This is a genomic window from bacterium, assembly GCA_037127815.1.
Taxonomy (GTDB): domain Bacteria; phylum Patescibacteriota; class Minisyncoccia; order Phycocordibacterales; family CAIZLB01; genus CAIJKW01.
Map to the genome: position 1 here is coordinate 230,014 of JBAXXP010000001.1, position 115,343 is coordinate 345,356.

The following is a 115,343-nucleotide window of genomic DNA, read 5'->3' on the forward strand; positions in this document are numbered from 1 at the left end:
ATATGGCGGATTATAATTTATCTGTTGTGTACGCTTCACCAACTGGTGCTATTAATTCTACCGATGGAAAGACATTTAAAATTCTGGCTCGTAGTGTGGCGAATGTAAGGGTTAGCTATTTATTCAGTAAAGCGAGTCAATCAGCTGATATCTACAAGGTTAATTTAAGAGGACTCGGATGGGGTACTGTAACTCAGCCAAATCAGATAGTCCCACTTAGTATCTCTACTCCGTTAGCTTTTGATATCAATAAGCTTTCCCAAAAAGCAAATGTAATGGATGCATTTGGGACATGGATTATGGATATATGGGATGGTGTGTTCGGTATATTTAGATAATCTAGGTTACGTAACAAGTTGGTGAAAAAACAGTATAGTGTAGCCCTTTTTTGGGTATCATAATATGCTGTTTTTTTTGTGTCTCTGTATGAAGCTTTTTATAACAAAACCACTTTTTTATGATAGTATGTTTTCATGACTGATTTAAAACAAGAAGATAAATTGTTAGAAGATAAGGACAAAGGGGTAGAGAGCGCTATAGGCGATAAGATTACCACTGACGCTGTAATTGACGAAACTAAGCAAATTACAGAAATCACTGAAACCCCAATAACTATTAAAGAAAAGGCTATTTTAAATTTTTGGAATGATAATCAAATTTTTGAGAAAACCCTGCTAAAAAATTCACCACTTGGTAACTTTGTGTTTTACGATGGTCCACCATACGCAACTGGGCTACCTCACTTTGGACACATGGTGCCAAACTCGTTAAAAGACCTTATCCCAAGATATAGGACTATGAGAGGGTATCATGTAGATAGAAAATGGGGATGGGACTGTCACGGTCTTCCTGTTGAGAACCTGATTGAAAAAAGATTAGGACTTGCTGATAAAAAAGCTATTGAGGAATATGGTATTGATAAATTTAATATTGCAGCCAAAGAGAGTGTTTTAATTTATGCCGATGAATGGAAGGAGAGAATTCAAAGAATTGGTAGATGGTCAGACATGGACAATGATTACAGAACTATGGATTCTAGTTATACAGAATCTGTATGGTGGTCATTTTCAGAGTTGGATAAAAAAGGTCTTGTATTTGAAGACTACAAAGTAATGCAAATTTGCCCAAGATGTGGAACTCCGCTTTCTAACTTTGAGGTTGCGCAGGGTTATAAGGATATTGTTGATATTTCATTATATGCAAAGTTTCAAATAAATGATGAAGCTTCTTTTTCTACTATAAAAAAGTTTTACGATATAGATCCCGCAGTTAAAACTTCTTTTGTTGCTTGGACTACTACTCCTTGGACTCTTCCTGGAAACGTGGCTCTTGCAGTAAATCCAGAATTAAATTATGTAATTGTCTCAGCTAAATCAGAAACTGTTGCCGGCGGGTCAACAGAAGGTACTCTTGAAAATTATATTATTGCAGAAAGTCTTTTTGAATTACTTAAAACTAAAAAAATAATTCCTGAAGATTCTACATTGTTGTCACTGCGGGACACAAAGAATTCATTAACTGGAAATGATTTGGCTGGTGTTTCTTATGAGCCAGTTTTTGATTACTACAAAAAAGAGGGAACACTGGAAACTTCAGAAAAGGATAGAAAAAATATTTGGAAAGTTTATACAGCTCCTTTTGTTACAGCAGAAGATGGTACAGGAATAGTTCATATTGCACCTGCGTATGGAGATGATGACATGAAGTTGTCTAAAACAAATTCAATTCCCGTGATTAAGCACGTTGGATACGATGGACATTTTGTTGATTTAGTTGAGGAAATGAAAGGAAAAATTGCTAAACCAAAGGAAGATCATCAAAGTTCTGATATTGAAATCATCAAAATCTTAGCTCATAAAGGCGTTCTGCTTGCAAAAGAAAAGATGACTCACTCATACCCACACTGTTGGAGATGTGAGACACCATTAATAAACTTTGCAACATCAAGTTTGTTTGTTAGAACAACAGCTCTTAAGGATAAGTTAATTGCAGAAAATAATAAAATAAATTGGGTGCCAAAAGAAATTGGATCCGCTCGTTTTGGCGATTGGTTGGAAAATGTTAGAGATTGGGCAATATCAAGAACGAGATTCTGGGGAGCGCCTGTTCCTATGTGGAAATCAGAAAGTGGAAAAACAGAAATCCTAGGATCATATGCTGAGCTTAAGGAAAAAATTAGACAAAGCTCAAATAATAATAAGTATGTACTAATGCGACACGGTGAATCCGAGTCCAATGTACATGACATTATAAATTCACACGATCTTAACCTTTATGGTCTAACTGAAAAAGGTGTTGCTCAAGTTGAGGCTGCTGCAAAACTTTTAGACGCTACTGGTGTTGTATCAAATGCTGTAAACAGCGATGCTGAGGAAGGTTCAAATGACAGTGTAGATAAAACAGGAGCGAAGCGTCCAATAACAAAAATGTATTGTTCAGATTTTAGAAGAACAAAAGAGTCTGCGAAAATTTTGGCAAAGACTTTGGGAATTGATGAATCGAACATAATCTATGACGCAAGACTTAGAGAGTGTGATGGTGGCGAGCTTGAAGGTCGTTCTTGGAATGAAAGGCTTACATGCTTTATGACAGAATGGCAAAAAGTATTTCTAAAGCCATATGGAGGGGAGTCAACTTTTGATATTAAAAAGAGAGTTGCTAATTTTCTTTATGAAACTGACTCTGCAAACAAGGACGAGAATATCTTGATTGTTACACATGGACTTCCTGCAAGAATGATAAAGGAAGTTGCTAAAGGGCGAACAACAAGAGATATGATAAGAAGTGGATGGCAGGATCGTTCTGATATAAATGCTTCACTTCACTACATTGATTTCGTTCAATGGCCTCACGATGATAATTTTGAACTTGATATTCACAGACCTTTAATTGATGCTGTAACTTGGAAAAATGAAGAAGGTGAATTAATGAAAAGAATTCCAGATGTTTTTGATGTTTGGTATGACTCTGGTTCTATGCCTTTTGCTTCTCAGCATTATCCTTTTGAAAACAAGAAGGAGTTTGAAATGCCAGATAGTAAGATATTCCCAGCTGATTATATTGCCGAAGGATTGGATCAAACAAGAGGTTGGTTTTATTCTCTACTTTGTCTTGGTGTTGGATTGTTTGATAAGTCACCATTCAGAAATGTTTCAGTAAACGGACTTGTTCTAGCAGAGGACGGCAAGAAGATGTCAAAGAGTCTTAATAACTTCCCAGAGCTTATGGGGGTAGTTGAAAGATATGGCGCTGACTCACTTAGATATGCATTGGTCACATCGCCCGTTGCACAAGCTGAGGATTATGCCTTTTCTGAAAAAGCATTAGATGAAGTTAATAAAAAGCTATTCAATAGATTGGATAATGTTTATACATTCTACAAAACTTATCGTGACATGTTTGGAGGTGAAATTGAACAAAGTTTTTATCAGCTTGTTTCCAAAAATGTCTTAGATCAATGGATTGTGGCAAGACTTAAGAAATTGAGTAATGACATGACGAGGGATCTTGATGCGTATCTGATATCAAAAGCTATTCGTCCAATAAATCAATTTATCGATGATCTATCAACTTGGTATTTAAGAAGATCAAGAGACAGATTCAAAGGTGATGATGTTGAAGATAGAAACTATGCGATTTCAACAATGAGATTTGTCTTAATTAATCTTTCTAAATTAATAACACCAGTAACACCATTTTCAGGAGAGGATTTGTATCAAAAGATTAAATTAGATAATATTGGTGATTTAAAATTAAGTGTGAACCTAGAGGAATGGCCAAATCTTGGCGAGCTTTCTGATGAAGAAGAGACACTGCTTGCTAATATGGAAACAGCGAGATCTCTTGTTGAAACTGGATTGTCTCTTCGTGCAAAATTTCAGATAAAAGTTAGACAACCTCTTGCTTCATTTGTTTATGCAAACAAGGAAGGAGAAACTCTACCGGTGAGCATTGAGGAGATTATTAAAGATGAACTAAACGTTAAGTCTGTTGTAGCGGGCAGTGCTGTAGCACTCGATATAAACCTAACACAAGAATTAAAGGAAGAGGGGATGTCCAGAGATCTAATTAGAGCTATTCAGGAGGCTAGAAAAGCTTTTGGTTTTTCTCCACAAGATAAAATTATTCTGGAATTAGAAGATAATGCTGTTGGAAAAATGTTAGAGTCTAAGTATTCTGCCTCAATTGCAAAAACTGTTCTCGCAAACAGTTTGGTGCTTATGGATTTTGAGGGAGGAGAGGCTGTGTCTATTGGAGATCAAGAAATACATTTCACAATTAAGGCTGTTGTATAAGCTGTATATAAGTGAAAGTGTGTTTACTACAACCCTATTCCTAAGTTATTTAATTTACTACTATGTCATATAGAATTTATCACACCGATGGATATATAATAGATAGTTCAAGCTCGGGGGAGTCTAATAAAGTTTTTACAATTCTAACTGCAGAGCTAGGTACTATTATTGCTATCGCACAAGGGGTGCGTAAATTGCAATCAAAACTAAGATATAGTTTACAGGACTTGAGTTTTGCTAAATTTGCCTTAGTTAGGGGAAAGGACATTTGGAGAATTACGGGGGCGGAAAAAATCGTTAATATTTATGACAAAAAAGTTCCAATTCAAATTAGACAATCCTTGGCTAGAATTCTAACTTTCATTAAAAGGCTTTCGCCGGGTGAGGCTGTAAACAAAAAAGTATTTGAGGAGTTTGGAAAACTACATAAGGTTTTAATCTCATCGAAGCTTGTAAGAGATAGGAATGATTTAATTGCAATAGAAACGCTTGCATGCCTTAGGGTTGCTCATCATTTTGGATATGGAACACCAAGTGAAAAATTGAAGGACATTGTTTATTCATCAGTTTGGGATGAGGGAGTGAGAGACTCGACATTAATTTCAATTGAGGAAGCTAAGAGAGAGCTGTCTTCTGTCTTGGCTGAAGCTCAACTTTAATTTGTAATTAGTTTATCTAAATAGCACTATATGTGACTGATGGCTGTATCCCCGCTTCTGTGAGGTGATTTAGTAAAATCACCTACTGGGTGATTTAGCCAAATCACCTACTGGGTGGTTTAGCCAAATCACCTACTGGGTGATATAATTTATGATATGAATGATGAAGAAAAAATCGAAGAGCTGAAAAAAAAGCTTTACTCTCGAGTAGATAATCTACCAAAAATGAAACATGCCAAACTGCATGAGCATCATGTCTTGGTAAACAGAGACTGGGATGAAAAGGGGGAGCAGGCAGGGATACCAAAAATTGAATATGGAAAAAATAAAACTCACTCATTCCTAAAAGGTATGGCTGTTTTTGCTGTAATATTTTTCTTGATTGCCGCTGCAATAGCTTATTATTTTTTCATGGTCAGCCCCAATACAATTTCTAATGCAAATATTGGAATAAACATATCAGGGCCTATTACAGTTTCTGCAGGCCAAGAACTTTCACTGGACGTAAGTATATTCAATAATAATAGTGTAGCAATTGAATCAGCAGACCTTGTTGTTACATACCCAGAAGGAACAAGAAATTCTGTAGATAAGGTGACGAGCCTTGTAACCGATAGGACTCCAATAGGAGATATAGCGGCCGGCGCTAATCAAAGAGTTACAATAAAGTCTATTCTTTTGGGGGAGGAAGGCTCAACAAAAAATATATCTATTGCTTTGGAGTATAAAATGCCTGGTACAAACAGTCTTTTTATTAAGCAAAAAGATTATCCAATAGGCATAGGAACAGGTCCTGTTTCCGTGACCGTTGATTCTGTTAAGGAAATCACCCCAGAACAAAATACAAAATTTACTGTATCTGTTAAATCTAACTCTTCAGATGTTATCAGAGATGTTGTTCTTAGGTCAGAGTATCCTTTTGGATTTAATTATATATCTGCAGTCCCTGGTCCGTCATCATCAAATAATAGTTGGAGACTGGGAGACATCGCACCAGGTGAGGTGAAGAAAATTGTGGTAGAAGCAAAGATTTTTGGGCAAGCTAATCAAGAGAGAACTGTTAGATTCTATGCTGGAACTGCGCAAGCCAAGGATCCAAATGAAATAGACACGACCTTCGCTTCATATTCACAGACGGTTAATTTGAAGGATCCATTCTTAGGGGCTGATGTAGCTATAAATGGCAAGGGGTCAGAAATCGTTATTGTTAACAGTGGGCAGTTTATTCAGGGCGATATTCTGTGGAAGAATAATCTCGATGTTTCTGTTCATAATGTTCAAATTCTAGGTGTTCTAAATGGTGTAAGCGTAGACAGAAGCTCAATTATTGCAGAAGGTGGATTTTATAAATCTAGCGATGATACCTTATCTTGGGAAAAGAGTACCAATCCAGAACTGGAAGACATCGCACCCAATCAAAGTGGCTCAGTCCATTTTAATATGAAAGTTTTTGATTTAACAAAGGATCTAGCCTCAAATTTAAGAAGACCAGAAGTAACATTGGTTTTTTCGGTTAAGGGAACTAGATTAAATGAAAATAAAGTTTCTGAGGAAGTGACTTCACAGGCCTCAAGAAAAATAAGAGTTGCGAGTGATCTAGCTCTAGACACAAGGTTGCTTTACAATGATGGACCATTTGAAAACACAGGTCCATTGCCCCCAAGAGTAGATAGTAAAACAACTTACACGGCAAATGTGAAGATTTCAAACTCATATAATAATGTTAGGGGTGTAATTTATACGGCCTCGCTACCGATATATGTAAAATGGCTGGGGAATGTAAGTCCAATGACCGCCAGTTCAACAGTTGTTTATGATGCTGAGAACAGAACTGTGACTTGGAATGCAGGGGACATTGCACCTGGTACTGGTTATATTTCTAATCCAAAAGAAATGACATTTCAAGTTGAGTTGTTGCCAAGTCTTTCTCAGCAGGGCCAATCTCCAATTATTGTAAGTAATCAAAGAATAGCTGGTACTGATAGTTTTACTAATACAGTTGTTACAGCCAATGGGTACTCCTTAAACACCCAAATTAAGCTAGATTCAAAATATGATATGGATTTGGACAAGGTGGTTGGGAAGTAGTACTAACTGAAATTTTTTATTCACCAATACAGTAATAATCTGGGAATGTTTCCGTGATGCCATTATAGGTATAACTAAATTTTTCTCTCAAAAGAGAATCTAAATTATAGTTTGGTGAATTAAAATATAGAAGCCATTGAACAGTTCTGCCTCCGCACATTCTGGGATACCCAGCATTAATTAATACTAAAGGTCCACTGTAGTTAATTGAGATTTGGGAAGTGTCTCCACCGCTATTAATTTGTATTAAACCTTTTGCTAGTTCCGGAGATTTTGAAATAGCTTTATCTAAAACTAGATCATTAAAAAAGTCAATCTCATTTTCGCCCAAAGCGAGGTCTACTTCACTATACGGGTCTACGTCTAAATAGTGGCCATTTTTTGTATAATATATTTCTTGAGCGTAATTAAATTTTTAAGATTTTCAACAAAAGTTATAGCTTGAGCTCGCTGTCTAGCCTTACTTACAGATACAAGCACAACGCTTGAAAGAAGAGCAATTATTGAAATAACAACCAATAACTCGATAAGAGTGAATCCTCCCGCTTTTCTTATTTTAAAACAAGATGTCGGCTTCATGTATATATATTAACACATAAATATTGTATTAATTAAGTAGTCGGTATCATTTTTGATTAATGTGAAAAAACTGGTACTATATTGCTATGGAAGAAATAATTGCTTTAGCTAAAAGACGTGGATTTATATACCAAGGTTCTGAGATATATGGAGGTCTTGCTGGTACATGGGATTATGGCCATTTGGGCCTAGCTCTTAAAAACAACATCAAAGCTCTTTGGTGGAAGCGTTTTGTGCTAGATAGAGAAGATATGTATGGAGTTGACGCTGCCATTTTAATGAATCAAAATGTTTGGAAGGCGAGCGGTCACGTTGCTGGATTCTTTGACCCACTTGTTGATGACCTAAAGACAAATAAAAGATACAGAGCTGACTCATTGCTTGAGGAAGCGGGCCTTAGTATTAAAGGTATGTCTATTGAAGACATGAATAATCTAATTAAGGAGAAGGGGATTAAAAGCCCAGAAGGCAATCCTCTTGGAGAAGTTAGACAATTTAGAATGATGTTCACTACTCACGTTGGGGCAAATCAAGATGAAGATTCAGTTTCATACTTACGTCCTGAAACAGCACAAGGAATGTTTGTAAACTTCAAAAATATTATAGACTCATTTCATCCAAAGCTTCCTTTTGGAATGGCACAAATTGGTAAGGCATTCAGAAATGAGATTGCACCAAGAGATTTTATATTTAGAACTCGTGAGTTTGAGCAAATGGAAATAGAGTATTTTGTTTATCCTGTTGCCTGGGAGGTTTCCTTTGAGCTTTTTAGAAAAGAAATGCATGCCTTTGCCTCAGATGTTGGTCTGAATCCTGCAAAAGTTCATGAGCTGGAAATTGCGCCTGAAGACCTTGCTCACTATTCAAAAAGAACAATAGACTTTGAGTTTGATTTCCCAATGGGAAGGAAAGAGCTGTACGGTCTAGCTTACAGAACTGATTTTGACCTTAAGAGTCACACAAATGCTTCAAAGGTAGATCTTTCTTTTTTCGATGAGGAAACAAAAGAACGTTTTTTTCCACACTGTATTGAGCCATCGCTTGGAGTAGACAGAACTGTTCTTGCTGTGCTAACAGATGCATATTCAGAAGATATTGTGGGTGAAGAAAAAAGGGTTTATATGAAGATTTCTCCTAAAATCTCCCCTGTGTTAATTGCTGTCTTTCCACTCTTGAAGAATAAGCCTCAATTAGTTGAAAAGGCAAGAGAAATTTATAGTACATTAAGAAAAGCTTTTCCTGGAAGAATAATGTTTGATGATAATGGAAATATTGGAAAGAGATACAGAAGACAAGACGAAATAGGAACTCCTTATTGTATAACTGTTGATTTTGATACCTTAGAAAAGGATCAAAAAGTGACTCTAAGATATAGAGATTCAGCCTTACAGGACAGGCTTTCAATGGAGCAAATAATGGATGTTATTAAAGATACTTTGCAGTAGAGTTAATCTAGTGGTATTCTGTAGATGTGCCTGATAAAAGTAATTCGTTAAATATAAAAATAAGCTTTAAAACTCTATTTAAGATAGCTGCTTTTTTGCTTGGTATTTATTTTCTTTATCTTCTAAGAGGGCTTGGTTTGGTCATCCTTACTGGAGTTGTTATTGCTTCAGTTATAGAACCTGCTGTTAAGTGGTTTGTTAAAAGAAACATACCAAGAGTGCTTTCTGCAATACTTGTGTATGCATTGATTATTGGGGCTGTTGCTGGGATGTTTACTTTTGTTATACCGCCTCTTTTGGGAGAAATGGTCTCAGCTATAAGTAGTGTTCCAAAATATGTAAAGACAATAGATATATTTACACCAATAAACAGAAGTGCATATAGTGGAACAAAACTTCTATTCCCTGATATACCAAGCACTATTTCAGTAGGAGATATAATCTCAAACATAACAGACACTATCTCTACCTTCTCGGGAGGAATGTTTGATACAGTTGCTGGATTCTTCGGAGGAATCATTAGTGCTGTACTTATGATGGTTATTGCATTCTACTTGTCAGTTAGAGAAGACGGTGTGGGGGAGTTCCTATCCATCGTTACTCCGCCTGAATATGAAAGATACGTAAGAGGTTTGTGGCAACGTGCGGAGAACAAAATTGCACGATGGATGCAAGGGCAACTCGCTCTTGGGTTAGTCGTGTTTATATTTATATACATAGGTCTACTTATAATTGGTGTTAAGCACCCGCTACTTCTTGCTTTGGTTGCTGGGGTATTTGAATTAATCCCCGTAATTGGAATGACAATTTCTGCAATTCCAGCTTTCTTCCTGGGGGTACTAGATGGTGGTATTGGTGTTGGACTTTTCATACTAGGCTTATATTTTGTTGTGCAACAATTAGAGGCTCATGTTGTATATCCATTAGTTGTTAAAAAATTAATTGGTGTTCCACCACTTTTGGTTATTATCTCACTTGTTGCGGGGGCTGAGCTCGCTGGAATTGTAGGTGCACTTCTTGCTGTGCCTGTATCTGTTGCGCTCATGGAATACATAGATGATGTAGAAAGACGCAAGAAAGATGCTTTAGTAAAAGAATAGAGACAGTATCAATAGAAAAGATTGAGTTAGCAGGGAATAAAGATTAAGAATAAACCGATGACACAGAATAAAAAAACTTTTTACATCACCACAACATTACCTTATGTTAATGGTGATCCACATATAGGATTTGCATTAGAAATTATTAGAGCTGATGTTATCGCTAGGTACAAAAAAGCCCTAGGCTATGATGTATTTTTTAATACAGGAACAGATGAACATGGTCTTAAGCTTTACGAAGCTGCAAAAGAAAAAGTGGTAGATATAATGGACTATTTGGATGAAGTGTCAGCAAAGTATAGAAATATTTTAACGGAATTGGATATTTCCGAGGATATTCATTTTATAAGAACAACGGATGAGCATCATAAAAAAAGTGCTCAAGCCCTTTGGAATAGAGTGTTTGAAAATGGTTATATCTATAAGAAAAACTATCAAACAAAGTACTGTGTAGGTTGTGAGGAGAATAAGACTGATTCAGAGTTAGAGGAAGGAAAATGCCCATTGCATCCTAATCGTCAAATTGAATTGATCGATGAAGAGAATTATTTCTTCAAGCTTTCCGCTCTTCAAGATGATCTATTTACGCTTTTTGAGTCTAATCCAGAAATTGTGGTACCAGAAACTAGATTAAATGAAATGAGAGGTTTTGTTAAAAGAGGCCTTGAGGATTTTAGTATTTCAAGATTGAAATCAAAAATGCCTTGGGGAATAGACGTGCCAGGGGATGAGAATCAAGTTATGTATGTTTGGTTTGATGCTCTTACAAATTATATCTCAACATTAGGATGGCCTGAAAATGAGGGCGATGAGTTGGGAGATTTTAATAAATACTGGGTTAATGGAACACCTGTTCAATATTGTGGAAAAGACAATACCAGATTCCAGTCTATTACATGGCAATCAATGCTTTTAGCTGCTGGCTTGCCTACAACCCATAAAATTATAATAAACGGTTGGATAACTGGAGAGGGTGGAGTGAAGATGTCTAAATCGTTAGGTAATGTTATAAACCCATCAGACATTTGCTCAGAATTTAGCGCAGATGCTTTGAGGTTTTTTGTAACAAAAGAGTTACAGCCTTTTGAAGACTCACCTTTTACAGTAAGTAAATTTAAAGAAATTTATAATGCTCACCTAGCAAATGGTATTGGTAATTTGGTTTCCAGAATGATGAAGATGGCAACTTCTTATGAAGCAAAGCTTAGTGAGGATGAAATAATGGCAGTTCGTGAATCTGTGGATATTTTGAATGGTAGGGAAGATAAAAATATTGAGGCCTTTAGATTAGACCTGTATGTTCAAGATATTTTCGATGAATTTACAAAACTAGATCAATTTATTCAAAAAGAAGCACCTTTTAAGAAGTTTAAAATAGATCCGGAGGCAGCCAAAAAAGATTTAATATATTTACAGGAGCAATTATTGGCCGGAGCCTATAAACTATCTATCATAATGCCAAAGACCTCAGAAGTTATTGTTGATTGTATAGTGAATCATAAAATGCCAGAAGCACCTTTGTTTCTAAGAAAAGACTAATTTCTAAAACATGGAATTTCAATATATAGATATTCACGCACATGTAAACTCGTCAGAATTTGATAATGACAGAGACGAGGTTATTACGAGGTCGTTAGATGAAAGTGTGTATGTTGTTAATGTGGGGACTGATATAGAATCTTCTAAACAGGCTGTTTTAATAGCTGAAAAATATGAAGAAGGCGTTTATGCCATAGTTGGCATTCACCCGCACGAGGTTATGAATCTTGAAAAGGGAGGTTTGATAGAAAGCACATTGGCAGAACTAAAAGAGATAGCTAGGAATCCTAAAGTTATTGGAATAGGGGAATGCGGTTTAGATTTCTTTAAAATGGAGGAGTATAACAAGGATGTTTTAAATGAAGCTGGAGAAGTTGATGTGAAAAAAATAAAATCAGTTCAGGAGAGGGTTTTTAGGGGGCAAATTGATATTTCACTAGAGTTAGACAAACCTTTAATGCTACATTCAAGGGAAAGCTACGGCAAAACTTTAGGAATTCTTTATGAATATACAACCCTCCCTAGTGTAAGGTTACGAGGGGATGCACACTTCTTTGCTGGTTCATTAGAACAAGCATTGGCATTCATTAGTTACGGATTCACGATATCATTCACGGGTGTCATAACGTTTGCTAAAAATTACGAGGAAATAATCAAGGGAATTCCTCTAAATAAGATTCTTTCTGAGACAGACTGTCCTTATGTAGCACCGATACCTTTCAGGGGTAAAAGGGCAGAACCTGTTCATGTTAAGTTGGTAGTTCAAAAAATTGCTGAAATTAAGGGAATTTCAACAGAAGAAGCACGAGAGCAAATAGAAAAGAACGTAAAAGAGATGTTTTTTAGCTAGATTTGAAGTTGGGAGGTAGATTTTGGTTAAAAACCTAAATTATAGGTATTCGACCCCAGACCGTTGCTCATCCTGGCCTTTTGTGTTAATCTTCTGGCATGGCAAAAAAAGTTGAACTTATACAAGAGGACCAACAGCTTGAAAACAGAGTATATGAACTCGGTTTTCACTTCATCCCTACAATTGCGGAGGATGAGGTCGCTGTACAGTTCTCGCACCTTAAGTCACTTATTGAGAAGCGCGGAGGACAATTTATCGCAGAAGAAATGCCTAAATTTAAAAACCTTGCGTATCCAATAAGCACGACAAATAAGGGTCAGAAGAAAAATCATTTAGCATCATATTTTGGATGGGTTAAATTTGAAATTAATCCAGAAGAGGTAATTGCGTTAGAAAAAGAGATAAAGGCTTTTGCCACAATGCTCAGATTTCTATTGATTAAGACTGTAAAAGAAAATACATTTCTTGGAGCAGTTGCAGAAATTAAGGCAGATTCATCAAGAGCTGTTAAGGCCGCTGATGAGGTTGCAGAAAGCGTAATTTCAGAGGAAGTTGCCACAGCTGTAGAAGCTAGTGATGCAACATCAAATGAAGCTATTGCTGAAGCTGTTGCAGAAGAAGTTATTGATACTGAGAAGGTAGGTGATATCGCAACTGAATAAGCGGTCCAGAAGGATCACTTACGGGGTGACGTATTAATCAAACTAATAAGTATTATATAAATCACTATGTATTTAAACAAAGCGTTTGTTATCGGAAATCTTACTCGTGATCCAGAGCTTAAGGCTTTGCCATCAGGAATGAGTGTTACATCTTTCTCTGTTGCAACAAATAGAGTTTGGAAAGATAAAGATGGTTCAAAGCAAGAAGCTGCAGATTATCACAATATTGTGGTATTCGGCCGCCAAGCAGAAACATCAGCTCAGTACTTAAAGAAGGGAAGTAGTGTCCTTGTAGAAGGCAGAATGCAAACTCGTTCATGGGATGGAGCAGATGGTAAAAAGCTGTACAGAACAGAAGTTATCGCTGACAATATTCAATTTGGATCAAGAGCAGGAGATGCTGGAAGTACTGGATCTTTTGGAAACGGGGGATCAGAGGCAAAGGCCCCATCTGCATTTGCAAAGAAGGCTGATGATACTGGTAACGCACTAAATCAATTAGATTCAATAGAATATCCAGAGGAGGAAATAAATCCTGAAGATATCCCATTCTAATCCGGTTACTTAAAGGATAATTAAATTAAAAATATGACAAAACATTGTTATTTCTCACAAAACAACATCAAGCATGTTGACTATAAAGATACAGAGCTTCTAAAGAAGTTTCTTAATCCTCACGCTAGACTTCTTTCAAGAAAGAAAACTGGTGTTAGTGCTAAAAGTCAACGTAAACTAGCGTTAGCAGTCAAGAGAGCAAGATACATGGCTATATTGCCATTCATCGCTCAATAGGCTGAATAAGCCCAAATAGGGCTATGCGCAAGGTGATGTTGGAGACAAGACAAAAGCCGCAATCCATTATGGATTGCGGCTTTTGTTTTGTTTGGACTAACTGTGTGTTTGTTCACACCTCCGATCCTTCGACCGACTTTTTGAACCCTATTTAACGCGCTCTACGTATTCTCCTGTTTCAGTGTTGATTCTAACCGTATCTCCTTCAACAACGAACATTGGTACGTTTAGTCCAGCCCCTGTCTCAAGAACCACTAGCTTGTTTCCACTTTTTGATGAATCTCCACGAAGTACAGGAGGAGCTTCCTTAACTAGTAGCTCAACCTTTATAGGTAGCTTTACATTAAAGATGTGTTCATTAAAGATTGAGGCTTCAACAATTGAGTTTGGCTTTAAGAATTTTCCACTGTTTCCAAGGACACTTTCATCAATCTTAAAACGAGCTGCTGGATTGTTCTCTTCACAAAACCACCATTCTCCTTTATTTGCATATAGAAACTTGATTTTTTTTGTATCGATCTCAGCTGTGTGAACCTTGTCAGTAGCACCAAAAGAGTGCTCGACAATTCTTCCGTTTAATAAATTTCTTAACTTAGTATCGTTAACTGGCTTTCTCATTTGCTTTCTGAAAATATGAGAACTCATAACTTCATAAGGCTCACCCTCGAAAACGATAAACTTCCTAACTGTAATTTCATTATAATCGTACATAATATGGCCATTGTAGACTATTAAAGAGGGGATGTCTATGCCATATCTGTACGTGAATAGACCTCAGAGATATCTAAAAATATTGTATTTCTTTATAAATTCTTTATGAAAACTGAAGAGTTGTTCTGATAGTATTTAGAGATGTTCAAAAAATTTATAGATTGGATGCATAGTAAGAAAAGAATTGACTCAAAAGAAAGGGCCGAAACGGTTATTAAAGAAAGAGAGGTCTACTGGTGTTCCCTAGGAGAAAATATTGGTGATGAAGAAAATGGTAAAGGCACGGTGTTTCGTAGGCCTGTACTAATATTTAAAAAATTTAACAACCGTATTTTTTGGGGAATACCAATGAGTACGAAAAACAAGGTAAACATTTACTATTTAAAAGTAAAACTAAGAGACATGGAGCAGTCAGTAATGCTTTCCCAGTTGAGGATTTTGGATACTAAAAGACTCGATACAAAAATAGGATATCTATCTGAAGGTGATTTTATAAAAATACAAAATTCTATAATGGATATTATAAAAAATAAACGTTAAGCCCGAGCTCTTTTGGAGCTCGGGCGTACGGGATAACCCATTTGTACTTATAGTTTATCAAATAATTTTTGCTTGTCAAATTTTGCTGGTTCTACAAGCGTTATGTGGTGTATGGGCGACTGGTAAATATATTTTATCTTCGGATTTTCTTTAACTTTTCTTTCAAGAAATAACAGTGCTGGCTTGTTAATATACTTTGATGTTTAAAAAATTCACAGAATGGATTCATGCAAAGATTAATATCGATGAAAAAGAAAGAAAATCTCAAATTAAAGTAATGGAAGTATATTGGTGTGCTCTAGGTGAGAATATAGGTGATGAAGAGAACGGAAAAGGGGATGATTTTTGCCGCCCTGTCTTAGTGTTTAAGAAGTTTAATAATAATATATTTTGGGGTATACCCATGAGTACTAAAGAGAAAGAGAGCATTTATTATATAAAGGTCAGGCTTTTGGACTCTGTGCGGTCCGTAATGATTTCTCAGGTTAGAACTTTAGATACAAAAAGGTTGCTTAAAAAGATAGGCTATATATCAAGGGCAGATTTTACAATCGTACAAGACGCAGTAATCGGAATCATAAAAAACTAATTTTTTATCCGCGCCTTTTTACAGCGCGGACGGTCGGAATAATCCATTTGTAACTAAAGTTTATCAAATAATTTTTGCTTGTCAAACTTTACTTTGCGTAATGTTTCTAAAATTATTATTTACACAAGAAGTTCATTTGAGTAGGTGATTAATAAAAAAAGCGCCAAATTAATGACGCTTTTTATATTTAGAATACTTACATTGCACAGACTGGCTAGTCTAGGTTCGGTATCACAATGTTACTCCTAAAGCTCCTTCAAATGGTCTCTAATCTTCTTCAAAATTTCATTACTAATTTTTGAGTTAGATTTTAAGAACTGACGAGTAGCATCATATCCACGTCCTAGTTTTTCATCGCCATAAGCGTAACTTGTTCCACTCTTTGTAATTATTTTTAGTTTCTCACCAAGTGCAATAAGCTCACCCTCTCTTGAAATTCCTTCATTGTACATAAGATCAAATTCTGTCTGTCTAAAAGGTGCAGCAACCTTGTTCTTTACAACCTTAACACGAACACGTCCTCCCATTATTTCTTCGCCTTTTTTAATCTGAGCAATTCTTCTAATATCTAATCTAACAGAAGTATAGAACTTCAATGCCTTTCCACCTGGTGTTGTCTCTGGATTACCAAACATAACTCCAATTTGCATTCTAATCTGATTAATAAAGATAACAATTGTTTTACTTCTTGCAACAATGGCTGTTAGTTTTCTAAGTGCCTGTGACATAAGTCTTGCTTGTTTACCCATATGAGATGCACCCATATCTCCTTCAATTTCATCTTTTGGAGTAAGAGCTGCAACAGAGTCAATAACAATAACGTCGAGCTTTCCTGATCTCACAAGACTCTCAACAATCTCCAATGCCTGCTCTCCGGTGTCTGGTTGTGATATTAAAAGTTCATCAATTTGAACACCAAGTCTTTTTGCATACTCTGGGTCCATTGCATGTTCTGCATCAATGAAAGCACAAATACCATCTTTCTTTTGAGCTTCTGCAATAACATGAAGTGAAAGAGTAGTCTTTCCTGACGATTCTGGCCCAAAGATTTCTATGATTCTTCCTCTAGGAAGTCCTCCTACGCCAAGCGCAGCATCCAACCCAATTGATCCTGTTGAAATTGCATTAACATCAACTCTTGGTTTTTCTCCAAGGCGCATAATTGCGTCATCGCCAAACTTAGTTTTAATTTGAGCAATAGTATCTTTGATAGAAGAATTTAAATCTCTATCCTTGCTTGCTTTTTTCTTTGAACCAAAAGATGAACCTGAGCCAGATGATAGTAATGAAGAAAGGGAAGGGGAGTCAGACTTTTCTTCGTCCTTTTCCGCCTCCTCATTATTTTCATCATCTGTTGCAACAGCTTGCTTTACATCAGCTGCTGTAGTTTTTTTCTTCACCTCCTCCTTATCAGCTTTCTTTACCTTCACTTCCTCAGGTTTTTTACCAGCTACTTTTTTGTCATCAGCTTTCTTTTCCGGAACTATTTTTTTGTTTACCATAGCATTAAAAAATTTATTGAATTATTTATATTAATTTTCATCCTGTCTACACGCAGTCTTACTTCACGTCCGTTGTTGTACCATCCTTTGTTTCAGTATCTATTTTACCATCCGTATAAACTACTTGAAGCTCCTTTGTTACATGGGATCCAAACTTGTCTTTTGCTTCTAGTTTAATGACATTGTATCCAGGGTAGAGAAGTACTTTTTCTTTAAATTGGCCGAACTCATCTATTGGTATTAGTCTGTCATTCAACATAATTACTGAAACGTTTTTAACTATACCTTTGACGTCTACAGCGCTATTGTTGGCACTAGTTGTGCTTGGACTTTGTATTGTGATTTGAGGACCACTAATTATTTTTTTTGATTGAAAACCTGCGTAACTTCCTATAACGCAAACAGCAAGGACAATAAGAACATTTCTAATTATTGTTTTACCTTCCTTAATGTTTTTGCGCGTTCCTATCATATAATGTTTGTTTAAAGTTTCTATAAAGAATTCCTAAAGAAATCCCAAATATTTAATGTAATAATTAATCTTCCTCGACCTTATTTTCTATTATATCAGAATTATTACTTGAAGTGTTATATTCAGACACATTAATATCGCTATCGTTATTACCTGTATTATTACCATTGTTTCCATTAAGAATATCATTACCAGAATTAGACCCGCTATTTTGCTGTCCTGCTCCACTGTATGTCAATATTTCTCTTGGTCTTGCTCCATCGGCAGGCCCAACAACACCCTTGTCTTCAAGAATGTCCATCAGGCGAGCTGCTCTGGCGTAGCCAACTCGTAATTTTCTCTGAAGATATGATGTGGATGCTTTTCCAGCTTCAATTACTAATTCCTTTGCTTCCTCATACAAATCATCCTCATCTTCATCGTCAGATCCTCCAAAAGATGAACTAAATACAGCATCGGGTGTAACAGATGCGCCTTGCTCGCCATTAAATGATATCTCTTGTGGTAGGGAATCCATTGAGTCTACCAAGTATTTAACCAGTTTCTTTGTTTCATTTTCTGTAACATAGGCACATTGAATTCTAATAGGAGTAGGTGTTTCACCAGAAAGGAAGAGCATATCTCCAGCACCTAACAACTCCTCAGCTCCTCTCATATCCAGAATGGTTCTTGAGTCAATCTGAGAAGCCACTTGAAGTGCAATACGAGCAGGAACGTTGGCTTTGATAAGACCTGTAATAACATTAACAGAAGGACGCTGTGTTGAGATAATAAGGTGAATACCTACAGCACGTGACATTTGAGCTAGTTTAACAATTCCTGATTCCAACTCTCTTGGATATGCCTGCATAATATCAGCTAATTCATCGAGAATAATCACAATGTAAGGCATTGTCTCAGGTGCCTCTTCTTCCTTTGTAAAACCATCGCTCTTTCTCTTATCAAGTAATGGCTTCAGTATGTTTTTGTGGTATGAGTCAATATCTCTAATTCCAAACTTCTCAAGTACGTTATATCTTCTTTCCATCTCTTTTGCTGCCCATTTAAGGGAAAGTATTGCTTTCTTCGCATCAGTAATAACAGGAGTCAGAAGGTGAGGTATTTTGTTATACATTGTTAGCTCAACTCTCTTTGGGTCAATCATGATGAACTTAAGGTTGTCAGCAGAGTTCTTGTATAGAAGGGAAGCAATGACTGCGTGAATCGTAACAGACTTTCCAGATCCAGTTGCTCCAGCGATAAGCATGTGAGGAGCCTTTGCTAAGTTTGTAAAATACGACTTTCCAGAGATGCCTTTTCCAAGTGCAACAAGTAATGGCTTTTCTGATTTTTGATATTCTTCTTGCCCCAAAAGTGATCCCAGTCCAACTGTAGTTTTGATAGTGTTTGGAATTTCAATTCCAACAAGTGACTTTCCTGGAATAGGAGCTTCTATTCTAATAGGGTGTGCAGCTAATGCTAGCGATAGGTTATTTTGAAGACCAAGAATTTTTGAAAGCTTCACACCTTCTGCTGGCTTAAGTGCGTATCTAGTAACAGAGGGTCCGATTGAAACCTCATCCATTTCTACGTCGATACCAAAATTTTGTAAAGTTCTTTTAATAATATTTGCATTCGCTTTGATGTCTCCAACGCCAGGCTTTCCTTTATCTTGCTCCAATATTGAAAGTGGGGGAGGAACAAAAGTTTTACCACTCCATGTGCTCTTTGCTTTAAGTTCAATTGATTCATCTTCCTTGATAGATTTTCCATCCACCTCTGTGCCTTTAGTTCTGTTCAGGGATTTTCCATTATCTGAATCCTCTCCATTTTTTCCACCATCTTTATTTCCAAATTTTGAAGAAACAGCATCTATTAAACCCTTACCTTGAGCTGCGTTTGCACTAGCTTCTGCATCTTTAATAGACTTTGAAATCTTTTCATCTTCTGTTCCTTTGATTGTTCCATCCTTAGCGTTTTCTTCAGCCTCCTCGTCGCCTTCTTCCACTTTTTTATTGAATAGTCTCCAGAACATAATGTGTTCCTTCTTAAGTGACGAATCGTAAATTATAAGTACGGAAATTATGGAAAGAGCGATAGTTATCACATAACTAGTAGGGTAGTCAAAAAGGGCAATAAGTGGTTTTGCTACACCCTTACCAACATAACCTCCACTCTCTAGGTTTATCAAACTAATCACCCCTAAAGATGATAGTAGGAACATTAATGCCCCTAGTGATTTTGATAAATAGAATTTCTTGTTTTTCTCACCAAAGAAGGCGATTGAAAGGAGAATGAATGTAATTGGTATTAGATAGTATCCAAGACCAAGGAGTTTTGAAAACATACTATATATAGTATTGCCAGCTGCCCCTCCTTTATTGAATGATGCGAAGAAGAAGAATATTGCTAATACAAACATAGCTATTCCCCAAACACTTTGTATAGTACTTGCTTTGAACATTGGTTCAGCAACTTCTTCCTCAACTGTGGATAATCTTGGGGTACGAGTCTTAATTTCTTTTTTGATTTTTTTCTTATCTCTATTTGCCATATCTCGTTATTTTAACACGTATTATCTCAGGTTAAAAATGAAAGCAAATTGCAACACATTGTCTTATACAAGGGGACTTGTCATTGGGTATGACTTATATATAATGTCTCTGAACTTGCCATTCGGTTTTGACTTTTTAGGCAAATCTATCAAGGACAAAATTGGGTACAGGTATTAAAGACATAAAAAAGACTATGAATAATCTATCAGACAACGGTTTGGAAAAAATAGTGGAATTGGGCTCATTGAGCTTCTTTAATTCTGACCCATATTTTAATTTTGTATACAAGAAATCAGAAAGGCTTTGCATGGCTATATATCTAATAACAGACTTCTTTCCATCTGAGGATTCAATAAAGGACAATATGAGAAAAGCTGGTGCTGAGCTACTTAAGGTGTCTTTGTCCTTGATAAACGCATCGTCTCCATTGAGAAGAAATATATTAAATGACATTAGTAGACTTTGCCTTGAGGTTACATCTTTATCTAAAATAGCATCTAACTTGGGAATGACATCTGGGCCAAACCACAACGTGCTGGAGAACGAAATTATGAATTTCATTTCAGTAATTGAAACCAGAGAAAGGCCAAATACTACAGGTCAGGGTTTTGTCCTTAATGAAGAATTGCTGGGAGGTAAGGATGATGATTCATCTAAACAATTTAATAAGTCCTTTTATCATGTAGATGAAAAGTCTGGGGTAAGCACCAATTCTTCAACAAGTGACCATTCCACTCAAAATATGGAAACTAATGAAGATGAAGAAAAGTCATCTAGTTTTGTTTCAAAAACGGAGATCCTTGTTTCACACGTTAAGAGTGAGAAAAAAGAAATATTAAATAATAATACCGAAGTGAATAACACTGACGTCTTAAACCATAGCGTAGAGTCGCTCAACATAAATAGTATTAGTCCCGCCAATATAAATAGTATTGGTCCCGCTCCAGTTAAGTCTGTAATGCAAAAGAATGAAAGACAACAAATAATACTTGGTATAATCAAGGAAATAGGGGAATCGTCTATTAAGGACATTTCTGACAACATAAGGGATTGTAGTGAGAAGACAATACAAAGAGAGTTGAATACATTAATCTATGACGGTGTCCTTAAAAAGATAGGTGAAAGAAGATGGAGTAAATATATTTTAGCTTAGTCTTTTGCTGCCCTCTATGAGATGTCTTTTATCACACAAAAAGGACAAATAAAAGACACCTCAAAGTACAAAAAGTCTTTAATTAAAAAGCCCAAATAGAATTTGACTACATTTGATAACTGTTGACTAAAGGCCTGTTTTTCTGTAATATTATGCACTGTACACCGTCATTATGTGTACAGGTTGAGTTTTAGGCCTTTTTATGACATTTTGTTGTAAAATAAGGCTCTAAAAGCTATAATTGAAATACCTGGAACTTTGACAATTAAATAGATAGTTCCTCATAAACAGTAATTCTGCCAATTATCTGCCAATTCAGTACTCAGAACCCCAACTAGTTATGTGCTTCCACCTTATCTCAAGTCGACCCGTTTTATCTATTATTGATGGATTAAACCGTTAACATTGCATAAAAAGGAAATTGAGATGGGGAAGTAAACGTGATCTCTTGATTATGCATTTATTATGTGTAATTAAGTGATCACAAAATTCCTGTTATTCCGTTGACTGTATACAGTCAACAAATGTGAACCCATAAAGGCGCTTAATTTAATAGCAATAAGAAGCTGTAAAATTAAGTTTCTCTACGGGTTCACATAGTTAGTATTAAAAACCCGAGGATATTCTATTCCACACATTAATAATTTTAAAAGTTAAGTGGATGAAAATATCTTTAATAAATTTTATAAAAATTCATATGAAAAGATTCTCAACAATATTAATGTTGGCTCTTGCATTTGCTTTTGCTATTACAGCATCAGCTGCATCAGACACATTTACAAAGACTCTTAAGAAGGGTTCATCAGGTGCTGAGGTAGTTGCACTTCAAACTCTTCTAGAATCAAAGTCTCTACTTACAATGCCTGCAGGTGTTGCTAAGGGATACTTTGGTGCATTAACAGTGTCAGCTGTAAAGGCATACCAAGCTTCAAAGGGTATTGCTACAGTTGGACAAGTTGGTCCAGCTACTCGTTTGGCATTGAATGCTGAAGGAGCAGTTGTTTCAACAGGAGCAACAGCAACAGGAACAACAGCAACAGCTGCTACAACTGGAATCACAACTCCTGGAGTTGAAGGAATCCTTTCTGTAACTTCTGGACCTATTACAACATCAGTTGCAAACATCGGACAGAAGATGGTTCCTATATTAGCAGTTAGAGCTCAAGCTCAAAACTCTGATATAGCAATCCAAAGAATTACTCTTAATCTAGGAACTGATACAAAGGTATACAATAAGGTATACTCAGCTCTATATGTTATGAATGGTTCAACTGTACTTGCTACTATCCCATTGAATTCAACAACAGTTGTACAAAATGGTTCAAGTTATGTTGTTAACGCAACAGGCTTCAATGTAATTGTTGCAAAGAACACTTACAAAGATATAACAATTGCAGCAGACCTTTATGGTGCAACTTCTCTAACATTGCCAACAACACAAACAATCTCAGTTGGTCTTAATGGAGTTCGTGGAGTTGATGGTGCTGGAATCGTACAATACGGTCCTGACAACAGTATAAACGGATCAATCACAATTAATTCAAGTTTGACTGATAACGCACAAGCAAATGTTTCTACAGATCCATCATCCGCACAAACAAACCTAGTTCCAGTTACTGACACAACAAATGGTCAATACCTAGGACTTCCAGTTCTTACTTTTGCAGTTAATGCTCAAAATGACACATTGCATATTCGTAATCTAAAGGTAAACTTTGCAGTTGCTACATCTTCAGTTACACCTGCAACAGCTAGAGCAAGTGTTGCTTACCTATACCAAGGAGCAACAATGGTTCAATCAGCTTCAATCGTTTATACAAGTGGTACATCAGCATCTGCTACATTCAGTAACATAATTAATGGAACAGCTGGAGCTTCAATCCCATTGAATACAACAGTTCCTTATACAGTTAAGGTTGATGTTTCAGGGGTTACAGCTGGTACACTTGCTGTCACAGCTACTCTTGATACTTCATCAGCTACAACATTCTTGAATTCTCAAGATGGTTCAGTTGCTGATAGTACACAAGGTGTAAATGCTAGAGTATTCGGTAGTGCAATTAGCTTTACACAAACTGTAGCCGGAAACGGACCTGCATTTGCATTAGCTTCAGCTCCTACATTGACAAAGGTTAATACAACAGCCGGAGGAGCAACAACAACACAAATGACATATACAGCACAATACTTGTTGAATGTTACTGCTGTTGGAACAGACCTACATATCGGTCTTGCAGCTTCAGGAACAGCTGCTGCATTTGGAACAGCTTCTACATCAGTTAGAACTTACGTTGGAGGTATTGCAACAACTACAGACTACAGTCTAGCAGTTAACTACAGTAAGCCAACAGGTACAACTGATGAAACTAATGGATTCATAATCGCAAGAGGACAAACAATACAAGTTCCAGTTACTTACACATTTGTTGTAACTAACCCAGGATCAAGTACATTCTCTCTAGGATTATCAGGAATCAAGGTTAATGGAACAGTTCAAAACTTCATGGATGGCCTAACAAACTGGAGAACAAACGTTATTTAATCAAGCCTAGGTTTGGTTGGAGATACGCTTAGTTAATCTAAGTTAGTAACAAAAAACACCCCGAAAGGGGTGTTTTTTGTTTTGTTCGGTTTTTTAAAATTTTTATTAGTTTTATGAGTATGTAATTAATACGACATAGGTATTTTAGTTTGATTCACCTCAACCATTAGAAACTATGAAATAGCTGCTATTTTCACTAGTGATATTGTTAAGGTTCTACATGGTAGGTCTTGAAAGATTTTCTGAATCGGTACTGGAATACCTAAAGCCTATAGCAATTTGGTCTGATATTGCCTGGTATAATATAGGTAATTTTTTGCTTGGATGCCTTCCAGCTTTTACAATTGTTTATATTCTAGGGTACGCTGTTGTTACTTGCATAATGCTTTCAAATATTGATTTTAAAGCCTGAATGAAGATGGCAAAAATGCTAATGATTCTAGTTGACATCAAATATGAATTTTGATTAGAATATTGCTAGCCAAAACCAGCAGTATTTTTATGCTATAATTTAAATAATGTTTGATAAAACTTCTTTTCAATTAATAGTCGGATTTCTTTCAATACTTTTAGTTGGTTTTATTGTGTTTATTTCTTCGGCAAATCTTTAGAATTTCTTTATAGAAAACTCATGTCTCTTGTTCATACTAGGGGGTATGAATAAAAAATATAGTGTTATGGTTAAATTAGTTTTTCTAATTTTATTGTGTTTAGTAATTATCAGAATTGTCATGGGCGGAAATAGGGTAGAGGCCTCGGCTGAGGTGGAAGTATTAGCTTTAAAGCCTGTTAAAATAATTGATGGAGCAGTGCCAATAACTGGTAATGAGTTTTGGTCAGCGGATTATGATTATAAAATTTCATCTCAACTTACAATCACATCAAGTTCATCACTTAGTATAGAAAATGGGGCTAGAATATTAATAATTGATAATGGAGGTTTTGTTATAAACAATGGTGCGGTTTTGAATATTGGTTCATCTGTCAGTGACTTTATCCTTCCTCAACCGCAGTCATCATCTCAAGCAAGACCTATAGATTTTCTTGCAGGGGTAAATAATTCTTCAGGAGGAACAATACTTCTTGCTCTTGCTGACGGAGTTTTTGCCTCATCTGTATATAAATCCTCAAATATATTAAATACTAAAATAGAAATATCTGGTTCAGGCTATAATCATGTTTTTGCATTAAATGGTGGAGCTATCTTGAATGCTAGAAAAGTAGATATTAGTGGTGTGCAAAACACTGGTGCTCAAAATGGTGTTTATAATGACATTAAAAGAACTATTTTTGGCTCATATACGGGTTCTAAGCTTAATTTATTTGAGGTAAATGTTAATAATATTAGAGCCTTTAATTATGGTGTTTTTTATGCAGGTGGGGGAAGTAGAACAGTAATATATAAATCAAACATTAATGGCTTTGTAGGGCAGACTTTTGCTGGCTTATACAACGGAGTAACAATGAATGTTTTTGATACAAAGATAAACAATTCAGTGGTAGACAAAGTATTTAATGTTTCATCGTTGAGTACATTAAATTTTCAAAAGTCTGCGGTCTCAGCAACTCAAATAAATATATTATCATCGAGCTCTGGAACATGTATTACAGGCTTTGGAGGTACTACTGTAAATGTGTCAGACTCAGATATCGGACCATGCTTTATGGGTTTTAGTTTCTATGGAACGGGTAACTTTAAAGTAAATAAAAATAATCTTACCGGTAATGGAGATGCAGTAATAAATTTTAGTACAGGCGTTGATGTTAGTAATAATTGGTGGGGAAGTGCTACAGGTCCAAAGCCCGCTGATTTATCAAGCTTGGATCCTAATGGATACTCCACAGCAGATTACATAAGGGTAATCGCAAATCAAAATGCAATACATGATTTCAAAGGTACTGTAACGTCAACACCTTTTGCTTCCGCGCCATTCAGAGATTCTTTATGTTGTTCAAGCGTTCTCTTTATCCCCGGAATTCAAGCCAGTAGATTATATAAAAAAGGATTACTGGGAATGGAAAATCAATTATGGGAACCAAATAGAAATAAGGACGTTGAATCTCTGTTTTTAAACTCCGTTGGAAAGTCTGTTAATTCCAATATTTATACAATGGATATAATTACAAAGACAAACTTTCTTGGACCTTTGGGGTCTTTAGATATATATCAAAGTGTGATTGATGTGCTATCTAAAGAAAAAACTGATGGAAATATATCTGATTTTCAAACACTTGCATATGATTGGAGGTTCCTACCTTCAAATATTCTCTCTGGTGGAATTAAAACGGATTCATATACTCTAATGTTGAAAGATAAGATTAAGGAAATGGCAAAAAAGTCTACATCAGGGAAGATAATAATTGTTGCCCATAGCTATGGCGGGCTTTTGGCAAAGGCTTTAGTTGAGGAATTAGAAAAGGAAGGATTAGACGATAAAATTGAGTCTGTGGTATTGGTTGCTGTGCCTGAATATGGTACCCCTCAATCAATACCTGCAATATTTTATGGCGACAATGAAGACCTCTTGGGTGGGCTTATACTAAGTAAATCAACTGCGGTGTCACTTGCTAAGAACATGCCCTCAGCACACCTTCTATTGCCATCCCCGGCCTATTTTACTCATGCAGACGGTATATATGATCAACAAAATATAATTAATTTAGATACCTGGACAGCCAATCATTTTAAACTTGGATTAACAAAATACGACTCATTTCCTAGGGTGGCAGATTTTCTTAAAAATATGAAAATTGCATCTACTGATGGCATGAATGCTGCTATTTTTGATACGGCAGGGTCGGAACATGATTTAATTGATAATTATTCCTCAGGCTTGTCTTCAAAGACTTATTCTATTGTTGGTGTTGGAATTCCAACTCTCTCCGGAATGACCTATGTTAAACCAAAGTGTAGAGGTTTTTTCTTTTGTGCACCAATCGGAAATAACCTTCCTGATTTTACAAGAAAATATTCTCTAATGGGTGATGGTGTTGTGATTGCACATAATTTTGCATCAAGAACGGGATCTGTTTTTGCGGTGGATATTGGCAAAGAAAATGAAGTCAAAAAAACTGCTCCACTATTTTTTAGGGAGGATGCGATATCTCATAAGGATATTTTTAGGTCATCAGGTGTTAAGGATATTCTGCATGCTATTTTAAGTAGATCAAAAAAGGAATCTGAGATGGTGAATTCTTTTGGGCAATTGCAAAATCCGTACGTATCGTATGTTTCTGGGTTATTATCTAAGCCAGGTCCGATACTTGGAAGTTATGGTAATTCATCTATACTTTCTGGAATTTCAAAAATCGCAGAAGATGCAACTGACGCTGATTTCACTCAAAGATTTAAGAACAGCAAGATTTTGATTGTAGAAGCATATGGTCCGCTGGTTCTGAAAACTAATTTTAAAAATATTAGCGATTTGCAAAGTTTACCATTTGAACAACTAGGTCTACAGAATAGAATTATAAATTCAACAAAATATTCTGATAACAATAAGACTGGGCTTGTATCGGTTGTTTCCTGTGTCTATTCTAATTGTGAAGGTACTGCGGATAGTTTCTTTAAAGCAAATGTTTATGGACAGGGAGGGGGAGTGGGAACTGCACAAATCGTTCTTAAGATTGATAATAAGGAAATTATATATCCAAATATTTCTGTGACGCCATCAACGGGCGTTAAAATTGATTATTCTACAACAACAATTTCTATAGATAATAACGCTGATGGAACAGCCGATAAAACAATTGTTCCAATTCAAATAAACATAGGTACATCTACGGATTCAGATACTGCCACAAGCTCAAAGACTGTGGAGGACCTTTTTGCGGAGGCTAGAGCAAAACTGCTTTCGTTCGGATTAGACACAGGTCCAGGTGCGAGCTCAAGTTCAAGTACAGTCTCAATTAGTATAGGAACCACTTCTACGTATCTAATCTCCAAATACATAGATAAATTAGATGTTGCTGAAAGAAAATACCAGAAGGCGGGAATTTTGCAGTCTCTAAACATCCTTAAACCTTTCTATAATAACTTGGAATTAAATATGGGTGTGATTTCAAATTATATTAATACATACAATAAAGAACAGGGTTTTTATTCTCTTAATAATTTCTCTACTGGTAACAAAAGGATTGTGTTTTTGACTCAAAGGCAAAAGCAAATGAGAGAAGAGATTCTTGCATACACAGAAATATATTCAGTGTTCACAGAGTTAATTCAAGGGTTGGGGGAGGGGTTATAGAAATGAAGTGCTGGTCAACCTAAATAAATAAACTTAATCCCGAACAAACTAACTATAACAAATAAAATAAGTATGATAACCTACGCTTATATAGATGCTTCAAACCTATTTTACGGTGGTAAAAAAACTTTAGGATGGAGTATTGATTATGAAAAATTAATAAAATATTTAAAATTTAGATTTGACGCATCTAATGTGTATTATTTTGGTGGAATAGAAATTAGTGGTTATAAATTTGATTACATGATTAATGATACAGTAGATTTGAATGCTCTGAAATTACATCTATTGGAACGTATTGATAGTTACAAGAAAGACACACTAGACAAAGTCGTTGTAGGCCTTAATCATCATCTAAAACAAGTCCGTTTTTATCAAAAATTAGAGAAATTTGGATATCAGCTTTTTCTAAAGCCTGTAAAGATATATACGGATGATGCCGGCAATAAAAAACGGAAAGCAAATTGCGACGTTGAAATGACATTTTATCTAATGCATCACAAAAGCGAATTTGAAAGAATTGTTATTTTGTCGGGTGATGGAGACTTTTTGTCTGTATTAAAGTATTTGAGAAATATTGAAAATAAAGAAATTTTCATACTCGCTAGCGGGTCAAGAACATCAATGGAAATCAGGAGGTTTGTTGGAAATAAGTTCACAGACATACTTAATTTAAAAGATTGTATAGAAATATCAGAAGAACATATCTAATAATTTAAGAGAGGCACCCCTTTTTAGGATACCTCTCGCGTGTGTTGTGATAAATTATACCAGAATCGACACCTGCGTCAACTTGATTTTTGGAGCTTTGGTGTTGGAATAGAGATGTCTTTGCTTGATTTTTCACACACAGTAATGTACTATCCACCTAAGACTTCAGATACCGTAGGTGATTTATAAGCTTATCAATATAAACTTATAAATCATAAACCCTGCGCAGAGGTTGAGAAATAAGGGTAGATTTGCTTAATCGCAAAATTAAACCTCATTTTTCAAACACTCCTAACCCTGAAGTCCAGCGCAAAAAGCCTGTTGAAAGTACTAAATGTACAAACAATAAGCCAAAAGCACTGGATTTTTGTGTTTAGTCAAAGTCATTCGGTCGAACGGTTAAGTTTCAAATTACAAAATAAAACGCATTGCGTTCATTGATATGCCTATACAAAGAGCAAAAAAAGAAGAAATAGTTTCAAAGGTTAAGGATATTATCGATTCATCAAACAGTATGGTTTTTGTGAACTTTCACAAACTTCCAGTTACTCAAACAGGTGAGGTAAGACGTGAACTTCGTTCACATGAACTTGGATACTATGTAGCAAAGAAAACGCTTGTTAAAAAAGCTCTTTCAGACGCTGGTATCAAAGGGGAACTTCCTCCACTTGAAGGTGAATTAGCATTGGTATATGGTACAGATCTTTTAGCACCAGCTAGAGAAATCTTTGCTTTCCAAAAGAAAATGGATAAGAAAATCTCAATTATGGGAGGTGTATTTGAAGGAGTATATAAGTCAAAGGAAGAAATGGAGTCAATCGCTTCAATTCCTTCAAGAGACGGACTATTGTCTATGTTCCTTAATGTCATCAACTCTCCAATTCAAGGTTTTGTTGTCGCATTAAATGCTATAGCAGATAAGATAGATTCAAAATAAGTTAGAAAAGTTAAAATTAAAAATAATTAATATAAATATATGGATGAATTAAACACAACAACTCCTGCTGACGTTACAACTGACGTTGTAGCTGACACAGCAGTAGAGACAGTAGCTGAAGTTAAGGCCGAGGCTAAGTCAGACAAAGCAGAAGTAGTAGCTGAGGTTGCTGTACCTGCACATTACAAGGCCCTTGTTGAATCAATAGAGAAAATGACAGTTCTAGAACTGCATGACCTTGTTAAATTCCTAGAGAAGAGATTTGGAGTATCTGCAGCAGCGGTTTCTGTAGCAGGTCCTGCAGCAGGCCCAGCAGCTGAAGAGAAAACATCTTTCGATGTTAATCTTAAGGATGCCGGAGCAAACAAGATTTCTATCATTAAGGTAGTTAAGGAAGTTCTAGGTCTTGGTCTTAAAGAGGCAAAGGATCTAGTTGACGCTGCTCCTTCAACAATCAAGGCTGGAATGAAGAAGGAAGATGCTGATGCTCTTAAGAAGCAAATCGAGGATGCTGGTGGAACTGTAGAGCTTAAATAAGCCTGGAGTACACAGTACGATTTACAAAGACACCCAAAGGTAACCCCCGAGGGTGTTTTTGTTTGCCTTAAAATTGCACCGTTAAATAATGTTGTTTTGAAATCAGAAGGTGCCAGCTAGCACTGTTGTCTTATATACTGTACTTTGCTACAGTATATACATGGATTATCTAGAAAAAATCTTCGGTGGCGCTCCAAGAGTTAAGCTTATGCGATTATTTTTGTTTAATGAGACTACTGCATTTCTTCCAACAGAAATTTTTGCAAGAACAAAAGTTGAGGCAACTCGCGCTAGAAAGGAATTAACATTTTTACTTAAGGTTGGTTTAGTTAAAAAAATAAATAGAAGTAATGGAAAGGTGGTTTGGTCTATAAATGAAAAGTTTCCTTATCTTGTCGAGTTCCAACGACTACTCCTTCAAACAAGTTTGATTACTCCACAATCGATCCTTAAAAAATTATCTAAAATTGGTAAATTAAAACTGGTGGTTCTCTCGGGTCTTTTTAAGGAACAAACAGATAGCAGATTAGATATTTTAATTGTCGCAGACAATGCAAAGAAAGGATCTACGGAATCTATTATGTCCAATATTGAAGCTGAGGTTGGAAAAGAAATCCGCTTTGCAGTACTTAATAGCGTTGATTTGAAATATAGATTAGGAGTAGGGGACAGATTGGTGAGAGATGTTTTGGACTACCCTCATGAAGTTGTTTTGGATAAGCTGAATCTATTTAGATAGTTTCGTAAAAAAACCAAAGATAGAGGTGCTCAAGAATGATATTTAAAAACAGACATCCCAGTGTCTGTTTTTTGTATATATTTGCAATTTAAATTATTGTTCGTGGTATAATATTACGTAAGGGTTGTCGCCCTTTTATTAAAATAAATATTTTTCATTATGTAATTATTTATCACATTTGATTAATAATTCGAAAGAATTTATATTTTTTACAATTTATATATATGATTCAATTACAAACTTGGGGAAGCGCAGTAAGAGATGTTTGGGTAAATACTGCATCTAACGTTATTTATGTTCTATTGAACATCCTTGTTGCAATACTAATTTTTTCAGCTGGATGGATTGCTGCAGATTTTGTTGGAAAGATTGTAGGCAAGATTATTGGAAAGCTGAAATTGGACAGATTTTTTAAGGAAATTGGACTAGAGAAAATTCTTGAAAAAGGCAATATCAGATTAAATACAGCTGGATTTGTAGAGGGAGCAATCAAGTGGTTTGTTATAGCTCTGTTCTTTATGGCCGCATTACAAGTCCTGGGATTAGATGCTGTTGCTGGCTTTATACAAACAGTTTTGGTCGGATATCTTCCAAAGGTGTTGATAGCCGTTCTGATTATGTTGGTTTCCCTTATTTTCGGGGAGGTTATTGAGAAGCTCGTGGTAGCTGTTTCATCAGCTGGACACCTTAATTCATCAAAGGCTTTGGGTGCATTGTCTAAATGGGCAATAGTAATTTTTGCAGTCCTTGCTTCATTGGTAGAGTTGGATATTGCTCCAAGTCTAATTCAAATTCTATTTATTGGTATCGTATCAGCACTATCTCTAGCATTTGGGCTGGCCTTTGGTCTTGGGGGAAGAGATCATGCTTCAAAGACTATAGAAAGTGTATGGGAAATGGTTTCAAGGAAAAAGTAGTCCTCAAGCTTCAGTCTGAACAAAATGCACCCTTTAAAATGGGTGTATTTTTATGCCTATTCCACGAAAGAAGGGTATCCCCAGAAAATAAAAAAAACGACCCCCAAAATAGCTTTTTATATAGCCGTATAATTAATGTATCCCCCAAAAGGCTTGTAGTTGACAATGAAACCTCTTTGAGTATAATTACGACACCTGAATATGTTAATCGTCTTAAGAGCGCAAATCGTAATGATGCCTACAAAATAGGCTTATTATGAAAGACCGCTCTCTTGAAACGAGAGCGGTCTTTCATTTTGAAAAATCGCTCAACTTCAAGAAACGACGAACTCAGCATTCCTGAAATTTGAAAATTAAATTCTGTACCAGTTTTAGTGGATAACATTCATGTAGTTTAGGCCATGTGGCCGATGCTACCTGATACGTATTCTGTTTGGTCTTTTCAATACTGGAGACAGAGCTCCATGAAGTACTACTTTAAGGGTAATGCTGCATGGGGTCGTTATCGTACTTACTCTCAAGGAGTATGATAACAAAACAGGTAACAAACAAAAGTGATTGTGGTCTTTTTATTTCCTAATAGGAAATATAAGGGCGTATGGTGGATGCCTTGACACAACATAGCGATGAAGGACGCAGCATGGCGGCGATACGCTTCGGGGAGGTGCCTAGCAACCTTTGATCCGGAGATTTCCGAATGGGGAAACCCAAGAGACTTGATCTCTTATCTTACTTTTAAGTAAGGTGCGCACCCAGTGAAGTAAAACATTCTAGTAACTGGAGGAAAAGAAAACAAGTACGTAAGTACACAATTTCGTAAATAGCGGCGAGCGAAAACGAAATAGCCCAAACCAGACTTCCACATTGGGGATGACATTTTATCGGTTCTTTAATTTATTAGGGAACTATCATTATGCTGTCTCCTATGTGGCAGTCTGGGGTTGTAAGATAATAATAGGATATTTATATCCAAAGAGTTACAAAATTTTTTGTTAACAGAACGCGTTGGGAAGCGCGACCAAAGAGGGTGACAGTCCCGTATGTGAAAATAAAAAATCTCTTCTTTATTACTCTTGAGTACCCCGAGACACGAGTGGCTCGGGGGAATCCAGCAGAACTAACTGCTAAGGCTAAATATATGTTGTGATCGATAGTGAACAAGTACCGTGAGGGAAAGGTGAAAAGCAGTCCGATGAGGACAGTGAAATAGACCTGAAACCATATGCCTACAAGGAGTCAGAGCGGACGTATTTATACGATCCGTCATGGCGTGCCTATTGAAGAATGAGCCAACGAGTTAATATGTATTGCTCGGCTAAATCCGCGAGGATGGAGCCATAGGGAAACCGAGTATTAATAGTGCGTCCGTATTACATATTAGACCCGAAGCCAATGCGAGCTATCCCTGGTCAGGCTGAACTTTGTCGAAAGACAAAGGGAGGGCCGAACCCGTATGTCGTTCAACTCATTGGGATGAACTGGGGATAGAAGTGAAAAGCTAATCGAGCTTGGTAATAGCTGGTTCTCTCCGAAATAGCTTTTGGGTTAGCGTCGTGTGTTCCTCTTGGGGGTAGAGCACTGGAAGGACTCGACAGGGAGAAATCTCGCGAGTCCTATCAAACTCCGAATACCAAGAACTAAAGCACGGCAGTTAGTCCGTGGGGGCTAAGCTCCACAGGACAAAAGGGAAACAGCCCTAGATCCATATTTAAGGTCCCTAAATCTATACTAAGTGCACTTAAGGTGGTGGAATTTCTGAGACAATGAGGAGGTTTGCTTAGAAGCAGCAATCCTTGAAAGATAGCGTAATAGCTCACTCATCGAGAGATTCTGCGCCGCAGATTCGCGGGGCTAAAGTATAGTACCGAAACTTGGGGTGTCCTACTGCTTCGGCGGTAGGGCGCGGTAGGAGAGTGTTCTTGTCTGCGATGAAGGGGAAGAGGTGACTCACCCTGGAGCGTCAAGAAGTAAGAATGTTGGCACAAGTAACCACAATCGGAGTGAAAAACTCCGACGCCGAAAGAACAAGGTTTCCTTCGCAATGATTGTCATCGAAGGGTTAGTCGGGCCTAAGGGGATGGTGAGAACCGAACCCGACGGACACATGGTTAATATTCCATGACTTCTGTATACAGTGATGAAATGACGGAGTGTAGTATGAACAGCGCATAATCGGATTTGTGTCCATGCTTTAAGGAAGTTCTCTAGGTAAGTCCGGAGAGCTGATTTTAATATCAATTCCAAATAGAGTGGAGACGTTAGGGGTTCGCCTCTAAATAATTGTTCAAAGCACGCTTCCAAGAAAATTTTCTAAACTTATGTATGCGGAAACCGTACCGAAAACCGACACAGGTGTTCAGGTCGAGTAGACCAAGGCGAACGGGTGAGAGGTCTTCAAGGAACTCGGCAAAAAAGCAGCCGTAACTTCGGAATAAGGCTCGCCCTCCCTAAAAAGAGGGTTGCAACAAAAGTATCCCTGGCAACTGTTTATCAAAAACACAGCTCCCTGCGAACTCGTAAGAGTATGTATAGGGGGTGACACCTGACCGATGCCAGAAGGTTAAACGTTGAGGGTACTATCGCAAGGTAGTGCTGATTGATGTAAGCCCTGGTGAATGTCGGCCGTAACTATAACGGTCCTAAGGTTCAGCATTTGTTTTTATTAATGAATGCTGAAGAACTAGGACTGTTCATAGATGTGTTGATAAATAATGAAGAACCAAAGAATGCAAAGGAAAATTAGAGCTGCCTGTTTCAGTAAAATGAAGCGTTCAGACTGACTATATGCTGGTAAATCTGTGTGTGAAAAACACTGTAGTATCTAACACTACTAAGTTATAAAATTCGAAAGAAAATTATTTCAAGTAAAAATGTGATTAGTGCAGACGATCAGCAGGAAAGACTAAAAAGTAATTTTTAGAATCCTCAGAAACCAAACGTCAGACTAAATAGTAATATTTAGAAGATAGAGTTCGATCTTTATAGCGATATAAAGTTAACATAAATTAGCGAAATTCCTTGTCAGGTAAGTTCTGACGCGCACGAATGGTGTAATGACTGGGGAACTGTCTCGAAGACCCGCCCGGTGAAAATGCAATGGAGGTGAAGATGCCTCCTACCTGCAGCTAGACGAAAAGACCCCAGAAGCTTCACTGCAACTTGATATTGATTGTATGTTTTTACTGCGTAGAATAGATGGGAGAGGTTGAGATCCTGATTTCGGTTAGGGTGGACTCGTCAGTGAAATACCATTCTTTAAAAATATACATTCTAACCTCGACGGAAAAAACGTCGAGAGACAGTATCTGGTGGGCAGTTTTAGTGGGGCGCTATCCTCGAGGGTTTAAATTAATTTTTGAATCCTCGAACTATGGCGCCTCCAGAGATTTGTCATCTCGAAACAAATAAAAAAGGGGGACTGTAATAAGTAATTATTATTAGAAAAGTTAGTTATATGCTGGAAAATCTGTGTCTTCAATGACTTAGAATGCAAGCTACCTATTAATTTAGGTAACAATGTTTGCATGCAGACTATCAGCAGGAAAGATTTCTATCACAAAAAGTAAAATTGATGTAATAGAGAAATCCTCAGAGACTATACGCTAACCGTCCAGTAAAATGGATGATGATATAGTCCGATCTTTATAGCGATATAAAGCTTACTGAAAAGTAAGGCTTAGTAAAATAAGTAACATAAATGCCTAAAAAGTAACGGAGGAGTCTATTAAGGTCAGCTAGGCGCGAATGGAAACCGTGCCGATAGTGCAATGGCATAAGCTGGCTTGACTGTGAGGCGTAAGTGCCAAACAGACGCGAAAGCGGAGCATAGTGAACCGAGGGTCCGCATTAGATGCGGCCAAAGATTATCTGACAAAAGCTACTCTGGGGATAACAGGCTGGTTGTGCCTAAGCGTCCATAGCGACGGCACAGTTCGGCACCTCGATGTCGGCTCGACTTATCCTGGGGGTGAAGAAGCTCCCAAGGGTATGGCTGTTCGCCATTTAAAAAGTCACGCGAGCTGGGTTCAGACCGTCGTAAGACAGGTTGGTCTCCTATCTGCTGCAGGCGTTGATACTTGAGAGGAACTGCCCCTAGTACGAGAGGACCGGGGTGGACTGATCTCTGGTGTACCAGTTGTCTTGCCAAAGGCATCGCTGGGTAGCTATATCGGGAATGGATAAGCTCTGAAAGCATCTAAGAGCGAAGCCAACCTCAAGATAAGGTATCGTTTGAGATCCGTGAGAGATTATCACGTTGATAGGCACTAAGTATAAGCATAGTAATATGTTCAGCTGAGGTGTACTAATAAATCGATTCTTATTAGGAAATATGAAGATTCACGATCACTTTTGTTTGTGACCTAAATTACAAAATAATAATTCTGCAAGTTTTATTATAGAACCATGAAAAGACCTTTAAATTGACCGTTTCGTTCTGGTGACTCGTCGGAGGGGCCACACCTGATCTCATTCCGAACTCAGAAGTTAAGACCTCCAGAGGCGATGATACTCACTTGTTGGGGAAAGTAGCTCGTCGCCAGAACATAGCGGTTAATTTAAATATTAAAAGAACTAGCCCATGAAATGAAAATTTTGTGGGTGTTTTTTTGTATTAATTTTGTATTTCTTCTGTATTGCTTTGTTGCTCATCTCAAAAAGATAAACACAAGCTATTTAGAGACTAGTGAGTTGCAACGAACTGAGAGGATTTTCAGCAGAAAATCATCGTACTCTAAATAGCTTGTGTTTATCTTTGTTACTAACTCTGCTAGAATGTATTTATGAACTGGTCTATTCAAAAACAACTTATTTACGGTATTACATTTGTAATGATTTTATCAGCACTAATTGGCTTACCATTGTATTTTAACTTCTTTAATAAGTCACCAACTTGTTTTGATAATAAGCGGAATCAGGATGAGACTGGAGTTGACTGTGGAGGTATTTGTACAAAGGCCTGCACAGCAGATGTAATTGGAACACCGTTGCTTTTGTGGTCTAGAGCTTTTACAATTGCTAATGGAAAAAATAATTTAGTTGCGTATCTTCAAAATCCAAATCTAAATTACATTTCAGAGCCTTTTTCTTATGTATTTAATGTTTTTGATGATAACAATATTTTACTTGGAACAAGGGAGGGTGTTGTAAGTGCTACGAATGAGAAAAATTTTGTTGTCTTTGAACAAGCTTTTGATGCTGGGCAAAGAAAAATTGGTAAGGTTATTTTTGAGATAACATCTCCTGTTACATGGATCAGAAAACCATCAGAAAAGGCAAAGGTCACAGTATCATCGGATCAAATAATTTCTGTAGCTGGTATACCAACATTGACTTCAACGATTACTAATACAACAGTAAAAACGTACACTAATTTTTATGTTGTCGCAATTGTATATGATGTAGATGGAAATGCTAAGGTGGTATCAAGAACATTAGTCGATGAATTGAGAGGAAACGGAAAGGCTGATGTTGTGTTTACGTGGCCATATCTAACAGATTTAAAGTATTCTAAAATAGAACTGTTGCCAAAGATCTAGTTTTCAAACTTATAGAAATTAAATATTCTACAAATAACCTTTATTAAAATGATTGTGATAGATGAAATATTATCCTCAAAGAAAAAATGGCGCCCAGATCTCTATATTTTAGGCGCTGTATTGCCAATATTAGGAGCGGGGCTTATAACAATGAAATCTTTTGTTGGCAGCAGTGATTATTTTGGTAGACAATTAGTTTGGATAATTGTTGCGTTAATGGCTTTTTTTGTATCAAGTAAAATAGATTTTAGAGTATTAAAGCGAACTTCAGTAATTGTTGTTTTATACGGCTTGTCTACATTAATGCTTGTTGCGCTGTTTGTTTTTGGATCTATTTCAAACGGAGCAAAAAGTTGGATAAATGTTGGGCTTTTTTCTATTCAACCATCTGATCCCGCAAAATTAATTCTAATATTGCTACTAGCTAAGTATTTTTCTAGACGTCATATGGAAATTGCAAATATACGCCATATAATTGTTTCTGGGGCCTATACTTTTATTGTTTTCATTTTGGTGGCACTGCATCCAGACTTAGGTTCTGCTATTACAATTTTTGCAATTTGGTTTGGAATGGTTCTATTTTCTGGTATTTCAAAGAAACACCTCGCTATAGTTTTTTTAAGTGGTTCATTGGTATTTTTTGGGGCTTGGAATCTGGTTTTCAAGGAGTATCAAAAAAATAGAATCATTAACTTCATCACTCCCTCGGCTGATGTTAGGGGTAGTGGATATAATGCAAGACAAGCGATGATAACCGTTGGTTCTGGTGAATTATTTGGGCGTGGAATTGGCTATGGTACTCAATCAAGACTACAGTTCCTTCCTGAATATCAAACAGACTTTGTTTTTGCAGCTTTTGCAGAAGAATGGGGTTTTGTAGGTGTAATAATTCTAATGAGTTTATTTGCATTAATTATTGCCAGAATTTTATATATAGCTTCAAAAGGGGAGACAAACTTTGAGATATTATTTGGGGTTGGGCTCGCTATATTCTTTATGTCGCACTTAATAATTAATATAGGAATGAACATTGGCCTCATGCCGGTAACTGGTATTCCAGTTCCATTTATGAGTTATGGTGGGTCTCACTTGGTTACAGAATTTGTTGGTTTAGGTCTTTTGATGTCCATGAGGAAGTATTCTAGGCCTATACATAAGGACAGAACCAATAATGAGTTTCTGGGATACTAGGCTTTCTGCTTTTTTTGTGTTCCATATCAATCTGTTCTTTACAGAGCTTTTGTTTTTATAATATATTTTATAACACTTCTATTGGCATAATGTACACCCTTGTCACAATTCTTTAAGTGAGTATAATTGGCGTTATCATATGAAAAAAGTCAGAATTAGCGCAATCTTACTGCTTATCTTCGGATTCGCAGTACTAGGATTTGATTATTATTCACAAGTTCCGGGCCAAGGATTTATTTCTAATTTTCCTTTTAAACTTGGCTTAGATCTTAGCGGTGGATCACACTTGGTTTATCAAGCAGACCTTCAAAAATCTGGCTCCGTTGGGGGTGTTAAGGATGTTGATGGAGCAATGGAAAGTCTAAGGGGGGTTATTGAATCAAGAATTAACGCCTTTGGAGTTTCAGAGCCTATCATTCAAACAGAAAAATCTACAATTAACGGGCAAGAAGTTCGTAAATTAGTTGTAGAGCTTCCTGGTGTAACAGACCTGAAGAGTGCTATTGATACAATAGGAAAGACTCCAGTTCTTGAATTTAAGATTCAAAAAGAGGGGGTGGGAGAAGCTGATCTTACAAAAGCTACAGAGCTACAAAAAGCCCTTAACGAGCTATCTACATCATCTAGCGCTTCAGCTGTAGCTTCAGCAAATGCTGTTGATGCAACAAGCTCATTAATTTCACTATTAACATCAACAAGTACAAATAACCAAACAGCTAAAGCAACATCAACTGTTGCTGCTACAGTAGACTATTCAAAGCTATATGATGACGTTGGACTAACAGGTCAATACCTTAAATCAGCGCAAGTACAATTTGATACAAACACAAGACAACCTCTTGTTGCAATTTCTTTTGATGAAACAGGAAAGGCAAAGTTTGCAGAGGTTACTGGAAAAAACATCGGAAAGATTTTAGCTATTTTCCTAGACGGAAAGCCAATTTCTACTCCAGTAATTAGAGATCAAATCAAGGATGGAAGCGCTGTGATTTCAGGAAACTTTACTCCAGAGGAGGCAAAGTCACTTGCTAGAGACCTAAGATATGGTGCTCTACCTGTTCCTATAACACTTATTGGAACTCAATCAATTGGTGCTTCTCTTGGTGAAAACGCACTTAAGGCTAGTGTTGATGCAGGACTTTGGGGATTCCTTATTATCGCAATATTCCTATTGCTATGGTATAGACTTCCTGGTCTTGTAGCTATTGTTTCATTATCAATGTATACAATATTCATGCTAGCAATATTTAAGATGATTCCGGTTGTTCTAACTTCAGCTGGACTTGCTGCCTTTATTCTATCTATTGGTATGGCGGTTGATGGAAATATTCTAATCTTTGAAAGAATGAGAGAAGAACTTGCAAAAGGCCACTCTCTTGAAGATGGTATAAGAGAAGGTTTTGCGCGCGCATGGCTTTCAATTAGAGATTCAAACTTATCAAGTATTATTACTGCTGTTATTCTTTATTTCTTTGCAACATCTGCATTAATTAAAGGTTTTGCATTAGTATTCTTAATTGGTGTGTTGGTTTCAATGTTTACAGCTATTACAATTTCAAGAACTTTCCTTCTTGCACTTGGTGTTAAGAAACACAAGGGAATTGTAAAGTTTTTATTCAGTAATGGCCTAAGACGCTAATTTAAAAGACTAAAAATAATATTATGTTTGTAGTTAAATACAGAAAAATTTTTTACACGTTATCAATACTCCTAGTATTATTCTCTATATTTTCAATTTCAAAATATGGACTAAATTACGGAATTGATTTCAAAGGTGGTTCAATTATTGAAGTTGAATACAAGGGCGCAAAACCATCTCATGATGAGATTACATCAATTGTTAAAAATGCTGGTGTCACAAGTGAAATAGTTGTAAGACCAACGGGGGATATGGGTTATATTATTAGAACTGCCGATTTAGCATCTAGTACAATTGATTCAGTTACAGCGAGTCTAAAGACTGGAGTTGCTGGAACATCAACAGCCACAACTTCTGCTGTTGCCGCTTTTTCAGATTCAAATAACTCTGGTGTAGCAACATCAACAGCCATTAAAGGAGAAATAAAAAGAATGGATACAGTAGGACCGATTCTTGGTCAAGAGCTTCAATCAAAGGCTTGGACTTCAATTCTTTTTGTTATACTTGCGATTGTTTTGTTCATCACATTTGCATTTAGACATGTTTCAAAGCCTGTCTCATCATGGAAATATGGGCTGTCAGCCGTTATTGCACTTGCTCATGACGTATTGGTTCCAACTGGAATCTACGTGTTCCTAGGAAGGAATGGAGGCTTTGAAATCGACGCACTCTTTGTCACTGCTATTCTTGTTATACTTGGATTCTCAGTTCACGATACAATTGTTGTGTTTGATAGAACAAGAGAGAACCTAAAGCTAGATGATCATCATAAGGATGCATTTGATAAAACTGTTGGAAAGAGTATTAGTCAAACATTCACTAGATCTATAAACACTTCATTGGTTACAGTGCTAGCGTTGGTTGCTCTATATATCTTTGGGGCTGAGGCAACTAGAAACTTCTCATTGATATTGATTATTGGTATTGTTTTGGGAACATACTCATCAGTATTTCTAGGATCTCCACTTTTGGTTACTTTTTGGAAGGGACAAAAGAATAACTAGTCTATTGAGCATGGGGCATTAGATTGCGGTCAGGTAATAGATTAGAAGACAAACTGAGGTCAGACAATAGAAGATATGGTATAATCGTAAACATCAAACAATTAGTTTGGTGTTTATTGTTTTAATTTAACTAAAGTACCGATGAATAAAATATCAGTTAAGATCTCATGGAAATCCGGTTTAGAGACATTCAAGAAAAATTGGCAAATTCTAATATATGCAGTAGCTGTACCGTTCCTTGTTGGTGTGGTTATGGACGAAGCTTTTAAAATTAATGATATGAAGAAGTTGGTAACTGAGTCTTTATATCCCTTGTTTGGGACTAAGGCTTTATACCCCTTAATGCTGCTTATTTTATACTATGTAGTCAAGTTTTTGATGCAGGTATTATTTAATGCAGGTCAAACAAAGATAAAACTAGATTCTATTGAAGGCAGTGAGACAAAATTTTCTGACCTATTCAATTCCCAGGGTGTATATTTGAGACTTATAGCTGTCACCGTGATTTATTCGCTTGCAGTCCTAGGGGGTATGATATTATTGATTATTCCGGGAATATACATAGCTATAAGATATTGTTTTGCTTCCACATTGATTGTAGACAAGAAGATGGGGATAGGGGAGGCTTTTGCTAAATCAAGAGCGATGACTGAGGGGAAAATGGTGGAATTATTTCTGTTTTTCATATTGTCTGGCCTCCTAGTTCTATCTGGTCTAATTGCCTTGGGAGTCGGAATTGTTGTAACCTTTATAATCTTTGAGCTAGCATTCCTTCATTTATATAAATCTCTACTTAATCAATCTGAAGAGCAAGTGAGTGGTGGTCAAATGGAAATCGAGGAAATTTCAACTTTAGAGCAGTAATTATCTCGTAAAATTAGGTAAAATTATAAGAATTAGAAAATTGGTAGATTTTAAATTGAAAAAAGTGGAAAAAATTAGGTCATTCCATCTTTAAAATATCGTTATTTGTAGGGCTATAAGTGATATTTTAGGCTTAAAAAAAGGTTCTACATAAAGTCCATCCAAAAAGACTTGACGGCAAGCGTTTTATGGCTATAATTACGACCACGCCACTGATGATTTTCACAAATCATTTGATTAAATCGCAGGGGGCCGTCCTAGGAATCTCCCAGGAATATTGAGTTAGGTAAAACTAATAAAATATTTCAGGCATTTCTAAAGACATCTTTGACAACTAAATGACAACCAACAAACGTCCTTTTTTTTGTTCTGTTTGAGTTTAATTTTAGAGTTTGATCCTAGCTCAGGATGAACGCTGGCGACGTGGATAAGGCATGCAAGTCAAACGGGAAGTTTTGCGATTACATCAAGACTCTTCCAGTGGCGAACGAGGTAGTAACACGTAGGTACGCACCCTTTAGTCGGGAATAACTCATCGAAAGATGAGCTAATACCCGATAGTCTCTTAGGAGTAAAGTTTTTCGCTAAAGGAGCGGCCTGCGGGATATCAGCTAGTTGGTAGTGTAAAAGACTACCAAGGCTATGACGTCTAGGGGAGGTGAGAGCCTGACCCCCACCGATGGAACTGAGACACGGTCCATACACCTACGGGTGGCTGCAGTCGAGAATCTTCCGCAATGGGCGAAAGCCTGACGGAGCGACGTCGCGTGATTGATGAAGTCCTTCGGGATGTAAAGATCTTTTGTGAGGGAGAAAGTAATTGATAGTACCTCAAGAATAAGGGGTTGCTAAACTCGTGCCAGCAGCAGCGGTAATACGAGTGCCCCAAGCGTTATCCGGAATTATTGGGTGTAAAGGGTTCGTAGGTGGTCTTATTAGTCTTATGTTAAAGCCTGGAGCTTAACTCCAGAAGTGCGTAGGAAACGGTAAGACTAGAGGGTGTGAGAGGTCTGTGGAACTCATGGTGTAGGGGTGAAATCCGTTGATATCATGGGGAACACCAAAAGCGAAGGCAGCAGACTGGCACATTCCTGACACTGAGGAACGAAAGCGTGGGTAGCGAATGGGATTAGATACCCCAGTAGTCCACGCCCTAAACGATGTTCATTTGCTTTTCGGAGTATCGACCCTCTGAGAGGCGTAGCTAACGCGTTAAATGAACCACCTGGGTAGTACGACCGCAAGGTTAAAACTCAAAGGAATAGACGGGGACTTGCACAAGTAGTGGATTATGTGGTTTAATTCGATGTCAAACGAAGAACCTCACCAGGGCTGGAAATTTAATTGAAAGCTCCCAGAAACGGGAGCCCTCGCAAGACAATTAGACAGGTGCTGCATGGTCGTCGTCAGCTCGTGGTTTGAACTGTTCCCTTCAGTGGGGTAACGAGCGCAACCCTCGTCGTGTGTTACAAGTGTCACACGAGACTGCCCCCTCTCGGGGGAGGAAGGTGAGGATGACGCCAGATCAGCATGGCCCTTTGATGCCCTGGGCTACACACATAATACAATCGCCACTACAACACGACGCAATACCGCGAGGTGGAGCAAATCGTTATAAAAGTGGCGCCAGTTCGGATTGAAGTCTGCAACTCGACTTCATGAAGTTGGAATTACTAGTAATCGCAGGTCAGACATACTGCGGTGAATACGTTCTCAAGTCTTGTACTCACCGCCCGTCAACTCAAGGGAGATGGGAGTACCCGAAGTCTCGCCTAGTGCGGGCCTACGGTAAGTTCATCGACAGGGAGTAAGTCGTAACAAGGCACGGCTAGCGGAAGCTGGTCGTGGAACAATTCAATTTGAAAAATGCGTACATGAATTTCATGTATTAGCTGAATACGGTTGATCGAACTTAATTTATTAAGCTCAATGAGATTATGCCTCGAGAATGCATAAGGAAGGTATAACCTAAATATACTGCCTCCTGGGAACAAGGCCAGGCCAAACAGAACAATAATAAGGACGGTTGAGGTTGTCATTTAGTCGCCAAAGTACATATTTTATATGATAAAAGTACTCCGCAAGCGGGGTTTTTTTATTGCTTTGTTTTTCTTAAAATAGTCTTTAAAATAGACTTGTTTTTAATGGGATAATTTGATACATTATAAACCACAAACAGCAAAGGTTTGACAAGTCTGTTTGTAAGAATGCGTGTGTAGCTCAGCTGGTTAGAGCACTTCACTGATAATGAAGAGGCCGCAGGTTCGAGTCCTGCCACACGCACAAAGTAAGTCTCAAGTTTGAATCTATAAGTTATAAAATCTGCAGGGTAACCTGTGGATTTTTTAATTGATTTTTGCAATATACCATATATGATATATGTATATGAAAAGCAAAACAGAGTTAAAAGTCAAAGTATCTACTAATCCTAAGGTAACAGAAAGTAATAAAAATTTGGGATTCTTTATTAAACAACTTCGAGAGGATAGAAATCTAACTCAAACAGATTTTGCTAAGCTTTTGAAAACATCACAAAGTGCGGTAGCTAGGATTGAGAATGGGGGACAGAACATGACAACAGAAGAATTGAATAGAATAAGTATTGCTCTTGGAAGAAAAATTATGACTATTTCAGATTCTATTGATGTAGAAATTAATGGGGGAAGAAAACTTTCTGGAACTATCGCAACGAATACATCTAAAAATGGGGCGCTTGGTCTTATTTGTGCATCACTTTTAAATAAAGGAAAAACTCGTCTGCATGGAATACCTCGTATTGAAGAGGTTCAAAGAATTATAGAATTAATGGAAAGTATTGGTATTTCAATAAAATGGATTGAAAAAAATACTTTGGAAATTATTGTTCCAAAAAAGTTAAAAACGGAGAATATGGATAAGGTCGCAGCAGGAAGAATTAGATCCGGCTTGATGATGATTGGCCCAATGATCCATCTAGAAAGTATATTTAAAATACCTCACTCAGGAGGTTGTAAAATGGGTCAAAGGACAATCTCTGCTCATAGATATGGTCTAGAAGATTTGGGTGTAAAAATTGATACAAAAGAGGATCATTATCTAATTCAATCAAAAAAACTAGCGCCCGCTCATATTATAATGTCAGAGTCTTCCGATACTGCGGCCGAGAATTTATTAATGGCGGCAGCCCTAATAAAAGGGAAGACTACAATTCAGTTTGCACCACCAAACTATCAGGTTCAGGAAGTATGTTTCTTTCTGGAAACCTTGGGTGTGAAAATTGAGGGCGTTGGTTCAACCACGTTAATCGTTCATGGAATTGATGAAATTAATATGGATGTTGATTATTATAATAGTGAAGATCCAACAGAATCTATGATGTTCATTACAGCAGGTATTGTAACTGGATCTACTCTGACTATAACGAGATGTCCAATTGATTTTCTAGCCCTGGAAATGTTTAAGTTAAAAAAGATGGGATTGAAGTATAAGCAGACATCTGTTTATTATGCTGTGAATGGTAGAACAAAATTAGTTGATATTACTATTTACCCATCAAAACTAGTTGCTCCACTTGATAAAATTTCAGCCCAACCATATCCTGGAATTAATACTGATAACCTGCCATTCTTTGTGCCAATTGCTGTGTTGGCTAAGGGGACAACTTTGATTCATGATTGGATGTGGGAGAATAGAGCAATTTATTTTACAGAGTTAAATAGGCTTGGGGCCAATATCAACCTGGCGGATCCTCACAGAGTTTTTATTCAAGGGCCCACAGAATTGAAGGCTGCACAAATTGTTTGCCCTTTAGCACTACGCCCTGCAATGATTATTATGGTTGCCATGCTTGGAGCAAAAGGAAAATCTATTCTTAGAAACATTTACCCAATAAGCAGGGGGTATGAGGATATTGCTGAACGATTGAATGGAATAGGGGCGGACATTAAGGTGATAAAGGAGATATAGTTTTTTAGATATATACAACTTAAGTAAGTGGTTTAGCGAGAGGTTTGATACAATTATTTTACATACTTGCAAAATACATGCATTTTGCATATAATATATGTATGACTACAAACGTACAAATAAGAGTAGACACAAAGTTAAAGAATGAGGCAGAAAAGACTTTGAATAAACTGGGTCTGGATTTACCTACGGCTTTTAGAATTTTCCTAAATAAAATAAACATTACTGGGGGAATACCTTTTCCTGTAAATAATGATAGTTATTTCAATTATACAAAAGAACAGGAGGATGAGATACTGGATGCCTATAAAAATGGTAAAAGATCAAAGGAGTTTAAAAATGCCAAGGAATTAATTAAGCATCTAAGGTCTCAATAAAAAATGAAGATAGTTACTACAGATAAGTATGATAAAAAATATAAAAAACTAAGTAATAATCTAAAAGATAAGATAGATAGAGCACTGGAGAAATTTGCAAAAGATCCTTTTGACCCATCTCTACTAAACCATGGTCTACAAGGAGGACTTAATGGTTTTAACTCTATTAAGGCAGGTTTTGATTTAAGAATTATTCTTAAGGAAGAGAATGGTTATATATTGGTTTTACTGATTGATTTAGGAAAACATGATCATGTTTATTAGACCGTGTTATTATAAAACCTCTGTTAAATCCCTAAGGCCTTTATTTTTAGGCGTTTTTATGCTAGGATGTGAATCTAATTAAAAATAAATTAAATTAAACATTATGCACCTTGGTAAAAAGACTAAAATAGTGGCTACAATCGGCCCTGTTACGGAATCGACAGAACAATTAAAAAAGATGTTAAAGGCAGGAATGAACGTTATGAGAATGAACTTCTCTCACGGAGATTTTGCTGAACATCAAGCAAAGTTCAATAACCTTAAAAAGGCTATTGAGGAAACAGGTATGCCTTGCGCAATCATGCAAGACCTTTCTGGTCCAAAGTTTAGAATCGGAGATTTCTACCAAGATCGTGTAACTCTAAAAAAAGGAGATTTTATTACTCTAACTCCTGAGAAAATTGTTGGAGATGAAAAACGTGTTTCAATTAACTACCCAACACTTCACCTAGAACTTAAGGTGGGAAATATAATAATGGTTGATGATGGTAAGAAACAATTCCAAGTTGTTGAAATAAAGGGAAGTGAGATTAAGTGTAAAATTCTAATCGGAGGTGAGACAAAAGGCAGACGTGGAGTAAATCTTCCAGGTGCATACCTTAAGGTTAGTTCTCTTACAGAAAAAGATAAGAAGGATATTGCTTTTGGAATCAAAAATAAAGTTGATATTGTTGCCTTTTCTTTTGTTAGAACAGGGGATGACGTTAAAGAGCTAAGAGGAATTCTTGATAAAGCAAAGTCTAAAGCTATGATTATGGCAAAGATTGAAACACAAGAGGCAGTGGACAATATCGATGAGATTATCGCACTTTCTGATGCTGTGATGGTTGCTCGTGGGGACTTGGCTGTGGAGATTGGATATGAAAATACACCACTTGTACAGAAGATGATTATCAAGAAGGCTAATGAAGCTGGAAAGCCAGTTGTTACTGCAACTCAAATGTTGGAATCTATGATTAAGTCTCCAGTTCCTACTCGTGCTGAGGTATCTGATATTGCCAATGCAATCCTTGATGGAACAGATGCTGTTATGCTTTCTGAGGAATCAACTCTTGGGGATTACCCAATTGAAGCTGTTGAAATGATGTCAACTATCGCACTTAAGGTTGAGAATTCAGAACACCATGCAGAGATGTTGTGGGGAATGCAAGCGCATCACATAGGTGTTGGACATTCAACAACTCTTGCTGCTATGGAGGCTGCTGAGAAGGTTGATGCAAAGTATATTGTTACTCTAACTGAGTACGGATATGCTGCAAGAATGGTTTCAAGAAATAGAGGTCATCAACCAATTCTTGTTTTAACTCCAAATCCTGTTTTGTTTAATCAAGCATGTCTGATTTACGGTTGTTATCCAATAATGGATGCAAAGCATAAGACTTTTGAAGAAGCTTTTGCAAACGTTAGACCATTGCTTACAAAGAACAAGCTTGTAAAGAAGGGGGATAGAGTAGTAGTTGTATCTGGAATGCCATTTGCAAAGACTGAAGAGTCAAATGTTATGTTGATAGAGACAATCTAGTTTAAGGATTAAACTTAAAACATATAAAAAGTCATGTTTACAAAAGACCTCAGAGATGAGGTCTTTTGTATTAGTATTTGGTTAATTTTTGAATAGATATAAAAATACATTCCTGGTGCATCTTGTGTCACTACATAAAATCTCCAGTTTTTCTTTAGAATTTCTTTATAGAAACTTTAGAACTATTTGCTATAGTATTCTGGTTATGAAAAATTCATCAAATAAATTAGTTCCTTATGTTATTAAAGATACAGACCTGATTATGTCATCAGTCCCAGAGCCTGGGGAAGGTAGCGTTCGTGTCTATGACTTACGCTTTAGAGATTTACCTCAAGAGGAAAAACCGCGAGAAAAATTAATTGCATACGGCCCAGCCCCACTTTCTCTAGCAGAGCTTGTTGCAATTGTTCTAAATGTTGGAACAAAAGCAGAAGACGTACTATCTATGTCCAAACGTCTTGTAAAGGAATATGGAGTAAGTGCATTGTCTTCACAAATTAATCCAGAACAACTTTCACAGGACTTGAATATTCCCTTAGGAAAAGCGTGTCAAATAGTTGCGTGCAGTGAAATTGGCAGGCGTCTTTATAAAAAGAATGATATCGGTCTTGCTGTTATAAGGACAGCAAAAGATGCCTATGATTATTTGGTAGATATGCATTCTTTACCCAAAGAGCAATTAAGAGGCATATATTTAGATACTCACAATAGAGTTATTCATGATGAGGTCATTTCTATTGGAACTATTAATACAAACATTGTTCACCCAAGAGAAGTTTTTAGACCAGCCCTTGAGTATGGTGCTGTTGCGGTTGTTTTGGCACATAACCATCCGTCAGGTGTAGTTACTCCAAGTACAGCGGACATTGAAATTACAAAGCAGTTGGTGCAAGCTGGAAGAATTATTGGTATTCATGTTTTAGACCATGTTGTAATTATTAAAGAAGGTTTTCAAAGCATAGGGGTTGATTATCAGTAAAAATGTAATACAATCAGACTATGTCAACACTTTATGTAGTCGGAACTCCAATAGGAAACCTAGAAGATATCACTATGCGCGCTATACGTGTATTAGGAGAGGTTGATTTGATTTTATGTGAAGACACTAGAACAAGTAGAACTCTACTAAATAAATATGAAATCAAAACAGCTACAATGTCTTTTCATACTCATAGTGGATTAGCTAAGATTGATAAGATAATAGAAATGTTAAAAGAAGGGAAGGACCTGGCGCTTATTACAGACGCCGGGACTCCCGCAATCTCTGACCCTGGATCTCTGCTTGTTTCAAAGGTAAGAGAGGTATTGGGTGATGATGTTGAAATCAAAGCTGTACCTGGACCATCTGCTTTAACTGCTGCACTTTCAATTGTTGGACTTCCAGACCACCAATTTACATTTATTGGTTTTTTACCTCATAAAAAAGGTAGAGAAACTCTATTTAATAAAATTGCAGAAGCAAAGAAGGAATCTTTTGTGTTTTATGAGTCAACACACAGAATAGAAAAAACCCTGGAGTCATTAAAGGAATATTTTGAAAAGTCAGAAACTCCTAATAGAAAAATATACCTAGCCCGCGAGCTTACAAAAATGTTTGAGGAATGTGCTGTTGGAACCGCAGAAGAATTGATTGATAGAATAAAATTAGATAGCAATAAATTAAGAGGGGAGTTTGTTGTTATTGTTGGACCAAATTTTACACAATAAACGAAACGTATTAGAGTTGCCTAGGTTATTTTATAATCGCCCATGCGAGATAGTCTAAAATTGGAACTATTATCAATTTTTGCTATACTGACTACATGAAAAAAATAAGGACTGTTCTCATTGTATTGGGTCTGGTTATTGCTTTGGTTCCGGTATTTCTATCAGTTGCAGGAGGCTTTAAGAATTTAGTAATTGAGGCACTCGGTTTATTAGTTGCTGTTTTATCTTATCTATACGTTCATGAACAGCAAAAAAAGAACTAACAGTTCAAAGAATCTAAAATATATTAAACATCTTCTTGGAGGCAAGAACGTGCCTTTTATTTTAGGTGGGTTATTTTTATTAACCATAGTTTTGTTTGTTTTACCTAATATCCTTTCTGTAACTTTTGATGCGAGTCACATGAAGGCAAAGGTTAGTGATTCTGTTTCAGCATCAGCGTTAGGTCAATCAGCCTCAACGTCGAGCGATACAAATCAGGTTCTATCGGCAAGCGCCATTGCATCTTCATCGTCAATTATTGCCTTTGATCCAAATAGTTCAATCATACAAACTCAAGCCGGCGCAACTCATTTAAAGACACCTGTAGCACTTAAGGCTGTCTATATGTCTAGTTGGGTTGCTGGATCAAATGATTTTAAAAATAGAATAAAAAAAATGATTGCGGATTCTGAATTAAATGCCGTTGTCATAGACTTTAAGGATTCAACAGGAATGCTTTCTGCAAAAACAGGTGTACCTGAAATTGATAATGAGGGATGTACCGAGAATAGAATTAGTGACATCAAAGGTCTTATAAAGGAATTTCATGATTTAAATATTTATGTAATCGCAAGAGTCGCTGTTTTTCAGGATTCTTGTCTAGCTAAAAAACATCCAGAATATTCTGTAAAAAGAAAAAGCGATGGTCTTATTTGGAAGGATAGAAAAGGGATGTCTTGGATGTACGCTGGATCAAAAGAAGTTTGGGATTACAATATAAAAATTGCCAGGGTTGCATATTCAATAGGTTTTGATGAAGTTAATCTGGACTATATAAGATTCCCGTCAGATGGAAACATGAAGGATCTAAGCTATCCGGTAGCTATTGTTAATGACCCAATTGCACAAAAACCAAAACCAGCTGTAGTTAAGGCGCCAAAGGTAAGCACTAAAGCTGGTACTAAAATTTCCAACAAAGCTTCTGTTATTGTAGCTGTTGCAGCTACTACCACTGAACTGATACCAATAACTGAAGCTACCGTTATCTCCACAACTACCATCGCATATGATGATTTAAGTTTAAATACTAGGGCTAATATATTATCGAGATTCTTTACCTACATGGATGGCGAGCTTAGAAAAAGTGGAGACAATAGACCTAAAATTTCTGCTGATGTTTTTGGAATGGTTGCAACAAATACAGATGACTTGGGTATCGGTCAATTACTAGAAAAGATTTTACCTCATGTTGATTATGTTTCTCCTATGGTTTATCCATCGCACTTTGGACCAGGTTGGAACGGTTACACAAAGCCTGCAACCAGACCTTATGATGTTATATTTGTTTCAATGAGTAAGGCAGTTGCACGAGCAAAGGCAATAGGTCAGGATCCTTTAAAATTAAGACCATGGCTTCAAGATTTTAATATGGGTGCAACATATACTCCCGCAATGGTTAAGGCTCAGATTACAGCAGCATACGACGCTGGGCTTACTAGTTGGATGATGTGGGACCCCGGAAATAAATATAGTAGTACAAAACCTATTCTATTACAGAAATAATTTCAATTTTAAAAGTAATGAATCTTGCAGAGGTGTGATATTCACATAGCGTTAAAACTTTTTTGGCATTATACTGTATACAGTAATCTATACATTAATTAATATATGCAAGACGATGAAAAAGTAACATACTTCGCAGAGACTGATGCTAGAAATAAGCATATTCGTTTTGGTATTAAGGCAAAGGATAGAGCTCGCCATGTTTATACTATTGGAAAGACAGGTATGGGTAAATCAACTCTACTTGAAAATCTAGCTATACAAGACATTCAGAACGGTGAAGGAATTGCCTTTGTTGATCCACATGGAAAGTCTGCGGATTTACTTTTAGAGTACATTCCAGAACATCGTAAAAAAGACGTTGTATACTTTGCTCCCTTTGACCTTGATTTTCCTATTGCTTTTAATGTTCTTGAGGATGTTGGTATCACAAAGAGACACCTTGTTGCAAATGGTTTGATGAGTGCGTTTAAGACAATCTGGGCTGATGCTTTTTCTGCCAGAATGGAATATATTTTAAATAATATAATGCTTGCTCTTTTGGAGTACCCTGGTTCAACACTGATGTCAGTTAACAGAATGCTTACAGACAAGGAATTTAGAGCCACTATTGTTGCTAATGTTACAGACCCTACTGTTAAGGCTTTTTGGATTGATGAATATGGAAAGTATACAGAAAAATTTGCAGCAGAAGCGGCTCCTGCAATTCAAAACAAAGTTGGACAATTTGTTGGTAACCCACTTGTTAGAAACATTATTGGTCAACCTGTATCTGGTTTTGATATTAGAGAGATAATGGATAATAAGAAAATTTTGATAATCAACTTATCAAAAGGACGAGTAGGCGAGGCAAATGCAAATCTTTTGGGAGCAATGTTAATTACAAAAATTTATCTTGCAGCTATGTCTCGTGCTGATTTGAAAGAGGAAGATATAAAAAAAGCACCTCAGTTTTATTTATATGTGGACGAGTTTCAAAACTTTGCAAATGACTCTTTTGCTGACATTTTATCTGAAGCTAGAAAATATAAATTAAGTTTAACTATTGCAAATCAATACGTAGAACAAATGCCAGAAGAAGTTAGGGCTGCTGTTTTTGGAAACGTAGGAACAATGATTACTTTTAGAATTGGGGCTTATGATGCTGCCGTTTTTGAAAAGGAATACGCACCAGAGTTTACAGCAGAGGATTTGGTGAACCTGCAGCAATATCAAATGTATTTGAAGTTAATGATCGATGGAGTTACATCTCGTCCATTTTCTGCAATCGGCATGGCTCCAATTAAGAAGCCGGAGGTTTCCTATGTTGAAGAAATTCTTAATCTCTCGCGAGCTCAATTTGCTAACCCAAGAGAAAAAATTGAAGAAGACATCAGAAATTGGCACGTTGAAAAGATTGGCGTAAAGACACCTTCTAAAACATCAATAACTACTGGGTCTACAGATAGAGGTGATGACAGACCAAGTGCAAGAGCGAGTGATAGGGTTGCCGAGAGGGATGGCGATAGATCCAGCTCAAGAACATCAAGTAGAGCTCGTGATGATGGTAGGTCCAGCATGGGGTCTGGTGATAGGTCAAGTCTTAGGTCTGGTGAAAGATCTGTAAGCAGACAGTCTGATAGACCTACACAAAGCTCAATTTCCGAAAGATTAGATGATAATAGACCTGATTTAAGATTGGTACAAAAACCTGTGGTTTCCAATGTTGAGAGGACAGCTGAAAAACCTAGAGAAAAAATAGTAAAATCTGAAAGTATACCTGCCAATGAAGTTATTTCATTGCCGCCGCAACAAAAAACACAGTCAATCGCACAACATCCTGTGTATATACCTAAACCTGTATTAGTGCCACAGCCTGCATTGGTCAAACCACAACCCGTCCGCCCCGTTTCTTTGAATTCACTAGCTGGCGCAACTGAAAATAAATTTAAAAATAATCAAAAGGAAATCAAACCAGAAAATGTTGCCGCACTGAGGAATGCTTTGCTTTCGGTAATGGGGGAGAGTTCTTCATCTATTCAAAATGTAGAAAAACAAACAGAGCAGGGTTCAAAAAACGAATCAGTAAAAAGCGAACCTGAAAAAAATGAATCTGTAAATAATAATAGAAGGGAAGCAGAACAAAATATTTCTAATAGAAGAAATGGTGAATTGACACCGGATGCATTAAAGAGAATATTGGATATTGAACAGTAGAAAAACTAATTGAAAGAAACTGGATTGAAGAAAACACACTAATAACAGAAAAAAAAAGGGGGGGGGCTAGATCTTTATCCAACCAAGCGGAGTAACATCATTTGTATTTGCACGAGAGTCCTTAACCCATCTTTTTGGAGCTATTACAATCTTGTCTTTTTTTGGATTAAGCCATGCACCCCACCAACTAAAGGATGAGTTTGCTATAATATTGTGATTACAATATCCCATAAGAATAAGTTCCTCATGGTCTAAAATTTCTGGTCTTGAAACACAAACAAATGGTACATCTGTCTTTAGGTTCTCCTTAACCCAGGATATATCATCTGAGAAGACAAATAAAACCAATTGCTTTCCACACAGCTTTGCTTGTAGGGTGGATATTGCTCTTTGATAATATGTCATATCAAGTGCACCATGATATGCCGCTGCATATTTATTTGTAGTATAATCACATCTTCTTATATGAACTGACGCGCTGACCCCACCGTTATCAGCAACTTGTTTTATTCTATCTCTAAAAAGTTTTGCTTTCTCACCAAGTTTTTCTTTTAGAGTAAGGTCAGATCTTAATATGGTTTCAATATTAGAAAAATATTTTTCACTTTGCCAAAAACCCTCCACGTGTGAACCATCCTTAATGTCTAGATTTTCAGGTGTAAAGATATATCCATTATAAGGATTAGCTGTATTTTTTATCGCATTCTTTGCTTTTTCATACAATCTCTTGAAAAGACTAATATTGGAGTCATTAACATCATTTGATATTGACGCCTGCAGATTGAAGCAGTTTATTTGAAGCTCTCGTTCAGTGTCTATTTCTGACTGATTGTCATATCCAGATACGTCAAGAATAAGAGGGGTCTCCAGTTTTAGAGAAACAGCTCTACCGTATGCATATTGAAATAGCTGGTTTCCCAAACCGCCCTTTAATTTAACCGTTATCATATAATCTTAGTGTACGATTTTTAGCACTATTTTACAAATAGACAGATTGGCTAGTCTGTGTCTTTAAGCTTTTAATCCTGAAAATGGTAAACGACTATGATATACTTTTGCCATTATGAATAAAACAAACAGTTCAATTTGCGAATTTTTGAAATACGCAATAATCGGCCTAGTTTTTCTAGTGCCCTTCGCAGATTTAGTAATATCAGAGTCTCTATATTTCCCGTTTATAACAGGTAAGGGTTTTGTAGCCAGGGCAATAGTCCTAGTTATTGCTCTTCTTTATACATCTTTGGTTATCAGAGACAGAAGCTATTTACCTAAGAAAACGCCTGTTGTTTGGGCTGCAACAACTTTTATTTTGGTATTGCTAGCTTCAACAATAAACTCTATTGATCCATGGAAGAGTTTTTGGAGTAATCAAGAAAGAATGGAAGGTTTTGTCACACTAGCTGAAATGTTTGTTTTATTTATTGTATCAACTGGTGTTTTTTCAAATGTGTTTGCAAGAACCTCAAAAGAGAAAGGAATATCAACAGCTTCGCCTTCAGATTTTGGTGTTTGGAAATGGTTTTTAAATACAATGCTTGCACTCAGCGTTATTATGGGTATTTATGCATTCTCAAAAATGCAGAACGCTGATGATCGTATCTTTGGAACATTGGGTAACTCTTCTTATTTGGGAGGTTACGCAATGGCGCATTTCTTCCTTGCAATGTATTTGGCGATAGACGTTATTAAAAGAATGTCATTATCTCTTAGAAAAATACCTGTTAAGGCTCGCGAGAATTTTATTTTCATTGATGTATTTCTTTCATTAATTTATGTTGCTGTAGGAATATTTAACCTTGCTGTGATGTATCAAACAGGAACAAGAGGTTCTTTTGTTGGACTAGTAGCGGGGCTATTTATTACCGCCGTAATTTGGGCTATAGCTGAGAGAAAATTGCCAATATTTAGATGGATTGGAATTGTGTCACTAGTTATAGTTGTGGCCATTGTTGCTTTCCTTGGAGTTAATAAAAATTCTAATTTTGTTAAAACTAACAATCAACTGAATAGATTTGCTCAACTTATTACATGGGATGTAAGCAAGGTTCTGTCTGATCAAGGTCATTCAAGAACAATGCTTTGGAAAATGTCATACGAGGGTGTAAAAGAAAGACCGTTGTTAGGATGGGGACAAGATAATTTTCCTTATGTATTTGCAAAGTACTATGATCCAGCTATGTATGCACAAGAGTCATGGTTTGATAGAACTCATGATGTATTCTTTGACTGGCTAATCGCAGCTGGATTTTTAGGCCTACTGTCATATTTGGCATTATTCTTGTCTGCGATATATACATTGTGGAAAAAAATTAACGATGATTGGAGTGTGACAGAAAGGGCGGTGATTACCGGAATGCTTATTGCATACTTTGTTCACAATATATTTGTGTTCGACAACCTTGCAAGTTACATCTTCTTCTTCACAATTCTGGCGTTTATAAACACTCGTGGACAAGGGAATATTGAGTCAAAGAGTATTCCTTTGGTTAAAGGTAATTCTGTTTGGATTCTTGACGTTGTTGCTGTTATTTTAACTGGTTATGTAATATGGATTGCTGTTCTATCGCCATATAATTCAAGTGGACAGTTAATTCAATCTATGCAAGATAAGCAACAAACTCTTGTTGGTGGTAAGGCTCAGATAGTAGCAGCAGACCCTAAGGTTAGATTTGGACTAATTAAAGATGTTTTGAGTGCAAATAATCTAACTAGATCAGAAGCTCGCGAGAGATTGGTAGATATTTCTGTCGCAGCGATTACGCAGTCCGCAAAGACTGATCCAGCTTTTGCTAAAGAAGTTTATGATTATACAGTGGATCAATACGGTAAAGAATTTGCTGCTTCAAAAATGGATCCAAGACCATACTTTTTCTATTCTATATTCCAACAAAAGCTTGGTATGAATGCAGGAGCGTTAGAGACAATTAAAAAAGCAGTGGATCTTTCTCCAACTAAGCAGTCATTCTTGTATACGGAAGGTCAATTGTTAATGACGTTAAACAGAAGAGATGAAAGTACAGAAGTATTTAGAAAAGCTTACGAACTTGATAAAACAAACGTAGATGCTCTAAAGTATTATGCATATAGTCTAATAGAGAATAATAAAGCAGGGGACATAGATGCATTATTAAATGAACAAGTTAAGATTGACCCAACATTCAAAAATGATTCTGTTTGGGCTGATCCCATGGTCCTACAGGCGCTACTTGATACAAAATCATTTGAAAAAGCAATTTCAATTGCAAAACAAAGAATCGTAAATAATCCGCAAGACATACAGGCTGTAATTTCACTATCTGCTATATATCTTAAGGCGGGTGATAGATATGCTTCTATAGAGGAACTAAAGAAAATAAAAGCACTTAAGCCTGAATATACAGCTGACGTTGATAAGTATATTAAGGATATACAAGATGGAAAGGATCCTTCCTCACAACAGACTCAATAGTAGGATGGATCTAGGTGAGGTAAAGTGAGATTGTACCAGCACGTCATTTCTCAATCGCACAAATACCTAAATAAACATGACAATATTTTTTGGTCCGCACAGCTTAAGAAACAAAATTCACACACTAATGTCCAAAACCTGGCTTGGTGTGGTTTTTGAATTTACAATAATTATTTTTGCAATTATCGGACTTCTTTTTGCATCTGTTTTTGTAGGTATGCGATTTGGACTATTAAATGTTAAAGGCACAATAGATGAAAGAAATAAGTTTTTCATAGGTTCAGATACAGGTTCTACATCTACGTCCACGTCAATAGATTCAAATGCTCAAACAGGAGATTCAAGAGGTCTTAGTCCCGTGAGTATAAGTGATGAAAATACAAGATTAAATCTAGCTATAATTGGAAAGATAGAATCAGAGTTTAGAAAAAATATGACTGAGGTTAGAAAATCTATTTTTCCGGATATAAGTTTTGCATGGATAAATACAAGTGAATGGCAAACATTAACAGCGGCTCTGACAAAAGATAAAGAGGTGATTAAAAAAGCGGCTAATGACGCATCTATTAGTCCACGTCTTTTAGTTGCTGTTGTTATCGCAGAGCAAATAAGATTTTTTACTTCTGACAGAGAAACATTTAAGAAGTTTTTTGAGCCTTTGAAAATACTAGGAACATTATCTCAGTTTTCACTAGGAGTTAGTGGTGTTAAACCAGATACTGCAAAGGCAATAGAAGATAATTTAAAAAACCCAAATTCTGAATTTTATATTTCTAAAGAATATGAAAATCTTTTGGATTATGAGACTGTTCAGAATGATGCAGATAGGTATGCGCGCCTAACAGACAGTCACAATCATTATTATTCTTATTTATATACAGCTTTGTTTATAAAAGAGATTGAATCACAATGGTCCAGAGCAGGCTATGATATCTCTAATAGACCAGAAATCATTTCAACAATTTTTAATTTAGGTTTTTCAAAATCTATTCCTAAAAATAATCCTGAAGTTGCTGGTTCTGTAATAAACATTGGAGGAGAAAAAATTTCTTTTGGTAGATTGTCTTACGAGTTTTACTATTCAGGAGAGTTACTAGATATTTTTGGATTCTAATAATATTCTAACGCTTTGTAAATTAAAAAATAAATAAATAAAAAATATTTTATAAAAATAAAAATAAAAATAAAAAAGTTATCCACAATTATTTTGTAAATAAAATTGTTATTAATTAAAAAATGTTAGATAATTAACTTAACTACATGTGCATCGTCGGCGCGTGTAACATTAAAAAAATAATTTCAATAATAATATGGCAGCAAAAAAGAAAGTAGCAGCAAAGAAAGTAGTTAAGAAAGCTGTGAAGAAAGTAGTTAAGAAAGTTGCAAAGAAAGCTGTGAAGAAGGCAGTGAAGAAAGCAGCTCCAAAGAAGAAAGTTGCAGCAAAGAAGAAATAATCCAAAAGATTTTTTCCACTTTAATAAGAACCTCGCTTAGGCGGGGTTTTTATTTTGTTTAAATATATTTATGTAAGAAGAAAGTAATTTACGCTCGGTATTCTCTTTCTTTTCTGTGGCCTTTATGAGGCGTCTATTTTGTGCTAAAATGGCCCTATATGAGTATTATATCTGATCTGTTTTCCATCTCTAAAAAGCAGGTGGCTAAGTATAGAAAAATCGTTGATATTATCAATGGATTTGAGCCTTCTATACAAGCCTTATCTGATGAGGAGTTAAAAGCAAAAACTGAGGAGTTTAGAAACCGTTTAAATGGCGGGGCTGTTTTGAATGACATTCTACCAGAGGCTTTTGCTGTTGTTAGAGAGGCTTCACACAGAACCCTTGGTCAACGCCATTATGATGTTCAGTTAATAGGAGGTCTAGTTCTTCACAATGGAAATATTGCAGAAATGAAAACTGGAGAAGGAAAGACTTTGATGGCAACACTAGCTGCGTACCTGAATGCAGTTTCAGGAAAAGGAGTTCATGTTGTAACTGTTAATGATTATCTTGCAAGAAGAGATGCTGCTTGGATGGGAGAAATTTATTATGCACTTGGATTATCTACCGGTGTTGTTAATGAAGGGGAGTCTTACCTTTATGATCCAGCTGCTGTTGTAGAAAGATTAGGCGAAGAGGCAGAAGAAAAACTAGAGAAAAAAGAAGATGAAGTCGGGGCATTTAAAATTGTCTATGAACTACTTAGACCAACAGACAAGAAGTCTGCGTACCTAGCTGATATAACTTATGGAACAAATAATCAATTTGGGTTTGACTATCTACGTGACAACCTAGAACAAAGACCAGATGATCTAAGACAAAGAGAATTTAATTATGCGATTGTTGACGAGGTTGACTCAATTTTGATTGATGAATCAAGAACTCCCTTGATCATTGCATCTCCTTATGCTGATTCAGGAAACTTATATGTAACTTTTGCAGAACTATCAAAACATTTAGAAAAAGATGTTCACTACGTTGTTGATGAAAAATTCAAAACAATATCTGTAACGGACGCTGGAATTGATGCTGCAGAGAAAAGCCTTGGAGTAACTAATATATATAGTGAGGGTGGTGTTAAGTATGTTCACCATATGGAAACCGCCATTAGAGCAAAGGCATTGTTCCATAGAGATGTTGATTACATAGTAAAGGATAATGAAGTTATGATTGTTGATCCTTCAACAGGAAGACTTCAACCAGGTAGAAGATGGTCAGAGGGTTTACATCAAGCTATTGAAGCTAAGGAAGGAGTAGAAATTAAAAAAGAATCAAGAACTTATGCATCTATCACATTCCAAAACTATTTTAGAATGTATCCAAAGCTAGCTGGAATGACAGGAACTGGTCTTACAAGTCAGGAAGAGTTTTTGAAAGTCTATGGACTTGATGTTATTGAGGTTCCAACACATCGCGCAATTTCTCGTGTAGACAAAACCGATCTTATTTTTAGAACAGAAGCTGCAAAGTTTAGAGCTATTGCAAAAAAGATTAAAGAATTGAATCAAGTAGGACAGCCTGTTTTGGTTGGTACTGTTTCAATTGAAAAAAACCAATTGCTATCAGAGTTTCTAAAGAAAGAGGGAGTTCCTCATACATTACTAAATGCAAAACCAGAATTTGCAGAGAAAGAAGGAGAAACAGTGGCTCAGGCCGGAAAGAAGGGTGCTGTTACTATTGCAACAAACATGGCTGGACGTGGGGTTGATATTAAACTAGGAGGAGCACCGGGATCAAAGGATTTATATGAAGAAATAAAATCAGTTGGGGGGTTGTATATAATCGGAACAGAAAGACATGAAGCCAGAAGAATTGATAATCAATTAAGAGGAAGAGCTGGAAGACAAGGGGATCCAGGCGAAACTCAATTCTACGTTTCTTTTGAAGATGACTTGATGAGAATTTTTGCAAACGATTTTCTTAACAGTGCATTGGATAAATTGGGAATAGAAGAAGACCAACCGATTGAAACAAGAATTGTGTCAAAACAACTTGAAAGTGCTCAAAGAAAGATTGAGGGTATTCACTTTGATTCCAGAAAACATACTCTTCAATATGACGATGTTTTAAATCAACAAAGAAGTAAGGTATATTCAAGAAGAAAGAGAATTGTTCTATCAACTCCCGAGGAAGTAGAAACAGAGCTTGCAATTTTCTTGACAACATCAACAGACGAGGAAAAAATGGCAATAGAAAATAGACGTGCTCAATTTAAAGGACAAGCTATTGCAAATGGGTTTGCAGAAGCAGATGCTGAGAAACCTTTCTTGTATACTGCTAGAAATATAATTCTACAAACAATAGACCTGTTCTGGGTAGATCACCTAGAGATGATGGAGTACTTGCGTTCAAGTGTGTCGCTTAGAGCGTATGGACAAAGAGATCCTCTTGTTGAGTACAAAACTGAGGGACTAAGAATGTATAAGGATATGGAGCTTGGTGTTTCTGGAGAGATCACGAGACTGCTTCAATTGGTGAGTGGAGAAATAACAGTAAATAATACACCTGTAAAGACTGTTGGATTAAGAGCTGATAATACATTAGAGGATCAATCTCAATCTCAAGGAGTTTACTCTGGTGATGTATCAAATGCCGCAAACTTTGTTGCGTCTTCTGCTCATGGAGCTGATAAGGTTGGAAGAAATGATCCATGTCCATGCGGCTCTGGAAAGAAATACAAAAAATGTCACGGTCAATAGAGTTTCAAACATGTCTAAACGAGTAATAATTACAGGTGGTGCAGGCTTCATAGGTTCACATACTGTAGAAGAGTTTCTTTTACATGACTATGAGGTTGTTGTAATAGATAATTTGAGCTCAGGACTGAAAAAAAACCTAGAAAATGTTTCCGAAAAAATTAAATTTGTCGAAGGGGATATTCGCGACAAATCGTTGTTAACTGAAAATATAAGAAAAGGGGATATTGTGGTACATTTGGCTGGTTTTATATCTGTACCAGATAGCATTCTAAGACCAGAGGAGTCACATGATATAAATGTAAATGGTACAAATACATTGTATGTTGTAGCAAAAGATATGGGTGCAAAGAGAGTTGTTACAGCTTCATCTGCAGCAATATATGGCGAGCCGGAAATGATACCTCAAAATGAAAATAATAGTTTGAAATCTTTCTCTCCGTATGCGTTACATAAAACTATTATAGAAAAATATGCGGAATTATACTCTAGAATTTTTTGCGTAGAGCACGTAGCAATGAGATTTTTTAATGTATATGGTCCAAGGCAGGCATCATCAGGCGGTTACGCTGCTGTAATTCCAATATTCATGGAAAAAATTAAAAATGACATACCTGCTGAAATAAATGGCGATGGAAGTGCTGTGCGTGATTTTATATATGTTAAGGATGTAGCGAGGGTTTTACGTCTTGCTGCTGAATTTGAAATGACTAAGGATGTTAGTAATTCTGCTGTTCCAGCTGTGCTTTTTAATTATTTCAATATAGCAACAGGTAAACCATCAACTATAAATGAGCTTTGGTCTAATCTTTGTAAGATTATGGACAAGGATATACAGCCAATTTATAAACCATTTAGGATAGGGGATGTACATACTAGTTTAGCGGATGTTTCAAAAGCAAAAGAGATGCTTAAGTTTGAGGCAGAGACATCTTTTTTTGATGGTTTGAAAAGTATGTTATAGAAACCCTTATTTAAATAACTCTAGGTTTGTTGGGTAGTTAATTGTGACGCAAGACCTAAAACTTTTTTTATTGTATAATATCAACATATGAACAATAAAAAACCACAAATATTTTTTGGAGTAGCCTTAGCTATTGTCTTTGTGCTGTCAGCTTTGGTCCTCCTTCCTTTTTTAACAACATTGGTACTCGCTGTTATCTTATCAGTACTGCTTAATCCTATATTTAAAAGAGTTACAAAACTATTTTTCAAGAATAAAACTATAGGAGCGTTAATGACTATTATTTTGTCATGTATTTTAATCTTCATACCAATCGGCCTACTTTCATATCAGCTGTTTCTAGAGGCTCAAAGTGCATATAGTTCATTTGGAGCATCGGGGGCGTCAAATATCGTGACTCTGAATCAATCAATTAATGAGAACCTCAGATCAATGATACCAAGTATTGATGTTCATTTAGAAAAATATATTGGAGATTTGTATACATGGTTAATATCTAATCTAGGAAACCTGTTCTCTGGTACATTTGATATTTTCCTAAAGACTTTGATTATATTAGTATCAATGTTCTTCCTGTTGAAGGACGGGGAGTTTATTCAAAAGAATATAAAGGACATGATTCCAATTTCATCCGATGTTTATGATTACCTGGTCAAAAGCATGAAGGTAACAATAAATTCCGTGGTGTTTGGCTCTATTGCAATTGCCATTATTCAAGGAGTTTCATCGGGAATTGGATTCGCAATTTTTGGTATTCCTAATTCAACAATGTGGGGAACAGTAGCAGCAGCTGCTTCATTCATACCAGGCTTTGGTACTGGTATTCTCTTTGTGCCAATGATGTTGTATGCCTTTTTGTATGGTTCTCTTTTTCAAGTTTTCGGGTTATTATTATGGGCCATGATTTTTGTTAATGCTATTGAAACATTTTTGAGACCTATGATTATTCATAAGTCAGTCAATATTCATCCTCTGTTCATTATATTTTCAATACTTGGAGGAATTAGTTTCTTTGGACCAGTTGGTTCAATACTTGGTCCGCTAATTCTAGGTCTACTGTTTGCTATGATAAGGGTTTATAAAATGAAGGATATCTCAATCGCTAAATAAAAATGATAAAAATACTAAAAAAAATAAAAAAAACATTAATACATAAAACAAAAAATATAGTTAATCTGGAAACAGGTAAGGCTGGAGGTCGCGATGCTAATCATATTTTAATTGCCACACACGGCTCTAATTTTCATCCAGATGATGTTTGTGCAACAGCGGCCGCGTTGCTATATTACGGAGTAGACAAGACAGGGTTGGGGAAATTTTTGCATGGCTTTAATGAGCTACAAGAAAAGCATAATGGAGAGTTTGTTAGGGTTGTTAGAACATTAGATAAAAAAGTAATGGACAAGGCTACTGTCCTAATGGATATAGGACGCGAGTATGATGAAAAAAGAAAGAGATTTGACCATCATCAAGAGGGTGGAGCAGGAAAGAGAGAAGACGGAACACCCTACGCTTCATTTGGGCTGGTTTGGAAGAAGTTTGGTAAAAAAATAGTAGGTAATGCTGATGTTGCTGAATATGTAGACAAAATGTTCGTTAAACAAATCGATGCAATGGATAATGGAATAAGTATTGCAAAAAGCATGTTCGCAGACGGTACCTCACCACTTCTTTTTGAGGACATAATTAGACTAGATTGTGACCTTGTCTTTGGATTAAACCTAGAACCTCAGGAGATGAATAAGGTTTTTGACAAGACTTTCTTTAAATTAGTACCTTTGGCCCAAAAGATGATTATAATGACAGCTCTCAAGGGTTATGCTATTGTGGAGGCTGACAAAAAGCTGGAGCAATTATACAATAAAGCCGTAGATAAAAGGGTGATAATTATGGACAAAAAGACACCTGTCAAGTTATCAAACTTCAAAGAGCCTTTGTTTATGGTATATCCTTCACTTAGGGGTGGTTGGAATGCCCAAGCTGTCAGAATAGGATCTGGGTCATATGAGTCTAGAACTCACTTCCCAAAGAGCTGGGAAGCAAAGGATCCAGCTGATTTGCAAAAGATAACAGGCGTTCCGGATGCTACATTTTGTGCCTCAGGTAGATGGTTAGTTGCTGCTGGAAGCAAGGCTGGAGTCTTAAAACTCGTAGATCTAGCATTGAAAGAGATTGAGGCTGGTAGAGAAAAGGTTAAGATTGAGTTTGATCAAGAGTAGGTATATAGGGCTAGGTGCTATAGTAGGCCATCCCACTAAATTTAAATAATAACAAAAAATATATGGCGTTTATAGACGAAATGACAATTAGGATGAAGGCTGGAAATGGAGGAGATGGAGTGGTTAGATGGTTGCATGAAAAGTTTAAGGAGTTTGGTGGTCCTTCTGGTGGAAACGGAGGAACTGGAGGTCATATATATGCAAAGGCTGTGAGAGATTCATGGCTGCTGTCTAGATATCGTCACACAAAAGAATTCGTTGCACAAAATGGTCAAGCTGGAGGAAACAAAAGTATGCACGGATCAAATGGTGAGAACCTATATGTAGAAGTTCCTGTTGGAACAATTTTGAAGAACCTTACAACTGGGGAGGTTTTTAGACTTGATAAGGAAGGTCAAGAAACTATGATTTTAAAGGGAGGAAATGGAGGTCTTGGAAATGAAAACTTTAAATCATCAACAAACCAAACTCCAGAAGAACATACTCCTGGAAAGATTGGAGAAGAAGCAGATTTTCACATTGAAGTTGAAATTATTGCTAGTGCTGGACTAATTGGTTTACCAAACGCAGGTAAGTCATCACTTTTAAATTCACTAACACGCGCTGAAGCAAAGGTTGGTGCATATCAGTTTACAACACTAGAGCCAAACTTAGGTGATTTGTATGGTCACATTCTTGCTGATATCCCAGGTATTATTGAAGGAGCAGGGGAAGGAAAGGGTCTTGGTCATAAATTCCTAAAACACGTAAGAAGAACAAAAATGCTTCTGCACTGTATTTCTATTGAAAATGAAATAGAAAATCTGGGTGGACACATTGGAGGGATGGAAGAAATTTACGATGTTATAAGAGAAGAACTTGCTTCATTTGACGAGGAATTAGTTAAGAAGGAAGAAATAATTATCTTCACAAAATCAGACTTGCTACCACCTGGGGACGCACAAGAAATTGCAGAAAAATTTATGAAGAAAAAGTTTGCTGGAGAACTAGCGGAGGGAAAGAAGTACTTTGTTATTTCTGTTTACGATGTGGACGCTATCAAGCATTTTTCTGATGAATTGATGAAGATTTTGGAGGTGTTGGACTAGGGGATGTTATAAAAGAGATAATAAAATAGTGGGTGCGGAGTATGGTGCTTAGCCCCCTTTATTTTTGCAGTGAAAATCTTTTGCTTTTCTTTATCAAAACTTTCGTGGAATCACATGTCTAATGTGATAGGTTGTTGAGTAATGCGCAATAACCTTAAAAATGTTGCTTACATCGACAATACCAATTTACACAAAGGATGTGAATCCGAAGGTTTTAATATTGATTATATAAAATTACGTACATATTTAAGAGAAAGACTTGATGTCGGAGTGGCCTATGTATTTATAGGATATGTACCCGGAAATGAAGAAAGATATAGAAAATTTCAAGAGCGAGGTTATACTTTGATATTTAAACCAACTATTCAGGATGGAATCGGAAAAATCAAAGGTAATTGTGATGCTGAATTGGTATTACAAGCCACCAGGGATTGTTGCGAAAATAATTTTAAAAAGATGGTTATTGTATCTAGCGATGGTGATTTTGGATGTCTCATTCAGTTTTTACAAGAAAGGGGTAAGTTAGAAATAGTATTGAGTCCTAGAGGAAAAGAAAAATGCTCGACTCTTATCAAAAGACTTGCCTCCAAAATAACTTTTTTGCCAGAAGTGAAGCATTTAATTAGTAGAGATGGATAAATTAATATAAATGAATAGCCCCCATTGCGGACGAAACCGCAACAGGAGCTATTCGAGGTGATACTTGGTATTATATACAAATCAAACGGGTTGTCAAATACCTATATTTATATTATCTTTAACTACATATGACACAAACAGACCCTGTAATAAAGACTCAAAACAGCTCAATTTTGCCTGAAAATACATATGTCTCACCAAATACTGGTAAAACATACTATCCGGTAGTCGGTCTTGAAATTCACGCAGAACTTAGAACAAATTCTAAGATGTTTTGTTCATGTAAAAATGATCCTGATGAAGAAAAGCCAAATACTAATATCTGTGCAATATGTATGGGTCATCCTGGGACTCTTCCTGTTATAAACAAGGAGGCTGTAAAACATGTGATAAAAGTTGGAACAGCAATTGGGGCAAGTATTGCAGATTATACAGAATGGGATCGTAAAAACTATTTTTATCCTGATATTCCAAAAGGTTATCAGATTACACAATTTGCTTTTCCTTTGATTACAAATGGAGTTATTAACATTGACCTTGGTGGTGGATTACCTTTGCAACCTGTCAAAATTACAAGAATTCACCTTGAAGAAGATACTGCAAGCTCAAGTCACACAAAAGGGGACTTTAGTCTCGTTGATTTTAATAGAGCTGGTGTTCCTTTGATGGAACTTGTAACTGAACCTGTAATTCACAGTGCAAAAGTAGCCGGTGCATTTGCAAGAGAATTGCAATTATTACTTAGATATTTAAACGCTGGTAATGCAAACATGGAAAAAGGGGAGATGCGTGTTGAGGTAAACATCTCTGTTTCAACCGAGCAAGGAGTTTTTGGAACAAAAGCGGAAATTAAAAATCTAAACTCATTTAGATCAGTTGAGCGTTCAATTGAATTTGAGATAAGACGCCATGTGGACGTAATTGAAGAAGGAGGAAAGATTGTTCAAGAGACAAGAGGTTTCGATGAGACTACAGGGAAGACATTTTCTCAGCGTGCAAAAGAAAATTCAAATGACTATAGATATTTTCCAGACCCTGACCTTCCAAAGATTTTTATTTCAGAAATTCCAGAGCTAGCACCAGATAGAATAAAAACAGAAATTGGAGAACTTCCATGGGAGAAACGTGCAAGATATAAGAAGGATTTTGGCATGAAGGACGAGGATGCTGAAATGTTTGTCCAGAATGATACTTTTAGAAAGTTCTTTGATTCTTTTGTTGGTGCAGAAAATGCTAATCATTCTCCTGAAAAAATAAAGGTAGGTATTAACTACATAACATCAGATATCGCGGGGTTAGTTAAGAAGTCTTCAAAAACTGATATATTAATTTCGGTACCATTCTTTATAGAGATGATCGATATGATTGATAAGGGGGAGCTTTCTTCTCGTGCTGCAAAAGATATTCTATTTAAGTATTGGGGTACACAGGCGGAGGGCGGAGCATTTGTAGAAAATATTAATGATGAAACTCGTTCTCCTAAGCAGATTGCTGAACAAGAAGGTTTGATACAAAAAAATGATCCAGAAGCTCTTAAGAAAATGATTCAGGAGATAATTGATGTAAATCAAGGTGTAGTTGCTGAGTATAAGGCTGGAAAGGAAGCTTCTCTACAATTCTTACTGGGGCAGATTATGAAAGTAAGCAAGGGATCTGTGAATCCTGCTGTTGCAAAGTCAACTTTAATTGAAATCATTAAGTAAATAGGTTTTTAGGCTAGGTGTTTTTCTATTGGTTTCTTTGCTATAATGATGTTAAGTTACTATTAATTAAGATAATACATCATGCCACAAACAAGAATTGCCATTAATGGCGCCGGTAGAATAGGAAGAGCTTTTCTAAAGCTTGCAATTACTAATCCAGATTTCCAAATTGTTGCTATTAATGATTTAGCAGATATTGAGAATATTGCGTATCTTTTAAAATACGATTCTGCTTATGGAAGAAGTGGACTAGATATAAAGGCGGACAAGGTCGCTGGAGTTTTGAATATTAATGGTCAAGAAGTTAAGTATTTATCAGAAAAAGACCCCGCAATGCTTCCTTGGAAGGAATTAGCAGTTGATATTGTTCTTGAGTCAACCGGTCTTTTTGTTTCTCGAGTAAAAGCAGAAGCTCATATTTTAGCTGGCGCAAAAAGAGTTGTTGTTTCAGCTCCAACAAAAGATGAGGTTGGGGCACTACAAGCAGCAACAGTTCTTATGGGAATAAATGAAGCTGACATTGCAACTTGCCCTGTGACTTCAAACGCATCTTGTACAACAAATGCGGCGAGTCCACTTATCTCAATTTTAAATGAAACTATTGGAATTGAATCTGCAATTCTAAATACTGTTCATGGTTACACAGCAAGTCAGTCATTAGTTGACGGGCCAAATAAAAAAGACTGGAGAGAAGGAAGAGCGGCTGCGATGAACATCGTTCCATCTTCAACTGGTGCTGCAATTGCTGTCACAAAAGTTATAACAGATCTTGCCGGAAAGTTCGACGGAGTATCAATGAGAGTACCGGTTATTACAGGATCAATTGTAGATATTACCTTTATTGCAAAGCGAGCAACAACAAAAGAGGAAGTGAATGAAATTTTAAAGAAGGCAGCGATTGATGCTAGATGGGATGGAATATTTGAGGCATCAGAAGAAGAACTTGTATCGAGGGATATAATTGGTAACCCCCATGCTTCTATTGCTGACCTGAAGCTTACAAGGGTTGTTAATGGTAATCTAGTCAAAGTTCTAGCATGGTATGATAATGAAATGGGTTACACTCATGCGTTGCTGAAACACGTTGTTAAAGCTGCTGCAAACCTATAAAGATTTAATCAGGTAGAAAAACAAAAATATGAAAAAAATTACAATTTTAGAGATCGGGCTTGCAGGAGGATTGTACAATGTCTTTGCATTGCTTTTTACAAATTTGATTATGCAAATACATAATCCTTATCTTGGAAGATTTGTTATGACTGTTATGCAAAGATCAAGTTCTTTTAGTTACGGTCTTACAACAGGTAGTGTTTTAAATGGAGGTCTTTGGGTGTTCTTAGCAGGCTTTATTCAATTTGGGGGAATAGCATTTATTTTCTATATTCTTTCAACAAGGAACGTTTTAACAAGAACGTTTTCTCGATGGGTTAAGTCGAGTGAGAAATAGGATTAATTAAGTTTAGTAAAACAAACTAAAATCTAAAATATAATAATAAAATCATGAAAATATTTATAGCAGCTGATCATGCAGGATATGAGTTAAAAAAAGCATTAATAGAAGATATAACTTTTTCAGGAGCTACCGTTATCGATTGTGGGGCAACAGACTACAATGAAAATGATGATTATCCGTTAATAATTCAAATTGCAGCACAAGCTGTTTCAGAAGCTGAGAGCGCAAGACTTGCAGGAGGTGCAGAGTATACGGATGGGGAAGTTAGAGGAATTGTTATTGGGGGATCAGGTCAAGGAGAAGCGATTGTTGCGAACAAATTTCCACATATTAGAACTACGGTTTATTATGGAGGAGTTCAGGAAATAATCACACTTTCTCGTGAGCATAATGATTCAAATGTTTTGTCACTTGGGGCTAGATTTATTTCAGAGAATGAGGCTATAATGGCAGTAAGGCTTTGGTTGGGAACACAGTTTAGTCAAGAAGATAGGCATGTAAGAAGAATAGATCAAATAGAAGAGATTGAAGGTAGAGTTAAGGATACGCTATATTAATTAATGGGGTCAGGTGATTCTGGTCAAAGACCTGAATTGCGAGTACCTACTACTGGTACCTGACCCCAAAATAACAAACAACTAGAAATAATGTCAAAGTCAAAAACAGAAATCATACCCGCAATAATGGCAACTTCATATGAGGATTTAACGTTCAAAGTTTCATATATGAATGGCATTGCTAAATTCGTGCAAATTGATGCAATGGACGGCAAATTCACTGAAGGTAAGTCATGGCCTTATATAAAATCTGAAGATAGAGATTTTGTTAAAATTATAAAACAGGAAGAAGGTCTACCAGGATGGCAAGACGTTGATTTTGAAATTGACCTAATGATACGTGATGTTGAAAACGAAGCTTCAAAGTGGATTGCTGCTGGCGCAACAAGACTTGTAATACATTATAAGAGTGAGCCTGAAGAGATTATAAAGAGGGTTGTGAGAGATTGTAAAGACAAGGGGGTGGAGGTTATTCTGGATTTTGAACTAGATATGAGTGCTGAAGAGATTATAAAGATCTTACATAATTTTATGGATGATGTTGATGCAGGTGGAACAACTCCAGCTGAGGACGGTATTAAACTTGATGGTGTGCAAATAATGGGAATCGATAAGATTGGAGTTCAGGGAGAAAAATTTGATCATAAAGTAATGGATTACATTAGAGAAATTCACAAAGAATTTCCAGATTTAATTATTTCTGTCGATGGAGGTGTAAAACCAGAATACGCAAAACCTTTGGCTGACATTGGTGTTTCAAGATTGGTTGTTGGCTCTGCTATTTTTAGCGATGATTCACCAAGAGATGCCTACGAGCACTTTAGATCCGTTTTGGATTTCTAGTTAATAACTTTTAAAATTTTTTTTGTACTGTGTTATAATTCACAGCATGAAAAAGTTTTTTTTATTGTTTCTTACATTAATTATATTAAGTATATCGGCCCACATTTCTGTTTTTGCTCAAACAAAGCTTGACCCAAAAATATATGATAAATACGGATTCAGACTTGATCAAAAACTACATAAACCAGCAACCTCTACACCGTCAATTTTATCAATAGCATCTTCGACTTTACTAAAAGCAACTTCTACCTTAGTAAAGCCTGACGTGCCACCAGTTGATTTGTCGGCTTTTAAACAAGGAGAAGCTGCTTCATGTTTTGATTACTATACCTTTGGAAGTATAGCTGTAAACCTTTCAACAGATGCATCTACATATAGTCCTGGAGATGTGGTTATCTTACGTGGTGAAATTAAGAATAATAATAAATATCCAATTACTAATTTGACTGTAAGAGCTAGATTAGTAAAAGATATTCCAAATCCAGATTATCTAAGATCGGAAATTATCACGTTACAAGATTTTAATATCGTAGAAAATATAACACTAGATGCTGGTAAAAGTTTTGCTGTTAATTACTCACATTTATTGCCGTTGAACTCACCAAAAGGCGAGTATAAGTTGCTATTTTATGCATATAATAATGACCGATTTGAGCAATCAGGTTTATCGTTTTCAAATATTTCTACAGCACAAAGCTTGAGATTTAAGGTTGTCGGCAATAATCCTCAGCAGGTATATTTGGACCAAACAAAGATTACTGTCAACGACATGGATTATAATGTGATAGGACCAATACCAGAAATAGCCAAAAGTAATTCGGCAAACATTTCAATACCACTAGTGAATCCAACAGGTAAGGATGAAAAAATGACAATTACATACTCTTTGTATAAATGGGATGACTTGCTTGATAAAAACAAAGTAGACTCAAAAGTGGAAAATATTACCGTCTCAGCAAACAGCAAGGTTAATTTGTTGTACAAGGTGGTCAAGACGGATATGCCTATTTATTACTTAAATATCAAATCAGATAAAGCAAATGCAAATAATGATTTAAACAAAAAAAGTAAAACCGTTTTTGATATTCAAACAGAGTCGAACGTACGATTTGCGGTTGCAGGCTATGACTATCCGAGAATAAATTCATTTGGCGTTAACACATATCCAATAGTTGCTGGACAGGATATATCATTGTTTACCTGTTATAATAATGCAGCAAAAAAAGATACACAAAGTAATGTGAATATCAGCACAATTTTATATGATGACAAGAATAATATTATCTCTAAAACTCAGTACGATGGAAAGATTAATGGAAGTATCAGTGCAATCTTTAATAGGTTTAAAAGTAAGAGAGATATTGTAAATTTCAAGGCTGAAGTAGTGATTACTGATAGTGCTGGAAATATTATTGATAAAATAGAAAATAATTACAATTGTAAGGACATTAATCCCAAGATATGTCCAGCTGAAATTAATAACAATTCAGCTTGGATTATTTTGTTTTTTCTAATTTTGATTGTATTCATGATTATAATTTTTTATGTAAAAATTAAAAGTAATAAAAGAAAGTCGGTAAATTTAATATCGATGATTTTTACTATAATCTTCACAATTATTCCAAGCTTGATGTTTGCGCATACATCAGAGGCTGCGACCCGAAGGGCATCGTTGGATTTTTACATGGATAGTTCAGCAAATGGTGCCCCAGATTCTATTGGATTGGTAGAAAAAGAATTTAATTTTAATAAATCTGGAATCAATCTAAGTGATGTAGACTTGAATGTTCTAAATGTTGGTGAATCTATCGATGCATCCTCGCCATCAGCTGTTGGATCGTGGTATTTTAAAGGTTACCCATTGGACCATACTAATATGGATGGCAGTAAATATATGTCGAGTGATACCTATGATTTTTCAACAACTTATGTCGATTTTTCAATGGGGACGCCTATTGAAGTAGGTGATACAAATATTAGTTCAGATAATCCTAGTGTAGTATCTTGTATATCAAACAAATGTACGGCGGTAGGACCTGGTACAGCAAATATTAATGTATCCTTTGCTGATAAAGAGAATGAAACTTCAAATGATATTAAAACATGTGATGTGTTCGATTTTACTTACAAGCGCTGGAAGGGTGATTATTTGACTCCAGGACGATCCTATGGATATGGCTTAGCACCTAACTGTGTACCTGGTAGGCTTGCCAATGCAGGAATGGATACAAGTTTTGTCCGTAGTCATTTTATACCGTATTACGATAGTATGGACGAAGCGCTATTTCCTACTTATGCATATTCTTATTTTGATAATATTCGTTTTTTCCCAGGTCCTAGTAAGGGCTTTGGTATTGTTAATACACTGCTTCATATATATGTAGATCATACGGATTTTGCAGACCCAGATTCGGGTTCATCAGATTGGAGTATTGGTGCTGCTCAGGCATTTTCTTTTGATCCAATTAAATATGCAATAACTGTTCCATCAACTATAAACGCAACACAGACATCTGCCTGTACTGGCGTAACAAATATCTCTCAGTCTTCTGCAACTGTGAATTGGTCCTACGTAGATCCTGAGGGCGACCCTCAAACAAATTTTCAGGTACAAATATCAGTAGATTCCACCTTTGCTGATTCAAGTATTGTTAATTCAGTTGCAGCATCAGCAAACACAGACGCGTCATCTGTCAGGTCAGTATCAATACAAGGTCTTACTTCTAATACTACATACTTTTGCAGAGTAAGGACACTTAATACTGCAAATGGATGGAGTGAGTATAATAATTGTTCCAATAGTTTTATTACAACTGGAAATAACATTTCAGCTCCAACCATCTCAGGCCCACACGATGTCTCCCTTGGGGTGCCAGCAACATACACAGCTTCATCCAGCTTGGCTGCTGTTACAAAAAAAGAAAATGATTCATTCTTTGCATCAGTATTTTTTGCTCTTAAAAAAGTTTTTGCACAAACATCCACAGAAACTAAGTTAGTATATCAATTTGATTGGAATAATGATGGTATAATAGACTATTCTAGTGATCCTGTGTTACCTGGTGTTGAGGTACAAGCCTCAAATACTTGGAATACAAAAGGAGACTTCATCTTCAAAGCAAGAGCTACCGAACCAGTAAGTGGAGTTTCTTCAGATTGGGTGAGCTTTAATATAAATGTCAGCGATAAACCTAAAGTACAAGCATTATTCTATTGTGTTTCCCCAAACCTATCTTGGGGTGCTGTTCCAAATGCTATAAGTTATGATTTTGAAGTGAAAAATAAAACAGATTTAACCTCTGTACACAAAACTATAACAGGTCTAACTGTAGATATTTCTCAGTATCTAAATAATACAAATATCTCGTTTGGTGTTAGAGCAATATATTCTGGAAATCTTAAGGGAGATCAAACCTGGGTAAATAATATTACGCCAACTTGTCCTAAGTTGGGTGATAGTTTGAACATAAAGAGCGGTATGATATTTGGATCAAATCCGCCATGGGCAAATGAAACAACTAAAAAATGTGCATATTTTGGACAAATAGATCCTACTATTGTTATGTCAGATGAAAAAACCTACACAGGAATTGTTGTAAAAGCATGCTCAATTGATGGAATAAGTGTGTCTTTGTCTAATACAGTAAATGGGGGAAAGGGGTTTGAGAATATACCAAAAAATGTTGGGAATCATATATTGTCCTGTAATTTAGATTATGATAATGGAATAGATGCTAATGGTGCTGTTATAAGATCTAATGCAACGACTGTATTAAGTGCTAAGTGTTCAAACTTGGCAAACACTGTGGAGAAATAAAACTGGTCTGCTATATTTTGATGTATAATGTATGTATGTCATTATCTAATGATCAAATCTCTTTAATAAAAACAAAAGCCAAAGAAATTAGAATCGGAGTTATAGAGATGTTGGCTGAAGCAAAATCCGGTCATTCTGCTGGCGCCCTTGGTATGGCTGATATATTTTCTACACTATATTTTAGCTTGCTTAAAAAAGAAGACCGTCTTGTTTTATCAAATGGCCATATTTGCCCCGTCCTATATTCGTCAATGGCCTCAGCTGGAATAATTGATAAAGCAGAATTGAAAACCTTAAGAAAATTTGGAAGTATTTTACAAGGTCATCCTCATAGGGAATTTCTACCATCACTGCAAACAAGCTCAGGGCCACTTGGCTCAGGACTTTCACAGGCTGTTGGGATGGCGATCGCTGATAAAATTGATGATAGTAATTATGAAAAACTACCTAAGAGATTTGTCTATTGCATGATGTCCGATGGGGAACTAGACGAAGGACAAAGCTGGGAGGCGGTAATGCTTGGGGCAAAGGAAAAACTCGTAAATCTAATTGCAATTGTCGATAGGAATAATATTCAAATCGGAGGAAGTACAGAAGAAGTAATGCCATTATCGCCCACAGGCGCATCTCTATTTGATAAATGGAAATCTTTTAACTGGTATGTTCAAGAGATTGACGGGCATGACATACAAGCAATAAATGACGCTGTAATAAAGGCACAAACAAACCTTGTTAGACCGTCTGTGATAATTGCACACACTATTCCTGGAAAGGGAGTGAGTTTTATGGAGAATAGATTTGAGTGGCATGGAATTCCGCCCGGAATTCAAAATGTAGATGGAGCTCCTAAAAAAGAAAAACAAATTGAAGTTGCATTGCAAGAACTTTCTATATAGTGTTATAATTTAAATATTATGTCAATTGAATTTGATGAACAAGGTGGGGAATCTAGCAAAAACAGCAGACTGTTGTATGCAAAGTTTCAAAAAACTATTCAACCCCCTGCAATAATATTATTTTTGATTAGAAAGCATATTGTAAAAGATGAGAAAAGGGCAAGGATATTGCTGTTAGTGCTAGTTTTATTAATATTTTTTATAAGTGCATATTTGTTTATTAAAGGGTTAGGCGGTCCTGTTTTTATTGATAGGGTTAATAAGTATAAATAAACATCATAAAACATTGCAATAACTTTCTGTGAGGTGGTATAATTATATTATTATGAAATTAGAAAAAAGTAAGCACAAAAAAGAGTCTGGTGGAAAATTTTTATATGCAAAACTGCAGAAAAGTTCTACACCCCCATCAATCGTAGTTTTTCTGGTTAAAAATCAAATTGTTAAAACAGAAGCGTCCGCAAGAAGATTGTGGCTTTTTTTGATAATAGTCATTTTTTTAATAAGCTTTGCCTTGATTATCAAGTGTGTTAATAATCCAGTTTTTATTGATAGAATAAAATAATATTATGTTTAAATTTTACACTAAAAATAGTACTCAAAAAATTAGTAAAAACAGAGCATTTACGCTTATCGAGCTTCTTGTTGTGATGGCAATAATTTCATTGCTCTCTTCTCTTGTTCTGAATAGCTTAGCAAGCGCTAGGATGAAAGCTAATGATACAAAAATTACTGAGGACTTAAGACAATTTAAGATTGCTGCAGAGCTTTACTATAATGATAATCATACATACCCAAGTGGGTATACTCCTGGAGCATCCAAAGGACAGGATCTAGCTTATGTCGATAAAAATGAGAGTTGGTCAAAAAAATTATCATTCTTCGTAAAGACAGCTGAGGCATCTGGTCCAGTTCATACTTCACAGTTATGTTTGAATTTTGATGCTATGGCACAGTCCATGGTCGCTGGAAAATATCTTTCAGCAGTTCCAGTTCATCCATATGACGACGATTCTACGGGAAAAGGGGTTTGTTATAAGGCTATAAAGAATGATAAGACTTTTGTTTCTTACGCACCTTTGACTACAAGAATTGCTGTCACAAACGGTAGTATAAATAAAAATACGGGTTTTATTTTGGGTGATACGAGTATTAGTGCAGTTAACGATGTTAATGTAGCTATAAAATCTACTAAAAAAGGTAATAAAATAGACACGGAAAGACCTGCTTTTGTTGCTGCTGATGGAGTAAATCCTGTAGCTGATCTTACTATGTCCCAAGATGCAGTAGACGGTTTTACAACAGGGGCACCAGCTGTAACCGGGGGTGTAGTGGGCAGTATATTTGATATTTTTACCCCCTCCTCACCAACACCAACACCAACTTGTGCTGACGGAGAAGCCATTAATACATTGGGTGTTTGTCAGGCCTTGTATACTGGTTTTCTTAGAATGAATTGTGTTGCCCCTGCGAATCAAGATCCATTTAGCTCTGGGTGTATTGGGGAAAATCCTACTGCAATAACTGCAACAAACACAATAACAGGTGGAACTCTTATAATGAATCTGTTTACAGGTATTCGTATAAATTCGGCAACATGTCCAATTGGTACGCGTCAGGACCTATATAGTGATTCATGCGTAGCTAGCATCACTATAGGAGCTATAGGAGGAGGTATAGGAGGTATAGGAGGTATTTGTGGTGGTGGTATGCAGCTATCTAATGGTGTTTGTAAAATAGGACATTCAGGTTGTGACGCTCAAGGAAATGGACCTTGTGGACCAACGACATTTTCCTATTCCTGTCCAGCGGGTATGACTTTTGATATAAATGGACTAGAGAATACAGCTAATGGGACTTGCTCTACCATTCCAGTTGGGGATTGTGGTATGGGCTCTACATTGCAGTCAAATGGTGTGTGTGTGTCCAACGGAAGTGCATGTCTTCCTCCTGGTGTCGCTGGTTCATGTCCAGGCGTTGGATCTGTCACTTGTCCCTCAGGTAAGACGTTTCTAATTAATGGTCTAGAATATACAGTTAATGGTACCTGTCAGTAGCCATTTTATAAATAGTTGGACTTCCTTGCTATATAGACAAAAAATGGAGGGTTTTATGAAATAATAATGCTAAACTCCAACATAAAACTAAATCAAAAACTCTTTGCTGCGGATGTAGAAAAAACTGCTACCCGCAAAGGTTTTGGTGAAGGCCTTTTGCTTGCTGGAAAGTATGATGAAAAAATCGTAGCACTTTCTGCAGATCTAACAGAGTCAACTCAAGTTCATTTATTCAAAAACGCCTTTCCTAACAGATTTATCGAAGTAGGTGTTGCTGAACAAAATTTAGCGAGTGTCGCATCAGGACTGGCCGCCTCCGGAAAAATCCCTGTTATTGCATCCTATGCAATATTCAATCCTGGAAGAAACTGGGAACAGATTAGAACCACAATTTGTTACAACAACAGAAAGGTTGTTGTTGCAGGTTCACACGCTGGATTATCAGCTGGGAAGGATGGTGGTTCGCATCAAGCGCTTGAGGACATTGCGCTTGCACGAGTTATACCAAACATGACTGTAATATCTCCATGTGACGCCGTAGAGGCTAGAAAGGCAATAATAGCAGCCATTTCACCATCGCAAATAACTCCAGTATATTTAAGATTAGCTAGAGAAAATACACCAATAATAACAACTGATGAAACTCCTTTTGTAATAGGGAAAGCACAAATAGTTTGGGGTGATCATGTTGATTGCGATGCACCTGCAGGTATTGCACCTTCAGCTTCTGGTTCAGGGACTTCCACGGTTCCACCAACGGGATCCGCACTGTGCGATATCGGAATAATAGCAACAGGCCCTATTTTATACAATGCAATTTTGGCTGCTAAACAGTTAAGTAATTTAAAAATACGTGTCAAAGTTTTGAATCTGGCAACAATTAAACCAATTGATGAGGAGGCAATAGTGTCGCTTGCTAGGCAGTCTAATGGGAAAATTCTAACAGTTGAAGAGCATCAAATTAGTGGGGGAATGGGAAGCGCTGTAGCTGAGGTTCTTGCAAGAAAATATCCATCTAAGATGGCTTTTATTGGAGTGAACGATAGATTTGGCCAGTCCGGCACAACTGAAGAATTATACAAAGAATACGGTTTGACCGTTGATGATATTGTAGAGAAGGCAAAGGGGTTGGTCTAATTATGTTTTTTTAAATTGCAGCTTATCGTTTTGAATTATTCTATAAAAACAACCCTCCAGCTTAGTAAGGTGGAGGGTGTATTAGTGTAGTTTTGTGAATCGAGAACCATATTTCTCAAGTAAAAGATCTAGTGTTTTTGATGAAAATTCGTATGAAATATCTAGGCTCGAGGTATTTATATTTTCTTGCCCTGTCACAAGTCTTGTCGCCCCAGATTTATTTGCAATTTTGTGCATGAGCATGTTCTCTCTGTATACCAAAAAGTTAATTCCATTAACCTTAAGTACGTTCCTTGTAAAATCAAGCATGGTAACCAGTGACTCAATTGTTAAAATTTTGTTTCTCACCTCTGGAGTGAAGAAACAAGAACATTTTACTGTATTTGGAACTTTATTAATGTTATAAAAGAACATTGTTCCAACCACTCTTTGACCACTTTTATCGTAAACCAGAAATTGGTAATTTCTCCCATGTGAAAACCATTCATCAATTTTTTTTCTAAATTCCAAATATGTGCATGGTATGGGTTCCCTGAATATAAGTTTCTCGTATTCGTCTCTATTCTCATACATCAAAGTGTATAATCTGTCATCATTGAGAGTTGTTAACTCCTCAATTAAGCAAAATTTTCCTTTGTATTTGTACATTTTATACCTTTCATTTAGTTGAAAAATTTAAGTGCGTTAGGTCGGGATGACCAAACGCACTTAGGGATATTGTAGAGCAAATCATTTTCCACCAGAATTTCCGGAGTCTGAGGATTCACTTGGTGGCCAGCTTTCACCGCCGGTTTTACTGCTGGGATCTTTGGCGTCGTCACAGACAGCACATTCGTTACGGTGTACAACCCCGCTTTTTCCAGTTTCATGGTTGTCGTACATGTGGCAATGCTTACCAGTAGCCTCATCACCTACAAGGTAATTGAGCTGACCACCGGAGTCGCTAGCTTTTTCAAATTTACCATCATCGCGATCATCAGCACCTTCAAGATGAATACCTTTGGACATATTAGCTATCTTTCTATTGGTCAGTTGTTGCTAGTCAAAAACAGGGTGTTCTTGTCTGTTGAGAATCATATGCTACTCATGTGTATTGTCAAGTTATTTGAATGCGATATATTTCAATAAAGTTTTTTACTCAAATCATCTAGTACCCCGTAGCACTCATTTAATTTTAATGCATCCCCCCCAACCTGATCGCAAAAACAAATTTGATAATTCACGATAGTCATAATCATATCGTGGATTTCTGTTCCAAGAACACCTAATGCCTTGGATCTATTCTCAAGATCATTGTTTGCCATGTAGTCTCTGGCTAATAAATTGGACATATTAAGTAGAATGGTTTTCTGCAATTCAATGTCTAACTTCATTTTTTCGACCGAAGTCAAAAAATCAGTTATAAATCTCAGGTGTGCAACATGTGGAGCAAAGATGGAGGTTTCTATGTTTTGATTTTCTTTTGGTATATATCTCATTCCTTAATTATACAACAGTGCTAATAATATGTTAATCATAATGTGCTCGCGAGAGATATCCAAATTCTGGTGCCTACTGGTATCTCTAAGACAAGAAAAACCTCCGGAACGCTTGCGCGCCCGGAGGTCGTTGAGACTTGGATTTTACCGATTCCTGCGTCTCAGCAGAAAAAGGCTTGATGTGATGACCGCGAGTCCAAGCACTGAAGGCTCGGGGATGTAGGTCACGGTCCCAATGGACGTGATCAAACCTTGCCCTTGGACATCGTAGGTCATTTTGGCTTGCCAAACGTCGCCGGGGGAGAGAAAAGAGTCTATCGCAACACGGGTCCCTAGATCAACCAAGGTCCCACCTTGATTCATTTGGCCTGTTGCATAAGCATTACCTGTGGTAGTGCCTATACGAGACCAAGACGAACCCAATACGAATGTCGTATACTCTTCGCTTGTAACTGAAAGTCCGTTGATTGTTATATCCATCGTTACTGAATTCAATGTAATTGACAATCCGGTATTTGAGATTGTATAAGACAGAAAAATTTGTCCCGGACTCGTTGTGACGTCAATATGACTTGGTGTTACGGCGCTGTACGCGTCGTCAATGCTGATAGCTGTTAAGCTAACACCAGTGGATGCAGTCAGGGCTGCAGTGGAAACGTTCACAACTACGCTGAACGCTACAATGAGTATGCTAAGCAGTTTCATGGTTCTTTTTTTTGGAGTTGGAGTTTTTCTCTGTCCCACATCTGTGAAAAAGAGATGAAAAGGACTTGTCCGTCGAAGACGTCAAAGTTCTATTACCTAAATATCGTACTATGCTTTAAAGAAACTGTCAATATCTAGTTTAAATCAACTGAGCACCATGTATATTCGTCTGTGGCACTTAGGAATTCACTTGCGGAAATGTCTGACATAATTTGTGGGCAGGAGTTTTTGTTTTTTAGAGCCGGAAATCTTAGGCTGCCTTTGCTACATTTAGTGTCGCTTATGGGTGTAGTGCACGCTAGTACAAAACCTTTATAGTCATTCACTAAAGTAACGTATTTTGATGACATACTCACAGTAACTTGTTTGTCTAAAAAATTATAAGAACTAAGATATTTTTTAAGTGAGTCATTCATTATGGGATTGTTTACGATTGTTGAACTAGTTAACGTACAACCATTATCTGAATAATTACCGATACATGTATACCCTTTGTTGTCGCTATTTGAAGGATAATACCCATTATCCTGTTTAAACTGCAACAGCGCATTCAACACCACCCTATAATCTGCAATTTGTTTTGTATTGTTTGCTTGCGCCTTTGCTTGGGTGAGGGAAGAAAGGACAATACTACTTAGTAGTGCGATTATCCCAATGACTACTAATAACTCTATCAATGTAAATCCCTTATTTCTTGCCTGTTTGGTTTTAATTTTCAGAGTTTTCATAATCGATTAATTATTATTGATTTTGTTGGTCTGTTGATGTATCAGCTGTATTTGATCGATCAAATATTTTGTGATTAATATAATCCTGCGCTTCCTGATCAGTCAAGATATGTTTTCCTTCAAGAGTAAATAGAACCCTGTATTTAAGGGCAGGGTTGAGTATAGAAATCGCAAAAATAATACCTGCAGTAAAGGATATTGCAGCAACCGTTAATAGAAATTTTTCTGCCGTTCTCTCAGTTTTGCAAATTCCATTTTTTACGAGTTTTTGTGTGAAGCTCAGTTTTGCTCTATTACTAGATTTTTTAGAGGTCTTTGAATAACCGGCCCTAGTAGTATTTTTGGGTCTGTAGTTAAATTCATCATCGAACTGAATTTTACCTGACATTGCGTACATTATATCATGTAGTGGTCTGCCTCGTCTGCCTTATCCACATATTAGTATGCTGCGGTGGCGAATTAAGCCTAAAACTTTGGGTTTTCTTTGGTGTCAGTGCTATAAATTTGATGTTATGTATGAAAAAAGATTTTGATAAATGGAATGGAATTAAGAACTATATTGAAAATAATCAAGGAGCTACAGGATTTCCGAAGGAGAAAGAAGTTTGGATGACTAGTCTTGGGGAAAATATTGGCTATGAACAAAACGGTACAGGAGCTAATTTTTCAAGGCCGATTTTAATAATCAAAAAATTCAACAATCAAATGTTTTGGGTTATTCCGCTTTCCACAAAACAGAAGAATCTTGACTTTTATTTTAATTACATTGACCCAAATAGTAAAAAGGTATCAGCTATACTAGCCCAGTTAAGACTAGTGAGCATCAAAAGACTAAATAGAAAGATGTATGAAATTTCCGACGTACTTTTTATGCAAATACGAGCCAGAATCAAATCTTTTCTCTGAAATTCGAAACCCCATCAAATAAATGACGGGGTTCCTCGGAGCCTTTCGGCACTTTGTATTTACATAATATCAAGTACCGAAAACAAGTCAAGCGAAACTAATATTAATTATCGTCCTGACAATCAAATGTGCAACCCTCGTCAAAAGCCTTTTTAATATCTTCCATTTTTAAATCAACTTGTTTTGATACAGTTTCTATATGGTAAAAATACAAATAAATAATCAAGAAATTTCATTTAATTTATCCAGTAAATGAGATGATTATATATCCCTGACAGATATAGCTCGCTATAAAAACCCACATGAACCCAAGGATGTTGTTAAAAATTGGATGAGAAGTAAGACTACAATTGAATTCCTAGGTATTTGGGAGAGAATAAATAACCCTCTTTTTAAACAGGTCGAATTCGACCTGTTTAAAAATGAAGCTGTATCAAACAGCCTTACACTATCACATGAAAGATGGATTAAGGGTACTGATGCGATTGGTACTCAAACCTCTAAAGCACGATATAATAGTGGAACATTCGCTCACAAGGATATTGCATTTTAATTTGCAAGTTGAATATCATCGGAATTTAAGTTGTATCTAATACGCAAATGAAGGCTTTGTTAATTGATTCAGGTGTTAATAGACTGGAGGGAGAAACTACATTATTGTAAACAAAATGTAAAACACCTCCGCAAGGAGGTGTTTTAAAATCGAACAATATTAGCTGTGCCTTTATCTCATTGATACGCCTACGCTGCTGTACACATCTTGCAATCTTTCTTGTGTGTGAAAATCAGAACAAGGGCTGAGAGACCAACTAGGATATAAACAATCTTTGAAGCAATTGTCATATCACCAAGAAGTATTGTCACTAGATTGAAGTTAAAAGCTCCAACCAAGAGCCAGTTCAAACCTCCTACGACAAGAAGAATGAATGAAACCATATGTAATCCTTTCATGTTTTTATATTAATTAGTAATATGTTAATTATATCACTTTTAAGATTTGTCGATGGGGAATTGTACACATGTATCTTTCACCATATTTTTTATAGAGAAAACGTCTGAAACTTTTTTGTGTAGGGCATGAGCAAACTTTTTTTCTTCCTCGGGATGTTCAAGAAAATATTCTATCGCATTAGTTATTTTGGCAACACTGTTTGGTTTGATAATTTGTCCAGATTCCATATTTGTAACTATCTCAGGTATTCCTCCAACCTTCGTCACAATTACTGGTAACTCAGCAAGTCCGGCTTCTAAGACTGCGTAAGGTAGACCTTCTGATCTTGAAATCAACATAAATATATCAAAAGCTTTTAGATATTTAGATGCGTTTGGAATTGGACCGGTTAAGAAAACAGTATCATTTAGGTTAAGTTCTGTAATAAGTGAGTCTAGTTCATCCTTCTTCTCACCACCTCCAATAACAAAATATTTTACGTCCTTTCTTTTTTTCTTGATCTCTGTCATCGCTCTGATTGCTAGATCGATGTTTTTTATTGGGTGTAGTTCAGCAATTGTGCCGATCCATGTGTTTTTATTCAGGTCGCTGGTCCGGAATGTATTATTTGATAGGAATCTTGAATCCTTCATTAAAACTTCTTCTATAGTATTTCTAGCCTCCATTTTGGGTAGGTATTCTTCCTTATTAATTCCATTATAGATTGTAATGATTTTATTTTGAATAAACGGCCAACCCTTAATATATGATTTCATTCCATTTGAAACGGTAATGGTTTTATTTGAAAGAAAAATCGTCACCCAATATAGTATCTTGATTAATATTTTAGATAGGGAGCTTCTGTTTTCATTAAAAGCCCAACCATGCGCGACAAAGATAATGTTTTTAACACCAGCTATACGGCCAGCAACGGCACCTAGTCCTCCAATTTTTGTGCTGTTTAATTGAATAACATTTGGTTTTTTTTCTTTAAAAATGGATATTAATTTGAATAGAACCTGAATGTCTTTTGCGGGACTGACATCTCTTCCAAGCTCGGGAATTGAAATAGTTTTGATTCCATGCTCTTTTAGCTTTTCCACTAACAATCCTTCTCCCCCAGTAATTACCTCAATATCATATGACTCTTTAGGTAGGCCAGTAGCCAAATCAAATACATACTTTTGAGCACCACCCCAATTAGATTTGGTGATTATTATGAGGACCTTGATTTTTGGCTTATCGATAGAGCTATTAATGTCTCCAAGCATGCCTGAGTTGTTACTAAATGTCATCATTGTGATACTAATTTTGATATATTCTAATAATGTGAGTATACACCATGTGAACTAAACAAAGAAGAATATCATATGATACAATGTTGATATGTTAAAACTAAGTATAATTATGCCTGTATATAATGGTGAAAAGTACCTCAAAGAAGCTATTCAAAGTGTTTTAGACCAAACGTTCAAAGATTTTGAATTTATCATCATAGATGATGGATCCACTGATGAGTCTGTAAAAATAGCTGAAAGCTTTCATGATCAAAGAATAAGTTTGATTAGGTTAAGTCATGGAGGAATCGTAAAAGCTTTGAATGCTGGGATGAAGGCTGCACAAGGTGTTTACATTATCCGTGCAGATGCAGACGACATCTCGCTTCCAGAAAGATTCAAAATACTTCTTGATTATATGGAAAATAATAAGGATGTATCTATTTGTGGGTCATGGGCAGATTCAATAAATAAGAAGGGGGAAGTGGTGGGTGGTATGGAATACCCACCTGTTGAGAATAAAGGTATTAAAAAATACCTGCTACTTCATAATCCATTTATTCACCCATCAGTTATATTTAGAAAAAAAACTATAAGTGAGCTTGGGGGATACAAAAACTTTAAACATAATGAAGATTATGAGTTGTGGACACGAGTTCTACAGAAAAATATTGGGCATAATATTCCCCAAAAATTAATTAGATATAGGGTACATCCATGGCAGGTTACAAAAAACAACCTTTGGAAATTAAGGTCTGTGGGTGTACTCGTAAGATTGCTAGCGTTGAAGCGTTACTTTTTTTGATTTCTATGTCCTATTCGATTTAATTACTTTTTTAATAAATGTCTTCAGAGAGTTTAATATAAGTTTTAATTCAGTTTTATTTCTAAATTTAGAATGTCCCCCTAGTGTTTTTTTATCTATTAACAATATTTTTGCTTCGAATGGTAAATTATTCTCACTGTAATATAGATAGGCCGGAGTTAGGATCTTCACAATATCTAAGTGATTATTAAGGTACCAGTTCCAGTGTGATTCATCGTGCCATTTTGCAATTATTTTGTTTTCTTTGTCCCTTTTTATATTAATATCTAGAATTTGTATTGTTTCAAGAAAAGGTTTTGCTAAGCCTCCATTTATTCCACCAGCAAAATAATATACACCCTGACTTTTATCTATATAAGCAGTAGATTTTGGGTTGCCTTCGTAAGTAAATTTACCTCTAGGTTTGTCGTAATAGCCTGGATGTAAGCATCCTACAAGTTTTTGGCCTTCAGCTGGAAGAATTTCTTCGGCGGATATTTTTTTGACAAAAATTAGGTTAGCGTTGAAAAAAAAGATGTAATCCATTTTCTCGAGCTCCTGATTGACCCTTAGGAATATACTATATCTCATGAGAGTATTATCGGGCCACCCAAGATTGTTCTGGTATATTCTATGAATATTCTTGTTTGTTTTTTCAAAATCTATCTCAGGCGAATCTGTAAAAACAAAATAGTGTTTTTCTGCCTCTGTTACAAAATTTTCCTCGCAACTCAAATAAAAGTCTTTCCAAAAGATTGTATATTTACCTGTACAGACGTGGAGAATTGCAATTTTCATTTCGATATAGTTAATTTTAGTCTATACATCGTAAGTCTAAAATATTTATATAGTCCAAGGGCGCGATAATTAAAAGACTTCGTACCTTCTAGTCCGTATAAAAATATATTCCAATAGAGCTTGATTAAATTTTTTAATGCAGTATGTGAAATTTGTTTAGAATGTATTCTATATAATGTTAGTGGTTCATTTATAAAAGTGAATTTGTAGTTCAGTGATTTAAGTTTTAACCATAGCTTATAGTCTTCAACGGCAAAACTTTCAGTATACTCATCGAATAAGTATTTTGATACAACTTCTTTTCCTAATAAAACGGAGGAATTTATTATATAATTATTATCAATTAATCCACATAGAGATTCCTGAAAGTGGAAATCATCAAATGTTCTTTGTGTATTATTACTATTGATTAGATATCTGCTTGTATAGACTAGGTCAGATTGAGTCTCTTTAATAATTTGAAGCTGACGTTCTATCTTATTTTTCTCCCACATATCATCAGCATCTATAAAAGCAATGTATTCACCAGTTGATTTTTTAATTCCAAGATTTCGAGCCGAGGCAGGCCCTCCGTTTTGTTTTTTGAAGTACTTAATCTGATTGTTTTTTATATAATCCTTAAGTATGAGTTCTGTATTATCAGTTGAACCATCGTCTATTATCAGTATCTCGATTTTGGTATAGCTTTGGTTTAAGACAGATTCAATAGATTCACAAATATAACTCTCGGTGTTGTAACTTGGTATTATCACAGATACTAGATTCTGAATGATTTTCATTTTTTGGATATGAAAACAAGGTTTGTGTAATCGTGTTCAAAATGTGCGTTCTCTTTGAAAAAATTTGTAATACCTTTACCATCAATCCTAAATACAGAATAGTTTATTTTTTCAAAAAAACTAAGTATTTCATCATTTCTGTTGCTCCATAAGGAATTCACCCAAAATTCTACACTTATAATAGGCGTACAGGCAATAAGAGTAGCTCTCATTCCTATAAGAGCATCTAGCTCCGCCCCCTCAACGTCTAGTTTAATGAAGTCAGGTCTAATTTTAGAGAACTTTAAATAATTATCTAAGACTATTCCATCAACTTGTATATTGATTTTCGACTTTGGTTTTTCCGTATCTTTCCAATCTACATTTGGCAAAAACGAATTGTAGGCACTAAAACCCTGTCCGTAATCTGTGAAATCTAATTTTTCATTTTTAGACCAAATAGCTTTTTGTTCGACAATGACGTTTTCCTTTTTTTCAGTATTTTCTTTAAGTATTTTGGTTGTACTTGGTGTAGGTTCAAAACAGTAAACTTTTCCGTTTCTACCGACTAGTTTTGATAATAATAATGAGTAATACCCATGATTTGCGCCAATATCTATAACAACCCATCCTTCTTGTACTGTCTGTATCATGTATCTTGTTAGATTCTCTTCTTCCCCCGGCACCATCCCCCAATGGAAAAGAGAGGCGTCTTCTGGAAGAACCATCTTCATCTTGTCACCCCAAAAAGTTTTCTCAGAAACAAAAAAAGGTTTATTTGCGAAAAGTAAATTGTAAAATTTAGAGATGAGGACTTTGTATATAACATAAAAAGGCCGAGATATAAACCTCTGTAGTATTGTTTTTCTAGAAAAATTTAGTACATTTGTAAAATTTTGTGATACTTCTTCTTTCATGTTTATTTATTTAAAAATTTAATAATATTCTCTATCGATTCTTTGTATGTGTATTTTTTTACAATTTCCTGCTGTTTCCTAATTATAGCAAAATAACTCTCTTTTGAAAGCTCTAGACTATTTTGTATCAATTCTGCTATTGTTTCTCCTTGAACATAGCTATCTCCCAGTATATCCATAAATTTTTTAACATTGGTTATTCCGAGTTGTCCATAAGATATGTTTTTAAACATTCGGCAGGGGAGATAATCTGTATCAACTTGATATTTGCCAGCAATAGCTGGCGCAATTCTGGAAACCCTCACTAAAAATCTATTAAATAAATCAGGAATAAATCTAACCTTGATAAAACTAATTTTGTTTGCCTTAAGTGTTCTTTTTAGCTCATCAATTTCTCTTAGGTTACCCTGGTCTAATTTATTATTCCATATGCTTCCGACCCAAAAAACAAATTTATTTTTATTAAATACAGGTTTCATAAATTCCTCAGCCAAGAGATCTGTACCCCACGGCTGGTACAAAGTCCTTGTTTTTGAGTCAAAATATCTTGCTGTATCTATTTTAATGTCTGATTCCTCAGCTCCTTTTGAATATACGGCCAAATTAATGAAGTTTTCTCTTTTAAGTTGTTTTGTAAATATCTCCTTAAGGTTATGAAGACAATAGAAAATATCTTCTCGTATAGGTAGGTTGTAATCTTCAATTTTAAACTTTTCAGGAACCATTCTGCCTACAGGGTCTGCTGTAATAATTAAATCTCCTGGCTGTATATATTTTTGACTTTCCTTTTCATCCTCGACCCAAATGGTTTCATAACTAAGTTTCTTTGCATTTTTGTAGAAGGCTTGATGTATATGACGATGGGTATGGTATTTCTTTCTCAACCCCCATATTACTATTCTTTTGATTTTATTTGTTTCCATTTTTTGCGTATATATAACCTAAGGATATTTTCGTTAAAAAACCAGCAGACGATAGAGTCTTTAGTATTTCCTCGTGTGAATGTTTGTTGATAGTATCGTGATACTCCATTGATATTTTATTTACGGTTTTTTTAATAAATTCGATATTTTTTTTATTAATTATTTCATACTCCGCGCCTTCACAGTCCAGTTTAAGAAAGTCTATCTTTTTAATATTTTTGCTTTTACAATATTCTTCTAAATCTATAACTGAAATAGTTATTTCTTTCATTTCACCGGCTCGTTTATATAGGCTGTGACAACCATTATGTATCTTAGACACATAGAAAGTACATTTAGAGTTACTATTGCCAACAGCAAGATTTTCTATAATAAGATTTTTAAAATTATTTAAGACTGAACTTTTCTTTATTTTATCCGACAAAAAGGGGACAGGTTCAAATGCATACACCTTACCTTTTTGTGCTTTGCTGGCTGCATAAATACTGAAAAATCCATTATTAGCACCTATGTCAAAAACCGTATCATTTTCCTGTATCTCAAACCCTTTCGGGTTGTAGTATTTTTCATGCCAGATTTCTGCGAACATTGATAGATCAGCTCTACCTATTTTATCTCCTACATATAGAATATTTCCATTTCTTAATATAATATTCTCCAGCTTTAAATCAAGTATTTTTGAAAAAATAACAGATGGCCAGTTTTTACACTCGGATATGATCGCTTTTAGTACATTGTAGTAATTTCTAATCATGATTTTTTTGCTCTTATTATGCCCCTTCGCAAATATGGCTCCTTTAGTATATCATCCCAAATAGATAACATATATCCTTTTGAGTATCCTGTTTCAAAACCATATTTAATTAGTTCATCGCGTAAGGTTATTTCATCATTATGTCTATGGTAAGAAGCTGTAATAAATTTCATAGGGCTTTTGCTTGATAGTATTTTTTTTGCACCATGGAGTAAATCAAGTTCAGCGCCTTCAACGTCAACTTTTATGAATGAGGGGTTTTCCTCAGCAAAGAAGTTGTCTAGAGTGGTGTGGCTATTACTTATATCATCTGACACATACTTACCAATAATTTGTACCTTATTCTTCCAAGGTTCAAATGTTGCTTTTAGCGCCTCTATGGATTCTGGGTCATATTCAAATAAATAGATTTTTTTTACCTTATCAACAACTCTCAAAGAAAACTCCCCCTCTGCGGCACCAATGTCTGCTAATATATCATCTTCTGACAGGTTAAAATCCTCTGTTAAATAAAGATGCGGAGATTCAGGGTCTTGTTCCATCAATAAGGCGGAAAAGACGCTTTTAATTTTTGCCTCATCGTAGCTCCTCTTAAAATATAATTTTTTTGCATCCAGATATACATATCTCAGTCCATTTTCCAGATCAGTTAATACCTCTACATTTAATTTTGAATATTTTTTAGTAAACTCATAGGGGAATAATGATGACTTATTGTGTTTCAGAAATTCTACCACTTTTTTGATATCACTATCAATCTGTGAACTAGACAGACCATTATAATATTTAAGCATGGTTCGCTTAAAGGTATAGCTACTAAAACTTGAGTTTACATAAAGAATTATATTTCGGATCTTCTTGTTAGTGATTAGTTTGGCAATTGGTTTAAGTTTTGTTTTTAGCTGAAAAATTATCTTGTAGATTTCTGTAGACAGAGAACCTGTTTTAGTTTTTTTACACATTATATTAGACATTTGAGATTAGTTTGATAAGCCCTTTCTCCACAGATTGAATGGAATAATTTTGCTCTATCATATCTATGTTTTTTTGTCGATACACCGCAACAACACTTGGATTCTTTATATAATATTCTATATTCAGGGCAATTTGTTTATAACCATTTACTTCATGAATTAGCGATGAGTTTTTGAATACATCCTTAAACGACATAATGTTAGGTAAACACAGTACGCACCCACACAGTGCAGCATCGTAAACCGCTACACACTGACCCTCATCAAAAGAGGAATTAATATAAATCAGATTTTTGTTTAGAGACATAACAAGCTCTTTGTTTGGTAAAAAACCCTGTAGTATAAAATCCTTCTTAAATTCAGAGGCTTCAATAAAATCAATAACTCTTGTATCAAAAATTTTTCCAATAATATTAATTTTTATTAAGGGATATTTTGATTTTATTAACTCAAAGGCTTTTAATACAGTCAAAATGTTTTTCTTTTCGGTTACATTTCCAAAGCAAACTAAATCCCTTCTCTCTACTCCTGTCTCTTCTAGTTTAAAAACATCTTGAGAAACAACCAGTGGTACTACAAATAATTTGATCCCTTTTGTTCCTTCCTTAAGTAAAAATTCTTTTTCAGTTTCATTGTTTAATCTAATTGCAGAATAAAAATTATATACAAAATTTTGAATAAGTTGTTTTATTCTCGTCTGCCTTTTTGGTTGAGTGTGCGCCATAAAGATAGTTTTTCTTGCAAGAAATGGTACAACAAAAGATTGCCATTCGTAGCTGTTGACGTAAAAAACGCCCCCCTGGAAAGAAAACTTCAATATTTGATACAAGAAGTTTAAAAAATTTTTATATTCCAGAACCTCTGTGAGTTTATCAAAATGAGGATCGTTTTCCATATCCAATCTACTGCCACCAACTATAGCATAGGTTTTAAAGCCCATATCCTTTGCGACCTTAATGGCATGAAGATGATAGTTCTCCTCAGGTGCAAAACTATACATGTGAGGTGAATAACCCCATATTATTGAAATGAATTTTTTAGTTTTTTCTTTTTTCATGATAATGGTTTAAAGATTGCTGAAACGAAAGCTTTGCGTTGGTCCTTCATTCCACGTAATGAAATAGTTATTAAAAAAGGTAGGGTATAGGCAATTATGTTTGCCATAGCAGCGCCCTTGATTCCCCAAATCGGAATAAGAATATAGTTCAACGAAAGGCTGATAATCATGCCTATTGTATTTAAAAATAATATGGTTTTAAATTTATTTTGAGCAAGCAGAAATTGCTGTAGGGCTGTTCCAATAAATACTCCGATAATTGACCATATGTAAATTCTTAGTATTAATATACTTGGAAAATAAGCGGGTCCGTATAATGTATTAATTATTAACGGAGAAGATATGTAAATAAAAATAGATATTGCAAAGGCAGAGTAAAATAATAAAGTATATAGTCTTTTACTTCTAGATAAAAATAGATCATGATTCGTTTTTTGAGCATTTAATATTGCTGGAAGAAGTGATGCGCAGACTACACTAGAGATGAAAAACCATACTTCAGAAAATCTAACGGCAATTACGTATAAACCAACTGATTCTGATCCCATAAGGACCTTTATAAACACTTGATCTATTCTTACATAGACTGAAGAGGCTATTGCGGCCAGAGTAAAAGGCCAAGAGTTTGTAATAAAGTAATAAACTAATTTTTTCTTTAGTACCCAAGAAAAAATAGACCCCACGTATTTTTTATAGAGATAGGTGTATCCTATAACACTCATTATATTGTCAAACACATATGATAGTAAAAGGAATATAATTGGTAGGCCTAGGAATACCATTATAAGTTTGATTATTGAGGAGATAAAGCTAATACACATACCTAGTATGGATACAGGTTTATTGTTCGCGTGTGATTGAAAATAATAGTCTATGACATTAAAGGATTGAAATATAGCAAATGTCGAATATGCTAATACTAAAAGCGTTGTTGATTGGTTGTGGGCAAAAAATAAAGCTGAGACTGTTGACGCAATTATTATAAAGAAACTATTTATAAATTTTATAAATATGGCTGAACCTAATATTTTATTAGTATTTTCTGGCTCGTGATTTAGTTTTTTGATAACCAAAGAATCAATGGCAAATAAAGTAATGCCAGCAATACTTACAAAACTTATAATAAAATTCAACGTACCATATTGTTCTGGACCTAGCTGTCTAGCAATATAAATACTTACGAATAACGATATAACCAAAGAGAATATCCTGCCAAAAAACATCCACCCTGTATTCTTCAAATACTTCTGAAAACCCGCATGCTGCCATTTTTCTTTTATGTAAGATAGGGGAATCGTAGGCATGATAGTGTTTGATATTGTATCACAGGGGTATATTTAAAATGATATTGAATTTTGTTGAATACGTGTTGATTTACTTCGAAATCTCATAATTAACTACATTTTCACCAACCCCCAGCCTTTGGGTGCCTGATCTAAATAAACCTTAATCTGAGCCTCATTTAATAGACCTTTGTGGGAGCCTACATATTTACACACACTCATTGAATTAATGGAAGCCCATTTAAGACAATCTTCCAATGCCATCCCTCTCATGTGACAAGCTGAAAAGGTTGCAGAAAAGGCATCTCCAGCGCCGGTTCTTTCTAATGGGGGATTAATATCGTTAAAAATTGGCATTCTGTAAAGGTCCTGTTCCTGTAAAACATACGCCCCATTTGGTCCGTCTGTGATTATTGGAAGACTAACACCAAGCGCTTGTATTCCAAGTAATAACCTTTTGATATTTTGTGAACGTTCTTTCGTATCTAAGCTCGTCTTGATGATTTCTAATTCTAATAACTTTTCAGCTTCCTCAATATTACAGAAGAACAAATCTGTTCTTGCATAAATTTGCCTTAATGCAGCGCGACCCATCTTTAATTGAAATGTTCCAGGCTGAAAAATTAATTTTACATCCGTGTACTTTTCTAAATAGTTTATAAGTTCATTATGTACACCAACAGAGTGATCGCTTATTGAACTTAAATATATCCACTTGGTATTAATAATCTCAGGTAGTTTGTAGTCACAATCTTCATGTTTGGTTAAAATTGTTCTATCTGCCTTGTACCACAGAATGTAGTGATAATTTGTTTTACTTTCTTTGTTTACTGTTACGAATGATGTTTCAACATGCTCCTTATTTAATTTTTCGATTGCTTTCTGCCCATTAAGATCACCTCCAACTGTAGTTATTATCGCGGTACTTAGACCTAGTCTTGCTGAAGCTACTGCTGCATTTCCGCTATTTCCAACGGCAAAAATCTCTTCAGAGTATTTATAAGGAATCTTTTCTCCAAATGCTAGTCCTAATTCTCTGTGGCCGGTAATTGGATTAATCGACTCTCTAACCTGATTTCCAACTTGCTCCTGATTAATTTCTATAAAAGCATCAACAGCGACATCGCCAATAGTTACGATGTCATATTTGTTATTAAAGATCTTTTTGAATAAGGAAGCCATATTTATGGAAATATTATAACATATTTTTTATTTAATATTGCTGTTGACATGCGGCTTGATGTTGATAGAATATACATGATCAGTAGAGATCATTAATCTATCGCTTAAGGGCTCCCAAAAGGAGTCCTTTTGGCTTTCTAGAGTCTGTTGATTATATCCTTTATTTCCTTGCTAATTTCTTTTGGCCAGCAGATAAATTCTCTTATTTTTCTTATATCAAATATGGTGACTGTGGTCTGGTTCAATTCGAATGAAATGCATCCGGACATAGCAAAAATATATACTTTTCCTCCACCTTTTTCTATTTGTATTATAAGGTCTGCGAAATCACTATCCGTACTCCACAAGATGTAGTTTTTTGTGATTCCATTTTCGAAATCCCTTTGCATATCTCTGCTTATTTCAACATCAAAATTGCATTTTCTCTCCTCAATGTAAAGAACACCTTCTCTGTTGAGTTTTGTAAGTCTTCCGTTTAGGTGCTCAATAGACGCACTGTCCATTATGGAAATAAAATTTTTTTTGATAAAGTTACTTAAAATAACTGTAGAATTTGTAGATGTATTGGAGGTATCTATTGAAATTCTAATTAATTTCACAGCCTTTGTAGAGAGGGTATACCCTGAACTTCTAAGTTCGCTAATTTGTTTTATAGACTCTTTGCTACTCTCCGATGTTCCAGTGTATATATTAACAGCTCTAATTGAGTCAAAGGAATCTAAAAATTGTTTAAGTCTTACAAAATGGATATGAAATCCGAGTTTGTTTTGCCAGTGAATGACATTTTGCCAATCGATATAGATATTTGTTGAAGTGCTAAAAATTCTATTTAATTCGATTATTAGCTCGGGGAAAAGTTTTGCCAGCATTCTTATTCTATCGGTTTTGGGATTAAACATCTTTATTTTATACAGGATCAAATGAAAGAAATTATGAAGATTTATAAGTCCTCATGTGGATAACTTTTTGAATAACTTTATTAATTTGAATATGTTATTATGTCAGTATGAAATTAAGCGAAGCAATAAATAAGGCAGAAAAAGAAGGAAAGGCTATTGGCCATTTTAATATATCTAATTTGGAGGCATTTAATGCGATTGTTAAAACTGCAAAGAAACTAAATGTTCCAGTGATTATTGGAGTATCGGAAGGCGAGCGCGATTTTTTTGGAATTCAAAATGCTGTGGCGCTAGTTGATGCTGTAAAACGGTCATCTGTATCTAATGGTGGAGGTTTTGAGATATTCTTAAATGCTGACCATACTTATTCATACGAAAGATCAGTTGAGGCAATTGAAGCTGGATTTGATGCTGTGATTATTGACTATGCCTCAAAGGATAATGAGGAAAGTATTGCTGTTACAAAAAAGGTTGTGGAGTACGCAAAAGATTATTCTCTGAAAACTGGCCGGGAAGTGCTTGTTGAGGGGGAATTAGGATACATTGGTCAATCATCAAAGGTCTGGGACAAACTTCCGGAAGGCGTGAATATTGCACCTGAATCTTTAACACAACCTGAAGAAGCCAAAAATTTCGTTGAAGCAACTGGTGTTAATCTATTAGCTCCTGCCGTTGGAAATGTTCATGGTGTTATTAAAGGTGGAAACCCAGCTCTTAACATTGAGAGGATTAGAGAGATAAAAGAGGTCTGCACTTTGATTGGAGAAAATGGAATGGAAGGAAAGAGTATTCCGCTAGTATTACATGGTGCATCTGGAATAACGGATGAAGAATTACATCAGGCAGTTCTTGCTGGTATTAGTATCGTTCACTATAATACAGAGCTACGTGTTGCTTACAAAGAAGCTCTTGTAAAATCCATAGCCGAACTTAAAGATGAAGTTGCTCCATATAAATATCTAAAATCTGCAGAAGATGCTGTTGCTGAAGTTGTAGAGAAAAAATTGAGAATAATGAATGGTCTTTAGTTTTGCCAAAAACGGCCTGTTTCTAATAATAGTTGATAATAGTCGGGCCTCCGCAGGCAGCAAAATACGAAAGCTTTTCAAATACCTTAAGAACTGCAGTGAGTAGAGCAAATTTCAGCATAAATTTGTGTGTATTTGAAAAGCTTGTGTGTTCTGTCTGCATGGTTGCAAATTCGTAAAAAGTATATATAATAACCCCACTATGTTAAAGCTTATAACTGAAAAGCGTGAAGGCGGTAAAACAGTAAGTGATGCTAAAATCGCTGCTGTATTTTATGGTCCTAAGGCAGAATCAACACCAATCTGGGTTAATGAGGTTGAATTATTAAAGGTTTGGAAAGCAGCTGGAGAATCAACAGTTGTTACTCTTTCATATGAAGGAGTAGATCATGACACTCTTATACATGATGTAGACAGAGAGCCAGTTAGAGGTAAAATCAGACATGTAGACTTTTATGTACTAGAAAAAGGAAAGAAAGTTGAGATTGCTATTCCTCTTGAATTCGTTGGAGTATCTGAGGCTGTAAAGACTCTAGGAGGAAACCTTGTTAAGGTTCTTCATGAAATTGAAATTGAGGCAATGCCAAAGGATCTTCCTCATGATATTGAAGTAGATATTTCATCACTTGTTGACTTTGATTCACAAATTCATGCTGGAGACATTAAGCTTCCAGCTGGAGTTACTCTTATAACAGATGCTGATGAGGTTATCGCACTTGTTGCAGAAGCAAAGGAAGAAGTAGAAGAGACTGCAACTGAAATTGACATGGATGCAATTGAAGTTACAGACAAGAAAGGAAAGAAGGAAGAGGACGCTGAATAATCTACTATAGATCCTGATACATAAAGATAACCCGCCTAATGGCGGGTTTTTCTTATATCTAGTCAGAGGTGTATACCGACCTGACTAATGACTATACTTTTTAAAAACAAAAGTGATATAATATTGGTATGACAACAAATAATTCAATGAATAATTCAATGGATGCGTTTTCTACAAATCTTCCCCCAGATGAGGATGGGCGTTTAAAAAGAGTTATGGAAATGGGGATTCTTGATAACTTAGCGCCGGAAGCTCGTTTTGATATTTTTACTAAAAAAGCTACGGATGATTTACATGTACCAATTTCTACATTGACAATTTTGGATAAGAAAAAAGAATATTATAAGTCATGTCAAGGACTAGAAGGCAGAGAGGGGGATAGGGCAATTTCTTTCTGCGGGCAAGCACTTCTTTCAAAAAATTTATTTATAATTCCAGATTGTTTGGAAGATAAACGTTTTGCTGAAAATCCAATGGTTACAGGAAGTCCATTTATTAGATTCTACGCTGGTACTGCAATTTATGATTATGAAACCGGCTATCCAATAGCTGTTTTTTGTATTAAGGATACTAAACCAAGAAATCTAACAGCAGAAGAAATTGCAGATTTTCTATCGATAGCTGATAGTGTAGAAAAAGAGATCAATAAAGATAAAAGTAATAATTAGGACAACAATTTGTTTGGAGTTTGCTATTTGTATTTGTTTGGAGTTTTTGCATAAAGTGGTTATAATGGAATACATATGTCATTTGCTAAGGTGTTTGGAAAGGTCGGTAATAAAGTAGGTTTTTGCAACAAAATGGTTGCCATATTATGTGGAGCCATTTTTTTGTTTTGTTTAGTTTTTTTTATTCCACAAATATCTTTTTCTCAAGTCGATTGTACAACTCCGGAGCAAAAAGCAGCCTGTCAGGCTGAGCTTACTAATATTGATAAAGAGATTAAAGATCAGCAAGCTATTTTAGATTCTAAACAGCAAGAAGGAACATCTATTTCTCGTGATATCGCTATTCTTGATGCTAAAATTAAAACAGCCCAACTCCAAATTAGAAAACACGAAATTTCTATAAATAATTTAGGAAAAGATATTGTTGTAAAGACAAATACAATAACAGCGCTGGGTGAGAAAATTAATAAAGGTCAGGAGTCTATGGCTCAGGTCATTCAAAGAACTAGAGAGTTGGATGATTTGTCTGTAGCAGAATCTTTTTTAAGTAGCAAAAATATTTCAGAATTTTTTATAGACTTCGATAATTTTACAGCAATTAAACAGTCTTTAAGTTTGCATTTAAATAGCGTGAAGGATGCAAAGAAAAGCAATGAGGTTGTAAAAGGTCAATTAGGCGAGAAGCGCAATTTGGAAATTGATGCAAAATTTAATGTTCAACAAGAACAATCGAAGGTAAAGAAATTAGAGGCTGATAAGCAGAAACTACTTAGCTTAAACAAGAACGAACAGCAAAATTACAAAACTGTAATTAGTAATAAAACTAAGCGTGCTACAGAAATTAGGAACGCTCTTTTTGCCTTGAGAGATACACCATCCATTAAATTTGGAGATGCTGTTGTTTATGCAAAGGAGGCTATGTCAAAAACTGGAGTTAGGGCGGCATTTGTCCTAGCAATTATTCAGCAGGAAAGCAATATGGGCTCAAATGTTGGTACTTGTTATTTGAGCGATTCCTCAACAGGAGCTGGAGTCAAAAAAACATCAGGAACTCCAGTTTCTAATCTTATGAAGTTGTCACGTGACGTCCCTCCGTTCTTACAGATCATGAAGGAAACAGGAAGAGACCCATATAAAACTCTTGTATCGTGTCCAATCGGCAATAGTGGTTATGGTGGAGCAATGGGGCCGTCACAATTTATTCCATCAACATGGATGATTAATAGAAATAGAGTTGCATCAAATGTAGGAAAAACATACGTTGACCCTTGGAATCCAGAGGATGCTTTAATGGCAACTGCTGTATATTTATCAGATTTAGGAGCTGGGGCAGGAGGTTATACAGCAGAAAGGAACGCTGCATGTAGGTATTATTCTGGTAAAATATGTAATTCAAGTAATCAATTCTATGGTAATCAGGTTATGGGGCGTGTTACTACAATGCAGGGTAATATTGATATTCTGGGGGCTAACTAGTAGAGAATAAGTAGTTGAAATTGAATATGTAAAGATAATAATTTCCCAAATAATTTTTGCTTGACGTGAAACTACTTTTTGTTATAATAGACACACCAGACATATAAAGGCATCCTTCGCGGGTGCTTTTTACTTTGTTGTATTTTCATTCTTGTCGTCATCATTGAATTCAATGTGGGTACGTAGAAACTCGAAATCTAAAAATTTATCACCTGCAAACTTTTTTATTTCTCTAGCTGTCCTTTTAGATCTTGCTAATATAAGGACTTCCTTGTTGTTGTCGCGTAGGTATTTAAGAACTGGAAGAAAATCGCCGTCTCCTGATAAAATCAAAACTCTGTCAAAATAATTCATGTAACGCATGAGACAAAAAGTCATATCTACATCACAGTTTGCCTTTCTTTGGTCTGTTCCATTATCGCCTTTGTATGTTTTGACAGGTTTTAAAACTAGATTATAGCCGAATCCTTCTATTTTTATATAAAATCGTATTCTTTTAAGGTGGCTACTAATAAGTAAAAGTTTTTCTTTTGTCATATTTACTGAATCCATATCTATAAAATTAACTAGGTAATTGGCCACATCCTTAATAGGGACAGTTTTATGTTCGTTATAGTCAAAGGGAAAGTCATGTATTTCAACACCCCCAAAATAATAGATTTTAGAAGCTTGATAGCGAGTTTTGAAGTAGAGTGTCAGTTTTTCATGGTCAATACTCCAGCCAAGAGACTTTTTTCCACCGTAAAATAAATTTGAGGCATCGATAAAGACATAAGTATACATACTGCAATCATACCTAATGGACATGAGTTTTCTATAAAGAAATTCTAAAGAAACCTGTTTCAGGCTATGGTCCTGGCAGACAGACTGAGGGTAGACCTAAGGCAGACCACGTGACTTGCCTTATTTTGCCTTTTAGGGTAATATTGCCGTTATGAAAGCCGATATACACCCTAAATACACAGCCGATGCTAAATTCACATGTTCATGTGGAAACGTTTTTACTATTGGATCAACAAAAGAGAACGTTAGTATAGAAATCTGTTCACAATGCCACCCATTTTATACAGGTAATGAAAAGGTTCTTGACGCTGCCGGACGTGTTGAGAAGTTTAAGGCAAGACAAGCTAGTGCTACAGCAGCTGCCGCAGCAAAGAAGGCTGCTCCTGCAAAAGAAAAGACTTCAAATAAATAGCGTAGACAACAAGAAAGTCGCTCAATTTATTGGCGGCTTTTTTGTTTGCCTGATAAGGCGATTTTTAAGCGTAAAAATCGTGCCAAAATCAGCAGATTTTGGCAATATATACTATAATTAAACAAACATGGAAAATATAGATGAATTAAAACAAAACAATAAGACAAGTTTTCTCGCATATGAATACGAGCGTCTTATGGTGCAAAAAAAAGAAATAGAGGAGATGTCTACTGATCCAGAAATGATGGAAATGGCAAAAGAAGAAATGGCTACACTTAATGAGCAAATCAAAGGAATAGAAGATAGAGTGGCTGAAATATTGAAAGCTGATGAGGAAGAAGAAGATTTTCCTTCTGAAATTATTATTGAAATTAGACCAGGTGCAGGAGGGGAGGAGGCTTCACTTTTTGCTGAGCAATTAGCACTTATGTATGAAAGATATGCTGATGCGCAAGGCTGGATTTGGAAAGAGGTTGATATAAGTAAAAGTGAATCAGGTGGATATAAGTTTGCAAGTATAGAATTTAAAGGTAAGGAAATTTACAAATTTTTACGATGGGAAGTTGGAGTACATAGAGTTCAGCGTGTTCCTGCTACAGAAAAATCTGGAAGAATTCATACATCCACTGTGACTGTTGCAGTTTTGCCAATTCGCAAAAAAGTTAAATTTGAAATTAATCCATCAGATCTTGATATGGAATTTTCACGTTCAGGTGGGGCTGGTGGACAGAATGTTAACAAGGTTGAAACTGCTGTTAGACTAATTCACAGACCTACAGGAATTGATGTTAGATGTACTGGAGAAAGAAGTCAGCTTAAGAACCGTGAAATGGCAATGCAAATTTTGACATCAAAGCTTGCATTATTAAAGGAAGAGGAAGATGCAAAGAAATTCTCAAAAGAAAGAAAGGATCAGGTGGGAACAGGGGATAGATCTGAGAAGATAAGAACATACAATGTTCTTCAAGATAGAGTTACAGATCACCGTATTAAGCAGTCATGGCATAATATTGAGTCCATATTCCTGGGTAATATTGGCCCAATTCTAAACGCCCTGCAGGACTTCTCTGCAAATGGAGGCTCTACCGGAACAGATTCCGGCTCTGATGGAGCGGATAATGATTCCGAGTAATTGAAGGACTGTGATTGTGTCGCCTACTTAACAATCAACCTCATAAAATGATCCTCTCATTGAGTGACCTCAATGTCTATGATAATATTACAAATATGGAAAACAAACCTTCTCCTGACGCTAATCAAGATACTAAAAAAGTCGAAAGCTATGTTCTTGAAGGAGAAGAGGCTATTTCTGTTGCTCGTAAAATCAATGCGCTTTCAATTGAAGAGTTGAAGGGCAAATTTTCAGCCAGCCAATTACGAGAAATGGTTGAGAATTTTCCATCTAGTTTTGGAGACGAAGTAGTGCCTCAGGAAGTCTTAGATGCCGAGGCACATATTTATTCAACCTATGAACCAAGTGAAACTTTACAGAAAAAACATAAAGGTGCTAATGTGTCCGCAATCGATTCCTATAATCCAAAAGAGCTATTTGTTTTGAGAGAAGAATGGAAGTCTAAGATGGACTCTGATCAGCAGGTATCTTTTTTGGAGGGATACGTTAAGAAACTAGCTAAAGAATATGGTCTGAATCAAGAAATATCAATTGTTCTGTATGACGAAGTTTTTAGTGGAGAATCAGCTATGTGGATGCCCACTTATGAACCTGATAAAATCGGCGTGTTAATATTATATAAATCGGTTCTTAAGAATGTAGATCTTCCAACAGCAATGAGTCTTGTCTCCCACGAGATTTCTCATGGCTTTCAAGAGTTCCTAACTAAAACAGTTGTTGAAAAAATGCCTGAGGACTTAGCCGATGACAAAGAGTGGTTTAAGGTTACCGCTGACCGGTTTCGACATCGGTCAAATTATACAGAAGCTTATAAGGCCTCTCAACTTAGATATAAGGCTTTGCCACCTGAAAAAGATGCTTGGGCGATGCAATCTGCTGCTTACGAGGAGCTTAATAGAGTTTCAGAGCAATATGCCAATCAGGTTTTGATGTCAGAGGGTCTAGGTTCTTATTCTGATATAAAAAAGGAAACTACAGTATCTAGGTGGATTACAAGAAATTTAAAGGAAGAAACTACTCCAGAGGATTTGATTAAAGAAGCAGAGAAATTGACTCATGTTCCAGAAATTGCTGCTAAAATTGTTGAAACTGTGTCAGGGAAAGATAAAGAAGCTATAGTTGAGGCTGTCAGAGATATCGATGAAAGGCGAAAAAAGGCTGATTTACTGCTAGGCCTAGCTATCTAGTTGCCAATAAAAAGCCTTTGTGATAGACTCTTTTCACATATGTCATCAAATCCAGAGAAAAAAAGCCCCATTATAGACGCCATGTTTAAGGTTGGCGCTCATTATGGTTTTACAAAAACAAGACGTCATCCAAGCGTTAAGCCCTTTATTTTTGGAGTTAAGAATCGTGTAGAAATATTCGACCTTGAAAAAACAGAACTTCAATTAGAGAAGGCGCTAGAGTTTGTTACAAAAATTGCAAATACTGGCAAGCAAATTGTTTTTGTTGGAGGTAAAAGTGAAGCTAAAGAAATCATAAAGAAGGTTGCGGATAGTGCAAACCTTCCTTACGTTGCTAGTAGATGGGTTGGAGGTACTCTTACAAACTTTGATTCAATTAAGAAAAGAGTTGAGAAGCTTCTTGATCTTACTCACAAGAGAGAGAAGGGTGAGCTTTCAAAGTACACAAAGCGTGAGAGACTTACAATTGATAGACAAATTGATAGACTAAATTTCCTATACTCAGGTATCGTTTCTATGAATGTTCTTCCTGCAGCATTATTTGTTGTAGACTCAAAGAAGGAACATATTGCTGTTGCAGAGGCTCGTGAGAAAAAGATTCCAGTTATTGCTTTAACTGGTTCTGACTGTGATCTTTCTGTAATAAATTATCCAATCCCTGCAAATGATTCATCAGTTGCAAGTATTGAATTCTTTGCAAGAAAAATCGCTGAAGCTTACACAGAAGGTAAAAAAGCTATGGTAGCACCAGTTGCTGCTCCAGCTCCTATGCCAACATTTGCTTCAACATCACATTCTCCATCTCACACATCAGCAAGATAGTTGTTAAACAGTCACTGTGGTTAACTCGTTGGCTTATTATAAGTAATTTGATAAAATACTAATTATGTCTACACAAATTTCATTGGAACAAATAAAAGCTTTAAGAGATAAAACAGGAATCTCTATTATGCAATGTCGTAAGGCTCTAGAAGATGCAGGTGGTGATGAAGAGAAGGCTCTTATTCTACTTAGAAAGAAGGGTGCTGAAATATCGGCAAAAAAAGGAGATAGAGAAATGGCAGCTGGTATTGTGTCCTCATACATACACTCAAACGGGCTTATTGGTTCAATGGTAGAATTAGGCTGTGAGACTGATTTTGTTGCTAAGAACGAAGAATTTTTACAATTAGCGCATGATATTGCTATGCAAATCTCTGCTACAAACCCAGAGTTTAGAACTATGGATGAGATCGCAGAATCTGATAAAACCAAGGCAAGGGAAATCTTTGCTGAAGAAGTTGTTGGAAAGCCAGAAGAACTTAAGGAGAAGATTCTACAAGGTAAGTTAGATTCTTATTTCAAGGAAAGAGTTCTTCTAGACCAACCATTTATCAAAAATCAAGATTTGACAATCAGAGAGTTGATTGATGGGTATGTTCAAAAATTTGGAGAGAGAATAGAGGTTTCAAAGTTCTCTCGTTTTGCTGTTGGTAGATAGGTAAACACTATGTTTATATTATATACAATTTGTGCTCTTTCTTTTTTAATCATGGCAACCATGGTTGTTTCAAAGGATCTTGAGCTTTCAGGAAAGAAGTGTCTAGTTAAATTCAGTAAACCTGAATGGGATTGGCATGTTTTGAGAAAATATCACCTTGTTAGACATAATGTTGTTCATATAAAAAGAGAGTCACTAGCCAACTTCTTTCACAGAATGGCAAAGGTCCTAGAGTTATTGTTTATTAAACTTGCTGATATGTTAGAGAAGAAGTTTTCTAAGTTGGGAGATGTTATAAAAGGGAAGTCTGTTGTTAGAAGAAGGAGTTCTGCGTCGTTGTTTCTAAACAAAATAGAGGAGCACAAGAACAATTTATAAAATTTGTATTTGGTGAGACGATATGCTATATTATTTGTACTGGATTTATAGAGTACTGCAATTGCATAGCTATGAATATAAGTAATTGCCGCTTTAGCTCAGTTGGTAGAGCAACTGTTTTGTAAACAGTAGGTCCCCGGTTCGAATCTGGGAAGCGGCTCCAAAACAAAAAAACACATACATTAATGTATGTGTTTTTTTGATCCAAAATGTTGGATTTTGTTTTACCTATAATCTGCTGTCCTAATGAATCGGCTCCAGTGTTGAACCTATTCCTCTCCAGGTATCTATTACACCTATTGCAGGTGGTGTTGTATAAGGAACACACCCTGCTCCTACGTATAACATACATGGCACAGGGCTTCTGACATAACCGCCCATCACAGTTTCTCCAATTGTTGGATTGTAATTACTTTTTATCATTGAAACTCCTGGTTGAAATATTAAACTTATTGGTACCATGAGACTTAAATCATAAACTGTTATAAGATAGTTTGCACTACACGGACAGACCATGTTCATTATAACTCTACCTCCAAATTGACTGATTACCGTTTGTGAAGCTGCTGAGCCACCCATTCCCATAGCAGCTCCACCAATTCCTGCACCGATGCCAATACCTGCACCAATGCCAATGCCTGCACCTACGCCACCAATACCAGCGCCGGACGCAGTAGATCCTCCGCCAGTACTGCCCCCAGCACTGGTACCTCCCCCAATACCACCGCTTGCTCCTCCAATATTAACTTTTCCATTACTTAAGGTGTTGGTGAAATCAGAGACTTGTGCTTTTGCAGCATCTACACCAACACCTTTGCCACCTAAATAAGATGCAACATTAGCTCCAATAAAATCTCCACTGGTTAAGGCGACAACACCCATTAATGTATATGGTGCGACAACTCCCATTCCTGGTGATTTGCTAAGGATTCCTTGTGGATCAGTTGTTTTGTTTACTTGTGCGCTCCCATAATCACTAGGGACGGAGGTTGTGTTATTTGTATTACCTGAGCCAGAATTGCTACTAGAGTTACTACCTTGTATAGCTTGGTCTGAAGATGAAGAAGCTGTTGCTAAAGCTTGTTCGTACTGTGTACTACTTGTTGCTACGCCGGAGTAGTTGCTTAAAATCGCATCTAAGTGTAGTGAGTTTAAATAACTAAAATCAACGGTATCTGAAGAGCTTACACTACTGTTTGTATTATCTACAGACGATTGTTCGTTTAAGGTCTTATTCAATAAATTGCTATAATTTGCAATTAATCTTGCTTCTGTAAGTAGGACATTAAGCTTTTGTCTTGTACCTTTTCCGACAACACCAGTTGCCGCTGTTATGCCTTGGGGGTCTAGAACTTCTGATCGGTATACCGTCTGAAATCTTTTAACAGCAGCCTCTGTAATAGGCCCGTATGCTGATGTCAGCTCCGTTAGCGTCTTGTTTGGATTATCTGTTAGCGCAGTTCTTGAATCAGAATTTAAAATCCATTTAAGGTATTGCACATCAGGAGAAACAGGTACTCCTTTTTTAAGATTAATATTAAAAATAAAATCTTGGGGTAGTTGATTTAACCTTGCTACAAAGGCATTGGTTTTGGTGTTTAAATTAGCATTCACATCTGATCCTGTTGTAGATGCTATTGCGGTGCTGACATTGAGGTAGTTAAAGCTAAAATAAAATATCATCACTAATAACCCAACAAAAAATAACCCTTTTTTATAAACATTCGTATTCATAAAAAAATTATATCATGTTTGAGCCTTCTTGGATAAGTTCGAAGCTAGATTATCTTATCTAAAATAGATTTTGTTGTTGTAGCCTTTGACTTGTTTGCCTTTTGTAAATCTGTACGAGTTTTATCGATGGCCTCTAACTCTGGTATAAGTTTTTTAAGATCATCATATGTTCTGAAGCCTGTGATAGCTTGTTCTCCAATTATTACAGCTGGTAGTTGAGTTTCTGAGATTTTGTTAATAGACCTTAATGTATTAAGGGCTGATAATTGAAGGTTTGTATCAAAAGAATAAATTCTAACTTCTGGATACTTTTGTCTTAGTTCCGTTAATACAAAACCCATATTTACACATTGGGGACAAACATCTTTATTTCCATAAAAATACAGTATTGAAATAGGTTTAAAATCACATTTAACAGAAAGTCTTTGCATTAGAATATAATCCTTTATCTGAAGTAGGGAATAGTACTTCTTTAAATAAACAAGTTCTGCATTTTCTGCTCCTGTATTGTTTGCCTCCATATATGAAAGCTTTGTGGCCAGAGAATTGATTTCCTGAGATAGGATGGTGTCATCTACATTTTTACATGAAGCCTCCTTTAGAAGGTCAAATTGAGTCTCTGAGGATAGAATATCAAGAGCTATTTGATCCTGAACACTTTTTATGTCTGCTGTCTTTTTGCCATTTAATAGACTATTCACACCAAAGGCTGACGCGAATATAAGGGCTGTAATAAAGAATGAAATAATGTAGGTCTTCCAGTCGATTGGGTTTCTAATTGGTTTTTCGTTCATGATTTGTTTACTTTAATATTAATTACTCTCAAAGTCTAGTATATTCAGGGTGTGTTTGTGTGTTCCTTATATTATATCAAATTTAGCGCCAAGGAGCATCCTTTCTCCTTAATGTATTATAAATAGATGTGATTAGCCATAATGGAGAAATTAGAGAATAAAGAACAATAAAATAAACTATATCTATCATTTTCTTATCCTTAACTCCTGTAAGTTTCTTTCCATACCAGATTGCAAAAATAACAAGTACCAAGGTCACAAGTCCAACAATCGCTGTTGTTTGAATATTATAAAGCCACCAGTCTAGAGTGAACGCATTGATGTCAAAGTTCCAGCCCACTAGGTTTATTCTTTGATACGTTTCGAATATATTTTTAATCAACTTTATAAATGAATAACCTAGAAAAAAGACTGTAACGACAATTGAATACATAGCAACGGGAAGTATAAGCATTCCCAAATTTCCATACTTGGGATTTAGAATCATTCTTCTGTAATCTATTGCATTCTGAATAAATCCACCAGTCCATCTAACACGTTGTTTATATAGCCTATACAGAGTTCTTGGTCCTATTGTATAAACAATGGCTTTATGCGCATTAACAATTTTAAAGTGGCTTTCCTGTAGTCTAAGTGCCATCTCTAGATCTTCTGTATTGTGCGCATGCTTGTAGTTTCCAACTTTTGAAAAGACCACTTTTCTGAATATCGAGAAAGGGCCTGGTGTAACATACTGTGCATCAAGGAATCCTAGAATTTTTCTAGTAAATACCCCCATGTTATATTCAGCGTTTTGCATTAGCCCCAAAATAGTATCTGGATTTTGTATCTTTAACGATGGAGTAACCGCTCCAACATTCTTGTCCTCAAAATAGGGAATAATATGAAGTAGAGCATTAGCGTCAACTTCTGAGTCGGCATCCAAACAGCCAATCATCTCAGTTGTTGAATTTGCTATACCATAATTTAATGCTGTATATTTTCCACCATTTTCCTTTTGATGCAATAATATTTGTGGATAGTTATCATATTTCTTAACAACATTCCATGTATTGTCTGTTGAACCATCGTCAACAATCATTATTTTTAATTTTTCTGCAGGATAGTTTAATTTAAGTAATGACTCAATGGTTTTTTCAACAGTATTTTGTTCATTAAATACAGGTACTAATATAGTTACAGATGGATAGTCTGATTCGCTTGCATGAGTTTCTGTATGGCTTGGCAGGGCAAACTCTCCACTAATTCTTTTTCTGTTTTCTATAAGGGTCACCATTAGGAAAACGCTGTAAAAAACAATGAAAAACAGCGAGGAATAGTTGAATATTTCAATTATATATTGCATAAGTTGGCTAGTTCCTTATAGTATATCGGATTTAACGTTTTTTTCAATATAAGCTATACTAGACGACATGACAGAATCAAATACAAATAAGGTGTCAGACGATGTATCAGAGGGTATTGTTGATGGTGTTTTAGATCTTGATTTGGCTGGAAAGATTGGACACCTTCACCCGATGACACAAACTATTAATGAGATAACTAAAATCTTTGCAGAAATTGGTTTTCAGGTCGCAGAAGGGCCTGAGATTGAAACAGAGTTTAATAACTTTGACGCATTAAATGTTCCTAAAGATCACACTTCCCGTGATATGCAGGATACTTTTTGGTTGAAAGATGTAGGACCTGCTGGCGAGCGTCTGCTTCCTCGTACCCACACTTCTCCTGTTCAAATTAGATTTATGCAATCACACACCCCTCCTTTTAGAATTATTGCTCCAGGAAAGGTTTTTAGAAATGAATCAACTGACGCTACACATGAAGCTGAGTTCTTTCAAGTTGAAGGAATGTACATTGATAAGAACGTATCATTAGCAAATTTAAAATTTGTTTTAGAGTCTTTTGTTAAGAAGTTTTTTGGGGAGGGAACAGAGATGCGTTTTAGACCATCATACTTTCCCTTTGTTGAACCAGGGTTTGAAATTGATATTAGATGGAAGGACAGATGGTTAGAAGTTTGTGGGGCGGGATTGGTAAGACCAGAGGTTATGAAGGCCGGAGGAATTAATCCTGAAGAATGGCAGGGCTTTGCTTTTGGAATGGGATTAGACAGAATGGTTATGCTTAAATATGGAATTGACGATATTAGAAACATGTATTCAGGGGACTTAAGGTTTGTTAATCAGTTTTAAAATACGAACAAACGATTTTTAAGCGTAAAAATTGTGCCAAAATCAGCAGATTTTGGCCATAAACACACAAAATAAGAAAAATAAAATTAAAATACTAAAATGCTTATCTCACATAATTGGTTAAAAAAATATTTCACGGACAGCGCTCAAGCGTTGCCAGACATAAAAACGATAGAAAATACTTTTACTATGGGTATTTTTGAAGTTGAGGGAGTGGAGTCTGCAAAAGCAGGAGACTTAAGCGATACTATTTTTGATGTAAAAGTTTTACCTGATCGTGCACACTACTGTTATTCTCACAGATATGTTGCACAAGAGCTGGGGGCACTTCTGAATATTAGAGCAAACCTTCCTGTTTACGATTCTGCAAAAATTTCTAATCAAGTTAATGAAGAAAACACCAGTCTTTCTGTTGGTGTAAATGTTGTTGAAGAAAAAACTGGAGAAGGGAAGGATCGATTCGTTTGTCCAAGATATATGGCAAGACGAGTAGAAAATGTTGAAGCTGTTGCGTCACCACTGTGGCTAAAAGATCAATTGGAGTCTTTGGGACAGAGATCGATAAACGTTTTAGTTGATCTTACAAATTATACAATGATTGAAACAGGCCAACCTCTTCATGCTTTTGATGCCGATAAAGTGGATGGGCAAATAAATGTTAGATTTGCAAAAGAAGGAGAGATTATAATATTGCTTGATGGCACAGAGGTAAAATTATCAGCGGATATTCTTGTAATTGCCGATGATAAGGGTGCGCTTGCTATTGCTGGTGTTAAGGGGGGAAAGAAGGCTGAAGTTACAGCGGATACTAAAAAAATAATAATTGAATCTGCAAATTTTGATAGTGTATCTGTTAGAAAAACATCTCAAAAAGTTGGTATAAAAAATGAGTCATCAAAAAGATATGAAAACAAAGTGACACCAGAGAGAACTGCACTTGCCATGAATGCAATTTCAGAATCTTTAGCTTCAATTTTCCCGAATGCAAAATTTGGAAAAATTACAGATGTATTTTTGGGAAAAATGGAAGCGCAGGAAGTAAGAAGGCTTGATGTTTCTATTGATTTTATCAATAGTTCAATTGGTCTAACAAATAAAATTTCAGCTGATAAAATTATTGAAATACTTGGAAGATGTGATATTAAGGCTGAATTAGTTGCAGGAGATAACGATGGACTGACAATCCTAGTCCCAGAATATAGATTGGACTTAGAGATTGGATTAGATATTGTCGATGAAGTTGGACGCATTCTCAATTACATGAACCTTTCCCCAGTAGAATTACCTATTGAAAACAACAGACCTGTTTTAAAGAACTTTTATTACATGAATGCATTCAGAAAAGTGTTTCAAGAGCTAGGTTTTTCAGAGGTTTATACGCACTCGTTAAAAGAGCGTGGTGATGTTGAGATATTGAACCCTTTAAATATCGATAGGGGATTTATGAGAAATACTATTGGAGAGGGTCTTATAAAAAATCTTGAACATAATTTAAGATATTCAGATTTATTAGGACTAGATTCAATTAAAATATATGAGTCCGGAAGTATATTTGGGGGAAAGAAAGAAAGACTTTCTCTTGCCTTTGGAATTGCTAATACGAAAAAGGTGAAGGGTTATAACTTTGAAGCAGAGGCAGAGAAGATCTTCGATCAAATTATAAAGAACGATTTTTTTGCCAGTTCAGTTAGCCCAGAAAGTGCTGGTTTAAGTTTAGATATACTAAAGTCTTCTGTAAAATTTACTGAAGCAAATATTGGAACAGGAGGAGTAAGTGTCTTGGGAAATGTCTGTGAGATAGAATTACAAAATATCATAAATGTATTACCTGAGCCTAAAGAAGACATTGTATTTGAAACTCAAAAGGAGGTTAAATATAAAAAGTATTCTCAATACCCATTTATGTCTCGTGATATCTCAGTGTTCGTTCCAGGAGAAGCTGATCAAGCTGATGTTGTTAAGTCTATAATTACAAAGAATGGTACAGATTTACTATCAAGTATCAGATTGTTTGATGTATATACAAAAAATAAAGAAGGTGAACCTGTAAAAACTTCTTATGCACTAAGGCTTGTTTTTCAATCGGATGATAGGACTTTAGTTGAAGAAGAAATCAATTTAATTATGCAAAACATTACTGGGGACATGAATGGAAGGGGAGGTTGGGAAGTTAGATAAAAAATATAATAAAACACCCCTTCCGTCTGTCACACGGAAGGGGTTTGTTGTTGGATGAAGTGCGTCTTGCCATCAAGTGCCTTCTGGAAAAATAGGGGTTAGTCTCCAGGCGATTTGCACAACCGGTCCATCATTGTGTGCAAACATAAATGAGCGCCGTTCTTCCTCATTCGTCTTGTAGTCCGTGTTGTATTCACTTAGATGGATGAACGAACCATCTCCATCTGCGAGAAAAGCTATAAACAATTTTCCAAAATCCTCCTTGCTGTGTACGGTACACCCCAGATGCTCGGGCGCGTCATCCGGAAGAATGAGTTCAATTTGATCATCACCCCTCTTTAGGAAAGCATTTGACCCGTTGTTTTGTAGGCAGACATATTTCTGATTATCAACAAGGAATCTAACTTCCTCCTGCAAGCCATTGTGGGAATGTCTGGCTATGTGTTCTGGTTTTGCCTCCACCCCAGCTGCGACAAAGATTGCCGTGAGGTCACGCGTGAAGCGTGGAGCAATATATCTGATCATAATTATATTTTCTATTGCAAAAGAACGATACCTGCACCGTTCTCTCAGATTGAGTACTAGTTTTGTGTTGATTGTCCATGTGCCCATAGGGGAAGTAGGACCTGTAACGCAGGTTGCAAAACTATATCACATATTAATAGATTGGCAATGAGTATGGAGGTCTATTTTTTGCTATAATTATTGCATTATTACGAATATCGCTATAATATATAATCTCAAAATGAGATGTATGTTTAATTAAAAACCACATTTTTACATGGCAAAAGAAGAAAAAAAACCTAAGAAGGAAGTTTATGATGCATCCAACATTCAAGTTCTTGAAGGGCTAGAGCCTGTAAGAAAGCGTCCTGGAATGTACATCGGAACAACAGGACCTGAAGGTCTTCACCACTTGATTTGGGAAATTTTTGATAACTCAAGAGACGAGGCAATGGCTAATAGATGTAGTCGTATTGAGGTTGCTCTTTTGCCTGATGGATATGTGAGAGTGGTTGATGATGGTAATGGTATTCCTGTTGGAATCCACCCAAAGACAAAAGTTTCTGCACTTGAAACTATTATGACGGTTCTTCATGCTGGAGGTAAGTTTGATAATGAGGCGTATAAATTCTCTGGAGGGCTTCACGGAGTGGGGGCTTCTGTTGTGAACGCGCTTTCATTGCATACTGAAGTTATGGTTCATCAAGATGGTGGAATTCACATGCAGGCATACGATCAAGGAAAGCGTAGAGCTCCTGTAAAGAAGATTGGTACAACAAAGAATCACGGAACAATTGTAAAATTTAAGCCTGATGTTGAAATTTTTAAGGAGGGAATTGATTTTGATTGGAGTAAGGTTGTTAATCGTCTTAGACAACAAGCCTACCTAGTTAAGAAACTAGAAATTAATGTTATTGATGCCAGAGATTTTTCTGTAAAAGAAATAGATAGAGTTTTGGAAGATGCATTCTTTATTAAAGATCAAAAATTAAATGTTCCTTCAATGTCATTTTATTTTGAAGGAGGACTTAGATCTCTTGTTGCATTTTATAATCATACTCAAAAGGCAATTCATAAGAATATTTTCTATGCAGAAAAAGAGGTTGGTAATGTTCAGGTAGAAGTTGCTTTGCAATATATTGATGATATAGATTCAAAAATTGTTGCTTATGCAAACAATATTTTTAACTCAGAAGGAGGAACTCATGTTGCTGGGTTTAAGATGGCTTTAACTCGTACAATAAACTCTTATGCAAAGAAGAATAATTTAATTAAGGATAATGATGATTCATTAACTGGAGATGACCTGCAAGAAGGACTTGTTGCTGTGGTTTCAGTTAAGATGCAGGAGATTCAATTTGAAGGACAGACTAAGTCAAAACTAGGCTCTACGGAGGCACAGGGAGCTACGTCATCTGCATTTGCCGAAACATTCTCAATGTTCCTAGAGGAAAATCCTGATGATGCTAAACAAATCGTTCAAAAAGGAATTCTGGCTTTGCGTTCAAGAAAGGCCGCAAAGGCTGCTAAGGACTCTGTTCTAAGAAAGGGTGCGCTTGAGGGAATGACACTTCCTGGAAAATTGTCAGACTGTCAAAGTAGAAAAGCGGAAGAATCAGAACTGTTTATTGTAGAGGGAGATTCTGCTGGAGGAACAGCAAAAATGGGACGTGACCGTAAGACCCAAGCTGTACTTCCATTGCGTGGAAAGATCCTAAACATTGAGCGTGCTCGTCTTGATAAACTTCTTGCATCAGAACAGGTACGTAATCTGGTTATTGCAATTGGAGGAGGAATCGGAGATACATTTGATGTAGCTAAAATCAGATATCACAAAATTATTATCGCTACCGATGCCGACGTTGACGGTGCCCATATTCGTACACTTATATTAACTTTGTTCTTTAGATATTTTAGAGCATTGATTGATGGAGGATATGTTTATATTGCTCAACCACCACTTTATAAAGTTAAGAAGGGAAAAGAAATACATTATTTTTATGCACAAGAAGAATTAAATAATTTCCTTGCCAAAGAAGGTGTTGATCCAAGTGCTGTAGAGGTAAGTTCTGAATCATTGCCTGACGATGATGTGGGGGTAGATGAGGTTGGAGGAAATTCTGAAGAGGATGACGCATTAGCAGTGGATGCAATGGGCATGGTTATTAATGGAAAAGGAGCCAAGGATGCTAAGGGTAAGAAAGGAGTAGTAGAAAAAGCATTAGCAAAAATTTCTGTTCAGAGATATAAAGGTCTCGGAGAAATGAATGCTGAAGAGCTTGGAGAAACTACTATGGATATTCATCAGAGAATTTTGAAAAGAGTTACCCTTGGCGACATTGATGAAGATAGTAGTACAATAGATACTTTGATGGGAAATGATGTTCCAGCAAGAAAGACATTCATTCAAACGAATGCAAAGATGGCTAACATTGATGTATAAGGGTTTTGGAAAATGGTGGGGATTGTAAGACAAACAAAAAAATCGCAGTGATGCGATTTTTTTGTTTACTTTGTTGTTGAGTGATGTTGTGTATGAACCTTGTTTAGTAGTTCACAAAGAATGACTGACTAATAGTATTGTCACCTTCATTGGACTCAGTAATATTATTTGATGAATCAACATTTATTGTTATATAGTTTGATCCATAAGTTAAACCATCAAATGTTGTTGTATAAGTTTTAGTTTCTCCAGGTGCTAGTCCACTTTCAGGGTTTGGTGTCGTGAATGATCTTGAGCCATCACTATTGTAGGTATAACCATTGTAATATGAATTATTATTATAATAATTATTGTATGTGTTTGGTCCAACTAATTGAGATTTCCAGAACCAACTTGAAGTATAAGTAGAGCTATTATTAGTTACTTCAAACTTAACGGCAACCTTGTCTGATGTTCTTAAATATGAGTTTTGTGTAAATTGATTGTAAGTATCTATTTTTCCAACAGCTATCATCCTGATTGTTAGATTCGGTGTTCCGTTATTGTATCCATAATTGTTGTTGTAGTTACTGTTATAATTATAACTATTGTTG

98 protein-coding genes, 2 tRNA genes, 3 rRNA genes and 2 pseudogenes (2 of these 105 only partly in view) are annotated in these 115,343 nt (G+C 36.0%); 76 read left to right on the top strand and 29 right to left on the bottom strand.

What is annotated here, in order from left to right; all coding sequences use genetic code 11:
* The 4 genes from WCQ00_01305 to WCQ00_01320 form a co-directional block, all read left to right on the top strand.
* A protein-coding gene (locus WCQ00_01305) for a Ser-Thr-rich GPI-anchored membrane family protein (GenBank protein ID MEI6042186.1) crosses the window boundary here: on the top strand, positions 1-338 show its end. Its footprint begins 1,579 nt before the window's first position; only the last 338 of its 1,917 coding nucleotides appear in the window; its start codon lies off the left edge, out of view; it ends in the stop codon at positions 336-338.
* A 135-nt stretch (positions 339-473) separates the two neighbouring features.
* A complete protein-coding gene (locus tag WCQ00_01310; GenBank protein MEI6042187.1) occupies positions 474-4,295 on the top strand; it encodes a class I tRNA ligase family protein in 3,822 nt (1,273 codons plus the stop codon).
* A gap of 62 nt (positions 4,296-4,357) precedes the next feature.
* On the top strand, positions 4,358-4,954 hold the full coding sequence (locus WCQ00_01315) for a recombination protein O N-terminal domain-containing protein (GenBank protein ID MEI6042188.1): 597 nt from the start codon (positions 4,358-4,360) through the stop codon (positions 4,952-4,954).
* 156 nt (positions 4,955-5,110) lie between these two features.
* On the top strand, positions 5,111-7,042 hold the full coding sequence (locus WCQ00_01320) for a hypothetical protein (GenBank protein ID MEI6042189.1): 1,932 nt from the start codon (positions 5,111-5,113) through the stop codon (positions 7,040-7,042).
* Between the two features lie 363 nt (positions 7,043-7,405).
* Here WCQ00_01320 and WCQ00_01325 read toward each other — a convergent pair whose 3' ends face one another.
* Positions 7,406-7,621: a type II secretion system protein gene (locus tag WCQ00_01325; protein ID MEI6042190.1), complete on the bottom strand. Its 216-nt coding sequence runs from the start codon at positions 7,619-7,621 to the stop codon at positions 7,406-7,408.
* An 86-nt stretch (positions 7,622-7,707) separates the two neighbouring features.
* Here WCQ00_01325 and WCQ00_01330 point away from each other — a divergent pair, with 86 nt between their 5' ends.
* From WCQ00_01330 to rpsR, 7 genes are all read left to right on the top strand, one after another.
* Positions 7,708-9,066, top strand: coding sequence for a glycine--tRNA ligase (locus WCQ00_01330; GenBank protein MEI6042191.1), 1,359 nt, complete (start codon positions 7,708-7,710; stop codon positions 9,064-9,066).
* A gap of 26 nt (positions 9,067-9,092) precedes the next feature.
* The gene (locus WCQ00_01335; GenBank protein ID MEI6042192.1) at positions 9,093-10,166 is read left to right on the top strand and encodes an AI-2E family transporter; all 1,074 of its coding nucleotides are present in this window, start codon (positions 9,093-9,095) and stop codon (positions 10,164-10,166) included.
* A gap of 57 nt (positions 10,167-10,223) precedes the next feature.
* Positions 10,224-11,705, top strand: coding sequence for a methionine--tRNA ligase (metG, locus tag WCQ00_01340; GenBank protein ID MEI6042193.1), 1,482 nt, complete (start codon positions 10,224-10,226; stop codon positions 11,703-11,705).
* 10 nt (positions 11,706-11,715) lie between these two features.
* On the top strand, positions 11,716-12,555 hold the full coding sequence (locus WCQ00_01345; GenBank protein ID MEI6042194.1) for a TatD family hydrolase: 840 nt from the start codon (positions 11,716-11,718) through the stop codon (positions 12,553-12,555).
* Positions 12,556-12,653: 98 nt separating this feature from the next.
* Positions 12,654-13,217, top strand: coding sequence for a 30S ribosomal protein S6 (locus WCQ00_01350; GenBank protein MEI6042195.1), 564 nt, complete (start codon positions 12,654-12,656; stop codon positions 13,215-13,217).
* Positions 13,218-13,283: 66 nt separating this feature from the next.
* Entirely contained in the window at positions 13,284-13,772 is a 489-nt protein-coding gene (locus WCQ00_01355) for a single-stranded DNA-binding protein (protein MEI6042196.1), read from the top strand.
* Positions 13,773-13,805: 33 nt separating this feature from the next.
* Positions 13,806-14,009, top strand: a complete 204-nt coding sequence (rpsR, locus tag WCQ00_01360) for a 30S ribosomal protein S18 (protein MEI6042197.1) — start codon at positions 13,806-13,808, stop codon at positions 14,007-14,009.
* Between the two features lie 147 nt (positions 14,010-14,156).
* Here rpsR and WCQ00_01365 read toward each other — a convergent pair whose 3' ends face one another.
* On the bottom strand, positions 14,157-14,720 hold the full coding sequence (locus WCQ00_01365; protein ID MEI6042198.1) for a hypothetical protein: 564 nt from the start codon (positions 14,718-14,720) through the stop codon (positions 14,157-14,159).
* Positions 14,721-14,861: 141 nt separating this feature from the next.
* On the opposite strand from WCQ00_01365, the gene WCQ00_01370 reads away from it, so the two are divergent.
* Positions 14,862-15,260, top strand: coding sequence for a type II toxin-antitoxin system PemK/MazF family toxin (locus WCQ00_01370; GenBank protein ID MEI6042199.1), 399 nt, complete (start codon positions 14,862-14,864; stop codon positions 15,258-15,260).
* Positions 15,261-15,459: 199 nt separating this feature from the next.
* Positions 15,460-15,849 carry a type II toxin-antitoxin system PemK/MazF family toxin gene (locus WCQ00_01375; protein ID MEI6042200.1) on the top strand — a complete coding sequence of 130 codons (390 nt, stop codon included), beginning with the start codon at positions 15,460-15,462 and terminating at the stop codon, positions 15,847-15,849.
* 245 nt (positions 15,850-16,094) lie between these two features.
* Here WCQ00_01375 and recA read toward each other — a convergent pair whose 3' ends face one another.
* The 3 genes from recA to WCQ00_01390 all read right to left on the bottom strand — a co-directional run bounded on the left by recA (position 16,095) and on the right by WCQ00_01390 (position 20,356).
* A complete protein-coding gene (gene recA, locus WCQ00_01380) occupies positions 16,095-17,060 on the bottom strand; it encodes a recombinase RecA (GenBank protein ID MEI6042201.1) in 966 nt (321 codons plus the stop codon).
* Between the two features lie 349 nt (positions 17,061-17,409).
* Positions 17,410-17,823 carry a hypothetical protein gene (locus WCQ00_01385; protein MEI6042202.1) on the bottom strand — a complete coding sequence of 138 codons (414 nt, stop codon included), beginning with the start codon at positions 17,821-17,823 and terminating at the stop codon, positions 17,410-17,412.
* 64 nt (positions 17,824-17,887) lie between these two features.
* The gene (locus WCQ00_01390; GenBank protein ID MEI6042203.1) at positions 17,888-20,356 is read right to left on the bottom strand and encodes a DNA translocase FtsK 4TM domain-containing protein; all 2,469 of its coding nucleotides are present in this window, start codon (positions 20,354-20,356) and stop codon (positions 17,888-17,890) included.
* A 194-nt stretch (positions 20,357-20,550) separates the two neighbouring features.
* Here WCQ00_01390 and WCQ00_01395 point away from each other — a divergent pair, with 194 nt between their 5' ends.
* From WCQ00_01395 to WCQ00_01520, 26 genes and pseudogenes are all read left to right on the top strand, one after another.
* Positions 20,551-21,510 carry a hypothetical protein gene (locus tag WCQ00_01395; GenBank protein MEI6042204.1) on the top strand — a complete coding sequence of 320 codons (960 nt, stop codon included), beginning with the start codon at positions 20,551-20,553 and terminating at the stop codon, positions 21,508-21,510.
* 697 nt (positions 21,511-22,207) lie between these two features.
* Positions 22,208-24,052, top strand: coding sequence for a peptidoglycan-binding domain-containing protein (locus tag WCQ00_01400; GenBank protein ID MEI6042205.1), 1,845 nt, complete (start codon positions 22,208-22,210; stop codon positions 24,050-24,052).
* A 656-nt stretch (positions 24,053-24,708) separates the two neighbouring features.
* Entirely contained in the window at positions 24,709-28,299 is a 3,591-nt protein-coding gene (locus tag WCQ00_01405) for a hypothetical protein (protein ID MEI6042206.1), read from the top strand.
* A gap of 72 nt (positions 28,300-28,371) precedes the next feature.
* A complete protein-coding gene (locus WCQ00_01410) occupies positions 28,372-29,010 on the top strand; it encodes an NYN domain-containing protein (protein MEI6042207.1) in 639 nt (212 codons plus the stop codon).
* A 442-nt stretch (positions 29,011-29,452) separates the two neighbouring features.
* A complete protein-coding gene (gene rplJ, locus WCQ00_01415) occupies positions 29,453-29,947 on the top strand; it encodes a 50S ribosomal protein L10 (protein ID MEI6042208.1) in 495 nt (164 codons plus the stop codon).
* A gap of 192 nt (positions 29,948-30,139) precedes the next feature.
* A pseudogene (gene rplL, locus WCQ00_01420) lies at positions 30,140-30,484 on the top strand (50S ribosomal protein L7/L12).
* 160 nt (positions 30,485-30,644) lie between these two features.
* Complete coding sequence (locus tag WCQ00_01425) at positions 30,645-31,223, top strand: hypothetical protein (protein MEI6042209.1); 579 nt, start codon at positions 30,645-30,647, stop codon at positions 31,221-31,223.
* 224 nt (positions 31,224-31,447) lie between these two features.
* Positions 31,448-32,140 (top strand): hypothetical protein, encoded by a 693-nt coding sequence (locus tag WCQ00_01430; protein ID MEI6042210.1) that lies wholly within the window; start codon positions 31,448-31,450, stop codon positions 32,138-32,140.
* Between the two features lie 575 nt (positions 32,141-32,715).
* Positions 32,716-36,468 (top strand): 23S ribosomal RNA (locus WCQ00_01435).
* Positions 36,469-36,574: 106 nt separating this feature from the next.
* Positions 36,575-36,683, top strand: a 5S ribosomal RNA gene (gene rrf, locus WCQ00_01440).
* Between the two features lie 238 nt (positions 36,684-36,921).
* Positions 36,922-37,677 carry a hypothetical protein gene (locus WCQ00_01445; GenBank protein ID MEI6042211.1) on the top strand — a complete coding sequence of 252 codons (756 nt, stop codon included), beginning with the start codon at positions 36,922-36,924 and terminating at the stop codon, positions 37,675-37,677.
* A gap of 48 nt (positions 37,678-37,725) precedes the next feature.
* A complete protein-coding gene (gene rodA, locus WCQ00_01450) occupies positions 37,726-38,868 on the top strand; it encodes a rod shape-determining protein RodA (GenBank protein MEI6042212.1) in 1,143 nt (380 codons plus the stop codon).
* A gap of 139 nt (positions 38,869-39,007) precedes the next feature.
* Positions 39,008-40,507, top strand: a complete 1,500-nt coding sequence (secD, locus tag WCQ00_01455) for a protein translocase subunit SecD (protein ID MEI6042213.1) — start codon at positions 39,008-39,010, stop codon at positions 40,505-40,507.
* A gap of 23 nt (positions 40,508-40,530) precedes the next feature.
* Positions 40,531-41,511, top strand: coding sequence for a protein translocase subunit SecF (gene secF / locus WCQ00_01460; protein ID MEI6042214.1), 981 nt, complete (start codon positions 40,531-40,533; stop codon positions 41,509-41,511).
* 141 nt (positions 41,512-41,652) lie between these two features.
* A complete protein-coding gene (locus tag WCQ00_01465; protein MEI6042215.1) occupies positions 41,653-42,375 on the top strand; it encodes a hypothetical protein in 723 nt (240 codons plus the stop codon).
* 380 nt (positions 42,376-42,755) lie between these two features.
* Positions 42,756-44,235: ribosomal RNA gene (locus WCQ00_01470) — 16S ribosomal RNA — on the top strand.
* A gap of 349 nt (positions 44,236-44,584) precedes the next feature.
* Positions 44,585-44,658: transfer RNA gene (locus WCQ00_01475), tRNA-Ile, on the top strand.
* A 102-nt stretch (positions 44,659-44,760) separates the two neighbouring features.
* Entirely contained in the window at positions 44,761-46,320 is a 1,560-nt protein-coding gene (locus WCQ00_01480) for a UDP-N-acetylglucosamine 1-carboxyvinyltransferase (protein ID MEI6042216.1), read from the top strand.
* A gap of 101 nt (positions 46,321-46,421) precedes the next feature.
* Positions 46,422-46,697 (top strand): type II toxin-antitoxin system RelB/DinJ family antitoxin, encoded by a 276-nt coding sequence (locus tag WCQ00_01485; protein ID MEI6042217.1) that lies wholly within the window; start codon positions 46,422-46,424, stop codon positions 46,695-46,697.
* A 3-nt stretch (positions 46,698-46,700) separates the two neighbouring features.
* Positions 46,701-46,961 carry a type II toxin-antitoxin system mRNA interferase toxin, RelE/StbE family gene (locus tag WCQ00_01490; protein MEI6042218.1) on the top strand — a complete coding sequence of 87 codons (261 nt, stop codon included), beginning with the start codon at positions 46,701-46,703 and terminating at the stop codon, positions 46,959-46,961.
* A 103-nt stretch (positions 46,962-47,064) separates the two neighbouring features.
* Positions 47,065-48,483 carry a pyruvate kinase gene (gene pyk / locus WCQ00_01495; GenBank protein ID MEI6042219.1) on the top strand — a complete coding sequence of 473 codons (1,419 nt, stop codon included), beginning with the start codon at positions 47,065-47,067 and terminating at the stop codon, positions 48,481-48,483.
* A 205-nt stretch (positions 48,484-48,688) separates the two neighbouring features.
* Positions 48,689-49,462 (top strand): DNA repair protein RadC, encoded by a 774-nt coding sequence (radC, locus tag WCQ00_01500; GenBank protein MEI6042220.1) that lies wholly within the window; start codon positions 48,689-48,691, stop codon positions 49,460-49,462.
* Between the two features lie 20 nt (positions 49,463-49,482).
* Entirely contained in the window at positions 49,483-50,190 is a 708-nt protein-coding gene (rsmI, locus tag WCQ00_01505; GenBank protein ID MEI6042221.1) for a 16S rRNA (cytidine(1402)-2'-O)-methyltransferase, read from the top strand.
* A gap of 95 nt (positions 50,191-50,285) precedes the next feature.
* Positions 50,286-50,453 (top strand): hypothetical protein, encoded by a 168-nt coding sequence (locus tag WCQ00_01510; GenBank protein ID MEI6042222.1) that lies wholly within the window; start codon positions 50,286-50,288, stop codon positions 50,451-50,453.
* Entirely contained in the window at positions 50,431-51,954 is a 1,524-nt protein-coding gene (locus WCQ00_01515; GenBank protein MEI6042223.1) for a putative glycoside hydrolase, read from the top strand. Before WCQ00_01510 ends, WCQ00_01515 begins: the two co-directional genes overlap by 23 nt.
* A gap of 105 nt (positions 51,955-52,059) precedes the next feature.
* Positions 52,060-54,150, top strand: coding sequence for a hypothetical protein (locus WCQ00_01520; protein ID MEI6042224.1), 2,091 nt, complete (start codon positions 52,060-52,062; stop codon positions 54,148-54,150).
* A gap of 66 nt (positions 54,151-54,216) precedes the next feature.
* On the opposite strand, the gene WCQ00_01525 is transcribed toward WCQ00_01520, so the two are convergent.
* Positions 54,217-55,098: an alpha-1,2-fucosyltransferase gene (locus WCQ00_01525; protein MEI6042225.1), complete on the bottom strand. Its 882-nt coding sequence runs from the start codon at positions 55,096-55,098 to the stop codon at positions 54,217-54,219.
* Positions 55,099-55,213: 115 nt separating this feature from the next.
* Here WCQ00_01525 and WCQ00_01530 point away from each other — a divergent pair, with 115 nt between their 5' ends.
* The 20 genes from WCQ00_01530 (at position 55,214) to WCQ00_01625 (ending at position 79,163) form a co-directional block, all read left to right on the top strand.
* Entirely contained in the window at positions 55,214-57,598 is a 2,385-nt protein-coding gene (locus WCQ00_01530) for an O-antigen ligase family protein (protein MEI6042226.1), read from the top strand.
* Between the two features lie 127 nt (positions 57,599-57,725).
* On the top strand, positions 57,726-58,712 hold the full coding sequence (locus tag WCQ00_01535; protein ID MEI6042227.1) for a hypothetical protein: 987 nt from the start codon (positions 57,726-57,728) through the stop codon (positions 58,710-58,712).
* 196 nt (positions 58,713-58,908) lie between these two features.
* Positions 58,909-59,052, top strand: coding sequence for a hypothetical protein (locus tag WCQ00_01540; GenBank protein MEI6042228.1), 144 nt, complete (start codon positions 58,909-58,911; stop codon positions 59,050-59,052).
* A 158-nt stretch (positions 59,053-59,210) separates the two neighbouring features.
* A complete protein-coding gene (gene secA, locus WCQ00_01545) occupies positions 59,211-61,793 on the top strand; it encodes a preprotein translocase subunit SecA (GenBank protein MEI6042229.1) in 2,583 nt (860 codons plus the stop codon).
* Positions 61,794-61,803: 10 nt separating this feature from the next.
* Positions 61,804-62,754, top strand: coding sequence for an SDR family NAD(P)-dependent oxidoreductase (locus WCQ00_01550; protein ID MEI6042230.1), 951 nt, complete (start codon positions 61,804-61,806; stop codon positions 62,752-62,754).
* A gap of 87 nt (positions 62,755-62,841) precedes the next feature.
* Entirely contained in the window at positions 62,842-63,864 is a 1,023-nt protein-coding gene (locus WCQ00_01555; GenBank protein MEI6042231.1) for an AI-2E family transporter, read from the top strand.
* A 2-nt stretch (positions 63,865-63,866) separates the two neighbouring features.
* Positions 63,867-64,973, top strand: a complete 1,107-nt coding sequence (locus WCQ00_01560; GenBank protein ID MEI6042232.1) for an MYG1 family protein — start codon at positions 63,867-63,869, stop codon at positions 64,971-64,973.
* A 62-nt stretch (positions 64,974-65,035) separates the two neighbouring features.
* Positions 65,036-66,061, top strand: a complete 1,026-nt coding sequence (gene obgE, locus WCQ00_01565) for a GTPase ObgE (GenBank protein ID MEI6042233.1) — start codon at positions 65,036-65,038, stop codon at positions 66,059-66,061.
* Positions 66,062-66,202: 141 nt separating this feature from the next.
* Positions 66,203-66,700 carry an NYN domain-containing protein gene (locus WCQ00_01570; protein ID MEI6042234.1) on the top strand — a complete coding sequence of 166 codons (498 nt, stop codon included), beginning with the start codon at positions 66,203-66,205 and terminating at the stop codon, positions 66,698-66,700.
* A gap of 128 nt (positions 66,701-66,828) precedes the next feature.
* Positions 66,829-68,403, top strand: a complete 1,575-nt coding sequence (gene gatB, locus WCQ00_01575; protein MEI6042235.1) for an Asp-tRNA(Asn)/Glu-tRNA(Gln) amidotransferase subunit GatB — start codon at positions 66,829-66,831, stop codon at positions 68,401-68,403.
* 81 nt (positions 68,404-68,484) lie between these two features.
* A complete protein-coding gene (gene gap / locus WCQ00_01580; protein ID MEI6042236.1) occupies positions 68,485-69,513 on the top strand; it encodes a type I glyceraldehyde-3-phosphate dehydrogenase in 1,029 nt (342 codons plus the stop codon).
* 28 nt (positions 69,514-69,541) lie between these two features.
* Positions 69,542-69,850, top strand: a complete 309-nt coding sequence (locus WCQ00_01585) for a hypothetical protein (protein ID MEI6042237.1) — start codon at positions 69,542-69,544, stop codon at positions 69,848-69,850.
* A 53-nt stretch (positions 69,851-69,903) separates the two neighbouring features.
* The gene (locus tag WCQ00_01590; GenBank protein ID MEI6042238.1) at positions 69,904-70,413 is read left to right on the top strand and encodes an RpiB/LacA/LacB family sugar-phosphate isomerase; all 510 of its coding nucleotides are present in this window, start codon (positions 69,904-69,906) and stop codon (positions 70,411-70,413) included.
* A 90-nt stretch (positions 70,414-70,503) separates the two neighbouring features.
* Positions 70,504-71,256 (top strand): hypothetical protein, encoded by a 753-nt coding sequence (locus WCQ00_01595; GenBank protein ID MEI6042239.1) that lies wholly within the window; start codon positions 70,504-70,506, stop codon positions 71,254-71,256.
* Positions 71,257-71,302: 46 nt separating this feature from the next.
* Entirely contained in the window at positions 71,303-75,073 is a 3,771-nt protein-coding gene (locus tag WCQ00_01600; protein MEI6042240.1) for a fibronectin type III domain-containing protein, read from the top strand.
* 35 nt (positions 75,074-75,108) lie between these two features.
* Positions 75,109-75,969 carry a transketolase gene (locus tag WCQ00_01605; protein ID MEI6042241.1) on the top strand — a complete coding sequence of 287 codons (861 nt, stop codon included), beginning with the start codon at positions 75,109-75,111 and terminating at the stop codon, positions 75,967-75,969.
* Positions 75,970-75,987: 18 nt separating this feature from the next.
* Positions 75,988-76,242: a hypothetical protein gene (locus WCQ00_01610; GenBank protein ID MEI6042242.1), complete on the top strand. Its 255-nt coding sequence runs from the start codon at positions 75,988-75,990 to the stop codon at positions 76,240-76,242.
* Between the two features lie 52 nt (positions 76,243-76,294).
* Positions 76,295-76,534: a hypothetical protein gene (locus WCQ00_01615; GenBank protein MEI6042243.1), complete on the top strand. Its 240-nt coding sequence runs from the start codon at positions 76,295-76,297 to the stop codon at positions 76,532-76,534.
* 4 nt (positions 76,535-76,538) lie between these two features.
* Positions 76,539-78,026, top strand: coding sequence for a type II secretion system protein (locus WCQ00_01620; protein MEI6042244.1), 1,488 nt, complete (start codon positions 76,539-76,541; stop codon positions 78,024-78,026).
* Positions 78,027-78,092: 66 nt separating this feature from the next.
* Positions 78,093-79,163, top strand: a complete 1,071-nt coding sequence (locus tag WCQ00_01625) for a transketolase C-terminal domain-containing protein (GenBank protein ID MEI6042245.1) — start codon at positions 78,093-78,095, stop codon at positions 79,161-79,163.
* Positions 79,164-79,244: 81 nt separating this feature from the next.
* Here the strand turns inward: WCQ00_01625 and WCQ00_01630 are convergent, their stop codons facing one another.
* The 5 genes from WCQ00_01630 to WCQ00_01650 form a co-directional block, all read right to left on the bottom strand.
* Positions 79,245-79,811 (bottom strand): GNAT family protein, encoded by a 567-nt coding sequence (locus WCQ00_01630; protein MEI6042246.1) that lies wholly within the window; start codon positions 79,809-79,811, stop codon positions 79,245-79,247.
* 81 nt (positions 79,812-79,892) lie between these two features.
* A complete protein-coding gene (locus WCQ00_01635; protein ID MEI6042247.1) occupies positions 79,893-80,171 on the bottom strand; it encodes a hypothetical protein in 279 nt (92 codons plus the stop codon).
* Positions 80,172-80,284: 113 nt separating this feature from the next.
* Entirely contained in the window at positions 80,285-80,641 is a 357-nt protein-coding gene (locus WCQ00_01640; protein MEI6042248.1) for a hypothetical protein, read from the bottom strand.
* Between the two features lie 839 nt (positions 80,642-81,480).
* On the bottom strand, positions 81,481-82,074 hold the full coding sequence (locus tag WCQ00_01645) for a prepilin-type N-terminal cleavage/methylation domain-containing protein (protein MEI6042249.1): 594 nt from the start codon (positions 82,072-82,074) through the stop codon (positions 81,481-81,483).
* Between the two features lie 13 nt (positions 82,075-82,087).
* Entirely contained in the window at positions 82,088-82,462 is a 375-nt protein-coding gene (locus tag WCQ00_01650; GenBank protein MEI6042250.1) for a hypothetical protein, read from the bottom strand.
* Between the two features lie 128 nt (positions 82,463-82,590).
* Between WCQ00_01650 and WCQ00_01655 the strand changes: the two genes are divergently transcribed.
* Together WCQ00_01655 and WCQ00_01660 are read left to right on the top strand one after the other, a co-directional pair.
* The gene (locus WCQ00_01655) at positions 82,591-82,980 is read left to right on the top strand and encodes a type II toxin-antitoxin system PemK/MazF family toxin (GenBank protein ID MEI6042251.1); all 390 of its coding nucleotides are present in this window, start codon (positions 82,591-82,593) and stop codon (positions 82,978-82,980) included.
* A gap of 256 nt (positions 82,981-83,236) precedes the next feature.
* Positions 83,237-83,530, top strand: a pseudogene (locus WCQ00_01660) (KilA-N domain-containing protein).
* Positions 83,531-83,721: 191 nt separating this feature from the next.
* On the opposite strand, the gene WCQ00_01665 reads toward WCQ00_01660, so the two are convergent.
* Together WCQ00_01665 and WCQ00_01670 are read right to left on the bottom strand one after the other, a co-directional pair.
* Positions 83,722-83,931, bottom strand: coding sequence for a DUF378 domain-containing protein (locus WCQ00_01665; GenBank protein ID MEI6042252.1), 210 nt, complete (start codon positions 83,929-83,931; stop codon positions 83,722-83,724).
* A 39-nt stretch (positions 83,932-83,970) separates the two neighbouring features.
* A complete protein-coding gene (locus WCQ00_01670; protein ID MEI6042253.1) occupies positions 83,971-85,209 on the bottom strand; it encodes a glycosyltransferase family 4 protein in 1,239 nt (412 codons plus the stop codon).
* 88 nt (positions 85,210-85,297) lie between these two features.
* Here WCQ00_01670 and WCQ00_01675 point away from each other — a divergent pair, with 88 nt between their 5' ends.
* A complete protein-coding gene (locus WCQ00_01675; GenBank protein MEI6042254.1) occupies positions 85,298-85,993 on the top strand; it encodes a glycosyltransferase in 696 nt (231 codons plus the stop codon).
* A gap of 3 nt (positions 85,994-85,996) precedes the next feature.
* Here the strand turns inward: WCQ00_01675 and WCQ00_01680 are convergent, their stop codons facing one another.
* The 10 genes from WCQ00_01680 to WCQ00_01725 all read right to left on the bottom strand — a co-directional run bounded on the left by WCQ00_01680 (position 85,997) and on the right by WCQ00_01725 (position 95,538).
* The gene (locus WCQ00_01680) at positions 85,997-86,791 is read right to left on the bottom strand and encodes a family 6 glucosyltransferase (GenBank protein MEI6042255.1); all 795 of its coding nucleotides are present in this window, start codon (positions 86,789-86,791) and stop codon (positions 85,997-85,999) included.
* A complete protein-coding gene (locus WCQ00_01685) occupies positions 86,788-87,570 on the bottom strand; it encodes a glycosyltransferase family 2 protein (GenBank protein MEI6042256.1) in 783 nt (260 codons plus the stop codon). The genes WCQ00_01680 and WCQ00_01685 overlap by 4 nt, the downstream gene beginning before the upstream one ends.
* Positions 87,567-88,466, bottom strand: a complete 900-nt coding sequence (locus tag WCQ00_01690; GenBank protein ID MEI6042257.1) for an FkbM family methyltransferase — start codon at positions 88,464-88,466, stop codon at positions 87,567-87,569. The genes WCQ00_01685 and WCQ00_01690 overlap by 4 nt, the downstream gene beginning before the upstream one ends.
* A gap of 2 nt (positions 88,467-88,468) precedes the next feature.
* Positions 88,469-89,389: a hypothetical protein gene (locus WCQ00_01695; protein MEI6042258.1), complete on the bottom strand. Its 921-nt coding sequence runs from the start codon at positions 89,387-89,389 to the stop codon at positions 88,469-88,471.
* Entirely contained in the window at positions 89,376-90,143 is a 768-nt protein-coding gene (locus WCQ00_01700) for an FkbM family methyltransferase (protein MEI6042259.1), read from the bottom strand. The genes WCQ00_01695 and WCQ00_01700 overlap by 14 nt, the downstream gene beginning before the upstream one ends.
* The gene (locus WCQ00_01705) at positions 90,140-91,117 is read right to left on the bottom strand and encodes an FkbM family methyltransferase (GenBank protein MEI6042260.1); all 978 of its coding nucleotides are present in this window, start codon (positions 91,115-91,117) and stop codon (positions 90,140-90,142) included. Before WCQ00_01705 ends, WCQ00_01700 begins: the two co-directional genes overlap by 4 nt.
* A complete protein-coding gene (locus tag WCQ00_01710; protein ID MEI6042261.1) occupies positions 91,110-92,174 on the bottom strand; it encodes a glycosyltransferase in 1,065 nt (354 codons plus the stop codon). The genes WCQ00_01705 and WCQ00_01710 overlap by 8 nt, the downstream gene beginning before the upstream one ends.
* Positions 92,171-93,478: a flippase gene (locus tag WCQ00_01715; GenBank protein ID MEI6042262.1), complete on the bottom strand. Its 1,308-nt coding sequence runs from the start codon at positions 93,476-93,478 to the stop codon at positions 92,171-92,173. Before WCQ00_01715 ends, WCQ00_01710 begins: the two co-directional genes overlap by 4 nt.
* Before the next feature lie 93 nt (positions 93,479-93,571).
* A complete protein-coding gene (locus WCQ00_01720) occupies positions 93,572-94,639 on the bottom strand; it encodes a PfkB family carbohydrate kinase (protein ID MEI6042263.1) in 1,068 nt (355 codons plus the stop codon).
* Between the two features lie 137 nt (positions 94,640-94,776).
* Positions 94,777-95,538, bottom strand: coding sequence for a hypothetical protein (locus WCQ00_01725; protein ID MEI6042264.1), 762 nt, complete (start codon positions 95,536-95,538; stop codon positions 94,777-94,779).
* A gap of 107 nt (positions 95,539-95,645) precedes the next feature.
* Between WCQ00_01725 and WCQ00_01730 the strand changes: the two genes are divergently transcribed.
* From WCQ00_01730 to WCQ00_01745, 4 genes are all read left to right on the top strand, one after another.
* Entirely contained in the window at positions 95,646-96,566 is a 921-nt protein-coding gene (locus WCQ00_01730) for a class II fructose-bisphosphate aldolase (GenBank protein ID MEI6042265.1), read from the top strand.
* A gap of 202 nt (positions 96,567-96,768) precedes the next feature.
* Positions 96,769-97,389, top strand: coding sequence for a 50S ribosomal protein L25 (locus WCQ00_01735; protein ID MEI6042266.1), 621 nt, complete (start codon positions 96,769-96,771; stop codon positions 97,387-97,389).
* Between the two features lie 128 nt (positions 97,390-97,517).
* Positions 97,518-98,057, top strand: a complete 540-nt coding sequence (locus WCQ00_01740; protein ID MEI6042267.1) for a GAF domain-containing protein — start codon at positions 97,518-97,520, stop codon at positions 98,055-98,057.
* 75 nt (positions 98,058-98,132) lie between these two features.
* Positions 98,133-99,533 (top strand): lytic murein transglycosylase, encoded by a 1,401-nt coding sequence (locus tag WCQ00_01745; GenBank protein ID MEI6042268.1) that lies wholly within the window; start codon positions 98,133-98,135, stop codon positions 99,531-99,533.
* Positions 99,534-99,662: 129 nt separating this feature from the next.
* On the opposite strand, the gene WCQ00_01750 is transcribed toward WCQ00_01745, so the two are convergent.
* Positions 99,663-100,316: an NYN domain-containing protein gene (locus WCQ00_01750; GenBank protein MEI6042269.1), complete on the bottom strand. Its 654-nt coding sequence runs from the start codon at positions 100,314-100,316 to the stop codon at positions 99,663-99,665.
* A gap of 151 nt (positions 100,317-100,467) precedes the next feature.
* Here WCQ00_01750 and rpmE point away from each other — a divergent pair, with 151 nt between their 5' ends.
* The 7 genes from rpmE (at position 100,468) to WCQ00_01785 (ending at position 105,068) form a co-directional block, all read left to right on the top strand.
* The gene (rpmE, locus tag WCQ00_01755) at positions 100,468-100,728 is read left to right on the top strand and encodes a 50S ribosomal protein L31 (GenBank protein ID MEI6042270.1); all 261 of its coding nucleotides are present in this window, start codon (positions 100,468-100,470) and stop codon (positions 100,726-100,728) included.
* 127 nt (positions 100,729-100,855) lie between these two features.
* On the top strand, positions 100,856-101,860 hold the full coding sequence (locus WCQ00_01760) for a PCRF domain-containing protein (protein MEI6042271.1): 1,005 nt from the start codon (positions 100,856-100,858) through the stop codon (positions 101,858-101,860).
* 95 nt (positions 101,861-101,955) lie between these two features.
* On the top strand, positions 101,956-103,047 hold the full coding sequence (locus WCQ00_01765) for a hypothetical protein (protein ID MEI6042272.1): 1,092 nt from the start codon (positions 101,956-101,958) through the stop codon (positions 103,045-103,047).
* Positions 103,048-103,086: 39 nt separating this feature from the next.
* Positions 103,087-103,869, top strand: coding sequence for a 30S ribosomal protein S2 (gene rpsB, locus WCQ00_01770; GenBank protein MEI6042273.1), 783 nt, complete (start codon positions 103,087-103,089; stop codon positions 103,867-103,869).
* Positions 103,870-103,933: 64 nt separating this feature from the next.
* Positions 103,934-104,527 (top strand): elongation factor Ts, encoded by a 594-nt coding sequence (gene tsf, locus WCQ00_01775; GenBank protein MEI6042274.1) that lies wholly within the window; start codon positions 103,934-103,936, stop codon positions 104,525-104,527.
* Positions 104,528-104,578: 51 nt separating this feature from the next.
* Positions 104,579-104,905, top strand: a complete 327-nt coding sequence (locus WCQ00_01780) for a hypothetical protein (GenBank protein MEI6042275.1) — start codon at positions 104,579-104,581, stop codon at positions 104,903-104,905.
* Positions 104,906-104,992: 87 nt separating this feature from the next.
* A tRNA-Thr gene (locus WCQ00_01785) sits at positions 104,993-105,068 on the top strand.
* Positions 105,069-105,148: 80 nt separating this feature from the next.
* Here the strand turns inward: WCQ00_01785 and WCQ00_01790 are convergent.
* The 3 genes from WCQ00_01790 to WCQ00_01800 form a co-directional block, all read right to left on the bottom strand.
* Positions 105,149-106,639 (bottom strand): peptidoglycan-binding domain-containing protein, encoded by a 1,491-nt coding sequence (locus WCQ00_01790; GenBank protein MEI6042276.1) that lies wholly within the window; start codon positions 106,637-106,639, stop codon positions 105,149-105,151.
* 44 nt (positions 106,640-106,683) lie between these two features.
* A complete protein-coding gene (locus WCQ00_01795; protein MEI6042277.1) occupies positions 106,684-107,433 on the bottom strand; it encodes a hypothetical protein in 750 nt (249 codons plus the stop codon).
* Positions 107,434-107,515: 82 nt separating this feature from the next.
* The gene (locus tag WCQ00_01800) at positions 107,516-108,709 is read right to left on the bottom strand and encodes a glycosyltransferase (GenBank protein ID MEI6042278.1); all 1,194 of its coding nucleotides are present in this window, start codon (positions 108,707-108,709) and stop codon (positions 107,516-107,518) included.
* Positions 108,710-108,845: 136 nt separating this feature from the next.
* Between WCQ00_01800 and pheS the strand changes: the two genes are divergently transcribed.
* The gene (gene pheS, locus WCQ00_01805; GenBank protein MEI6042279.1) at positions 108,846-109,625 is read left to right on the top strand and encodes a phenylalanine--tRNA ligase subunit alpha; all 780 of its coding nucleotides are present in this window, start codon (positions 108,846-108,848) and stop codon (positions 109,623-109,625) included.
* Between the two features lie 99 nt (positions 109,626-109,724).
* Entirely contained in the window at positions 109,725-111,803 is a 2,079-nt protein-coding gene (locus WCQ00_01810) for a phenylalanine--tRNA ligase subunit beta (protein MEI6042280.1), read from the top strand.
* A gap of 72 nt (positions 111,804-111,875) precedes the next feature.
* Here the strand turns inward: WCQ00_01810 and WCQ00_01815 are convergent, their stop codons facing one another.
* Positions 111,876-112,415, bottom strand: a complete 540-nt coding sequence (locus WCQ00_01815; GenBank protein MEI6042281.1) for a hypothetical protein — start codon at positions 112,413-112,415, stop codon at positions 111,876-111,878.
* Positions 112,416-112,584: 169 nt separating this feature from the next.
* Here WCQ00_01815 and WCQ00_01820 point away from each other — a divergent pair, with 169 nt between their 5' ends.
* Positions 112,585-114,750, top strand: coding sequence for a DNA topoisomerase subunit B (locus tag WCQ00_01820; GenBank protein MEI6042282.1), 2,166 nt, complete (start codon positions 112,585-112,587; stop codon positions 114,748-114,750).
* A 103-nt stretch (positions 114,751-114,853) separates the two neighbouring features.
* Here the strand turns inward: WCQ00_01820 and WCQ00_01825 are convergent, their stop codons facing one another.
* Positions 114,854-115,343, bottom strand: partial view of a CARDB domain-containing protein gene (locus WCQ00_01825; protein MEI6042283.1) — the 3' portion only. 866 nt of this gene lie beyond the right edge of the window; the window shows 490 of its 1,356 coding nt (coding positions 867-1,356); the start codon falls outside the window, past its right edge — the gene reads right to left on this strand; the stop codon is at positions 114,854-114,856.

What these genes read in the sequence shown, in the direction of transcription:
- WCQ00_01720 (MEI6042263.1), bottom strand. Translation starts at nt 94,639, where the DNA reads ATGGCTTCCTTATTCAAAAAGATCTTTAATAACAAATATGACATCGTA.
- WCQ00_01310 (MEI6042187.1), top strand. Translation starts at nt 474, where the DNA reads ATGACTGATTTAAAACAAGAAGATAAATTGTTAGAAGATAAGGACAAA.
- pheS (MEI6042279.1), top strand. Translation starts at nt 108,846, where the DNA reads ATGACAGAATCAAATACAAATAAGGTGTCAGACGATGTATCAGAGGGT.
- WCQ00_01725 (MEI6042264.1), bottom strand. Translation starts at nt 95,538, where the DNA reads ATGTTTAATCCCAAAACCGATAGAATAAGAATGCTGGCAAAACTTTTC.
- rpmE (MEI6042270.1), top strand. Translation starts at nt 100,468, where the DNA reads ATGAAAGCCGATATACACCCTAAATACACAGCCGATGCTAAATTCACA.
- WCQ00_01590 (MEI6042238.1), top strand. Translation starts at nt 69,904, where the DNA reads ATGAAAATATTTATAGCAGCTGATCATGCAGGATATGAGTTAAAAAAA.
- WCQ00_01405 (MEI6042206.1), top strand. Translation starts at nt 24,709, where the DNA reads ATGAATAAAAAATATAGTGTTATGGTTAAATTAGTTTTTCTAATTTTA.
- secF (MEI6042214.1), top strand. Translation starts at nt 40,531, where the DNA reads ATGTTTGTAGTTAAATACAGAAAAATTTTTTACACGTTATCAATACTC.
- secA (MEI6042229.1), top strand. Translation starts at nt 59,211, where the DNA reads ATGAGTATTATATCTGATCTGTTTTCCATCTCTAAAAAGCAGGTGGCT.
- WCQ00_01655 (MEI6042251.1), top strand. Translation starts at nt 82,591, where the DNA reads ATGAAAAAAGATTTTGATAAATGGAATGGAATTAAGAACTATATTGAA.
- WCQ00_01620 (MEI6042244.1), top strand. Translation starts at nt 76,539, where the DNA reads ATGTTTAAATTTTACACTAAAAATAGTACTCAAAAAATTAGTAAAAAC.
- WCQ00_01815 (MEI6042281.1), bottom strand. Translation starts at nt 112,415, where the DNA reads ATGGGCACATGGACAATCAACACAAAACTAGTACTCAATCTGAGAGAA.
- WCQ00_01640 (MEI6042248.1), bottom strand. Translation starts at nt 80,641, where the DNA reads ATGAGATATATACCAAAAGAAAATCAAAACATAGAAACCTCCATCTTT.
- WCQ00_01510 (MEI6042222.1), top strand. Translation starts at nt 50,286, where the DNA reads ATGAAAAAAATAAGGACTGTTCTCATTGTATTGGGTCTGGTTATTGCT.
- WCQ00_01515 (MEI6042223.1), top strand. Translation starts at nt 50,431, where the DNA reads ATGAACAGCAAAAAAAGAACTAACAGTTCAAAGAATCTAAAATATATT.
- WCQ00_01630 (MEI6042246.1), bottom strand. Translation starts at nt 79,811, where the DNA reads ATGTACAAATACAAAGGAAAATTTTGCTTAATTGAGGAGTTAACAACT.
- WCQ00_01610 (MEI6042242.1), top strand. Translation starts at nt 75,988, where the DNA reads ATGTCAATTGAATTTGATGAACAAGGTGGGGAATCTAGCAAAAACAGC.
- tsf (MEI6042274.1), top strand. Translation starts at nt 103,934, where the DNA reads ATGTCTACACAAATTTCATTGGAACAAATAAAAGCTTTAAGAGATAAA.
- WCQ00_01375 (MEI6042200.1), top strand. Translation starts at nt 15,460, where the DNA reads ATGTTTAAAAAATTCACAGAATGGATTCATGCAAAGATTAATATCGAT.
- WCQ00_01560 (MEI6042232.1), top strand. Translation starts at nt 63,867, where the DNA reads ATGATAAAAATACTAAAAAAAATAAAAAAAACATTAATACATAAAACA.
- WCQ00_01635 (MEI6042247.1), bottom strand. Translation starts at nt 80,171, where the DNA reads ATGTCCAAAGGTATTCATCTTGAAGGTGCTGATGATCGCGATGATGGT.
- obgE (MEI6042233.1), top strand. Translation starts at nt 65,036, where the DNA reads ATGGCGTTTATAGACGAAATGACAATTAGGATGAAGGCTGGAAATGGA.
- WCQ00_01355 (MEI6042196.1), top strand. Translation starts at nt 13,284, where the DNA reads ATGTATTTAAACAAAGCGTTTGTTATCGGAAATCTTACTCGTGATCCA.
- WCQ00_01320 (MEI6042189.1), top strand. Translation starts at nt 5,111, where the DNA reads ATGAATGATGAAGAAAAAATCGAAGAGCTGAAAAAAAAGCTTTACTCT.
- WCQ00_01315 (MEI6042188.1), top strand. Translation starts at nt 4,358, where the DNA reads ATGTCATATAGAATTTATCACACCGATGGATATATAATAGATAGTTCA.
- WCQ00_01730 (MEI6042265.1), top strand. Translation starts at nt 95,646, where the DNA reads ATGAAATTAAGCGAAGCAATAAATAAGGCAGAAAAAGAAGGAAAGGCT.
- WCQ00_01555 (MEI6042231.1), top strand. Translation starts at nt 62,842, where the DNA reads ATGAACAATAAAAAACCACAAATATTTTTTGGAGTAGCCTTAGCTATT.
- WCQ00_01665 (MEI6042252.1), bottom strand. Translation starts at nt 83,931, where the DNA reads ATGAAAGGATTACATATGGTTTCATTCATTCTTCTTGTCGTAGGAGGT.
- WCQ00_01540 (MEI6042228.1), top strand. Translation starts at nt 58,909, where the DNA reads ATGGCAGCAAAAAAGAAAGTAGCAGCAAAGAAAGTAGTTAAGAAAGCT.
- WCQ00_01395 (MEI6042204.1), top strand. Translation starts at nt 20,551, where the DNA reads ATGAATAATCTATCAGACAACGGTTTGGAAAAAATAGTGGAATTGGGC.
- WCQ00_01820 (MEI6042282.1), top strand. Translation starts at nt 112,585, where the DNA reads ATGGCAAAAGAAGAAAAAAAACCTAAGAAGGAAGTTTATGATGCATCC.
- gap (MEI6042236.1), top strand. Translation starts at nt 68,485, where the DNA reads ATGCCACAAACAAGAATTGCCATTAATGGCGCCGGTAGAATAGGAAGA.
- WCQ00_01410 (MEI6042207.1), top strand. Translation starts at nt 28,372, where the DNA reads ATGATAACCTACGCTTATATAGATGCTTCAAACCTATTTTACGGTGGT.
- WCQ00_01585 (MEI6042237.1), top strand. Translation starts at nt 69,542, where the DNA reads ATGAAAAAAATTACAATTTTAGAGATCGGGCTTGCAGGAGGATTGTAC.
- WCQ00_01670 (MEI6042253.1), bottom strand. Translation starts at nt 85,209, where the DNA reads ATGATGACATTTAGTAACAACTCAGGCATGCTTGGAGACATTAATAGC.
- WCQ00_01745 (MEI6042268.1), top strand. Translation starts at nt 98,133, where the DNA reads ATGTCATTTGCTAAGGTGTTTGGAAAGGTCGGTAATAAAGTAGGTTTT.
- pyk (MEI6042219.1), top strand. Translation starts at nt 47,065, where the DNA reads ATGCACCTTGGTAAAAAGACTAAAATAGTGGCTACAATCGGCCCTGTT.
- WCQ00_01760 (MEI6042271.1), top strand. Translation starts at nt 100,856, where the DNA reads ATGGAAAATATAGATGAATTAAAACAAAACAATAAGACAAGTTTTCTC.
- WCQ00_01350 (MEI6042195.1), top strand. Translation starts at nt 12,654, where the DNA reads ATGGCAAAAAAAGTTGAACTTATACAAGAGGACCAACAGCTTGAAAAC.
- WCQ00_01675 (MEI6042254.1), top strand. Translation starts at nt 85,298, where the DNA reads ATGTTAAAACTAAGTATAATTATGCCTGTATATAATGGTGAAAAGTAC.
- metG (MEI6042193.1), top strand. Translation starts at nt 10,224, where the DNA reads ATGACACAGAATAAAAAAACTTTTTACATCACCACAACATTACCTTAT.
- WCQ00_01520 (MEI6042224.1), top strand. Translation starts at nt 52,060, where the DNA reads ATGCAAGACGATGAAAAAGTAACATACTTCGCAGAGACTGATGCTAGA.
- WCQ00_01790 (MEI6042276.1), bottom strand. Translation starts at nt 106,639, where the DNA reads ATGAATACGAATGTTTATAAAAAAGGGTTATTTTTTGTTGGGTTATTA.
- WCQ00_01625 (MEI6042245.1), top strand. Translation starts at nt 78,093, where the DNA reads ATGCTAAACTCCAACATAAAACTAAATCAAAAACTCTTTGCTGCGGAT.
- WCQ00_01795 (MEI6042277.1), bottom strand. Translation starts at nt 107,433, where the DNA reads ATGAACGAAAAACCAATTAGAAACCCAATCGACTGGAAGACCTACATT.
- WCQ00_01570 (MEI6042234.1), top strand. Translation starts at nt 66,203, where the DNA reads ATGCGCAATAACCTTAAAAATGTTGCTTACATCGACAATACCAATTTA.
- WCQ00_01345 (MEI6042194.1), top strand. Translation starts at nt 11,716, where the DNA reads ATGGAATTTCAATATATAGATATTCACGCACATGTAAACTCGTCAGAA.
- WCQ00_01715 (MEI6042262.1), bottom strand. Translation starts at nt 93,478, where the DNA reads ATGCCTACGATTCCCCTATCTTACATAAAAGAAAAATGGCAGCATGCG.
- WCQ00_01600 (MEI6042240.1), top strand. Translation starts at nt 71,303, where the DNA reads ATGAAAAAGTTTTTTTTATTGTTTCTTACATTAATTATATTAAGTATA.
- WCQ00_01685 (MEI6042256.1), bottom strand. Translation starts at nt 87,570, where the DNA reads ATGAAAATCATTCAGAATCTAGTATCTGTGATAATACCAAGTTACAAC.
- WCQ00_01490 (MEI6042218.1), top strand. Translation starts at nt 46,701, where the DNA reads ATGAAGATAGTTACTACAGATAAGTATGATAAAAAATATAAAAAACTA.
- secD (MEI6042213.1), top strand. Translation starts at nt 39,008, where the DNA reads ATGAAAAAAGTCAGAATTAGCGCAATCTTACTGCTTATCTTCGGATTC.
- WCQ00_01385 (MEI6042202.1), bottom strand. Translation starts at nt 17,823, where the DNA reads ATGATAGGAACGCGCAAAAACATTAAGGAAGGTAAAACAATAATTAGA.
- WCQ00_01400 (MEI6042205.1), top strand. Translation starts at nt 22,208, where the DNA reads ATGAAAAGATTCTCAACAATATTAATGTTGGCTCTTGCATTTGCTTTT.
- WCQ00_01615 (MEI6042243.1), top strand. Translation starts at nt 76,295, where the DNA reads ATGAAATTAGAAAAAAGTAAGCACAAAAAAGAGTCTGGTGGAAAATTT.
- WCQ00_01765 (MEI6042272.1), top strand. Translation starts at nt 101,956, where the DNA reads ATGGAAAACAAACCTTCTCCTGACGCTAATCAAGATACTAAAAAAGTC.
- WCQ00_01680 (MEI6042255.1), bottom strand. Translation starts at nt 86,791, where the DNA reads ATGAAAATTGCAATTCTCCACGTCTGTACAGGTAAATATACAATCTTT.
- WCQ00_01705 (MEI6042260.1), bottom strand. Translation starts at nt 91,117, where the DNA reads ATGTCTAATATAATGTGTAAAAAAACTAAAACAGGTTCTCTGTCTACA.
- WCQ00_01465 (MEI6042215.1), top strand. Translation starts at nt 41,653, where the DNA reads ATGAATAAAATATCAGTTAAGATCTCATGGAAATCCGGTTTAGAGACA.
- rodA (MEI6042212.1), top strand. Translation starts at nt 37,726, where the DNA reads ATGATTGTGATAGATGAAATATTATCCTCAAAGAAAAAATGGCGCCCA.
- WCQ00_01325 (MEI6042190.1), bottom strand. Translation starts at nt 7,621, where the DNA reads ATGAAGCCGACATCTTGTTTTAAAATAAGAAAAGCGGGAGGATTCACT.
- WCQ00_01330 (MEI6042191.1), top strand. Translation starts at nt 7,708, where the DNA reads ATGGAAGAAATAATTGCTTTAGCTAAAAGACGTGGATTTATATACCAA.
- WCQ00_01595 (MEI6042239.1), top strand. Translation starts at nt 70,504, where the DNA reads ATGTCAAAGTCAAAAACAGAAATCATACCCGCAATAATGGCAACTTCA.
- WCQ00_01710 (MEI6042261.1), bottom strand. Translation starts at nt 92,174, where the DNA reads ATGAAAAAAGAAAAAACTAAAAAATTCATTTCAATAATATGGGGTTAT.
- WCQ00_01445 (MEI6042211.1), top strand. Translation starts at nt 36,922, where the DNA reads ATGAACTGGTCTATTCAAAAACAACTTATTTACGGTATTACATTTGTA.
- gatB (MEI6042235.1), top strand. Translation starts at nt 66,829, where the DNA reads ATGACACAAACAGACCCTGTAATAAAGACTCAAAACAGCTCAATTTTG.
- WCQ00_01800 (MEI6042278.1), bottom strand. Translation starts at nt 108,709, where the DNA reads ATGGTGACCCTTATAGAAAACAGAAAAAGAATTAGTGGAGAGTTTGCC.
- WCQ00_01550 (MEI6042230.1), top strand. Translation starts at nt 61,804, where the DNA reads ATGTCTAAACGAGTAATAATTACAGGTGGTGCAGGCTTCATAGGTTCA.
- WCQ00_01740 (MEI6042267.1), top strand. Translation starts at nt 97,518, where the DNA reads ATGACAACAAATAATTCAATGAATAATTCAATGGATGCGTTTTCTACA.
- WCQ00_01530 (MEI6042226.1), top strand. Translation starts at nt 55,214, where the DNA reads ATGAATAAAACAAACAGTTCAATTTGCGAATTTTTGAAATACGCAATA.
- rpsR (MEI6042197.1), top strand. Translation starts at nt 13,806, where the DNA reads ATGACAAAACATTGTTATTTCTCACAAAACAACATCAAGCATGTTGAC.
- WCQ00_01390 (MEI6042203.1), bottom strand. Translation starts at nt 20,356, where the DNA reads ATGGCAAATAGAGATAAGAAAAAAATCAAAAAAGAAATTAAGACTCGT.
- WCQ00_01645 (MEI6042249.1), bottom strand. Translation starts at nt 82,074, where the DNA reads ATGAAAACTCTGAAAATTAAAACCAAACAGGCAAGAAATAAGGGATTT.
- WCQ00_01430 (MEI6042210.1), top strand. Translation starts at nt 31,448, where the DNA reads ATGATTCAATTACAAACTTGGGGAAGCGCAGTAAGAGATGTTTGGGTA.
- WCQ00_01695 (MEI6042258.1), bottom strand. Translation starts at nt 89,389, where the DNA reads ATGGAAACAAATAAAATCAAAAGAATAGTAATATGGGGGTTGAGAAAG.
- WCQ00_01425 (MEI6042209.1), top strand. Translation starts at nt 30,645, where the DNA reads ATGGATTATCTAGAAAAAATCTTCGGTGGCGCTCCAAGAGTTAAGCTT.
- radC (MEI6042220.1), top strand. Translation starts at nt 48,689, where the DNA reads ATGAAAAATTCATCAAATAAATTAGTTCCTTATGTTATTAAAGATACA.
- WCQ00_01650 (MEI6042250.1), bottom strand. Translation starts at nt 82,462, where the DNA reads ATGTCAGGTAAAATTCAGTTCGATGATGAATTTAACTACAGACCCAAA.
- WCQ00_01535 (MEI6042227.1), top strand. Translation starts at nt 57,726, where the DNA reads ATGTCCAAAACCTGGCTTGGTGTGGTTTTTGAATTTACAATAATTATT.
- WCQ00_01365 (MEI6042198.1), bottom strand. Translation starts at nt 14,720, where the DNA reads ATGTACGATTATAATGAAATTACAGTTAGGAAGTTTATCGTTTTCGAG.
- WCQ00_01480 (MEI6042216.1), top strand. Translation starts at nt 44,761, where the DNA reads ATGAAAAGCAAAACAGAGTTAAAAGTCAAAGTATCTACTAATCCTAAG.
- WCQ00_01750 (MEI6042269.1), bottom strand. Translation starts at nt 100,316, where the DNA reads ATGTATACTTATGTCTTTATCGATGCCTCAAATTTATTTTACGGTGGA.
- WCQ00_01690 (MEI6042257.1), bottom strand. Translation starts at nt 88,466, where the DNA reads ATGAAAGAAGAAGTATCACAAAATTTTACAAATGTACTAAATTTTTCT.
- WCQ00_01735 (MEI6042266.1), top strand. Translation starts at nt 96,769, where the DNA reads ATGTTAAAGCTTATAACTGAAAAGCGTGAAGGCGGTAAAACAGTAAGT.
- WCQ00_01810 (MEI6042280.1), top strand. Translation starts at nt 109,725, where the DNA reads ATGCTTATCTCACATAATTGGTTAAAAAAATATTTCACGGACAGCGCT.
- rsmI (MEI6042221.1), top strand. Translation starts at nt 49,483, where the DNA reads ATGTCAACACTTTATGTAGTCGGAACTCCAATAGGAAACCTAGAAGAT.
- WCQ00_01780 (MEI6042275.1), top strand. Translation starts at nt 104,579, where the DNA reads ATGGCAACCATGGTTGTTTCAAAGGATCTTGAGCTTTCAGGAAAGAAG.
- WCQ00_01605 (MEI6042241.1), top strand. Translation starts at nt 75,109, where the DNA reads ATGTCATTATCTAATGATCAAATCTCTTTAATAAAAACAAAAGCCAAA.
- WCQ00_01370 (MEI6042199.1), top strand. Translation starts at nt 14,862, where the DNA reads ATGTTCAAAAAATTTATAGATTGGATGCATAGTAAGAAAAGAATTGAC.
- rpsB (MEI6042273.1), top strand. Translation starts at nt 103,087, where the DNA reads ATGTCATCAAATCCAGAGAAAAAAAGCCCCATTATAGACGCCATGTTT.
- WCQ00_01485 (MEI6042217.1), top strand. Translation starts at nt 46,422, where the DNA reads ATGACTACAAACGTACAAATAAGAGTAGACACAAAGTTAAAGAATGAG.
- rplJ (MEI6042208.1), top strand. Translation starts at nt 29,453, where the DNA reads ATGCCTATACAAAGAGCAAAAAAAGAAGAAATAGTTTCAAAGGTTAAG.
- WCQ00_01700 (MEI6042259.1), bottom strand. Translation starts at nt 90,143, where the DNA reads ATGATTAGAAATTACTACAATGTACTAAAAGCGATCATATCCGAGTGT.
- WCQ00_01525 (MEI6042225.1), bottom strand. Translation starts at nt 55,098, where the DNA reads ATGATAACGGTTAAATTAAAGGGCGGTTTGGGAAACCAGCTATTTCAA.